We start from the raw sequence: 113,972 nt of genomic DNA, 5'->3' as shown, positions 1-113,972 counted from the left end.
CCTGGACCGGAGACGGCACGCGCGAGTGGGCCGACTACTCCGACGACGAGCAGAACAGTCATCGTGCCCTCGCGCAGACGATCGGCAACCTGGCGCTGCTCGAGGAGAACCTCGCCGAGCGGGCGCTGGACCTGTCGTACCCGCAGAAGCGTTCGGCGCTCTATGCGGCGAGCACGATCGAGACCACCCGGGAGCTCACCGAGACCGACGCCTGGAGCACTGCGGCGATCGCGGCCCGCACCGTGCGACTGACCGACATCTTCCTGGCGGTGTGGGCGCGCCCCGCGAGCGTCGGCATCGACGACGATGGCCTCACCCCGATCCTCGACGCGCACCGTCGTCGCGGATGGCCGCGCGGGTGGGAGCGCGAGTTCGAGTACGTCGAGTACCGCGGCGAGCACTGGGAAGTGCACGACGTCAAATACCTGTTCAACCGAATCTTCAAGCGGTTGTGGGCCGACGCCCGCGAGAGCGTCGTGGCCTTCAGCGCCCACCGCGGCGGACCGATCTACGACGCGCAGGCGTGGAACGGACAGTGGGACGCGCTCGACGACGCGCACTACCTCTACATGGGCTGGGACTCGAAGTACATGCTCACCGCCGTGCAGGGCGTGCTCGACGAGGCCGGCCTCGCGCCCGAAGTCTTCGTCAAGTACTCCTACGTCGCGGCGGCGATGTAGCCGTCCTCGACCCCCGTCATCCGAAGGGTGAGCACCTCGAACGGCGCGAGCTCGACACGGAGCCCGCCGTCTTCGGCGAGCAGCGCCCGGCCGATCGGCCGTTCGAGCAGGTCGGCCGGCAGCATCGCGGTGCACGAGAACGTCGGCGTCACGTCGGTCCAGGAGCGTCGCCCGATCGACTCGTAGAGCCGCACGATCACGTCGCCCGATCCGTCCTCGGCAAGCTTGAGTGCGGAGACCACCACGTTCGGCGCGGATACGGTCACCAGCGGACGGATGCCGCGGGCACCGGTCGCGACGGTCTGCGGGCTGCTCGACAGGTACCCCTCGTGCACGGCGCGCTCCAGCGAGCAGTCCACGACAAGTCCGTAGGCGAAGTGGTGCGTTCCGCGGTCCGTCGTCGGATCGGGGTTCTTCGGGGCCCGCAGCAGCGACAGGCCGACGTTGGTGACCGTTCCCAGCGTGGAGCTCTCCCGGTCGACGCTGTGCCCGTAGATCGCGTCATTGACCAGCGCGACGCCGAAGCCGCTCTCATCCAAGTGCAGGAAGCGATGGGCGGCGATCTCGAACTGCGCCCACGACCATGTGGTGTTCTCGTGGATCGGTCGGCGCACCACCCCGAACTGTGTCTCGGCAGAGCTCTCGGTGGCGCTCAGCAGCAGCGGGAAGTACGCCCGCAGGAACTTCTCGTCCTCGTGCCAGTCGATGTCCAGTGCGACGTCCACGCGCGGGCTGTCGGCCGGCAGGCTGACGCGCTGGCGGATGGTGGATGCGCCGAATCGGCGCGTGATCGTCACTCCCTCGGTATCCGCCTCGGACGCGCACTCAGCCTCCGGAACGCGCACGGACCGACGGTACGGCTCATCGATGTCCCAGGCATCCCACAGCGCCGGAACATCGGTGTGGATCACGAGTTCGTTGAGCACCCGTCCGGGCGGGACGAGCTCTCGGGAACGCGTCCTGTCGACGAGCGACACGATCTGTCCGCGCGCATCGAGCCGCACCGCGACCACCGCGTTCTCGAGCAGGAATCCGCCGTCGGGCAGCGCGATCGGCTCGGCCATCGCCGCCGCATCCGGCACCGGTCCCGCGCCGAACGGCTCCACGCCGTCGACCGGACTCGCGGCGCCGTTGAAGACGATGCGCGTGCTGCCCTCCCCCGCCAGCGCGGCCTGCGCCGCGTGCACGAGCTGATCCAGCTCGGTGTGCAGGCGCTGGTAGCTCGCGGCCGCTTCGCGGTGCACCCAGCGGATCGAGCTGCCGGGGAGGATGTCGTGGAACTGCAGCAGCAGCGCCTCACGCCACAGCCGCCGCAGCGGCTCGTACGGGTACTCCCGACCGAGCGCGACCGCGGCCGTGGTGCTCCACGCCTCCGCTTCGCGCAGGAGCGCCTCGGCGCGCCGATTGCCCGCTTTCATGGCGTGCTGCGATGTGAGCGTGCCGCGGTGGCCTTCCATGTAGATCTCGCCGAACCAGACGGCGGGGTCGATCAGCTCGTCGCGCGCCGCCTCGAAGAACGCCAGCGGGGGTTCGATCCGGACGGTCGGCGAGCCCTCGAGATCCCCGATGCGGCGGGCCCGCGCGAGCATCTCCCGCGTCGGGCCGCCGCCGCCGTCGCCCCAGCCGAAGGGCACCAGCGACCGCGTCCCCGCACCCTTCTCGGCATAGTTGCGGGCGGCGTGGTGAAGCTCCTTCTGCGAGAGCTCCGAGACGTAGGTGTCGACGGGCGGGAGGTGCGCGAACACGCGGGTGCCGTCGATGCCTTCCCACAGGAAGCTGTGGTGCGGGAAGTGGTTCGTACGGTTCCAGCTCGGCTTCTGCGACAGGAAGAACTCGTTGCCCGCCTTGGCGATGATCTGCGGCAGCGCGGCGGAGTATCCGAACGAGTCGGGCAGCCAGGCATCCCTCGTCTCGATGCCGTACTCCTCGAGGAAGAAGCGCTTGCCCTGCAGGAACTGGCGCGCCATCGACTCGCCGGACGGCATGACCGTGTCGGATTCGACCCACATGCCGCCGACCGGGACGACCTGACCGCGTGCGACAGCGGCCTTGAGGCGCTCCCACAGTGCGGGGTAGTGCTCCTTGAGCCAGGCGTGCTGCTGCGCGGAGGAAAACGCGAAGACCAGCTCTGGCTCCTGCTCGGCCAGGGCGAGCACGTTCGAGACGGTGCGGGCGACCTTGCGGGCCGTCTCGCGCAGCGGCCAGAGCCACGCGGAATCGATGTGCGCGTGTCCGATGGCCGAGATGCGATGCTCCGAGGGCACTGCGGGGCGCCCCAGCAGCGGCGCCAGGACCATGCGGGCGCGCGTCGTCGAACCGGGGATGTCGTCGTAGTCGATGACGTCCAGCGCCCGGTCGATGCCGCGGTAGATCTCGAAACGCCGCGCGGATGCGGCCGGGAGCTCGTCGGCCAGGGTGCTGAGCACCTCGAGGTCGGTCGCGAGGTCGACCACGTCCTGCCGGCGCTCGGCGACGACCGCGCTGCGGAACCGATACTGCGGCACCACCGGTGCTGTCTCGAGGTCGCCGAAGTCGGTCGGCGCGAAGCCGTCCAGGATCGTCGGATTGGCCGCCGCCTCGAGGTAGACGACGACAGTGCGGTCATCGCCCAGCACCGGCGCCAACGGGACGTGGGTGTTCAGAGGATTGAGCGCTTTGAGGATCGTGCCGGCCGCGTCGAAGACGAGCCCCTCGGTGGTGAACCCAGGGCCGGGGCCGAACCCGATGTCGATCGTCAGCTCTGCGGGCCCGAATCCTTCGGGAACCTCGCCCTCGAACCGGAACCACGTCGTGCTCCAGGGCGTGCCCCATGCGTCGCCCGTCGCCATGGGAACGAAGGACTGGGTGGATGCCTCGGCGAACGGCACGTGCGGATCCTCGGTCGCCCACGCAGACACGCGCAAGGTCACAGTCGCTCCCGAGACCGCGGGTCGGATGCGCGAGCCGAGCATGCGATCGAGGCGCAGTCTGATGTCGCTGATGTCGTCGTGCATGAGCACCCGTCCTCGAGTCCGTGCGCTCGGCATCGAGTCGCAGGTGTGCACCGGCGGGCGGCCGCAGACGCCCGCAGTGCGGAGATCTTCGAGCCTATCGACCCGGAGGGCCATCGCTGCAGACCGACCCCGCGGCATCCTGCGAGGATGAAGACGTGATTCAACTGCAGCGTGTCAGCGTGTCCGTGGATGAGGCTGTCCTGCTTCCTCCGACCGATGCGAGCATCGCCCGCGGCGAGGCGGTGGCGCTGCGTGGGGAGAACGGGTCGGGCAAGACCACGCTGCTGCGGGTGCTCGCGGGCGCGCAGCGGCCCACTTCCGGCACCGTGTCGGTCGACGGCTCCCCCATCGACGAGCGCTCCCCGCGCTTCCGGCGCCGAGTGGCCTCGATGATCGCGCTGCCGCCGTTCGCGCGCGATCTGACCCTGCACGAGCACGTCATGCTGATCGCGACGACATGGGGTCGCGACGTCGATGACGCGAGCAGCGCGGCCTCGAGCGCTCTCGCCGAGCTCGGACTGTCCGGGCTGGAGAACCGGTTCCCGCACGAGCTGTCGTCGGGCCAACGCCAGATGGGCAGCCTTGCTCTGCTGCTCGTGCGTCCTTTCGACGTGCTGCTGCTGGACGAACCGGAGCAGCGCCTGGATGCAGCGCACCTCGATGTCGTGATCCGACTCCTCGGCCGCCTCCGCGCGGATGGCGTCACGGTGGTGTTCGCGACGCACAGCGACGCCCTGGCCTCGGCGGCCGCCGACCGCTCGCTCGTGCTGGACGCGGCATGACGGAAACCCTCGGCGTTACCTGGGCGGTCTGGCGGTCGCGACGAGCCTCGACGCCGCGCGATCGCGCCTTCGCCGTGTACGCCGCCCTCATGGTCGGGGTCGTCGTCGTGGCTCCGGTGGGGCGGGCGGCGTGGATCGGCCTCTCCAGCCCGGCCGTTCTCGCGGCGCTGAGCGCACCGGCCGCGGCTTCCGCGTGGGCGGTCTTCGGGGCGCTCGTCTGGATCGCCGCGATCTTCGTCGGCGGCGCGCGCGGTCCCGTCGTCCTCTCCCCCTTCCTCGCCCACGCCGTGCTCGCCAGTGCGGTTCCGCGCCTTCTCGGTCTCGCGCGCCCCTTCGTGCGCGCGGCCGCTGCGCTCAGCGGCGTCGGGCTCGTCGGTGCTGGCTTCGTCGGCGTCTTTCTGGCCACCCAGGGGGTGTCGAGCGTCGGCGGCGCCCTCGCCTTCGGCATGGCCGGCGCCGTCGTCGGACTCATCGCCGCGGTGCTGTGGCTCGCGGGGCAGACACTCGGCACACGCGTGTCGGCGGGGATGATCGGTGCCCTCGCCGCGGGCATGCTCGCATCGCTGGTCTGGCCTGCCGCCGCCGCCTTCACTCCCTGGGGTTGGTTCGGGATGCTGTCCCCCGGCGCTGCCCCGACACGCTGGCTCCTCGTGCCGTTGCTCGCGCTCGCCGTCCTCGCGGTTTGTGCGGTGCCTGTCCTCCTGGATCGCCTCCGGGGAGCCACGGTGTTCGCGCAGTCGCTGCGGTGGGACTCCGCCCGCACGATCGCATACGGACTCGATCTCTCCGGCGCGGCCGGGCTCTATCGCGTCGATCCGCGCATCGGTCGCCGGATGCGGGCCGTGCGCGCGCTGCAGCCGTTCGAATTGCGCATCTTCGTGCGCGACGTCGTCGGTGCCGCGCGGACTCCGGGTCGCCTGATGATGGGTTGCCTCGGCCTGCTCGTCGCCGGATCGCTGATCGTGCTCGCCATGGCGTCACCCGAGTTCACCGTCATCGCCGGCGCGGCGGCCGGAGTGATCCTCTACGCCGGCCTCGGCCCGCTCACCGATGGCGTGCGGCATGCGGCCGAGGCATCCGGTGCGCTCTCTCCCTACGGCGTCGGCGACGGTCGCCTGCTCGCCGCCCACCTGCTCCTGCCGCTACTGATCGGCGGTCTGCTCGTCGTCGCCGCGGCCGTCTCCGTGACTCTGATGCTCGCCGCGGGGTCGTGGAGCGCCGTTCTCGCGGGCTCGGCCGCCGCAATTCTCTGCGTCATCGTCCGGGTCTCGGACTCGCTGAAGCCGCCCATGCCGATCAGCCTGCTCGCCCCGATCCCCACGCCCATAGGCGACCCCTCCTCCGCTCTGCGGCTCGCCTGGGCCGCCGACGCGTTGATCATTGCGGCGGCGGTCGGCGCCGCCGCGGTCGCAACAGTTTCCACGGCGCTGCCCGTCGCGCTCGCGTCCCTGGCCATGGCGGTTCTCGTCGGCCGCCGTTGGTCGCAGCGCTGACCACTCAGTCTCCACGCCTACGGACATGACGACATGGCGGTCAGGCGAATGCCTGCAGCCCGGTCATGCTCCGGCCGACAATGAGGCTGTTCATCTCGCGAGTTCCTTCGAAAGAGTAGATCGCCTCCATGTCGGCGAAATAGCGTGCGACCCCGTGCTCGAGCACGATCCCGTTGCCGCCCAGGAGTTCCCGTGCCCATGCGACCGTCTCTCGCGCACGGGTCGTCACATACCCCTTCGCCAGCGCAGAATGAGCATCCGATTGCCGCCCGAGATCCTGCAGCTTCGATACCCGCACGCAGAGCGCGAGGCTGGCCGTGATGTTGCCCAGCGAGCGGCTGAGAAGATCCTGCACGAGTTGCCGGGCGGCGATCGGCGCCGTCAGGTGATGAGGAAACGCCGCACGCGCCCAATAGTCATCGCGATCGGTCGCACTTCGCGATCCAGAAAGTCGCGAAGCCGACGGATCGACGCGCTCTCCTGCTCGCTGAGCTCGTCTTGGAAGCCGTAGAAGTCCCCGGGGAGCATATCGGCGGGGTGAAGTGAGGCGGATGTCATGATCCCTTTCGGCAACCCATCAGATAAGTACACGCAGAACCGCGCATTCTGTCGCAATCCCGGTAGCATATCCCGCGACCCATCAGATATGTTTCACTCTCGACGAGGAGAAGGTATGAGCGCGATCAGGACAGCAATCGTGACGGGAGCCGCGCGCGGCATCGGCGCTGCCATCGCGACAAGGCTCGCGGCAGACGGTCGGCAGGTCGCCGTGCTCGACCTCGATCCGGACGCACTCGCCGGCACGGTCGAGGAGATCACACGCCTCGGCGGGCGCGCCCTCGGAGTGGCTGCAGACGTTTCGGACGCGGCGTCGGTCGCCGCCGCGGTCGCTCGCGTCGGCGCCGAACTCGGTCCGCCGACCATCCTCGTGAACAACGCGGGCATCCTGCGGGACAACCTCCTGTTCAAAATGCAGGATGCGGATTGGGATGCCGTCATCAACGTGCACCTCCGCGGCGCGTTCCTGATGGCCCGCGCAGTCCAGACGCATCAGGTCGAGGCACGCTGGGGGCGCATCGTGAACATGTCCAGCACGTCCGCCCTCGGAAACCGCGGGCAGGCGAACTATGCCGCCGCTAAGGCGGGTCTGCAGGGATTCACCAAGACGCTCGCCATCGAGCTCGGTCCGTTCGGAGTCACAGCGAACGCCATCGCCCCCGGGTTCATCGCCACCGACATGCTGCGCGAGACCGCGGCACGAATGGGCGTGACCTACGACGAGCTTCGCGAGTCCGCCGCCGCGGAGATCCCTGTCAGGCGAACCGGCACACCCGCCGACATCGCGTCGGCCACGTCGTACTTCACCAGCGACGAGGCATCATTCGTCAGCGGACAAGTGCTGTACGTCGCAGGTGGGCCGCAGGACTAGGCGATGGCGCACTATGAATCGCTCGACGCGCTGCTGAGCGCGCAGCTGCCGGCGGAGGAGCACACCAGCCAGTGGATGCCAATCGAGCAGTCACGGATCACTGACTTCGCGGACGCCACCGATGACCACCAATGGATCCACGTCGATGAGGCGCGGGCGTCGTCAGGGCCGTACGGGACGACCATTGCGCACGGCTACCTGACACTCGCGCTGCTTCCTGCACTGTTGGAGGGCAACGTCGAGGTCGCGGGAGCCGCCCTGCGAATCAACTACGGGCTCGATCATGTCCGGTTCCTCACCCCCGTGCCGTCAGGTGCGCGTGTGCGCGCGGTGAGCAGAGTGGTCGAGACCGCTCCCGCGTCGCAGGGCGCTCGCGTCACGCTCGAGGTGCGCGTCGAGATAGAAGGCGCCGAGCGCCCTGCACTGGTGGCCCATCAGCTCCTCATCGTCGTCGGGGACGAGCAGTGACCGGGAGTCTCGATGTGCCTACCACGATGTCGGTGGCCGCGATCCTCGCCGAATCAGCTCTGCGACACCCGGATCGGGTCGCCGTCATCGACGATGTCGGCGGTCGCACGACGTTCGCACAGCTCTGGCAGCACACCCGCGCCTATGCCGGAGCGCTCCGCGATCTCGACGTGGAGAAGGGCACGGCGGTCGCGATGATGATCCCCAACACCGTGGAGTTCCCGAAGACGTACTACGCCATCTTGGCGCTCGGCGCGATCGTGGTGCCCGTGCACCCTCTCCTGAAACCGGCGGAGATCCAGCATGTGCTGGACACGAGCGGAGCGCGGCTGCTGATCGCCGACGTCAGCTGCCTTGCCGCGGCATCCGCCTCGGCCCCTGAGCAGCTGGTGCAGGTGGGCGGTACGGCGGTGGACGACCTCGCCACGCTTTCCACGAGCACACCCGCCGTCGCCGGCTATCTGCCGATGCATCCGCTCGCGCCCGCGGCCATGCTGTTCACGAGCGGCACTTCGGGGCGCTCGAAGGCCGCTGTTCTCTCCCATCTGAATCTCGTCGAGCATGCGCACGTCTCGCTGCTCGATTCGCTGGATGTGCGCGCCGACGACATCATGTGCGCGGCGCTGCCGCTTTCCCATGTGTTCGGCCAGTCCACTGTGATGAACACCGCGTTCCGGCGAGGCGCGGCTCTCCAGCTGGTGCGTCGGTTCCACGCCGACGACACGTTGGAGATCCTCATCGACAACGGCGTGACGATCTTCGCGGGCGTTCCCACGATGCTCATCGCCCTCCTGGACGGCGCGCGCCGGAACCCGCTCCGGCCACCTCTGCGGTACGTGATCTCCGGAGGCTCATCCTTGCCTGTCGCATCGCTCGAGGCGTTCGTCGAGGTATTCGGGGCGCCGGTTCACGAGGGATACGGGCTGAGCGAGACCTCCCCCACCGTGACCTTCAACCACACCGGTGCGCCCAACCGCGCGGGAACGATCGGCACATCGATCTGGGGCATGGAAGTCCGCATCGCCGTTCCCGACATCGCCGACCGGATCGAACTCCTTCAGGATGGCAGCGACGGCGAGGTGGTCGTGCGCGGCCAGAACCTCTTCCTCGGCTATCACGACGATCCCGCAGCCACCGCGGCAGCGGTCGTGGACGGGTGGTTCCGCACCGGAGATGTCGGCCGGCGGAGCTCCGACGGCTACATCACGATCATCGACCGCACCAAGGAGATGATTCTGCGCGGCGGGTACAACGTGTACCCACGCGAAATCGAAGAAGTGCTGGCACGGATGCCGGGGGTGGCGAGCGTCGCCGTCTTCGGCGTCGCCGACGAGCGCAACGGAGAAGAGGTGATGGCCGCAGTCGTCCCGCTGGCGGGTGCAGGCCTCACCGCTGACTCCGTCGTGAGATATGCCCGCGAGCGCATCGCGGCACACAAGTACCCGCGACGTGTCGTGCTCGTGCACGAGCTGCCGCTCGGGCCGACCGGCAAGGTGCTGAAGCGTGAGCTGAACCGCATGTACAGCTGACAGCACAAGAGGGGTACGTCCGCACAGCAGGCAGCGCGGATTGTTCTGCACGAGCCCGTAGACGTATAGGCGCTACTGCCCGCCGAGCTCGGACGGGTGGGTGAGTCGCCACCAGGCCGTCGGAGGCAGAATGGTGCCCTCCACCTCGATGATCGCCGTCGCCGTGTTCGGGCCGGCCGTCCACGTGATGCTCCCGGCCTCCTCGCCGTCGGTGAACGAAACAGGCGTGGTCGTCTCCATCGTGGTGGTGATCGGAGTGTCTGACCACGTGAAGATGTCCGCGTCCTCGGCGATGACCACCTCTGCACTCGAGCCCCAGGGCGTGGAGTACGAGCCGACTACCTGGCCGAGCTCCGCCACGGGCAGGCGCCGGAAGCCGGAGCGGATGCTGTCGAACAGGGTGAGCACGCTGGCGTTCACCGATTCGCGGGAATGGCCGCCCACCATCACTCCGGTCACCTGGAGCGGTTCGGGGGCACCGACATCGAGGGATGCCGTGTACAGCAGGCTGTAGCTGCCGGGGCCGAGGTTGCCGGTCTTGAGGCCGGTGATCCCGTTGCTGCCCAGCAGGTCGTTCGTGTTGTAGATCTGCCCCGGACCCGGCAGCGACAGCGCCGGGGTCGCGACGATCTGCGCGATCGCCGGATGAGCGGCGGCCAGCTTGCCGATGGCGAGGAGGTCGCTCGGTGTGCTCACGTTGCGGTAGCTGATGCCCGTCGGTTCGATGATCGTGGTGCCGGTCAGTCCGTGGGCGGCGAGCCAGTCCTTCGTCGCATTCACGAACGCGCCCTGCGAGCCGAAGGCCCACCTCGCCATCGCCTGGGCGTAGTTGCTCGCCGAGGGGATGAGCATGGTCGCGAGCGCGTCGCGCTCCGACAGGGTGGTGCCGATGGGCATCGCCGCGATCGTCGCGCCCAGCACGTAGTACTTGTCGTAGAGATCGTGATCGTCCTTGTCGAAGGTGATCATCGGCCCCGGGTCCTCGGCGCTCGCCAGCGGCTTCGCGTCCAGGATGACGAGCGCGGTGATCAGCTTGCTGATGCTCGCGATCGAGCGCGGCTCGTCGGATCCGCTGCTCAGCCAGATTCCGCTCGCCTCGGCGCCGAGGTACTGGTCACCGCCGGAGATGCTGATCGCCGAGGCACCCCCGACCGGAAGCGCGATGGCGACCGGTCCGGGCGCCACGACCTCGGGAGAGTGCCACGTGACGCTCGGGGCGCTCACGGACGCCGTGAGCGCCCACGCGACGTAGCCGCCGATCGCGGCGCAGATGACGGCGAAGACGATCCCCACGATGAGCCAGCCGCGGCGACGGCGCGAGCGCCGGACCTCGCGCTCCAGCTGGATGTCGATGTCCTGCAGCGCGTACTCGTCCTGCATCAGCTCGGTCAGGCCGGACACCCCATCCGGAGCGTTCTGATGCGTCGTCATTGCCGCCCCCGTCGGTCGCCCTCATCCTCATCTTGCAACACGGCGGGCGGGCGCGGCGGACGCGCCGAGGATCTCGGCACAATTCCGACCTTGCGCGTGACTCAGTAGTGCTGCTGGATGGCGGCGGCGACCGCGCCCACATCGTCGTTCGCGGCGAAGACGCCCTCGATGCCGGCGGCGAACCCCTGGTTCATGATGATCGTGAAGGCGAGGTTGCGCCCGCTCTCGGACTCCATGACTCCGCCGAGCGCCTTGGTGTTCACGCGGTAACGGTCGTTGACGAGGTCCGGGTCCAGGAGTGTCCCGGTCTTCGCAAACACCTTGCCCGCTGCCGGGCTGTCGGGCTGGACGGTGGCGAGCGACCCGTCGACGCCGAGGATCGGCATCGTGGCACGCCACTGATCAGCATCAGGCCGCTTTGCCATGAGGCTTTGCACCGCCACGCCGTTGTCCGGCGTGATGAAGTTGCCGTTCAAGCCGGATCCGTCGATGAGCGAGACGCCGGTGGTGTCCAGCCCCGCGGCCGTCCACAGCTTGCCGACCTCGTCCAGTCCGGCGCTGCAGTCGTCCACGCCGGCCGCCGCCGACAGCAGGCATACGTACGCCTGCGCACCGCGGTTGTAGCTGATCTTCATGACATACGTCGCCTGTTGGGCGAGCGGCAGCGAGTCGAACTCGGCGACGGACGGCAGCGCGTCCACAGCATCCTTCGCCGCCAGGGAAGCTGTCGAGTTGGTGGCGATGGGGTCCCCTCCGACCGTGACCCCAGCCCGGCCGAGCGCCTCGATGAAGGCCGTGCGTGCGAACGTCGCGGGATCCTCGAGCGCGTACACCTTGAGCACGGGCTCGCTGTCGGCCGCGATGGTGCCGTCGATCGCGATGGCGCCGCGTCCGGTCGACTCCGGGTTCGAGATGGCGAACTTTTCGCCGGCGGCCACCGTCTGCACATCGCTGACGATGTGCCAGGGCGCCACGGCGGGTGTCATCTCCACCGTTGCCGGCTCGCCGGCGGCTCCGGGCGTGACCAGGACGTCGATGAGGTTCTGGTTGACGACGATCGGGGTGATCGGCTCGCCGTCCAGGGTGCCCTGGAAGAGACGGTCGTCCACCACGACGGTTCCGGTCACCGAGTCGATTCCGGATGCCTTCACCTGGGCCGCCAGATCGTCCAGGCCCGCCAGCGGATCCTCGGTGGTGAGTGTGGCTCCCGGAAGCGGGTTGGCGTCGTTGTGGTCGAGGTCGGTGTAGTCGACCGTGCCATCCGCCTTCGTCCTGCCACCCAGCGTGAAGTCTCCCTTGCCGACGAGCACGAGGTCGCCGTTCAGTGTTCGCGCCGCGACCTCCCCCATCCGCTTGACGGGTGTCGTGATGATGTAGTCCGGTCCCCACTTCAGCCAGGCCGCACCGACGCTGTATGTCTTCGTGAACGAGGCGGGCTCGGCCATCTTGTCGCCGTCCAGATCGATGAGCACCTCACCGGTGTCCAGATCCTTCACAGAGATCAGCCAGCGGCCGTTGGCGTACTGCGGCTGGTTCATGACCTCCAGCGCCGCCTCCGGAACGCCGGCGTCGCCGCCGCTCGCGTCGGGCGCGGGCGCCCCGAAGGTGCAGGCGGTCGCCATTGCGCCGACCACGGCGATGGTGAGGGCGGAGGCGCCCCAACGAAGGATGCTGCGTGTCATGGTGCGGTGTCACTTTCCAGGATGGCGGCCATACGGCGGAATGCCTGATCGGCGGGGTGGGCCTTGTTCGCGACGTTCGACTCGTTCGTGAAGACCACGATGCTCGCCCCGGTCGCCGGGTTGTGGAAGACGGCCGCGGTGAAGCCGAGCCCTTCGCCGTTGTGGCCCCACCACCCGTTCGTCTCCCCCATGCCCAGGGCGTACATGTCGTACGGCGGGCCGGCGTCCAACGGCGCTCCCTGCTCGCGCTCCGTCTGCGTCGCGGGGTCGAGCAGCGCACCCGTGGCGAGCGTCTGCGCCCACACCCGACCGTCGTCGAGGGTGGAGATCATCGACCCGGCCGGTCCGAAGATCGAGAAGTTCTGGGTCATGGGCTCACGCGGGTCGGCCGCCGGCCCGTACCCCGACGCGTGCGGCTCGCTCCATGACGCGATGTCGAGGATGTAGCGCGTCTGGTCGAGCTCCAGCGGCGCGAGGATCCGCTCGTCGAGCACCTCGGCGAACGGCTGACCCGTCACCTTCTCCACGACGGCGCCCAGGAGGTTGGTGTTCGCGTTCGTGTAGACGTGCTCCGCGCCGGGTTCGAACTGCGCCGGCTTGCCGAGCATGAACCCGTTCAGTTCGTCAAGAGTGAAGATCCTGGCCGGGTCGGCGCTGAAGACCCCGATGAAGTCGTCATTGGTGTAGTCGGCGTTGCCACTGGACATGCCGGCCAGCTCGCGCAGCGTGATGCGCTCGCCGTTGGTCACGCCCTCGACATACTCACCGATGGTGTCGTCGAGACTGACCTTTCCCTCGTCGACGAGCTGCAGCAGCAGGGTCACCGTGTACGACTTGGTGATGCTGCGGAGCGGCCAGGACATCTCGGTCGTCGTCGGCGTCGCGCTCTCGATGTCGGCGAGGCCGGCCGCCGTCGTCCACGAGCCCTCACCCGGGATCCAGACACCTGCGACCGCCCCAGGAACGTCATACTCGGCCATGGTCGCCTCGAGCGCGGCCTGCAACTCCTCCTGGAGTGCGGCCGGCAGCTCGCCGTCGGGGGCGGGCGGGCGGGCGGAGGACGACGCAGCAGACGGCGTGGGATCGGCGACGGATGACGCGGCGCAGCCGCCGAGCGTCACAGCCCCCGCGATCACGGCTGCCGTCGCGAGAAGGATCCGTCGGTGGTGACGACCCTTCGTGTCGGCGGGTACGAAGTGCGTAGTCGGCTCGAACACAGTGCCTCCCGGGTCAATGGGACTCGAGCGTACCGACACAGCGGACACGCTCGATATAGACCTAGCTACCCAGCATCCGTTGAGGGAATCGAGGAAATCCGTCGCGTTCGAGCGTTCCCGACGCGTCGCGCATGCTCGACAATGAGACCGCCGGTCCTCGCCGGTCCGGAGTCCAAGGAGGCCTCGATGGCCAGAACGCGCGACCGCGCAACAAGCGCGGAGTTGAAGAACACCGCGTACGAGATCTTCATCGGCATCCTGTCGATCCTTTCGATCGTCAATCTCGTGCTGGTCTACGTGTGGCACGGCGACGGCGGGTTGGAGCTGGTCCTGTCCGTGATGAACGGGCTGTTCAGCGTGGTGTTCCTCGGCGACTTCGTCTACCGGATCAGCACGGCACCGTCGGCAAGCCGCTACTTCTTCCGTGGGTACGGATGGGCGGACCTGCTCGCCAGTCTGCCGTTCCCGCAGTTGAAGATCCTGCGCATGTTCCGTCTGCTGCGCGTCTACCGGCTCCTGCGCGAGCTCGGGCCGCGCACGATCTGGACCACGCTGGTGCACGACCGCGCGAACAGTGCGCTGATGACCCTCCTCCTCATGGGTGTGCTCGTCCTCCAGTTCGGCAGCATCACCATGCTCGCGATCGAGGAGGACGCAGACGGCGCCAACATCACTACGGCGTCCGACGCGCTCTGGTACACGATCGTGACGATCTCCACCGTCGGCTACGGCGACCAGTACCCGGTGACCAACACCGGCCGCCTGATCGGCACGCTCATCATCGTCGTGGGCGTCGGAATCTTCGGCACCTTCACCGGGTACCTCGCGAATCTGTTCCTCGGACCGACCAAGAGCACGCCCAGCACCGAGGATCAGACGGACGCCTCGCCCTCGACCTCGGACGGTCCCGTGACGTCCATGACGTCCCACACCGCCAAGGGCGTAGCCGCGGGCGCAGCCGCCGGGGCTGTCACCGCGGGCGTCACGGCGGGTGCGGCGGCGTCCGTCGGGAGCGGGGGCGATCCCGACGCGGACCGCGCCGCCCGCCTTCAGGCGCTGCTGGCGCAGTCCGAAGCCACGCTGGCCGAGATCCGACAGCTCGTGGCGAGCTCGGCGAGCTGAGTGAACGCGGTCCACAACATGGGCTGCGAGCGAGAAGTGTGTGGTGGGGCGGGTGGGACTTGAACCCACGATCGTCGGGTTATGAGCCCGCTGCCTTGACCAGCTTGGCCACCGCCCCTCAGCGATCGAGCATATCGCGAGGGTCGACCGGCTCTGCGCATGCGAAAATCTCCGTGTGGACCTGATCGCGTGGTTGGTGGTCGGCGGGCTCGTCGGTGCGACCCTCGTCGTCATCGCTCTCGCGCCGCGACTGAAGCGCAGCAATCTCCGTCGTCAGCTCACCGGCGGCGGCAGTCTCGGCGGCTTGGCCGGCGGCATCGACGCCGTGTGGAGGCCGACGGCCGAGGACGCGAACGCCGGATGGGAGCGCGAAACGGTACTGCCGGCTCCCGCGCCTCTGGCGGGCGGCAAGGACGACCTGGACGGTGACGGACCCCTCGTCATCCGTGTGAAGGACTGAAGGCTCAGGAGTCCTTGCTGCGGCGGGGCCGGGGCTCTTCGTCGATCGGCGGCGCCGGCCAGACCTTGGACACGGCCTCGGTGATGCGGATGGAACCGGTCTTGGGCGCCGCATCCGCTGCGCCGTTGCTGCCACGTTCGATCGGGATCTCACGGCTGTTGTTGCTGACGACTTCGGGATGGAAACGGGCGAGCTGCACCACGCCCCACACCGCGATGGCGCCCGCGACGCCGAACCCGACCAACGCCCACCACGGCGCGGTCGAGGCCTCGCCGAGCACGAGGAGGCCGATCAGTACGGCCACCATCGGGTCGACCACGGTGAGTCCCGCGATGACGAGGTCAGGGGGGCCGACGGAGTAGGCCGTCTGCACGAAGTACGCACCCACCGCGACGGCGGCCAGCAGCGCGATCAGGCAGACGAGGGTGAGCCAGTCGAAGTCCTGCGCTCGGATCCGCACGATGACGACCTTGGCCAGCGTCGCGACGAATCCGTAGATGACGCCAGCGGCCATGATGTAGAACAGCGCCTGCATACGGTGGCGCAGCCAGATCCACAGCACGCTGAACACGATGATGACCGCGACCATGATGCCGAGGATGATGTAGAGCTGCTGATCGGTGATGGCGTGCTCGGTGGCGAAGAACGCGGCGATCGTGACGAAGATGAAGATGCCGCCCACGCAGGCTGCGATCGCCTGGATCGACTGCCGCGTCGGCTTGTGTCCGGAGACCCGCGCGTTCAGGAGCGTGGTGATGACGAGCGCGATCGCGCCCAGGGGCTGCACCAGGATCAGCGGGGCGACCGACAGGGCACCGAGCTGGCAGACGATGGCGAGACCCAGCATGACGGTGCCGAGAACCCACGACGGCCGGCGCAGGAGGGCCAGCAGCTGGCCGCCGGTGAGCCCAGAGGTACCGGCATGACCGGACATGCGCTCGACCTTGGTGACGCCGCGATGCTGATACTGGGCGCCCAGCGACATGAAGACGGCGCCGAGCAGCGCCAACGGGATTCCGATCAGGATCGCCGGGTCGCGGAAGACTCCGACGAGTTCGTCGGTGACGTCGTCGATCGAGACTCCCAGCCAGTACACCACTCGACACTAACCGCCCTGATGCCTCGGTAGGCTCAAGGCGTGGCCGTTCTACCGATTCGCATCATGGGAGATCCCGTGCTGCATGCTCCCGCATCCCCCGTTGAAGAGATCACCGACGACGTGCGACAACTCGTCAATGACATGTTCGAGACGATGGATGCCGCACCCGGCGTGGGTCTGGCGGCACCGCAGGTCGGAGTGGGCCTCCGGATCTACACGTACAACTACAGCGATGACGACGGCCAACCCTGGCGCGGCGTGATCATCAACCCCGAGCTGTGGATGCACCCGATCGAACCCGGCGAGCCCGACCCCGACGAGGAGTCCGAAGGCTGCCTCTCGTTCCCGGGCGAGCGGTTCCCGCTGCGCCGTTCCGAGCGCGCGCTCGTGACCGGTATCGATCTCGACGGTGCGCCGGTGCGCGTCGAGGTCGACGGCTGGCGCGCCCGGATCATGCAGCACGAGTTCGATCACCTCGACGGAGTGCTGTACATCGATCGCCTGGACGACGGCGACTGGAAGATCGTGCAGAAGATCGCCCGCAAGCGCGGCTGGGGTCGCCCCGGCCAGGCCTGGATGCCGGGCGTCGACGACATCGACGCGTAACACTCCCCCGCTTCTTACACCGCGTCCGCGCCCCCGATGGGGCCGGGCGCGGTTTTGCGTATGCGGGAGAACCCGTCGAGACTGCACGCGGGCGTCGAGACTGCACGCAGGCGTCGAGACTGCGGGCAATACCCAATGTCTCGACGTCCCGCTGCAGTCTCGCGGTCGGAAGGCATCACGACCGGACTCACACAGGGCACGAAAAACGGCCCGGGAGTGGAGTCCCAGGCCGTTCGCTCCCCGGCTTGGACTCGAACCAAGAACCTATCGGTTAACAGCCGATTGCTCTGCCAATTGAGCTACCGAGGAAAATGCCCGCCGTGAGCGGGCAACCACACCATCGTAGCAAATGTCGGAGGGTGCTCGTGACCTCAGGAGGCCACCAATCGGTGATCCGCCTCCGCACTGGGGGTCCACAGCAGGTCTCCGGGCCGCGAGCCGTAGGCGATCGCGTGGCCGGCACGCAGCACCAGCACCGACGCTCCCAGGTCGGTCGCGACATCCTTCTCGTTCGTCACGACGAAAGTCGCCATGCCGTACGCGTCACGGCGGCGGATGAGCGCCTCCTTGGCCGCGCGGCGCACCTCGACGTCGAGCGTCGAGAACGGCTCGTCGGCGATCAGCACCCGCGGGTGCAGCACGAGCGCGCGGGCGAGCGCGACACGTTGCCGCATGCCCGCGCTGAGCTCGTACGGGTACTTCGCCGAGGCCCCGAGCGGGAGCTGCAGCTCGTCCAGAAGGGTGGCGACACGTACCGCCAGCGCACGGGCGTTGACGCGGCGGTCGCGGCTCGTGATCGGCTCGGCGATGACCTCCGCCACGGTGAGGCGCGCGGGCAGGTGTGCGCCCGCAGCCTGAGCGAGGTAGCCGGTGACGTAGGTGAGCGTGCGGTGCGCGCGGCCGGGGCGTCGTACCGGGATGCCTTCGACGTGCGCGGCGCCGCCGACGACGGCCAGGCCGGGCTCATCCGCACCGGCGAGGACCGCGGCGAGGCTCGATTTGCCCGCGCCGGTCGGTCCCATGACGGCGATAGTGGCGCCGTGCGGCAGTTCGAACGAGACGCCGTCCACTACCCGGGCGGTTCCGCCGGATCGATTGGACGAGCGCGCCACGGACAGGTCGACAGCGCGGATCGCGACGTCGGATTCTCGTCGGCGGGGCATGTCCTCATCCTGCCCTGCCGGACGACCGAATGCCACCCCGTTGCTACTGCTCGGCCAGCAGAACGCGCCGGGCGTTCTCCAGGTCGCGCAGCCGGACGCTGATCGCGCGTCCCTCATCCGAATCGGGGGCGACGCGCTGGATGGTGCCGCGCAGCTCGACCTTCTCGCGGTTGATCTCGCGCATCACGATGCCCCGCGCCAAGTCGGTCGTGGACGCGATCGCATGAGCGTCGTCACGCGCGGGGAATGCCCCCGTCAGCAGTTCGGCCGCGAGACCTCGGTACGGCTCGCGCACGGAGGTCACGGCGTCGGCCGCCCATCCGGCGCGCGACATGTCCGCCCCGAGCATCGATTGGCGCACGGCCTCGAGGGCCGGATGCCGGAACGGCAGCGCGATGGCACGCTCGACGAGCTCGGGGTCGAGCCGGTGCCCGAACTGCAGGAAGCCCATCAGCGTGTCGCGCTCCAGCGCGACATCCGGAGACCGCGGCAGCGAGGCGAGCGTCACACGCAGCTGCGGATCGACGGCTTCCGGCTCGACAGGCTCCGGCGTGGAACGGCGGGCGGATGCCGCAGACCCGGCGCGTGCGGCACGATCCACGGCCTTCTCGACCTCGGGCAGGTCCAGGCCCAGACGACGCGCCAGAACGCGCGTGTAGCCCGGGCGCAGGGCCGGATCGCGGATCTCGGCGACGATCGGCGCAGCGGAGCGCAGGGCACCGGCCCGACCCTCCACGGAGGCGAGGTCGAACCCCTTGAGGCGCTGATCGATGACGAACTCGAACATCGGCGCCTTGGCTTCCATCAGCAGGCGCACGGCGCCATCGCCGCGCTGGAGGCGCAGGTCGCACGGGTCGAGGCCGCCCGGAGCGACGGCGACGTAGGTCTGGGCGGCGAACCGCTTCTCGTCGGCGAAGGCGCGCAGCGCGGCCTTCTGCCCAGCCTCATCCGGGTCGAACGTGAAGATCACTTCGCCTGCGGTCGAGTCATCCCCCATCACGCGCCGCAGCACAGTGATGTGGTCGGCGCCGAACGCGGTGCCGCAGGTCGCGATCGCGGTCGTGATCCCGGCCAGGTGGCACGCCATTACATCGGTGTAGCCCTCCACGACCACGACACGGTGCTGGCGGGAGATGTCGCGCTTGGCGAGGTCCAGGCCGTATAGGACCTGGGCCTTCTTGTAGATCGAGGTCTCGGGCGTGTTCAGGTACTTCGGCCCGTTGTCGTCGTCGTACAGCCGCCGTGCGCCGAACCCGATCACCTGTCCGGTGAGGTCGCGGATCGGCCACACGAGACGACCGCGGAACCGGTCGTAGACGCCGCGCTGCCCCTGCGAGACCAGGCCGGCGGCCGTCAGCTCGTCACGGGTGAATCCCTGCGCCGTGAGCGCGTCGGTCAATCCCTGCCAGCCGCGCGGGGCGTAGCCGACGCCGAAGTGCGCAGCCGCGCCCGCATCGAATCCGCGCTCCCCCAGGAACTTGCGTCCGGCGTCGGCGTCCGGGGTGAGCAGTTGTGCCCGATAGAACTCTGCGGCGGCGGAGTTGGCCGCGTACAGGCGCGAACGCCCGGCGGTCTCCGGGGCGGCGCCGCCGTCCTCGTAGTGCAGCGTGTAGCCGATGCGACCGGCCAGGATCTCCACGGCCTCCGTGAAGGAGACATGGTCGATCGCGCGCAGGAACGAATAGACGTCGCCCGATTCGCCGCATCCGAAGCAGTGATAGAAGCCGCTCTGCGATCGCACGTTGAAGCTCGGGCTGCGTTCGTCGTGGAATGGGCACAGGCCCTTCAGCGAGCCCACGCCGGCAGACTTGAGAGCGACCCGTTCGCCGATGACGTCAGCGATGTTGGTGCGGGACTTGACCTCGTCGACGTCGGCCTGCCGGATCCGACCCGCCATCAGGGCGCCGTCCGCACGGCGGGCTTGGAACCCGGCGCCCAGACGCCGACGGATGCCGCGTCCACCTCGCCGACGAGACGCCCGTGCCACGCGATCGCGTGCTGATCCGTGAGGCTGGCGACCTGGTCGACGACGACGCGGCGACGTGCGGCATCCGAATCCGCGGTCGCGAAGTCGACGGCGTGCAGCGGGTCGAGGTCCTGCGGGCTGTCCCACAGCGCCGTCGCGAGGCGCTTGAGCAACCGGCGCTGCTCCTTGTAGAGCTCCTTGCGCCCGTCGATCGAGACGACCACCGCACCGATGATTCCCTTGAGCACCGCCATCTCGGCCTCGACCACGCGGGGCACGATCACGTGAGCGCTGTAGCGCGTCAGGACGGTGCTGGGATAGGCCTCGCGGGTCGCGGTCGTCGCGGCGCGTGCGAAGCGTCCGATGAGGTCCGACGTGAGGTTCTTCAATCCCGCCAGGTCGACACGGGTGCTGTCGAACCGGGTGATCCACTCGGGGAGCCGCGTCAGCCGGAACAGGGCCTCCTCGAGCTCCTCGCGGGCGAAGTCGTAGCCGACCCACGTCTGGATCGCCGTCAGCAGCGACTCGTGCTCGTCGGGGGCGATCAGCTGCGCAGGATCGAGGTAGCCGTTGACGACCGCGTCCTCGAAGTCGTGCACCGAGTACGCGATGTCGTCGGAGAGATCCATGACCTCGGCCTCGATGCAGCGCACCCGGCCGGGCGCGCCCTCGCGCATCCAGTGGAAGACGGGCTCGTCGTCGGGATACACGCCGAACTTGAGGCGGCCGCCGGGATCCGGAACCGGATGATCCGCCGTCCACGGGTACTTGCAGGTCGCGTCGAGGCTCGCGCGCGTCAGGTTGAGCCCGTAGCTCTCCCCGTTCTCGCCGAACACCTTCGGCTCGAGGCGGCTGATGATCCGCAGCGTCTGGGCATTGCCCTCGAACCCGCCGATGTCTTCGGCCCAGTCGTTCAGCGCCCGTTCGCCGTTGTGCCCGAACGGCGGATGCCCGAGGTCGTGGCTGAGGCAGGCCGTGTCGACGACGTCCGGCGACAGCAGCAGGGCCGTTGCCAGCTCGCGACCGACCTGGGCGACCTCGAGCGAGTGCGTGAGGCGATTGCGGGCGAAGTCGGCGGGGCTGGCCGGGCTCAGCACCTGGGTCTTGGCGGCGAGGCGCCGGAGCGCGGCCGAGTGCAGCACCCGGGCGCGGTCGCGCGCGAAGTCGTCGCGCTGCGAGCGGTGGCTCTCGTTCTGGAACCGGGCGGCATCGGTGTCGGTGTACCCGGTGGGCCGGCCCTGCGCCACGCCGACCGCGGCCGCGTGCTCAGCCACCACTGGTATCGAGCTCCGCTTCGCGAAGGATCGTGGATGCCGCGACCCCGAGTTCGCGCGAGTCCAGCCAGCCGTCCGGCAGCGCCGGGCGCTTGGGTGTGCCGGCGCGTCCGCGCTGACCCTCCGCAGCGGCGCCGGGGTACGGCGCGTCCAGGTCGAGCTGCGCGAGCAGCTCGTCGATCTCGACCAGGGTCGAGGCGGTCGCGAGTGCGGCGCGGATGTCGCCGCCGACCGGGTACCCCTTGAAGTACCAGGCGACGTGCTTGCGGATGTCGCGGCATCCGCGGCCCTCGTCGTCGAAGAACTCGACCAGGAGCTCGGCGTGACGGCGGAACGCCTGGGCGACGAAGCCGAGGGTGGCGTCGACCGGTGCCGCGGGAGCAGCACCCGGTCCGCCGAGGGCGCGGGCGAGATCGCCGAACAGCCAGGGACGGCCGAGGCAGCCGCGTCCGACCACGACGCCGTCGCACCCGGTCTCGTCCATCATCCGCTGGGCGTCTTCCGCGGCCCAGATGTCGCCGTTGCCGAGCACCGGGACGCTGGTCACGGCCTGCTTGAGGGCCGTGATCGCATCCCAGTCAGCGGTGCCGGAGTAGAACTCGGAGGCGGTCCGCGCGTGCAGCGCGACCGCGGCGACCCCGGCGTCCTCCGCGATGCGGCCGGCATCCAGGAATGTCAAGTGGTCGGTGTCGATGCCCTTGCGCATCTTGACGGTCAGCGGGATGTCACCGGCGGCCTGGACTGTCTGGGTGACGATGTCACGGAAGAGACCGAGCTTCCAGGGCAGTGCCGCGCCGCCGCCCTTGCGGGTGACCTTGGGCACGGGGCATCCGAAGTTCAGATCGATGTGATCGGCGTGGTCCTCTTCGACGAGGATGCGCACGGCATCCGCCATCGTCTTCGGGTCAACCCCGTAGAGCTGGATGGAGCGCGGGGTCTCGGATTCGTGATGGCGGATGAGGCGCATCGTCGTGTCGTTGCGCTCGACGAGCGCGCGAGAAGTGATCATCTCGCTGACGTAGAGGCCCGCACCGTACTCGCGGCAGAGTCGACGGAAGGCGGTGTTGGTGATGCCCGCCATCGGCGCCAGCACGACCGGCGCATCGAGCGTGATGGGCCCGATGCGCAGTGGTGATGCGGTGGAAACGGCGGTGGTCATCCATCCATTCTCCCAGACCGGCACGGCCTTCGTCCCGCCCGATCCGATACGCATGAATAGGAGTCGGTTCGGCCCTCCGCGCTCGGAGCGGTTCTACACTCGGAATCATGACAACGCCTGTCCAGACCTCGCTTCGAGACATCCCCTTCGCCGCGGCAGACGGGAGTGAGACGACGCTCGCCGATTTCGGCGACAAGGTACTCCTCGTCGTCAACGTGGCCTCGAAGTGCGGGCTCACCCCGCAGTACGAGCAGCTCGAGCAGTTGCAGCGCGAGTACGGTGACCGCGGATTCTCCGTCGTCGGGTTCCCCTGCAACCAGTTCATGGGGCAGGAGCCGGGCTCGATGGACGACATCCTGGAGTACTGCTCGACGACGTGGGGCGTCTCCTTCCCCGTCGTCGACAAGGTGAAGGTCAACGGCGGCAAGGCCGCGCCGCTCTACAAGGCGCTCAAGAAGGCGGAGGATGCCGAGGGCAACCACGGTCCGATCCTGTGGAACTTCGAGAAGTTCGTGCTGACGCCCGAAGGCGTCGTGCACCGGTTCCGCCCGAACGTGAAGCCCGATGACGCCGCGATCGTGCGCGTCATCGAAGAGAGCCTGCCGGCCTGAGCCGGCGTCGGGCGGAACCGCTGCGAGGTCTACGCGACGGGTGACTCCGCGCCTTCGCGGTGCTCGGCCCAGACCTGACGGGCGATCTGCGCGAACGCCTCGGCGGGCTGCGCACCGCTGACGCCGTACTTGCCGTCGACGACGAAGAACGGCACGCCGTTGATGCCGTAGGCGCGCGCCTGATCCTGATCGGCGCGGACCGCGTCGAGGTAGCGACCGCTCTGCAGCGCCTCGCGCGCGGCATCCGCGTCCAGTCCGGCATCGACGGCCAGCTCGACGAGGTCGTCCTCGCGACCGACGTGGCGTCCCTCGGTGAAGTAGGCCGACATCAGACGCTCCGCCAGCTCGAGCTGACGGCCGTTCTCCTTCGCGAAGTGCAGCAGCTCGTGCGCCTTCACGGTGTTCGTGTGCTTGAGCAGGTCGAAGCGATACTCGAGACCCGCTGCCGCGGCGACGCCGGTGACCTGGTCGAGCATCTGCTTGGCCGATTCGGTCGAGATGCCCTTGTGCTGCGCGAGGTACTCGCCCTCGCCGCCGACGAAGTCCACCGGGGTATCCGGCGACAGTTCGAACGAGTGGTACGTCACCTCGATCACGGGGGCGTCCTCGTCGGCCGAGACCTCGGCCAGCCCCTTCTCCAGGTTTCGCTTCCCGATGTAGCACCAGGGGCAGGCGATGTCACTCCACACGTCGATCTTGATGGCATTCGTCATGTCAGGGACAACTCGCGCACCTGCTCGCCATATTCCGCCTCACGGCGGATTCGCCGAAATCGCGTCACCGCCGTGCACCAGCAGCCGGAGTCCGAAAGACCGATACTGATACTTCGCCTCGGGGGCGGCTTCGGCGCCGACCTCAGTGGGTTCCCCCGGCTGCTGGAACGTCACCGCATCGTTGCCGGGATACAGGCGTTTCTCGGTGTCCAGCACGACGGCAGGCAGCGTAGTGAGGTCGGCCGCCAGCGCGCGTGCCTGCGCTCTCGATCGGTCGCCCAGCATTCGGCGATCCGCCCGCGCAGCCCGTGATCAGGACGGCGATGACGACGGGGTTCGCAAGCGCCGGCGGCATCCCGAATGCTCGATGATCCCGCATGTCGCGCCTCCGAACACGACGATCGCTCACCAACGCAGAGCCGCGACCGGTCGCGGTGATTCGTGCGCACGTGGGTCGCGATGCACGGAAAAGTGCCGAGTTCGGCCGAATTCACGGCGGATTATCGGGATTTTCAGGCGAGCGCAACCAAGTTCTCCGTCCTCGGTCTGCGACGATGAGACCCAGAGCTCGGTGTGGGGATGCCGGGCGGGAAAGGGAACTCGTGAGCTCCGCTCTCGTGGGACGTCGGCGTGCGCGCGCGCTGGCGATGCTGACACTGCCGGTCGCGCTGATGCTGCTGGCCGGCTGCGTGCCTGGGCCGGGGGCGAGTGCCGCGACGCCCAGCGCGAGCGCGACGCAGACCCCGACACCGACCCCGACGCCCACACCGACGCTGACTCCCACTCCGACACCGGTCGTCGTCACGGGACCGCTCGATACGCCGTGCTCCGGCCCCAGCACGACGATGTCGGTCTGGGCGCACTACGACGATGACCTGCTCTTCCTGGGCTCACGGATCGGCGATGCCATCCGTGCCGGAGGCTGCGTGCGTACCGTGTTCCTCACCGGCGGCGATGCCGGTCGCGGCATGGACTACGCGAACGGGCGCGAACGGGGCATCATGCGCGCCTACGACGTGATGCGCGGCGCCGCGACGCCGTGGGCCGCGACCGACATCACCCTGGCGACCGGTGCACCCGTCGTGGTCTGGCAGCCGGCGGACGATCCCCGCATCTCGCTGGTCTTCCTGCATCTTCCCGACGGCAACCTCAACGGTCAGGGATTCCCCACCACCGGTGAGGTGAGCCTCGCGAAGCTGGCATCGGACAAGATCCTCACGCTGCCCAACCTGTACGGCAGCGCTCAGCTGAGCTGGTCGCAGATCGTCAGCTCGATCGCCGAGCTGATGACGGACTTCCACCCGACGGCGACGTACACCCATGTACCGGGCGGAGCTCAGAAGTGGGCCAAGGGCGACCACGCCGACCATGCGATCACCGGCGTGATCGGGCGCGCGGCCTGGCAGCAGGCGGGGCTTCCCGCCGAGTCGGTGTCGTACGTCATCGGCTACCAGTCGGCCGGCTACCCGGTCAATGTCACCGGCGAGGAACTCTCCCGCAAGATCGCCGCGTTCCGCTCCTACGCCGCAGACGACAGTGTGGTGGTCGGATGCACCGACGACGCCACCTGCCTCGCGATGCCGCGCTTCGGCCAGTGGCTGCAGCGGCAATACATGCGCAGCGAAGCCGAGCTCTGGGTCGGCTGAGCCGCGTCAGAGGGCGGGCACGTCCACGGCGCCGCCGAAGCGCCGGTCGCGGTCGAGGTACAGCCGGATCGCCTCCCAGAGGTCGACGCGGCTGAAGTCCGGCCACAGCGTGTCCAGGAACACGAACTCGGCGTACGCGGACTCCCACAGCAGGAAGTTCGAGGTGCGCTGCTCACCGCTGGAGCGCACGAACAGGTCCACATCCGGCATGTCCGGCTGATAGAGCCGCTTCCGGATGAGCTTCTCGGTGATGGCCGAGGACCTGAGGCGCCCGGCCGCGATGTCGTCACCGATCGAGCGCATCGCGTCGACGAGCTCGACGCGCCCGCCGTAGTTGACGCACATCGTCAGGGTGAGCACATCGTTGTCGGCGGTCAGCCGTTCGGCGACCTGGAGCTCCTTGATCACCGAGCCCCACAGGCGCGGCTTGCGACCGGACCAGCGGACGCGGACGCCCCACTCGTTGAGCTGATCGCGTCGTCGGTGCAGCACATCCCGGTTGAACCCCATCAGGAAGCGGACCTCGTCGGGCGACCGCGACCAGTTCTCGGTCGAGAAGGCGTAGACCGACAGATGCTTCACACCCGCCTGGATGGCGCCTGCGACCACGTCGAGCAGCGCGGCCTCGCCGGCTTTGTGCCCCTCGACGCGGGTCAGGCCGCGCCGGTTCGCCCATCGGCCGTTGCCGTCCATCACGATTGCGACGTGACCGGGGACCGCGCCCGGCGGGAAGACCGGTGGCGTGATGCCCGTCCAATCGATCGGCCGATAGGGCTCGGCATCCCGATGCGTGAACGGTTTCGGACTCACTGTGCCGCCTCTACGTGCTCGAGCGAACGGATGCCGCGTTCCAGATGCCACTGCGCGTAGGCCGCGATCAGTCCGGATGCCGCGGAGGTCGCACCGCGCGGCGCCGCATCCACGTCGTCCCACTCCCCCGACATCAACGCCGTGAGCAGGCCCGTGGTCGCGCCGTCGATGCGCGCGGACCCGACCGGGGCGCAGTCGTGGCAGATCATGCCGCCCAGCTGCGCGACGAACGCGCTGTGCGGGCCGGGCGCGCCGCAGCGGGCGCATTCGACGAGGCCGGGCGCCCACCCCGAGAGCGCCATCGCGCGGAGCAGATAGGAGTCCAGGATGCTGCGGGAGGCGTGCTCGCCCCGTGCCAGGGCGCGGAGGCCGCCCACCAGCAGCAGGTACTGCTGCGCCGTGGCTTCGGCCTCGTTGAGGCGATCGGCGGCTTCGACCATGGCGCTGGCGGAGGTGTAGCGGTCGTAGTGCACGACGATGTCGGCACCGTAGGAGCCGAGCGACTCGGCCTGCTGCACGATGTCGAGCGAGCGTCCCTCGTAGAGCTGGACATCGGCGACCATGAACGGCTCCAACCGCGACCCGAACCGCGAGGAGGTGCGCCGCACGCCCTTGGCGACCGCCCGGATCTTGCCGTGGCGGCGGCTGAGCATGGTGAGGATGCGATCCGCCTCACCCAGCTTGTGGGTGCGCAGAATCACGACCTCGTCGCGATAAGTGGGCACGATTCCATTATCCGGCGTCGCACCGACGTTCGGGCGCCCGCCGCGCGCGGGCACATGAGTCGAATGGGACATCGTGTACTCTATTCACTATGTCCCATCCGCCGCTCTTGGATCAGTTGATCGCCCTGACGACGATGCTGCAGCAGGACCAGGACCGCGAGTTGAGCGCACTCGGGCTGACCCAGAGTCGCACCCACGCGCTGTGGATCCTGCACCACCGCGGCCCGAGCATGCAGCGGGACATCGCCGATGCGATGGCGGTCACCCCACGTCACGTCACGACCCTGGTCGACGAGCTGGTGGATGCCGGGCTCGTGCTCCGCCGCGAGCACCCGCATGATCGGCGCGCCGTCCTGGTCGGACTGACGGAGCGCGGCATCTCGCTGATGGAGCAGATGGCACTCGACCACGCCCACCTCGACGCCGCGCTGTCCGCAGGCATGACGGCTGCCGAGCGCTCCGCCCTGCAACGCGCGCTGGAGCACGTCACCACTCGCCTGCAAGCCGAGATCGAGGCCGCGCACCCTTCGACCGACAACCTCGCACCATGACGGAAGCAACGGCCGACACGCCGACGACCCTCGACCGGACGCGAAAGCTCGCGCACGCCGCGTGGCGCGCGGAATCGGCGGTCTGGCTCAGCGTGTGGAGGTTCGCCAGCCGCCGGCCGCGCGTGCCGGCAGGAGCCACCGGATTCCGGTATCACTCCCCCATCCTGACGATCCTGATCGTCTTCATCGTGCTGTCCGCGATCGAGATCCCGATCATCGACCTGATCGTCCATCCCTGGCCGTGGGTGAGGATCCCACTTCTGATCCTCGGCATCTGGGGTCTGACCTGGATGCTCGGCCTCCTGCTCGGATTCGTCACCCGCCCGCACTCGGTGGGTCCTGACGGGATTCGCGCCCGCTTCGGCCCCGACATCGATGTCGACCTCCCGTGGTCCGCCGTCGCATCCGTCGAGCGATCGCGCGATATCGCAGAGAAGGCACCCAAGATCCGGGACGAGGCGCATGGCCGCACACTGGCACTGCGCATGCAGAACGAGACGAATATCCTCATCGTGCTCGAGCGACCTGTCACCGCCCGGGTCGCCGGCACCGCCTCGGACATCGACGCCGTGCGACTCTGGGCGGACGATCCCGCAGGATTCCTGTCGGCGGTGCGTACGCACATCCCCTGACTCGCCCCGAGAATAGAGGGGTGGACGAGCCGCTCTTCGTGATCCCCCTCTGGGCCGACCTCATCGCCGTGGGCCTCGGCGGCATCCAGGGCGCCCTGTTCGCGTCCGGGTTCCGCGGTGAGCGGCGACTCGACATGCTCGGCGTCGCGATCATCGGCATCGTGATGGGCATGGGCGGAGGACTCATCCGCGACCTGCTGCTGAACGTGCCGCTGACGACGCTGCAGAGCAATTGGTATCTGCTCACGGCCACGGGCGCAGCGTTGTTCGGGATGCTCCTGGCCGGCGTCTTCCAGCGTCTCAACGCGGTCATCGTCGTCCTCGACGCCGTCGTCATCGGCTTGTTCGGAGCATTCGGCACCAGCAAGGCGCTCGGGCTCGGCATGCCGCTCGTACCCGCAGTCTTCGTCGGCGTCTGCGCCGCGGTCGGCGGCGGCATCCTGCGCGATGTGATGATGGGGCTCCCGGTCGCCATCATGCACGTCGGCTCGCTCTACGCGGTCGCGGCGGGAGCGGGATGCCTCGTCCTGGCCGGCAGCCACACACTCGGTCTCCCGCTCGTCGCGGCGGCGATCATCGGTGCGAGCGTCACCGCCGTCATCCGCATCCTCGCCGTCATCTTCGACCTGTCCCTGCCCGAGCAGCGGATGCTGTACCGGCGCAAGGTGGCCGCCGAAACCACGGCGATTCCGATCATCAAGACCTGACCGCGCGAGCGTTACGCTCTGACCATGACGCGCGACCGCAACACCCGCCTGCGACGTGAGGCGTGGGGCTTCGCGGTCGGATCGATCCTCTTCGCCCTCGGCGCCGTTCCGTTCTACGCACAGGCGGTGGGCACCGTCGTGCAGAACCTGACGTTCTTCGTGGGCGCGATCTTCTTCACCCTGGCGGCGTTCGTCCAGCTGGTGCTGAGCGGACGGCGTCCGCCGCGCCGCGGCGCCGATCGCGCGACTCTCGCCGACTGGTGGGCGGCCGCGGTGCAGTTCGTCGGCACGCTGTTCTTCAACATCAGCACGACGGAAGCGCTCATCACCGCGATGAACGAGGACGCCCGCGTGGGCAGCGGGTGGCGCCCCGACGCCATCGGCTCGATCTGCTTCCTCGTGGCCAGCGCCCTCGCCGTGGTCGCCACGACCGAACGCGACCGACTGTGGGACCCGTCCGCGCGCACATGGAGATGCAGCTGGCTCAACATGGCCGGATCGGTCTTCTTCGGGGCATCCGCCATCGGCGCGTACGTGGTGCCCGAGACCTCGGACCTGGTCAGCCTGTTCTGGGCGAACGCGGGCACGTTCCTCGGGGCGCTCTGCTTCCTCGCGGCCGCATTGCTGAGTCGGCGCGACATCCCGCAGGATGCCGCGCCGACTGCTGCAACGATTTAGACCGAGGCGAGGCTGCCGGCGCGCTCGCGCGTGCGGATCGCACGGTTCACGCCCGACACGATCGCCTTGAGCGACGCGGTCGAGATGTCGCCGTCGATGCCGACGCCCCACAGGCGCTCACCGTCGACCTGCAGCTCGACGTAGGCGGCCGCCTGCGCGTCGCCACCGGCGCTGAGGGCGTGCTCGACGTAGTCGTACACCGCGACGTCGAAGCCGTGCTGGCGCAGGATCTCCAGGAACGCGGCGACCGGTCCGTTGCCGTTGCCGGTTGCCGCGGCCGTCGTCTCGCCGTCACGCAGGGTGACATCGAGCTGGACGTCGCCGGACATGTCGCTCGTGCTGCGCGTGGACAGCAGCTCGAAGCGGCCCCAGCGGTCCTCTTCGACATCGGACGGCAGGTACTCGTCGGTGAAGATCGCCCAGATCTGGTCGCTCGAGACCTCGCCGCCCTCGGCATCCGTCTTGGCCTGCACGACGCCGGAGAAGTCGATCTGCAGGCGGCGCGGCAGATCGAGCGCGTGGTCCGCCTTCAGCAGGTACGCGACACCGCCCTTGCCGGACTGCGAGTTGACGCGGATGACGGCCTCGTACGAGCGACCCAGGTCCTTCGGGTCGATCGGCAGGTAGGGCACGCCCCACGCGATCTCGTCGACCGTGACACCCTCGGCGGCCGCGCGGGCCTCCATGGCCTCGAAGCCCTTCTTGATGGCGTCCTGGTGCGAACCGCTGAACGCGGTGAAGACCAGGTCGCCGGCCCACGGGCTGCGCTCGTGCACCGGCAGCTGGTTGCAGTACTCCGCCGTGCGCTTGACGTGATCGATGTCGCTGAAGTCGATCTGCGGGTCGACGCCCTGCGTCAGCATGTTGATGCCCAGCGCGACCAGGTCGACGTTGCCGGTGCGCTCACCGTTGCCGAAGAGGCATCCCTCGATGCGATCCGCGCCGGCCATGTAGCCGAGCTCGGCCGCAGCGATCGCGGTGCCGCGGTCGTTGTGCGGGTGCAGCGAGATGATGACGTTCTCGCGGTGGTTGAGGTGACGCGACATCCACTCGATCGAGTCGGCGTAGACGTTCGGGGTCGACATCTCGACCGTCGAAGGCAGGTTCAGGATGACCTTGCGCTCCGCGGTCGGGACGAAGATCTCCATGACCTTGTTGCACACCTCGGCGGCGAACTCGAGCTCGGTGCCGGTGTAGCTCTCGGGCGAGTACTCGTAGTAGATCGCGGTCTCGGGGACCGTCTCCTCGTACTGCTTGCACCAGCGCGCGCCCTGCACGGCGATGTCGATGATCCCCTGCTTGTCGGTGCGGAACACCACATCGCGCTGCAGCACGCTCGTCGAGTTGTACAGGTGCACGATCGCCTGCTTCGCACCCTTGACGGACTCGAAGGTGCGGGCGATGAGCTCTTCGCGGGCCTGGGTCAGCACCTGGATGGTGACGTCGTCCGGAATCGCGTTCTCTTCGATCAGGTGCCGCACGAAGTCGAAGTCCGTCTGGCTCGCCGACGGGAAGCCGACCTCGATCTCCTTGTAGCCCATGCTCACGAGCAGATCGAACATGATCCGCTTGCGCTCCGGGCTCATCGGGTCGATGAGTGCCTGGTTGCCGTCACGCAGGTCTACCGCGCACCAGCGCGGGGCCTTCGTGATGCGGGCGTCCGGCCAGGTGCGGTCGGGCAGTGAGACGGTGAGCTGCTCGTGGTACGGCCGGTACTTGTGGATCGGCATACCGGAGGGCTTCTGGGTGTTCTCCATGATGGTTTCGCTTCTGTGTCTTCGGTGGAATCACCGGAAATGGGCGGGCCAAACACGAAGCTCCGCGACGAGGAAGGCCCTAGAACGAGGTCTCGTCGCGGCGGCTAAGGAGAAGCGAACCCGCGCGCATGCATTCAGAGTACACCCGACACCGAGACGATCGCGTCACGAGCGACACTTCACGGGTATGAGGCCACACCGTTCCGTCGCGACCGCTGCCGCCGCCGGCATGATCCTTGCGCTGCTCGCCGGGTGCGCGACACCCGCGGCATCCGCTCCGTCCTCCGGCGCCCCACTCGGCGCCGCGTGGCCCGCGCCACCGGAGGGCGAGGTCATCGCGACGGGCACGGTGATGGATGTCGACGGCGCCGTCGAGCTCTGCCTCGGACCGATCATGGAGTCCTACCCGCCGCAGTGCGACGGCATTCCGCTGTCCGGCTGGGCCTGGGACGGCGTCGAGGGCAGCGAGACCTCGGGCGCGACGACTTGGGGTGCCTACGCGGTCTATGGGACGTACGACGGCGAGACCTTCACGAACACGCGACCGCCGATCATGCTGGCGCTGTTCGATCCGATCGCGCGGGAGGACCCCACCGGCGGCGTGCCGGGTGCGTCGAATGACGCGACGCTGACCGCCATCGCGGACGAGCTCCCCGCACAGCTCGGCGCCGGCTACCTGACCTCGTCGCCGCAGAACGGATACCTGTGGGTCTCCGTCCTGTGGGACGACGGCACGTGGCAGGACGCCGTCGACGCCGAGTACGGCCCGGGTGTCGTGGTCATCAGCTCGGCGATATGGCCGTTCGAATAGCACGCAGATCCACCGAGACTGCATGGGGAGGGCGAGACAGCGGGTATCGACCGCAGTCTCGCCGCTCCGTTGCAGTCTCGCGGTGCCGTGGCCGGCGGACGAACCTAGAACCCGAGGCGGCCGAGCTGCTTCGGGTCGCGCTGCCATTCCTTCGCCACGCGGACGTGCAGCGACAGGAACACTCGGGTGCCCACGAGCGGCTCGATTCCCGCGCGGGCGCGCTTGCCCACGTCGGCCAGGCGCGATCCCTTGTGGCCGATGATGATGGCCTTCTGGCTGTCCCGTTCGACCACGATGTTCGCGAAGATGTCGGTGAGGTCGGAGTTCTCGCGCGGGCGCATGTCCTCGATCGTGACGGCGATGGAGTGCGGCAGCTCGTCGCGCACGCCCTCCAGAGCCGCCTCGCGGATGATCTCGGCGACGCGGTCCTCGATCGACTCGTCGGTGACGACGCCCTCTTCGTACAGCGCGGGGCCCTCCGGCATGAGCGACAGGAGCTCGTCGGTGAGGATGTCCAGCTGATCGTTCGTCAACGCGGACAGCGGGATGACGGCGGCCCAGTCCTCGCGGAGGGCATCGACCTCCATCAGTCGCTCCGTGATCTGGTCACGGGACGCGGCATCCGTCTTGGTGACGATCGCGACCTTCTTCGCACGGCGATACCCGTCGAGCGACTCCGCGATGCGGCGATCGCCGGGGCCCACCTTCTCGGTGGCCGGCACGCAGAACCCGATCACATCGACGTCGCCGAGCACCTGGTCGACGAGGCTGTTGAGCCGCTCGCCGAGGAGGGTGCGGGGCTTGTGGATGCCAGGGGTGTCGACGATCACGAGCTGACCGGCAGGACGGTTCACGATGCCGCGGATGGCGCGGCGCGTGGTCTGCGGCTTGTCGCTCGTGATGGCGACCTTCTCCCCCACGAGGGCGTTGGTCAGCGTGGACTTGCCGACGTTCGGGCGTCCGACGAACGTCACGAAGCCCGATCGCTTCTCAGCATCGTCGATCGGATGCTCGTTCAATTTTGCATGAGGATCTGTTGGCCTTTGATCAAGGGGTAATCAGCCAGTGTACTTCCGTCGAGGTCTTCCTTATGCATGTCGACGCCCGTGACCTGGCTGTTCTCGTAGGTCGTGTAGTAGTAGATCCCCTTGTCCGTGTTGCAGCACGAGGAGTAGATCGTGATCTCATACTTGTCGTCGCCGACGTTCGCACATCCGCGCTGCTGCGCGACGGACCCGAGGATCTGGAAGAACTGGCTGATCGACTCCGACTCGGAGTCGCCCGATATCGAATTCATCTTGGTGAATGCGACCTTTGCGAAGCGGGACGCTGACGACAGATCACCCGGGAGACCGATCGCGCCCATCCCCCTGCTGTAGATGTCCAGATCCAATTTGTCCGAGAAGTTGTTCACTGGCGCGTACCTCGACAGGTGCATGTAGTTGTTCAGACCGAACGACTGAATGTCGAAAGTCGGGTTGTTGGTGAGTACTCCCACCGGATTGTCGTAGACCTTGAGCCCCTCTTTCACGGACTCGACGGTGATGGACTGGTCCCTGTCGGAGATGATCCAGTGCAGCGGAGACAGCGGGAATGCCTTGCTGAACGAGATGTTCACCAGGCTCATGCCGACCAGAGCCGCCTTCACCTCGTCGACGGTTTCGTACTGCCCCAGAATCCAGGGGATGAGCTCGAACGGCGTGATGTTGGTCTTGTCCGCGGCTTCGGGCTTGTAGTCGGCGTTCTCGGGGAAATTGAGCCCAGCCATGCTGAGGCCCTTTTCATTGGTCGCGTCGTAGTAGAGCGGATAGCCCTCCGAGATCGTCGCCATGCCGATGATCGCGTGGTGTGTGGTCATCGTCGGAGCCTTGCGGAATTCGAACGGGAAGTTGCGCGGCGTGACGGTGACCGTCTCGTTGTAGGAGAACTCCAGGTCGAGATTGCGACCGAAGTAGTGATCCTTGGTGGTGTAGTTGGCGCCAGTGCACATTGGTGTGTCTCCCATTTCTTCTGATCTGCATCATCTGGTCGGGAAGAGACCGTTGTGCCGTTTCATCCGTCGGCAGCGGGCCCCCGTCATGCCTATCGCGGATCGCAATACGACACCAGTACCCCACCGGTCCTGGCGCGGGGGTTCAGGAGGACCGGGAGCCGCCCGCGTCTCCAGCGCCCCTCTTGTGCAGGCGGATCTCGCCCGTGCGTGGCGTGCGGCCGCCGAAGGCATCCTCGGCCGCTTCGAGTGATTCGGCGCGTTCGACGATGACCGCGGAGATGCCACGGCCGCGACCGAGCGAGGCGCCCCCCGTCATCACCAGACCCGCATACGCGGCACTGGACCCGGGTTGCGGGACGCGTCCGAGAGCCTTGCCGAGCAGACCGCCGATCGAGTCCACGTCCTCGTCGTCCAGCTCGATGCCGAACAGATCGCCGACCTCGTCGAGGGCGAGACGTGCGCTGACGCGGTACTTCCCCGGTTCGATCTCGGCGAACCCGTCGACGCGAGCGTCGTACTCGTCGGCGATCTCGCCGACGAGCTCTTCGATGAGGTCTTCGAGTGTGACCAGGCCGGAGACGCCGCCGTACTCGTCCACGACGAGGCAGACGTGGACGGCGTCGCGCTTCATCTGCTGCAGCAGCGACTCGGCCTTCATCGACTCGGGAACGAAGACCGCGGGGCGCGCGATGCGCGTGATCGGCGCATCCCGCCATCCCGCCTCATCGCTGAAGCCGAACTGCACGAGGTCTTTGAGGTACAGCATCCCGACGACGTCGTCCGCGTCGTCGTCGACGATCGGGATGCGCGAGACGCCCTTCTCGAGGAAGATCGTCATCGCCTCACGGGTCGATGCCGAGGCATCCACCGTGACCATGTCGGTGCGGGGCACCATGACGGCGCGCACGAACGTGTCGGTGAAGTCGAACACCGAGTGGATCAGTTCGCGGTCGTCCTCCTCGATGAGGTCCTGCGAGGCAGCCTCGTCGACCATGCTGAGCAGCTGCTCCTCCGAGGCGAACGACGCGTTGCGCGCCACACCCGGTGTGACGCGGTTGCCCAGCGCGACGAGCCCGTGCGCGAGCGGGCCGAGCAGGATCCGCACGAAGCGCACGATCGGCGCGGCGCCGCGGAGAAGTCCCTTGGCGTGCTGACGCCCGACGGTGCGCGGACTCGCGCCGACCACGACGAACGAGATGCCCGACATCAGGATCGCGGCGGCGAGCATCGCCCACCAGATGTTCTCGAAGATCAACGTGAAGGCGACCGTCACCAGCACTGCCGCCGCGGTCTCGGCGAGGATGCGGATGAACACGACGGCGTTCTCGTGCGCGTCCGGATCGACCGCGATCTTGCGCAGCGACTGTGCATTGCGACCGGTCATCCCGAGCTCCACCAGGTCGGCGCGGGAGGTGACCCCGAGCGCCGAGTCCAGCGCGGCCATGAGCGCTCCGAACGCGACCAGGAGGACGGCCGCGACGAGCAGGAGGAAAGGGGTCATGCGCGGGGTCGTCGACGTTCGGAATGCTGGAACCCGATGATGAGGTCCTTCTGCAGTCCGAACATCTCACGTTCCTCGGCCGGTTCGGCGTGGTCGAAGCCGAGCAGGTGCAGCAGTCCGTGCGTGGTGAGCATGACCAGCTCGTCCATCGTCGAGTGCTGGGCGGCGACCGCCTGCGTCTCGGCGACCTGCGGGCACAGCACGATGTCGCCGAGGAGGCCGGCCGGGGTCGGCATCTCCTCGGTGCCCGGGCGCAGCTCATCCATCGGGAAGCTCAGGACGTCGGTCGGCCCCGGCTCATCCATCCACTGCACGTGGAGAGCCTCCATCGCGCCCTCGTCGACGAGCACGATGGCCACGTCGGCGTCTGGACTGACGTGCAGCTCCGCGAGGTTGTGCTCCATCAGTCGCAGCAGCACCGTCTCATCGACGGGGATGCCGGACTCGTTGTTGATCTCGATCGTCATGAGTGTCCCCGTTTCGGAAGATGGTCCCGTGGTCCGCCGGTGCGCGATCCGCCGCGTCGCTCGGTGCGGGCGGCGAATGCGGCTGCCTCCTCCCGCTCCCGGCGGGAGGCCATGCGCTGTTCGTCGAACTCGGTGTAGGCGTCGACGATACGGCCGACGAGCGTGTGCCGCACCACATCGGCGCTGGTCAGGTAGGAGAAGTGGATGTCCTCGATGTCGGACAGGACCCGCGTCACCAGGCGCAGACCGGACGTCCCCTGCGGCAGGTCGACCTGGGTGATGTCACCCGTGATCACCATGCGCGTGCCGAACCCCAGACGTGTGAGGAACATCTTCATCTGCTCGGGCGTGGTGTTCTGCGCCTCGTCGAGGACGACGAACGAATCGTTGAGCGTGCGTCCGCGCATATATGCGAGCGGCGCCACCTCGATCGTGCCGCTCGCCATGAGCTTGGGCACGATCTCCGGGTCGATCATCTCGTTGAGCGCGTCATAGAGCGGACGCAGGTACGGGTCAATCTTGTCGTTGAGCGTGCCGGGCAGGAACCCGAGCCGCTCCCCCGCCTCCACGGCGGGGCGGGTCAGGATGATGCGACTGACCTCTTTGCGCTGCAGCGCCTGCACGGCCTTGGCCATCGCGAGATACGTCTTGCCGGTACCGGCGGGACCGATGCCGAACACGATCGTGTTCTCCTCGATCGCGTCGACGTACGCCTTCTGGCCCAGGGTCTTGGGCCGGATGACCTTGCCGCGCGAGGAGAGGATCGCCTCGCCGAGCACTTCGGAAGGCCGCGGTCCACCGTCCGAGCGCAGGATCTGGCTGGAGGAGGTGACATCCGCGGGGAACAGGTCGTGTCCGGCGCGCGTCATCGCGAGGAGCTCGTCGACGAGCGATCGGGCCGAGGCGACCGCGGCCGCCTCCCCCGTGAGCGTGATCTCGTTGCCCCGCACGTGCACGTCGACGTCGGGGTGCTCGCGCTCCACGACGCGCAGCAGCCGGTCCTGCGGACCGAGCAGCTGCACCATGGCGACGCCGTCGGCATAGACCCGCTGGACCGTGCGGTCCGGGTCGTCATCGTCGGCAGGACGGGAATCGAAAGGTTCAGCCACCAAGGCTCGTTTCGTCGAGGCCGCCCGAGAGAACGTGGGCGTGGACATGGAAGACGGTCTGACCGGAGCCGGCTCCGGTGTTGAAGATCAGGCGGAAGTCGCCGTCGGAGCGCTCCGCGGCGAGGTTCTGTGCCACCTCGACCATCTCGGCCATCAGGGCGGTGTCGCCGGCGGCGAGCTCGACGACGTTGCGGTACTCCTGCGTCTTCGGGATGACGAGCAGGTGCACGGGCGCCTTCGGGGCGATGTCGCGGATGGCGAAGACGTTGTCGGTCTCGGCGACGATCTCGCCAGGGATCTCTCCCTGAAGGATGCGGGTGAAGATCGTCGATTCGCTCATGCCCTCAGTCTATCGAGGCACCCCTCACCAGCGCCCGAGTGCGGCACTGAGCAGCGCGATCGCGGCCGGACCCGCGGTCGAGGTGCGCAGCACCTCGTGCCCGAGCCGCACCTGCGTCGCGCCCGCCCGGGTCAGGGCATCGAGCTCCTCGGATGCGATGCCGCCTTCCGGGCCCACCACGAGCAGGATGTCGCGATCATCGGTCGCATCCGCGCTCCACGCCGTCAGAGCCTGAGGCGCGGTCGGCTCCAGCAGCAGCACCCGCGCGGTCACGGCGCGGGCGGCGAGCTGCGCCGTGCTGGACAGGTCGGTCACCTCGGGGATCCACGGGCGGTGCGCCTGCTTGCCCGCCTCGCGCACGATGGTCGCCCAGCGCGCGCGACCCTTCACGGCCTTCGTGGCGTCCCACCGCGACACGCTGCGGGCGGCCTGCCACGGCACGATCTCGTCGATCCCGAGCTCGGTCGCGGCCTGCACCGCGAGTTCGTCGCGGTCGCCCTTCGCGAGCGCCTGCACCAGCACGAGGCGCGGACGCGGTGCGGCGGCATCCGTCCGTGCCGTGATCCGCACCACCACCTCGCGCGGACTCACGGTCTCGCAGACCCCGCTCAGCCAGGCACCTCGGCCGTCGCCGACCGAGACCTCCTCGCCGACGCGCACGCGACGCACGGCGGCGGCATGGTGCGCCTCGGCGCCGGTCAGCATGACCGCGTCGCCCGCGTGCGCGGACGTCGGTTCGTCGAGGAGGAAGTGCAGCGCCATCGGATCAGCTGTTGCGGAAGCGGTCGCGCAGCTTCGCGAAGAGTCCCTGGTGGAACTCGGCGAGGTGCGGCGGCGGGGACTTCGTCTTCTTGGCGAACTCCTCGATGAGGGCTCGCTCCTTCGCGTCGAGGCGCGTCGGGGTCACCACGTGCACGCCCACGCGCAGATCGCCGCGCTGGGTGCCGCGCAGCGGCGTGATGCCGCGACCCTTGATCGTGAGCACGTCGCCGGCCTGGACGCCGGGGCGCACCTCGAGGTCCACGGGTCCGTCGAGCGACTCGATGGTCGTCGTCGTTCCGAGGATCGCGTCGGGCATCGACACCTCGAGCGTCGCGAGCAGGTCATCGCCGTCGCGGCTGAAGGTCTCGTGCGGGTTGACGGTGACCTCGAGGTACAGGTCGCCGTTCGGGCCGCCGGCGGGGCCGACCTCGCCCGAGCCGGGCAACTGCAGGCGCAGTCCGGTCTCGACGCCGGCCGGGATGTCGAGCGAGACGGTGCGGCGGGCGCGGACCCGGCCCTGCCCCTGGCACGTGGCGCAGGGGTACGGGATGGTCGTGCCGTAGCCCTGGCAGATGTTGCACGGGGCGCTGGTCACGACGTTGCCGAGGAGGCTGCGCACAGTGCGCTGCACCTGGCCGGAGCCGTGGCAGATGTCGCACGTCACCGGGGAGGTGCCGGTCTGGCAGCACGAGCCCTCGCACGTCTCGCAGAGCACGGCCGTGTCGACCTCGAGGTCGCGGTGCGCGCCGAACACTACATCGCCGAGGTCGAGGGTGACCCGCACCAGGGCGTCCTGGCCGCGTTCGCGTCGCGAGCGCGGACGGCCGGCGCGCTGGCCGCCCTGCGCGCCGAAGAACGTCTCGAAGATGTCGCCGAAGCCGCTGAACCCGCCGGCGCCCCCGCCGAACGCGGAGTCGCCGCCCATGTCGTAACGCCGGCGCTGCTCGGTGTCGCTGAGCACGTCGTACGCGTGCGTGACGAGCTTGAAGCGCTCGGAGGCGTCTTCGCCCGGGTTCACATCGGGGTGGAGTTCTCGGGCGAGACGGCGGTACGCCTTCTTGATCTCATCCAGAGTCGCTTCGCGCGACACACCGAGAACCTCGTAGTGGTCAGCCACATTCGCCTTCCTGCCGCGTCATCCGCGGGATCGTTCGTTCAGGGATGCCGGCGCCCTAGCGGGCGCTGTCGTCTTCTTCCAGCATCCGAGTGAGATAGCGCGCGACGGCACGGACCGCCGCGAGATTGGTGGGATAGTCCATGCGCATCGGGCCCAGTACGCCGACGCGCGCGTGCCCGCTGGTCACGTCGTAGTCGCTCGCGAGGACGGATGCCTCGGACAGGCCGAACTGCTCGTTCTCGCGTCCGATGCTCGCCGCCAGACCGTGCTCGTCGGCGACCATCTCGCTCATCAGCCGCAGCAGGGTGACCTGCTCCTCGATCGCCTCGAGCAGCGGATAGATGCTGCCGCGGAAGTCGGACTCGCGTCGTGCGAGGTTGGCCGCGCCCGCCATCAGCATGCGGTCCTGCCGGAACTCGTCGAGCTCCTCCGCCAAGATGCGCGCGATCGAATCCGCCGCGGCCGAATCGCGGGTGACCGCCGTGGACTCGGTCTCGAGCATCTCGGCGACGCGCTGGGCGCCGTCACGGACGGAGCGCCCGACGACCAGGGCCGCCATGCGGCTGCGGAGGCGAGCGAGATCGGTCTCGTCGAACTCTTCACGGACGGTGGCGATGCGCTGCGAGACGCGGCCGGTGTCGGTGACGACGATGACCAGCATCCGCCCACTGCCGAGGTCGACGAGCTCGACGTGCGTCACGCTGGCGCGCGCGAACGACGGATACTGCACGATCGCGACCTGGCCGGTGAGCTGGGTGAGGGCGCGGACCGTGCGCGAGAGCAGGTCGTCGAGGTCGGCGGGACCTTCGAGGAAGGACGAGATCGCCGTGCGCTGCGAGTGGTTGAGTGGTCGCAGCTCGGCGAGGTGGTCGACGAAGACGCGATACCCCTTGTCGGTCGGCACCCGGCCGGACGAGGTGTGCGGAGCCGCGATCAGATCCTCATCCTCGAGCAGCGCCATATCGTTGCGGATCGTTGCGGCCGACACGCCGAAGGCGTGGCGCTCGACGATGGCCTTGCTGCCCACGGGTTCGCGGGTGTCGACGTAGTCCTGCACGATCGCGCGCAGCACCTGAAGCCCTCGGTCGGTGACCATCTCGCCTCCTCCCACGCCTGGCACTCACATGTCTGGAGTGCCAATTCTACCGGATCGAGCCGGATGCGGCCGGGAGGCGCGTCAGTCTGTCAGCGCGCGCACGACCGCGTCCGCGAGCAGACGCCCGCGCCGGGTCAGCACGATGCGTCCGTGGACGGCGGCCGTGCCGTCGATCAGTCCGTCGGCGATGAGCGCCGCGACCGCGTGGCGCCCCTCGCCGAGCAGCTCCGAGATCGGCAGCCCTTCGCGGATGCGCGAGCGCAGCAGCACGTTCTCGAGGGCCCGTGCCTCGGCATCCGGTGTCTCCCGACCCGCCGCGGGCGACTCGCCCGCGGTGACGCGCTGCGCGTAGGCCGCGGGGTGCTTGACGTTCCAGAAGCGCAGCCCGGCGACGTGGCTGTGCGCGCCGGGGCCGAATCCCCACCAGTCCGTCCCCTGCCAGTACGCGAGGTTGTGGCGGGAGCGGTGCTCGGGCCCCATGGACCAGTTCGACACCTCGTACCAGTCATACCCGGCTGCGGCGAGCAGGTCGTCGACGAGCTCGTACATGTCGGCCTGCAGGTCGTCGTCGGGCGCCGGGACCTCGCCGCGACGGATCTGGCGGGCGAGCTTGGTGCCATCCTCGATGATCAGCGCGTACGCCGAGATGTGGTCGGGTGCCAGCGCGATCGCGGTCTCGACCGAGAGACGCCAGTCCTCCAGCGACTCCCCCGGTGCGCCGTAGATCAGGTCGACGCTCACGTCGAGGCCCGCCGCACGTGCCGCCGCGACGGCGGTGGCGACGTTGGCCGGGTTGTGGGTGCGGTCGAGTGCGGCCAGGACATGGGGCACAGCGGACTGCATACCGATCGAGAAGCGCGTGACTCCGGATGCCGCGAGCTCCTCGGCGACCGTGGTCGTGACCGTGTCGGGGTTCGCCTCGACCGTGATCTCGGCGCCGGGGCGGATGCCGAACGTGTCGCGGACGCCCTGCAGCATGCGCCCGAGGTCGCCGGATGGCAGCAGCGTCGGGGTGCCGCCGCCGAAGAAGACGGTTGAAGCGGGGCGGAGAGGTCCGGCCTCGGCCAGCACGCTGCGGGCGAAGTCGACCTCACGCAGCAGGGTGTCGGCGTACTCGTCCTGGCGTGCACCGCGCAGCTCGCTGGCGGTGTAGGTGTTGAAGTCGCAGTAGCCGCAGCGCACACGGCAGAACGGGACGTGCAGGTAGACGCCGAAGTCCGCATCGGGATCGATGCGGGATTCGGCCGGGAGACGGCCGTCCACCGGCGCCGGGTCTCCCAGCGGCAGGGCGGAGCCCATCAGGCGGGGGTCGTGTACAGGGGCGAGATCGCCCGGAGGTACCGCGTGAACAGGGCTTGACGACGACGACGAGTGAGCCGCGGGAACATCCGATAGAAGAACGAGACCGGCGCATCGAACGCGCGCACCGTGAACCAGACCTCGTCGTTGGGGTGCCACTCGAGCATGAACGACTCCTCGCCGCTCACGACCGAGCCCCCGACGGTGCCGAGCGCGAACCCGACGCGTCGCGGCTCCTCGACGGCGAAGATGACGCGCAGCTCGCCGTCGGCGCGCATCCCGTCCACTCGCCCGCTGAGCGAGATCGTCGTACCGGCGCCGACGTACGGCGTGCCGTCCGAGTCGAACCGCTGGTCGGCCTCCATGCGACTGGGCGTGACGGGGTTGCCCTCGTCGTCGAAGCTCACGCCCGCGTACATCGGACCGGCCGCCGGGCGCACATCGCTCAGCTCCAGTCCGCCGCCGCGCTGCGCGGTCCACGACAGCAGCGCCTCGCCGGCCGAGGTGAAGCGCGCCTCACCGCTGCCGATGCGCCACGACTCCTCCGCCGGGATGCTGCGCTCCGGCGGGTACTGCATCAGATCCGGCGCCTGCGTGGCGCCGACTGCGGCGTAGTCGACGGTTTCGTCCCTGAACGTTCCGCGGCGCATGAGAAAAGCCTACTTCGCGTCCTTCTTCTCGGTATCGCCCGAGAGTGCGGCGATGAACGCCTCCTGGGGCACTTCCACGCGACCGACCATCTTCATGCGCTTCTTGCCCTCCTTCTGCTTCTCCAGCAGCTTGCGCTTACGGCTGATATCGCCGCCGTAGCACTTGGCAAGGACGTCCTTGCGCATGGCGCGGATCGATTCGCGCGCGATGATGCGGGCGCCGATGGCGGCCTGGATGGGCACCTCGAACTGCTGGCGCGGGATGAGCTTCTTGAGGCGCTCGGTCATGAGCACGCCGTACGCGTACGCCTTGTCGCGGTGCACGATCGCGCTGAACGCGTCGACCGGCTCGCCCTGCAGCAGGATGTCGACCTTCACGAGGTCGGCCTCCTGGTCGCCGCTCGGCTCGTAGTCGAGGGAGGCGTAGCCGGCAGTCTTGGACTTCAGGTGATCGAAGAAGTCGAAGACGATCTCACCGAGGGGCATCGAGTAGCGGATCTCGACGCGGTCCTCACCGAGGTACTCCATGCCGAGCAGCGTGCCGCGACGCGACTGGCACAGCTCCATGATCGTGCCGACGTAGTCCTTGGGCGCGAGGATCGCGGCCTTGACCATCGGCTCGGTCACGCTGGAGATCTTGGTGCCCGAGGGGAACTCGCTCGGGTTGGTGACGACGAACTTCTTCTTGTCGTCGGTGATGACCTCGTACGTCACGGACGGTGCCGTCGAGATGAGGTCGAGACCGAACTCGCGCTCCAGGCGCTCGGTGACGATCTCGAGGTGCAGGAGGCCCAGGAAGCCGCAGCGGAAACCGAAGCCGAGCGCGACCGAGGTCTCCGGCTCGTAGTTGAGCGAGGCGTCCGAGAGCTTCAGCTTGTCGAGCGCTTCGCGCAGCACCGGGTAGTCGCTGCCGTCGATCGGGTACAGGCCCGAGAAGACCATGGGCTTCGGGTCCGTGTAGCCGGGCAGCGCCTCTTTGGAGGGCTTGGCGGCACTGGTGACCGTGTCGCCGACCTTCGACTGGCGCACGTCCTTCACACCCGTGATGAGGTAGCCCACCTCGCCGACGCCGAGACCCTTGGTGGGGGTCGGCTCGGGCGAGGAGACGCCGATCTCGAGAAGCTCGTGCACTGCACGGGTCGACATCATCTGGATGCGCTCGCGCGGGTTGAGCTTGCCGTCGATCATGCGGACGTAGGTGATCACGCCGCGGTAGGAGTCATAGACGGAGTCGAAGATCATCGCGCGAGTGGGCGCGTTCGGGTCGCCCTTCGGGGCGGGGATCTTCGCGACGACGTGATCGAGGAGCTCTTCCACGCCCATGCCGGTCTTGCCGCTGACGCGCAGGACGTCTTCGGGCTTGCCGCCGATCAGGCTGGCCAGCTCCTTGGCGTACTTCTCCGGGTCGGCCGCCGGAAGGTCGATCTTGTTCAGCACCGGAATGATCTGCAGATCGTTCTCGAGCGCCAGGTACAGGTTCGCGAGCGTCTGGGCCTCGATGCCCTGCGCGGCGTCCACCAGCAGGATCGCGCCCTCGCATGCGGCGAGCGAGCGGCTGACCTCGTACGTGAAGTCGACGTGACCGGGCGTGTCGATCATGTTCAGCGCGAAGGTGCCGTCGGCCGTGGCCCACGGCATCCGCACCGCCTGACTCTTGATCGTGATGCCGCGCTCGCGCTCGATGTCCATGCGGTCGAGATACTGCGCGCGCATGTCGCGATCGGAGACCACACCGGTGATCTGCAGCATGCGGTCGGCAAGCGTCGACTTGCCGTGGTCGATGTGGGCGATGATGCAGAAGTTACGAAGCAGCTCGGGCGGCGTGGCCGACGGTTCGAGGGGCTTGAGGGCGCGAGGTGACATGTCACCTTGATTCTACCGGGGTGGGATGCCTCAACACGGCCGGGCGGTGTTCACCGAGTGTTGGGCGCGATGCCTCTTGTGTCGGCGTCGGCCGATCGACAGGGTAGAGCCGGGGAGAGCGATGAGCCCGACACCGGGCGATTCACACGATCGAAGGAGTCCAGCGCAGTGAACCACCTCGCCTCTCGCGTGCCGTCCGCCTCCCGGGTGCGCATGCCGCTGCTGGCCGGCCTCGCCGCCGCCACGCTCGCCGTCTCCGTCCTCGCCCTTCCGGCCGCCTCCTCGGCGGCCGTTTCTGCGAGCGCTCCCGTCGTGATCAACGAGATCTACGGCGGTGGAGGAAACGCCGGCGCCGCCTTCAACCGCGACTTCATCGAGCTGCGCAACGTCAGCGCCGCGCCGGTGAACATCAACGGATGGAGCGTGCAGTACGCGTCCACCGCGGGGGTCAACTGGCAGGTCACCCCACTGACGAATGTGACGCTCCCTCCCGGAGGGACTTATCTCGTCGGCGAGGCGACCGGCGCGAACGTGGCGCTGCCGTCCTTCCTGCCCGACGCCGACGGCGTCATTCCGATGTCTGGCACCGCGGGCAAGGTCGCCCTCGTCGACTCCGTCACCGCGCTCAGCGGCGGGCTGAGCATGGCTGCCCTGCCGCAGGTGGTGGATTACGTCGGCTGGGGCACGGCGAGCGACTTCGCCGGCACCGGCGCTGCCCCGGTGACCAACAACGGCACCTCCGTGGCGCGGAATGCGGCATCCGTCAACACGGCGAACAACGCCGCCGACTTCACGGCCGGCGTGCCTACGCCGACGCCGGCGGGAACGATTCCCGACCCTGATCCCGATCCGGATCCCGAGACCGTGACGATCGCCCAGATCCAGAGCGCTCCGGGGTACGTCGACAAGGCCGTCACCACAACCGGCGTCGTCACCGCCCGCTATGCCAGCGGCGGATTCAACGGCTACGTGATCCAGACCGCCGGCACCGGCGGAGCGATCGACCTCGCCACCCACACGGCCTCGGACGCCGTCTTCGTCTACTCCCCCGACGGCGCTGCCGCGGTGAGCATCGGCGAGACGCTCGAGGTCACCGGCGTCGTGTCGGAGTTCAACGGTCTCACCGAGATCACGGTGGCCGCGGCCGACGCGAAGGTCGTTCCTGCGGTCGGTGCCGCACCGGCACCCGCCACCGTCGCCTGGCCCGCCACCGAAGCGGAGCGCGAGAGCCTCGAGTCGATGCTCCTGGCCCCGCAGGGCACCTACACGGTCAGCAACACCTATGCGACGAACCAGTACGGCGAGGTCGGCCTCGCGTTCGGCACGACGCCCCTGCGTCAGCCGACGGATGCCGCCCGCCCCGGGTCGCCGGAAGCGGCGGCCGTCGCGGCGGACAACGTCGCGCGAGCGGTCGTGCTCGACGACGGCGCGTCGACGAACTATCTGTCGCCCGCCAACAGCTCCCTGACACCGCCGTACGTCTCGCTGACCGAACCGATCGTCGTCGGGGCCTCCGCCACATTCACGGAGCCCGTGATCGTGGATTGGCGCAACAGCACGTGGAAGCTCAACCCGACCGCCCCGCTCGTCGGTGACGGTGCGGGCCTGGACGGCGTGCAGTTCGCCGACCTGCGCACGGCCGCACCCGCAGCCGTCGGCGGCGATGTGTCGGTGGCATCCTTCAACGTCCTGAACTACTTCACGACGCTCGGCACCCAGACGGCGACGTGCGTGTCCTTCCCGGATCGCACCGGCGACGGCATCTCGGTGCGCCAGGGCTGCGATCAGCGCGGCGCGTGGGATGCCGAAGACCTGGCTCGCCAGCAGTCCAAGATCGTCGCGGCCATCAACGCGCTGGACGCCGATGTCGTCGGTCTGATGGAGATCGAGAACTCGGCCGCGCTCGGCGAGGCCGCGGACGAAGCCACCGCCTCACTCGTGACGGCGCTCAACACGGCCGCCGGTGCGACCAGGTGGGCCTTCGTGCCGTCGTCCACCGAGCTGCCGGACCCCGCGGGGCAGGACGTCATCACCAACGCGATCATCTACCAGCCCGCAACAGTGACCCCGGTCGGCGCCTCCCGTGCACTCGGCACCCAGTCGGCCGACGACCAGGCCTTCGGCAACGCCCGCGAGCCCATCGCCCAGGTGTTCCGTCCGGCCGCAGGCGGCGAGCGCTTCCTGTTCGCCGTGAACCACTTCAAGTCGAAGTCCTCCCCCGGCCCCTGGCCCGGCGATGCCGACGTGCTGGACGGTCAGGGCGCTTCGAACGAGTCTCGGGAACGGCAGGCCGCGGCTCTGCGCGACTGGATCGCCACGATCCAGGGCGACATCGACTCGGTGTTCCTCGCCGGCGACTTCAACTCGTACGGCCACGAGGACCCGCTGCAGGTGCTCTACGACGCGGGGTATGTCGATGCCGAGCAGTCGCTGGGCATCGAGACCTCGTCGTACCTGTTCTCCGGCATGGTCGGCTCACTCGACCACATCCTGATGAGCGCCGGGGCACGGGAACGCGCGACCGGCGGCGACATCTGGAACATCAACTCGGGCGAGGCGGTGGCACTGGAGTACAGCCGCTACAACGTGCACGGGTCGCTGTTCTACGCCCCCGACCCGTATCGCTCGTCGGACCACGATCCGGTGCTGGTCGGCGTCGCGGCCGGTGTCGACGAGCGCGCGCAGAGTACGACCTCGCTGGTCGCACTGCCCCCGGTGCACATCAACCGTCTGCTGCGGGCCACCCTCGTGGCGTACGTGAGCGACGTGCCCCGCGTCACCGGCACGGTGGAGTTCCGCGAGGGCGACACCGTCGTCGGTTCGGCTGCGGTCACCCGGGGACTCGCGAGCCTGCGACTGCCGGCGACCCTGACCCGCGGCATCCATCAGTACACGGCCACGTTCGTGCCGACGGATCCGGAGAGTGCGCTCTCCTCGACCAGCCGGGCGGTGACGGTGATCGTCCTGCGATGACCTCGCCGAGCACGGGTTCGCTCTAGCCTGGGCACATGGTCGTTCAGATCGTCCTGGTGCACGGCATCCGCACGTCCGCGACCATGTGGCGTGCGCAGGTGGAGTACCTGCGCACGCGCGGCAATCCGGTCACGGCGGTGGATCTGCCCGGCCACGGCACACGGATGGCCGAGGAGTTCACGCTGGACGGCGCGTTCGCCACGATCGACGGTGCGGTGCGGGACGCCGCGGAGCGCGGCCCCGTGCTGCTCGTCGCGCACTCCATGGGCGGACTGGTCTCGATCGACTACGTCGGGCGGGAGGATCCGCCGCCGGTCGCCGGGTTCATCGCGGCGTCGTGTACGGCGATCCCCCGCGGTGTGGGGCTGGCGACTTATCGGGTGCTCGCGCGCGGCTTCGACGCGCTCCCGGATCGGGGCATGTGGCTGACCAACCAGATGCTGGACCGGACCCTGCCGTCCCAGACGCGCGCGGACTTCGGCGCCGGCGGCTACGCGTTCGACGCGCAGGATGTCGCTCTGCGCAGCCTGTCGGTGCTGGACCTCCTCGCCGCGCTCCACCGCATCGACGTGCCGCTGTGGTTCATCAACGGACAGTTCGACCAGCTGCGCCTCAACGAGAAGCTGTTCCTGAAGGTGGCGCGGCACGCCGAGTTGATCGTCGTGCCGCGCACCAGTCACCTGGTGACGGCGATGCGCCCCGAGGTGTTCAACGCCCTGCTGAACGTCGCGATCACGACGTTGGAATCGGCGCCGGTACCCGCGCGGCCCGCGTCATGAAGGCACCGACGATGGACAACAGCGCTCCGACCGCGAACAGCAGCCAGAACCCGCCCACGAGCGCGACCAGTCCCGCGCCGATGAGCGGGCCCAGCAGCTGTCCGAGGTTGACCGAGACGTTCACGATGCCGAGGTCGCGAGCGTTGTCGTCCGCGTACGGCAGCAGGTCGGTCGCGAAGGCCAGGCCCACGGCCGAGAAGATGCCGTAGCCGACGCCGAGCAGCGCGGCCGCGACGAACGCCATCGGCAGTGTAGGCACCGCGGCGAGCATGAGCGAGGCGACGCCCTGGATGCAGGCGCCGATCACCGCCATGCCCCGGCGCTTGCCGATGCGGTCCGACACCATGCCGCCCACGATCGAGGCGATCACGATGAAGACCGTGTAGACGACGATCAGCAGCAGCAGCTGCTCCTCGGCCAACGCGGCGTCCGAGCCGATCCCGTACATGAGGAAGAACAGCAGCAGCGTGGTCCCCAGCGCATTGCCGAGGTTGACCGTGAAGCGACCGGCGAGCATCCACGCGAAGTCGCGGTCGCGGAGGGCGCTGAGCAGCGGTGACTGACGTGCCGCCGACCGCTCGAGGGCGGGCAGCACCGGGTCGGGCAGCAGGAGCGCCGTGACGGTGCCGACGACGACCAGGATGCCGGCCAGCACCAGGTACCCGGTCATCACGCCGAGTCCGAGCACGACGATGACGCCGACGCCCACGACGATGCCGACCGCCTGGGCGGAACCGACGGCCGCGGATGCCGCACCGCGCTGCGTCGTGAGCTGATCGGCGATCAGAGCGGTGAAGGCCGCAGAGGCGACCGCGATCCCGACGGACACGCCGATCCAGGCCAGTCCGACCGCCCATGGGCCCTCGGCGAACGAGATCAGGACGAGCGCGATCGTGCCGAGCCAGGTGCCGCCCAGCGCCCACGGCCGGCGGCGACCGAGTCGGACGGTGGTGCGGTCGGACAACGCCCCCGCGAGCGGACCCGCGATGATCGCGGCGATCCCGCCGGCGGCCAGCACCATGCCCGACCAGACGACGCCGCGGATCCAGCCGTCCGCGTCATCCGGAGTGTTCAACTGCAGCGGCAGCAGCAGCTGCACCGGCGTCAGCTGCACGGTCCACAGCGCGAGCCAGGCGAGGGTGAACAGGGTCATCCACCCGGCGCCGACCTTCTTGGCACCGGTCTTCGTCTCGCCCTTCGTGGCGTCAGCGGATGCCGCGGTCATGCGCGTGCCTCTGCGATGAGTGCGCGGAACCAGTCGAAGGATGCCTTCGGTGTGCGCTGACTGGTGCTCATGTCCACGTGCACCAATCCGAAGCGTTGTGTGAACCCCTCCGCCCATTCGAAGTTGTCCAGCAACGACCAGACCGTGTACTCGCGGATGTCGACGCCCGCCGCGATCGCCTCGCCGACGGCGTCGATATGCCCGGTGAGGTATCCGATGCGGTCGGCGTCGGAGATCGCGGCATCCGTGTGCTCCGGCTCGGGGAAGGATGCCCCGTTCTCGCCGATGATGATCGGTGGGAGCGCGTCGTAGGTGTCGCGGAACCCGATCAGCATGTCGCGTAGAGCGCTGGGCTGGATCGGCCAGAGGTCGCCGAACCCGGTGTGCGGCACCCCGGGTGTGGGCACGATGTCGAACGGGATCGGGCTCTCCGCCGGCGCCGCCGCGACCGTCGTCGGGTTGTAGAAGTTGATGCCGTAGAAGTCGCCGGGCGCCGAGATGAGCGCCAGGTCGCCGTCCTCGATCGGCATCGGAGGGAGGCCGAATTGCTCGAGCGGCGGGTACTGACCGGTGAGCACCGGGTCGGCGAAGATCCGGTTGTGCAGCAGGTCGTAGATCGCGGCCGCCGTGTGGTCTTCCTCCGTCTGGGCGGCGGGCAGCACCAGCGTGTGGTTGTTGACGATGCCGACCTCCGTCGCGCCGCGCTCGCGCAGTTCCCGCTGGGCGAGGCCGTGCGCGAGGAGCTGGTGATGCACGGTCGGCAGAGATGCGAACAGCTCCTGCCGCGCCGGTGCCAGCTCGCCGATCGCGTAGCCCTGCAACGACGTCGAGACCGGTTCGTTCAGGGTGTACCAGTGGCCGATCACATCGCCGAGTGCGTCCGCGACGATCGCCGAGTACTCCGCGAACCGGAAGGCCGTGTCGCGGTTCATCCAGCCGCCGGCCGCCTCGAGCTCGACCGGCAGGTCCCAGTGGTAGAGCGTCGCGAACGGCGTGATGCCGGCCGCGTGCAGGGCGTCGGCGAGTCGTCGGTAGTAGTCCAGGCCCGCGGCGTTGCCCTCGCCCGTTCCCCCGGGCTGCACGCGCGTCCACGAGATCGAGAAGCGGTAGCGGTCCACCCCGAGTGTCCGCAGCAGGTCGACATCCTCCGCATAGCGGTGGTAGCTGTCCGGTCCCGGCTCGGCCGTGCTTCCGTCGCGCACGGCTCCCGGCATCTCGACGAAGTCGTCCCAGATGGAGCGGCCGCGCCCATCGGCGGTACGCGCGCCCTCGATCTGGAAGGCCGCGGTGGCGGCAGACCAACGGAAGCCTGCGGGGAATGCGGACAGATTCACTGATGAAGGTGCGGCCACGAACGGGTCCTCCGGGTCTCGGGCGTTGTCGGCGACGATGCCGGCGACTCGATCCTGCCGTATCCGGCGCCCTCACGCGCTCTGCGGCGCGAATCGGTGGAGAGGCGACAAGGTGATAGACTCGGTGATTGGCTTGCGTGTGGGTTCGCTCCCTCACGACCGCCGTGCGGCAGCCCTCTTCTGCTTCCGGCATCCGACCGAAACACTCCTCAGACACGAAAGACGTTTACACGTGGCGAATATCAAGTCGCAGATCAAGCGCAACAAGACCAACGAGAAGGCGCACGAGCGCAACAAGGCTGTCAAGAGCCAGCTCCGGACCGAGGTGCGTCGCACGCGCGAGGCCATCGCCGCGGGCGACAAGGCCGCGGCTGAGAAGGCTCTTGTGACGGCGTCCAAGAAGCTCGACAAGGCTGTGAGCAAGGGCGTCATCCACGAGAACCAGGCTGCGAACCGCAAGTCCTCGATCGCGAAGCAGGTCGCGGCTCTCTGAGCCCCTTCACGCACGAAGGCCCACTCCCCTCGGGATGTGGGCCTTCTTGCGTTTGTGGTGCGGGTGGCGCGGGGCGGGAGCGGTCGTGAGAAACGAGGTTCCGGTCTGGAAACGCTGCGACGCAGTGTTTCCCGGTCGGAGAATCGTTTCTCGGCGGCGGTAGTGGCTCGTCAGACCGCGAAACTGCAACCGAGGGTCGAGACTGCGGGTAATGCCCACAGTCTCGACCCTCGGTTGCAGTCTCGATGGGCAGCAGCGGGAGACCGGCGGCAGCGGCTAGCGCCCGTCCGCGAGCCGACCGCGAGAAACAGCAACCCGGCCGGGAGACGCTGCGGCGCACTGTTTCCCCGCCGGAAGGTCGTTTCTCGGCGGCGCTCGGGCTTGGCGGGGAGCCCGGGCTAGCCGGATCGGGCCTCGGCATCGCAGCCGGGACCCGGGCCACTAGGGACTACTCGCCGAACGGGACTCGAGTCGCGATGACCGTCACGAGGCGCTCGACGGAGAACACGGGGTCGCGGGAGGCGCCCTTGACCTCGGCGTCGGCGCGGGCGGCCGCCTGGATGGCCATGCCGAGCGTCGCGTCGGTCCAGCCGGAAAGGTCGCGTCGCGCGCGGTCGACCTGCCAGTCCTTCATTCCGAGCCGCGCGGCCAGGGCCGACGAGGATTCCCTCGTGCCCGCGACACGCGCCATCGTGCGGAGCTTCGAGGCGATCGCCGCGACCAGTGGGACCGGATCCGCTCCCGACGCGAGCGCGTGGCGCAGGGTGATCAGGGCTTCTCCGTAGCGTCCCGCGATCGCGGTGTCGGCGACGGCGAAAGCGGATGTCTCTACCCGGCCTCCGTAGTAACGCTCGACGATCTGCTCCGTGACATCGCCGGGGACATCGGAGATCAGCTGCTGACAGGCGGCGGCGAGTTCAGTGAGATCGCCCGCGAATGCCGACACGAGGGTGCGGAGCGCCGGAGACGCGATGCGCTTTCCCGCGGTGGTGAACTCGCCCGCAGCGAAGTCGAAGCGATCCGAGTCGCGTTTGACGGCCGGGCACGGGACTTCGACGCCGCCGCCCTCCCCCGCACGGATCGCATCGAGCAGCTTCTTGCCGCGCACGCTCGAGCCGGTGTGCCGCAGCACGACGGTCGCGCCCTCCTGCGGCATCGAGAGGTAGGCGATCGCCTCGCTCAGGAACGCGTCGCTGCACTTCTCGACGCCGGTGACGCGGATCAGCCGTGGCTCGCCGAACAACGACGGCGAGGTCATGCCGAGGAGCGACCCGGCGGAGTAATCATCGGCGCGTAGGTCGGTGACCTCGAGGCTCGCATCCTCGGCGCGCAGATAGTCGCGGATCGCGGCGGTCGCGCGCTCCGCGCACACTTCCTCCGGTCCCGATACGAGGACGATCGGCGCCGGCTGCGGGGTCCGCCAGGAGAGTTGCGGGATGGCGATGCGCGCTTTGCTCGCGGGTGCTCGTCGAGCTGGTGTCGCCATACCTCCAGCCTACTGAGCCTCGCCGACAGTCCGGCCCACAGATCGCCCCGTCGGCGCGGGAACGGAGCACACCGCGCAGCACGCGGCCGCCGTCGCCCAGCCCCCGGGAGGCGCGCGCTCACGCCACACCACGACCCCGGTCGTCCCGGCCCAGACCGCCACCACCCCGCTGAGATCGGTGCGGGCGATCGACACACCGCGCTCCTCGAGAAGAGTGAGCGTCTCGGCGCGCGGGTGCCCGTAGTCGTTGCCGAGCCCGACCGAGATGAGGGCCACGGATGCCCCGATCGCGTCGTACAGCTCGGGCGCCTGGTCTGCGCTGCCGTGGTGGGCGACCTTGACGACGTCGTAGCGCGGACGCAGGATGCCGGATGCCAGCAGCGACCGCTGGGCCGAAGCCGAGAGGTCGGCGAGGAACACGACCGAGGGAAGTGCTCCCCCGGTGAACTCGAGCACGACGCCGGCGTCGTTGCCGGGCTCGTACGCGCGACTGCCCTCCCGTGGCCACAGCGCCCGCCAACGCGCGTCGCCCAGTGCGCCGGTCATTCCCGCGTGCGCCGCCACCGCCCGGGCCCCCGCGTGCTCCAGGGCCGCGATCAGCGCCTCATCGCCCCCGTCGCCGGGCGGACCGTGCAGGACCACCCCCACCCGGCCGCGCACGGCGTCGACCCCACCCGCGTGATCGAGGTCGAAGTGTGTGAGCACGAGCAGGTCGATGCGCTCGATCCCGAACCGGGTCAAACACGCCGTCAAGAGTTCGGGGGCCGGACCGGTGTCGATGAGGGCGATGCGCCCTGCGTCCCGTACCAGCAGCGCATCCCCTTGCCCGACGTCGCACGCGGCGATCGACCAGGCCTGCGGCACGGTCAACGGTCCCGCGATCGAGGTCAGCGCCGCACCACCGGTCACCACGCCGACCACCGCCGCAAGAACGGCCACCGCGCCCAGATGTACCGAGACCGACCCCAGCCGCACAGATGGCCGTCGACCCCGCACGACGATGCCGATGGCCGCGCCGGTCACGGCCAGCAGCATCAGCCCCCACCACCCCTCGACCCACGGCACGGCGTGTCCGGGGAGCTCGGCCATCGTGCTCGCGACTCCCGAGATCCAGGCGGCAGGCAGCCACGCGACCGCGGCCAGCCCGGAGGCGAGCACGGGCAGCGGCATCGCGAGACATGCCGCGAGACCGACGATCGTCGCGACCGGGGCCGCGGGAGCGGCGAGGAGATTCGCGACCACGCCGTACAGCGGCACGCTGGGCGTGATCAGCACCAGCAGCGGACCGCAGGCCAGCTGGGCCGCGAGCGGCACCGACAGAGCCAGGGCGAGGGCCTGCGGCATCCGTCTCGCCAGTCCGGCAGTCAGGCTCGGCGTCCACAGCAGCAGCGCGCCCGTCGCAGCGACAGACAGCGCGAAGCCGAGGGAGCCGGCCAGCCACGGGTCGCCGATCAGCAGGACGGCGACTCCGAGCGACAGGACGGCGATGCCCGGCCCCGCTCGACCCAGCTGGATGCCGATCATCGCGATCGCCCCCATCGCGGCGGCCCGTACGACGCTCGGCTCGGGTGTGACCAGCAGCACGAATCCGGCAAGGGCTCCGACGGCCGCGAGCACACGAACCGACCGTCGCGCTCCCAGCGCAGCGGCCGCGGCGAACGTGAGACCGACGACGATCGCGCAGTTCGCTCCGGACACCGCGGTCAGATGCGACAGGCTCGACGCCTTCATCTGCGCGTCCAGCTCTGCGTCGACCGCACTCGTGTCGCCGACGGCGAGCCCGGGCACCAGTCCTGCTCCGGGCGGTGGAAGCCCTGCGACGGCTGCGACCAGGCTGCGCCGCAGCTCCGACGTCACCGCGAACAGCCCGCTCGGCGTCGCGACTACTTCGACCCCGCGCGAGGCCGACACGAACCAGACGGCACGATCGCCGGGCCGCGCCGGCGACACGGTCCCTCGCACCACCACGACGGCGCCGACGTCGAGAAGACCGTCGACCCGATCGGGCGCGACGATGACACTCACCTCCACACCGACCGGTTGGTTCTGCGTCCCGATGGTCACGCCGGTCGCGCGTGCGTCGAAGACCAGCCGGTCGCCGGCCCGGCGCTCGATCTTGCCGGTGACGATCGCGTCGACGGTCACCGCGCGACCGCCGTCGACGGGGAGCGCGCGCGCCGCTGCGCGCGCGGGCTCAGCCAGGGCGACGTGGGATGCCGCGGCCGCCGCCCCGGCCAGCACGATGACGACGAGCATCAGTGCCGTCCGAGCGCGTGCATGTCTGCGCGTCGCGAACACCCCCAGCACCGCCAGCGTCCCCACCCACAGCGCCAGCGCCGCACCGCCCGCGACCTCGGGAACGCGCGTCGCCCAGAACGCCACCGCCCACGCCGCGATCGCGACCGGCGCCAGACGCAACCGCCGCAGCGTCGTGCGCACCACCACGTCAGACCGTCACCAGGTCGCGTAACGCCTCGAGCATCTTGTCGCCGATACCGGGCACGGCCAGCAGGTCCTCGACGCTGGTGAAGCGGCCGTTGCTCTCGCGCCACTGGATGATGCGCTCGGCCATCGCCGCGCCGATCCGCGGCAGCGTGTCCAGCGCCGCGGCGTCGGCGGTGTTGAGGTTGACCCGCCCGTCGCCGGCCGGCGCCGCAGCGGTCGCTGGCGGCGACTCCCCCACGACCGGAACGTACAGCTGCTCGCCGTCGCCGATCGGACGCGCGAGGTTGACGGCGTCACCATCGGCGTTCTCCGCGAAGCCGCCCGCGGCGGCCACCACATCCACGACCCGCGCACCGTCGGGCAGCACGTACAGCCCCGGAGCCGCCACGGCCCCGAACACGTGCACGTAGACGACATCGGCGGGCGCTGCATCCGCCGTCGTCTGATCGACCGCGACCGATTCGGTCGGCGCTGCCCCACCGCGCAGGATGCCGATCCCGACCGTGACTGCGAGAGCCAGCACGACCACCACGACCGCAGCCCCGACACCGAGACGCCGGGCGGGACTGACGGGTGCGTCGGGCAGGGTCACCCGCTCACGCTAGGAGCGGCCCACACCTCCCACCGGCGGCGGCGACGCGCTCGTGGAGGCGCGGGCGCCGTTGCGCCGGTGGGGAGGAGCGGCTACTTCGTGCCCCATCTTCGGCGGGGATCCTATTGGTCAGGGCGGTGCTTTCGGATGCGGGCACGACAGCGACCGCCCCAGACGAAGCCGGTGGCGAAGCGCGCGTAGCTCGACCGTCGGCACGGGGCGCCCGAACAGAAGCGGCGCGTGCGCGCCTTCCCCGTCTACCGCGCCGATCGGTAGCATCCGTGCATGGGCAACGCGGAAGCAGGCTGGTACGACGACGGCAGGGGGCTGCAGAGGTGGTGGGACGGCGCGAAGTGGACCGAGCACTACGCCGACATGAGCGGCAGCAGAGTCGAACTGCATGCGGATGCTCCTGTTGCGACCCGTGCCGACTCGGCAGCTGTCGCTTCGACCATTGCGGTGATGCCCGGGTGGTACGACGACAAGCGCGGTCGGATTCGCTGGTGGGACGGACATCACTGGTCTTCGAAGACCCAGTTCTCCCCGACGGCGCACTCCTTCGCAGGCATCACCGTCGACGGCGGATGGATCCACTATCTCGACGCGAGTCAACCCACTGCGGACGTCATCGCCACCTACGAGACGGCGGGCGCCATCCTGGAGCGATCCACCTTCACTCGGGCGACTGCCGGAGGTCTTGTACTCGGTCCGCCGGGAATGAACACCGGTGCGCTCTTCAAGAAGAAGGTCGACCGACGCGAGTTCTACCTCGCCATCGACGGGGCCGACCAGTATTGGATCGTGGCAGTCCCTCCAGCACTAGGCACGCAGGCCCGACAGTTCGTCGCCTGGGTGAACACCGTCTCGCGCCAGCACTTCAGCGGCAGATGACGCAGAGTTGCCGACCGACTACTGAGCAAGCTTGATACGTTCGAGTCATGGTCGCGTTGGGAGTATTCGTATCTGTGGGTGGGGCTGTGCTCTTTCTCACGTCATTCGCGCTCACTCTGCGCGCGAACGCGAACGTCAGGATCCCGTACTGGCGGAATGCGCGGATCATCCCGCCCGGCACGGTCTTGATGCGTTCAGCCGGCGCAGGTCTCACGGTCCTCGGCGCAGTGCCGCTCTCCGCAAACGGGTGGGGCTGGATGCTGATCCTGCTGGGGATGCTCGCCATCCCGCTGCTGATGATCCCGATCCACAACGGTCGCGTCGCGCGACAGGCTGTCGCCTAGAGATCACCGCGATTCCCGCGACGTCGATGCACAGCACGAGCAGCTCGCGGGGTCACCCTGAGCGGCACGTGCCTCCCACCGGCGCGGGCACCGCGCTCGTGGAGACGCGGGCACCGTTGCGCCGGTGGGGAGCAGCGGCTACTTCGTGCTGAAGCTGACGACCTTCGGCGCGCGGACGATGGCGCGGACGATCTCGCGGCCGTCCAGCGAGCGCACGATCCGCTCGTCGGTCCGGGCGAGCTTCTCCAGCTCGTCGGCGCCGATGCGCGCGGGAACCGTGAGTGTCGCACGCACCTTTCCGTCGATCTGCACGACGGTGGTGACCGTCTCATCGACCAGGAGCGTCGGGTCGGCCTGACGCCAGGTCACGAGGCCGACGAACGGCTCGTAGCCGAGGATCTCCCACATCTCTTCGGCCGTGTGCGGAGCGAACAGGTCCAGCACCATCGCGGTGACCTCGGCGGCCTCACGGACGGCAGGATCGGCCGCACCGGCGCCGGAGTCGATCGTCTTGCGGGTGGCGTTGACGAGCTCCATCAGTCGTGCGATGACGACGTTGAACTTCGTGTGCTCGACCAGTCCGGGAGCGTCCGCGAGCAGGCGATGCGTGACGCGCCGCAGCGCGGTGTCGCCCTCCGCCCAGACGACATCCGGAGCGCTGGTCACGTCCTGCGCGATGCGCATGGCGCGAGCCAGGAACTTCTGGGCGCCGGTCGTTGAGACGTCCTCCCAGTTGATGTCGTCCTCGACCGGCCCGGCGAAGGCGATCGCGACGCGCACGGCATCGGCGCCCGGATCCACCATGCTCGAGGCGAACTCGACGAGGTTGCCCTTGCTCTTGGACATCTTCGAGCCGTCCAGCAGCACCATGCCCTGGTTGATCAGGCTGGAGAACGGCTCGCTGAAGTCGATGAGGCCCATGTCGTAGAGGACCTTCGTGATGAATCGTGCGTACAGCAGGTGCAGGATCGCGTGCTCGACACCGCCGATGTACGAGTCGACGGGGGCCCAGCGGTCCGCCATCCGCGGCGAGAACGCCTCGGTGGCGTCGCCCGGGGCGAGGAACCGCAGGAAGTACCACGAGCTGTCCACGAACGTGTCCATGGTGTCGGGGTCGCGCAATGCGGGTTCGCCGGTCTCGGGGTCGACGGTCGCCATCCATTCGGCGGCGCCGCCCAGGGGCGACGTGCCCTTCGGCTTCAGGTCGAGGCCCTGGGCATCCGGCAGCATCAGCGGCAGCTGCTCGTCCGGGACGGGGACGATGCGGCCGTCCTCGGTGTGGATCATCGGGATCGGGGTGCCCCAGAACCGCTGACGCGAGATCAGCCAGTCGCGCAGGCGGAAGTTCTTGGAGGCCCGTCCGGTACCGGCCGCCTCGAGCTCCTCGATGGCGCGCGCGGTCGCGTTGCGGATGGACAGCCCGTCCAGGGTGGCGGAGTTGATCATGCGGCCCTCGCCCACCAGCGCGATGCCGGTGACCGCGGGGTCGATGCTGTCGAGGGAGGCGGCATCCATCGCTGCATCCGTCGGCGCGCCGTGCTCGTCGAGCTCGATCACCGGGATCGCACCGGTGATAGGGGCCGTGGTGTCCACGACGATCTTCACGGGCAGGTCGAAGGCGCGGGCGAAGTCGAGGTCGCGCTGGTCGTGCGCGGGGACGGCCATGACGGCACCGTGCCCGTAGTCGGCCAGGACGTAGTCCGCGGCCCAGATGGGCAGACGCGCACCGTTGATCGGGTTGATCGCGTACTGCTCGAGGAAGACGCCCGTCTTGGGGCGATCGCTGCTCTGGCGGTCGATGTCGGTCGTCTTCTGCACCCGCTCCAGGTAGTCCTGGAACTGCACGCGCACGGCGGAGGATGCGCCGGCCGCGAGCTCGGCGGCCAGGTCGCTGTCGGGCGCCACGACGAAGAACGTCGCGCCGTGCAGCGTGTCGGGACGCGTGGAGAACACCGGAACCTTCTCGGCGCGGCCCTCGATCTCGAAGTCGATGTCGGCACCGATGGAGCGGCCGATCCAGTTGCGCTGCATCCGGATGACCTTCTGCGGCCAGAAGCCCTCGAGCTGGTTCAGGTCATCCAGCAGGCGGTCGGCGTAGTCGGTGATGCGGAAGTACCACTGCGTCAGCTTCTTCTTGACGACCTCGGTGCCGCAGCGCTCGCACCGGCCGTCGACGACCTGTTCGTTGGCCAGGACGGTCTGGTCGTGCGGGCACCAGTTGACCGGGCTGTCCTTGCGGTACGCCAGTCCACGCTCGTAGAGCTTCTGGAACAGCCACTGGTTCCAGCGGTAGTAGTCGGGGTCGCTGGTGTGCAGCACCCGGCTCCAGTCATAGGACGTGCCGAACTGCTTCAGGCTCGCCTTCTGCTGCGCGATGTTGCTGTAGGTCCACTCGCGGGGATCGGCGCCGCGCTGGATGGCCGCGTTCTCGGCAGGCAGACCGAACGAGTCCCAGCCGATCGGGTTGAGCACGTTGTAGCCGCGGTGCCGCCAGAACCGGGCCACCGTGTCGACGTACGCGTAGTTCTCGGCGTGGCCCATGTGCATATCGCCGGAAGGGTACGGGAACATGCCCAGCACGTACTTGCGCGGGCGCGTGTCCTCCTCGCCGCCGGCGCGGAACGGGTCGCTCTCCGTCCAAAGTCGCTGCCACTTCTCCTGGACCGCGTGGACGTCGTAACCGCCGGTCTCGGGACCGGAGGCGGTGGGCGGCGAGGAGATCTGCGACAAGGGAGGACCAATCGTGGGATGCCGGAAACGCGCGCAAAGCGCGTATTCCAGGTTACCCGACCGGGGGAATCACCATCCCGACGGCAGCACGGCCCCCATCGCGGCCAGCGGACCCCGCGCCTTGATGCCCACTTCGGCGACTTCGGCCCAGGCCTCGGACCCCCACGTGATGCCTCCGCCGGCGCCGACATAGGCCCCGCCGGGGTGCGTCACGACGGAGCGGATCACCATGGCGAGGTCCAGCGCGCCGTCGGCGCCGATCCAGCCGTAGCAGCCCGCGAACACGCCGCGCGGCGCGTGCTCGAGGCCGTCCAGGATCGTCATCGCCGACAGTTTGGGGGCGCCGGTCATGCTCCCGGCGGGGAAGGTGGCGTCCAGGATGTCGCCGACCGAGGCGTCCGCATTGAGCGTGCCCGAGACCGTGCTGACGAGCTGATGCACCGCCGGGTACGACTCGACGCTGAGCAGCGCATCGACCGCGACGGTTCCGTCCGCACACACGCGGGAGAGGTCGTTGCGCATCAGATCGACGATCATGACGTTCTCGGCGCGCTCCTTCGGACTTGCGAGCAGCTCGGCGGCGAGGGCGGCGTCGGTGGCGGCATCCGTCCCGCGTGGACGCGTCCCCTTGATCGGGCGGGTGCGCAGGATGCCGCCCTCGACCTCGAGGAAGCGCTCCGGGCTGGCACTGACCAGCGCCACGCCCGCGCTTCGGACGATCCCGCCGTGGTGGGCGGGAGTGGCGGCGCGCAGCGCCGTGTGCACGGCGAGCGGGTCCACCTCGTGCGGCACCGAGAACCGGGTCGTCAGACACAGCTGGTAGGCGTCGCCTTCGCGGATCGCGTCGCGGCAGCGCTCGACCAGTCCGGCGTACTCCCCCGGCTCGTGCCGTGGGGTCGCGACGGTCTGCCGGGGGGCCGACGCAGCGACGGGCTCGGCTTCGGCCCACCCGTGCACCTGCGCGGCGAAGGCGTCCTCTTGCCCGAGCGGCGCGACGGCCCACGCGCGCTGCGCGGCGTGGTCGAACGCGACGAAGCAGTCGACGCGCAGCCACAGCGCCTGCGGCACCGCGGACTCGGCGACGGATGCCGGAGCCTGCATGCGCGCGGCGGCATATTCGTAGCCGAACCAGCCCACCCAGCCGCCGCGGAAACGTCCCCACTCGGATTCCGGGTCCGCCGTGACACCGCTACGGACCTCCCGCACCACATCGGGATCGGCCTCGGGCGCGCCGATGCCGAGCCAGCTCCACCCGTCGCCGGCGTCTGGTCCGGCATCCAGCCAGAAGGCGTGCGGATGCCGCGCGGGACCGCCCGCGAACAGACGCGCGGGATCGATCCAGGCGGGCAGGGCGACAGCGGCCAAAGGTGCGGGCACGTTCCCAGGCTAGAGGGCGGTGCGCCCCCTAGGCTCATCACCGTGAACGAGATCCTCACGTGGCTGCTCGATGCCGTGCAGAGTGTCGACCCCGTCGTGCGGACACTGCTCGCGGGTGTCGCGATCATGCTCGAGACCAGCGTGCTGATCGGATTGTTCTTCCCCGGCGACACGATCGTGATCGTGGCGGGCACGGCCGTGAGCTCTCCGGCCGAGGGCGTGATGCTCGGGATCGCCGTGGTCATCGGGGCGCTCATCGGCGAGAGCATCGGCTTCGCCCTGGGCCGATTCCTCGGTCCCCGCATCCGTCATTCGCGTCTCGGCCGCAAGATCGGCGAGGCGAACTGGGACCGCTCCGAGCGATATCTGCAGCGCCGCGGCGGACCGGCGATCTTCCTCTCGCGATTCCTTCCGGTGCTGCACTCGCTCGTACCGCTCACCGTCGGGATGAGCGGGTTCTCCTACCGCCGCTTCCTGGCGTGGACCGCTCCGGCCTGCATCCTGTGGGCGTCCGTGTACATCTCCGTCGCGGCCGCCGCCGCAGGCACCTACCGAGAGCTCGCCGACCAGCTGCACTACGCCGGCTACATCTTCGTCGGCGTGATCGTCCTGTTCCTGGCCCTCGTGCTCGTCAGCAAGAAAGTCATCGAACGCGTCGAGCGCAAGCATCTGGCCGACGACCCGGCCGCCGACCAGGCAGTTCCCAGCGATGGTGCCGAGGACATGAAAGACTGAGGGGATGCGCGCGACTCCCGATTCCGCCGCGCGCCCCAAGGTGCTGTGGCTCGCGCGTTTGGAGTACCGCTTCCACGCCTGGCGCGAGCGCCGCGCTCGCGCGCGTGGTCAGACTCCCACGGTGACGCCGTTCCCCGGCTACGGCAGCGAGCAGTGGGTGCGCGTCCTCGGTCGCGTGCTGATCGTGCCGCCCGCTCCCCGCACGGCGACAGGCGAATACGCGTCGGTGCGCGGCTGGCGCAGTTTCGCGGCGGTGCCGATCGGCTTCGCCCAGGTGACGATCACCGTCGACGGCGCGACGCACGAAGTCGTCGCCGACCGCGGCGGCGTGATCGATGTGGTGCTGCCCGCGCACCTGGCGCCCGGATGGCAGACGCTCACGATGTCCGTCGAGGGCGGCGTGTCGATCGAGACGCGTGTGTTCATCGTCGGCGCCGACGTCCGGTTCGGCGTCGTCTCGGATGTCGACGACACCGTGATGGTGACCGCGCTCCCCCGTCCGCTGGTCGCCGCCTGGAACTCGTTCGTCGTCGATGAGCACGCCCGCCAGCCCGTGCCCGGCATGGCGGTCATGATGGAGCGCCTGGTGCGCGACATCCCCGGAACTCCGGTCATCTACCTGTCCACCGGCGCCTGGAACATCGCCCCCACGCTGCTGCGCTTCTTCAGCCGGCACCTGTTCCCGCCGGGTGCGGTGCTCCTCACAGACTGGGGCCCCACGCACGACCGCTGGTTCCGCAGCGGCAGGATCCACAAGCTGACCAACCTGCGCCGCCTCGCCGCGGAGTTCCCGCACATGCGCTGGCTGCTGATCGGCGACGACGGTCAGCACGACGACGCGATCTACACGACCTTCACGAGCGAGCACCCCGAGAACGTCGTGGCCGTCGCCATCCGGCGCCTCTCCCCGACCGAGGCCGTCCTCGCGGGTGGACGCACGGCCGTGGACGATCACTCGGCCGCCGGAGTTCCGTGGGTGACCGAGGCCGATGGCGCCGGACTGCTCGAACGACTGCATGCCGCGGGCGTCATCGCCGACGATCCGGAACCTTCCGCCTGATCCGTTGTCGGATCCCCCGCGTACGCTGATCTCTATGTGTGGACGCTTCGTCGTGGCGAATGTCGGCTCCGAACTCGTGGGGGTGCTCCGCGTCGACCTCGAGGCCGATGACCTTCCCGCGCCGTCGTTCAACGTCTCGCCGACGGATCCAGTGGCCATCGTGCTCGATTCCATCAAGACCGAGCCGCCCACGCGTCGGCTCGAGTCCGCCCGGTGGGGGCTCGTGCCCGCCTGGGCGAAGGACCTGTCCATCGGCGCCCGCGCTATCAATGCCCGCGCCGAAGAGGTCGAAGACAAGCCGATGTTCCGCAAGGCCCTGGAGAAGCGGCGCGCGGTGGTGCCGGCATCCGGGTACTACGAGTGGAAGAAGGTCGGCGACGCCAAGGTGCCGCACTACATCCACCCGGCCGACGACTCCCCGCTGTTCATGGCGGGCCTGTACGAGTGGTGGAAGAACCCGGTGCTTGCCGACGACGACCCGGCGCGCTGGGTGCTCAGCTTCACCATCCTGACGCGGGACGCCATCGGACATCTGGGGTCGATCCACGACCGCATGCCGCTGTTCCTCGATCCCGACTTCGCCGATGCCTGGCTGGATCCGACGACCGACAACGTGGGCGACATCCTGGATGCCGCGATCGACGCGGCTCCGGACGTCGCCGAGACCCTGGCTGATCACGTCGTGGCGAAGGCCGTCGGCAACGTCCGCAACAACGGCCCCGAGCTGATCGAGCCCGTGGAGCCGTGAGCACGCTCGAAGCTGACGATTGGCGCGAACGAGAGCGCGTGCACGTGCACCGCGCGAATGAGCTGACCGCCGCGCACAGCGAACGAGCGGCACGGGCCGAGAAACATCCCATCGAGGACTTCCTCTTCACGTACTACTCGTTCAAGCCGGCGGTGCTCCGGCGCTGGCACCCCGGCGCGGGGGTGGAGCTGGAGGATGCCGCCGACTCACCGCGTGCGGTATGGCGCTGGTACGTCCCGGGCGGCACCGCTGACGGGCTCATCGTCGATTCCGCGGGCCTGCGAGGCGCCCGTCCGGATCTGTTCACACTGATCGAGCGGATGCTGCGGCGCACAGCCGCGCGCCCGGGGTCGTTCGGATGCTTCGGGCTGCACGAATGGGCCATGGTGTACCGGCAGGGCGAGCATCGGCACGACGTCCCGCTGCGGCTCGGCCAGGCCGGCACCGATGCGGTCGTGGAGTCCCATGAGCTGCGCTGCACCCACTTCGACGCGTTCCGCTTCTTCACCCCGTCGGCGGTGCCGCGCAACCAGACCGAGCCGAGTCGGGCGCTCCAGCCGCAGATCGAGCAGCCCGGGTGCCTCCATGCCGGCATGGATGTCTACAAGTGGGCCGTCAAGCTCGGCCCGCTCGTGCCGGGAGAGCTCCTGCTCGACGCGTTCGAGCTCGCGGGCGAGATCCGGCTGCTCGACATGCAGGCGTCGCCGTACGACCTGCGCGCGTGGGACGTCGAGCCGGTGCGAATCGAGACCGCGGAAGGCAAAGCCGACTACGTGCGTCGCCAGCGCGACTTCGCGGACCGCTCCAACCGCCTGCGCCACCTCATCGCCGATGCCGCCTTCCTCTCGGAGGACGCGTACGCCGTGGACGGTTCGATCAGCCGTCGGCCGGAGCGCAGTCTCCACACGGCGGAAGGCCGCGGCCTTCCGCCGCCAGCTCCAGCCGCAGCGCTGTGACGCGTTCCGCTGCCTCCTGCAGCCGCTCGGCAGGCAATGTGCCCGCCTCCACCGCCGCCACGATGCCGTCGACGATGGTCGAGGCCGACTGCGCGTTCGTGTAGACGACCGAGAGCACCATGTCGTTCCCGGCCGCCAGCGCTCCGACCGCGTTGGCCACGGGATCGGCGTACGCGGCATCGCCGGAGGCCTGCAGCATCCCGAGGTCGTCGGTGATGGCCACGCCCGTGAAGCCCAGCTGCTCCCGCGCGATGCGGTGCCACTCGGCCGACATCGTCGCCGGTGCCGGATCGATCGCGGAGTACACGAGATGCCCGAACATCAGCAGCGGTGCGCCCGCCTCGATACCGGCTTGGAACGACGGCGCCTGCGTCGTCGCCCATTCCTGCAGCGACAGGCCGGCGGCGGGCAGGCTGCTGTGCGAATCGCCCGGCGCGGCGCCGTGCCCCGGGAAGTGCTTCAGGGTCGACATCGCCTCGACGGACTCGCCCTCGACCGCCGCCGCCACTCGGGCCGCGGACGCATCCGGAGTCGTTCCGAGGGCACGACGGTAGATGAACATCGACGGGTCGCCGGTGACATCGGCGACGATGCCGAAGTTCACGCCGATGCCCGCCCGCTGCAGGAGCGCCGCGCGCCCGGCGAATGCGGACCGGGTCGCCGCGGGGTCCTCGTTCTTCAGCGTGGTCGCGCCGGCGAAGTCATCCCACGGCAGGCGGGACACGTCGCCGCCCTCCTGGTCGATGCCGATCAGCGGCGGGAGCGCCGCGTCCAGCGTCAGCGCGGCGGTGACCGCGCGCAGTTCGGCTTCGGATGCCGGGACGTTGGCGCCCATCAGGATGAATCCGCCGATGCCGGTGGCGGCCATGTAGGCGTTCAGTGCCGCCGGGTCGCTGGTCGGCACGTGTCCCATCACGACGCTGGCAGCCTGTTCGCGCACCGACATCGCCGCCACCCGGGCGGATGCCGCGTCGGCGAGGTCGTCCGCCGCGGCGGCGTGCACCCGCACCGCGGGTTCAGCCGTGTCGGTGTCGCTCGGGGTCGCGGCCTGGGCGGACGACACCGCCGTCAAGGTCAGGACGACGCCCACGGCGAGCGTCGCGCTGCCGATGCGGCGCCGTCGAGAAGTCACCGCCACAGCCTACGCGGCGCGACCGCCGGGAAATCGAGGGGACTCAGTGCCGCGCGACGATGGCCGCGGCATCCGTCCCCCGCGGAAGCACGCCGTACTGCGCCCCGCGATCCTCACCCAGACGCGCGGCGATGAATGCCTCGGCATCGAGGCTCGGGGCATGGCGCAGCATGAGCGAGGACTGGAACGCGAGGGCGAGCCCCTCGCTGACCCGACGCGCCTGGGTCTGGGCGACCGCGGGATCGGCTTCCGCGAGTTCACCCAGCAGCCGTAGCGTCCGGTCGATGTGGGTGTCCAGCAGTGCCGAGCCGCCGCGCGTGGAGCGCAGCTCGTCCTCGAATGCCGCCGCGGAGTCGGGGTCGCGGGTCAGCGCGCGCAGCACGTCGAGCGCGATGACGTTGCCGGAGCCCTCCCAGATGGCCATGACGGGCTGCTCCCGGTACCGGCGCGCCAGCGGGAAGGACTCGATGTACCCGTTGCCGCCGAGGCACTCCATGGCCTCGTAGGCGTGCTGCGGTCCGCGCTTGCTCACCCAGTACTTCGTCACGGGGGTGGCGAGCCGGCGCAGCGCGATGTCGCGATCGGACGCGTGCGTGTCGAAGAGCTGTGAGAGCCGCAGCCCGGCGAGCATCGCGGCCTGCGATTCGAGTGCGAGGTCGGCCAGCACCGCGGTCATGGCGGGTTGATCCACCAGCTTCGCGCCGAACACTTCGCGCCCGCGCGCGTGCCAGACCGCCTCGGCGACCGACTGGCGCATGCCCGCGGCGGAGCCCAGCACGCAGTCCAGGCGGGTGCGCTGCACCATCTCGATGATCGCGCGCACGCCTCGCCCCGGCTCCCCCACGAGCAGTCCGACGGTGCCGTCGAGCTCGATCTCGGCGGAGGCGTTGGAACGGTTGCCCAGCTTGTCCTTGAGCCGCATCACGCGGAACGAGTTGCGCATGCCACGCGGCAGGATGCGCGGCACGAACACGCAGGTGAGCCCCTCGTCGACGTTGTCACGACGCGTCTGGGCGAGCACGAGGAACCCGTCCGACATCGGGGCGGAGCAGAACCACTTGTGGCCGGTCAGCTGGTACGAGTGGCCGCCCATGTGCACGCCCTTGGTCGTGTTCGCCCGGACATCCGATCCGCCCTGCTTCTCGGTCATCGCCATGCCGATGAGCGCGCTGGACTTCTCCTCGTTCGGCAGCAGCCGCGGCTCGTAGTCGCGCGAGTACATGCGGGGCAGCCATTCGTCGGCGATCCAGGGCGCATCCGCGATCGAGGCGACGGCGGCGTGGGTCATCGACACCGGGCAGGCGTGACCGGGCTCGACCTGCGCGAAGAGCATGAACATCGCTCCGCGTGCGACCGCGGCGCCCCCGCGCGGATCGGTCCATCCCGACGAGTGGGTGCCACGACGGATCGACTCGGTCATGATGCGGTGATACGACGGGTCGTAGTCGACCTCGTCGAGCCGGAACCCCCACCGGTCGTGGGTGTGGGCGACGGGACCGTGCACGTTGGCGAGCTCGGCATCCCGTTGGAAGGATGCCGTTCCGACGAGCGCTCCGGCCTCGTGCAGGTCGTCGTGCGCCCATGCGGCGCCGAACTGCGTGACGGCGTCGATCAACGGCGCGTTCAGCGCGTACTCGTCGATGTCCACTCGAAACGGCGGCTGATTCTGCACGTAGTGCGTAGCCGAGCCGATGACGCGCTGGCCGCGGGAGAAGGACGTCATGTGCGCTCCAGGGTCTGTGGCAGGGCGAGCGCCTCCTGCTCCTCCCCGGTGAGGGGCGCACGCGTGATGACGTCGTGGATGAAGCCGAGCTTGGTGCGGACCGCGGGCACGATCACGAACGGGTAGAGGTCACCGAACCCCATCGAGCGGTTGATCCGGTTGAACGCCTGCGACATCCATTCCCAGTCGGTCAGCAGCCGCTGCACGGGTTCGTCCTCGTACGACTCGAGCGGGATGACGTCGATGTCGCGCAGGTTGGTGGCGCTGGCGTCGAGATGGATGCCGATCGCCGCCGCCGTCTCGAGCGTGCCGGTGATGTGGAGATAGTGCGCGAAGGTCTCGGCGAAGTCCTCCCACGCGTGCATCGTCGCGTACTCCGAGATGAAGGACGTGTGCCAATCCGCGGGTGCACCCGTCGAGTAATGCCGGCTGAGCGCGTCCTTGTAGCTGGCGCGCTCGTCGCCGAACAGCTCTCGGCAGCGCGCCCAGGCCTCATCGTCGGTGAGGAGCACGTTCTGGTAGTAGTGCCCGACCTCGTGCCGCAGGTGCCCGAGCATCGTGCGGTACGGCTCGCCCAGCTTTACCCGGAGCGCTTCGCGACGGTCGTCGAGGCTCTCGGCGAGGTCGAGGGTGATGATGCCGTTCGCGTGGCCGATCGTGACGCGTTCGCCGTGCGACAGGCTCGAGATCAGGTCGAAGCCGAGTCCGCCGGGCGCGACGTCCCACGGAACGATCGGCAGGCCCAGGTCGGCCAGCTGCAGGACGAGGCGGCGCTTGGACTCCTCGGTCTTGGCCAGCTTCTCCATGGCCACGGTGTCGTCGGGCTCGGGGCGGCGCCGCGTGAGGCGGCACGAGAAGCAGCGGCCGGCGGGAGCGTCGTCGCGCACGAGCCAGTTGCAGGACCAGCCGCGGTTCGAGCACGCGTGCCAGGTCTGCCCGTCGATCACCGTCTGTCCCGCACGGATGCCGTAGAACCGGCGGCTGATGATGTGGAAGCCGAGATCCGCCTCGCAGTTCGGGCACGTCAGCGTGTCGAGGTAGATGAAGTGCCGGCAATGCGGACAGCGGGGCTGAGAGCTCACTCCCTCACCGTAGCGCCCTGGCTGCATCACGAACCCGTCTGTTTCGCCGCGACCGGCAACTGCAGCAGGCGGTCGTCCTCGGCGCCCGGCGAGCCTCGTCCGTCCGTGTTGTTCGTGAGAACCCACAGGCCTCCGTCCGGCGCCGCCACGGCATCCCGCAGCCGTCCGTACTCGCCGATCAGCAGTGGCGTGGCGCTGACCACCTCTTCGCCCGCAGTGTCCAGCATCCAGAGCCGCTCGCCGCGGAGTCCCGCCACGAAGAGGGTGTCGCCGAGGGCGGCCATGCCGCTGGGGCTCGATTCCTCCGGTGTCCAGGCGATCGCGGGGTCGACGAAGCGCTCATCCTGCGCGATCCCTTCGACGAGCGGCCAGCCGTAGTTCTGGCCGGCGCGGATCGCATTCACCTCGTCCCACGCGTTCTGCCCGAACTCGGTCGCCCACAGGGTTCCGTCCGTGGTCCAGGTGAGACCCTGCACGTTGCGGTGGCCCATGCTGAAGACGGCGGTGCCGAACGGGTTGCCCGGTGCTGGATCCCCCTCCGACGTCACACGGAGGATCTTGCCATTGAGGGATGCCGGGTCCTGCGCGGTGTCGCCCCGGCCGGCGTCCCCCGTCGCAATGTAGAGGAATCCGTCCGGCCCGAACGCGATCCGGCCGCCGTCGTGGTTGCGCGCACGCGCGATGCCATCGAGCACGACTTGGGCCGCGCCGAGCTGGAGGGCTCCTTCGTCGCCGGTGAGCGGCATCCGCACCACACGATTGTCGTCGGATGCCCCGTGGTAGGCGTAGAGCCAGCGCTCGCCGTCGGCCTCCAGGACCGCCAGGCCGTGCAGCCCGGACTCACCGCCCGAGACGACGCCGGGGACGACGCCTGCGGTGCGCACCTCCCCCGCCGCGGTGAGTTCGAGGACCGTGCCGTCGCCGCGCCCGGAGATCAGCGCGCCGCCCGCGGGCAGCGGCACCACCGACCACGGGGCCGCCAGCCCTGTCGCAAGCGTCACGGGTGTTCCGACGAGGCGCGGCAACGGGCTGCCCGACGCGGACGGTGCACGAGTCGGCGCACGGTCTGGCGGGGCCGAGGTGCACGCGGTGAGCGCGACCAGAACGAGGACGAGCACCGACGCGCAACGGGGTGCCGCAACCCAGCCTGGTGCGACGCGATGTGTGCGGACGGGGGCGGGCACGCTCAGCTCTCGGCTGCGGCCGCCTCGATCACGGCGATCTCGATCTTGGACATGGTCAGCATCGCCTGCACAGCCCTGTGCGCGCGAGCCGGGTCGGGGTCGCGGATCAGCGCGATGAGGCGCTCGGGGATGATCTGCCAGGAGAGGCCCCACCGGTCCTTCAACCACCCGCAGGGCTGCTCCTGGCCACCGTCCGCGGTCAGCGCGTCCCAGTAGCGGTCGACCTCGGCTTGATCCGCACACGAGACGAACAGCGAGATCGCCTCGGTGAACGGGAACTGCGGCCCGGCATCCATCGCGAAGTAGTCGGTGCCGGCGAGCCGGAACTGCGCCGACATCACTTTGCCGCCCATGCCGGGGACGTCATCGGGATACAGCGACAGCTCGACGATCTCCGAACCCGGGATCAGATCCGTGTAGAACCGGATCGCCGCCTCGGCGTCGTTGTCGAACCACAGGAAGCTCGTCACAGCCGTCATTCGACCAGCATCCTCGGCCGCCTGCGCGGGCGCAAGGGATGAGGGGTTCGCTACACCGGCTCAGTCGCGCGGATCAGGCCGCAGTTCAGACACGACCACGCCACGAGGAATCGCTCATCGTCGAGGATCTCGAACCGGAGAGCGTCGCCGCAGGTGGGACAGACGCGCGGATCCGGAGCATGCGCGTTCACGTCGGCAGCACCGTCTTGCGCATCACAGTCTTGCTCTTGCCGATGTGGCGCTCGAACGTGAATCCGGCCTTCTCGAACATCGCTCTCGTGCCGTTGTGCAGGAACGAGGATGACGTCCTCTTGTCGGGAGCGAGCTCGTTGGGGAACGAGACCACCTCGCCGCCACCGGCCTGCGCGATCAGGTCGAGCGCGCCATCCAGCGCCTCGCGGGCCACGCCCGAACGTCGGTGGTCGCGGTCGACGAAGAAGCAGGTGATGCGCCACGGCGCCGGCTTGGTCTCGTCCGCGTCGTACTGCTTGCGGTGATAGATGTTCGGCAGTTCGACCGGACTGCCGTACTCGCACCACGCGATCGCGTCGTCGCCGTCGAAGACGAGCGCGGCGTGGGCGATGCCCTCCGCCACGAGTCGCTGCTTGAACGTCGGTCCGTCGTACTCACGCTTGACGGTGTGATCGGTATCCCCGTGGAAGTACGAGCAGTAGCACCCGCCCCAGACCCCGTTGTGCTTCTGCGCGAGCGCCAGCCACGCAGTGAAGGTCTCGGGCGTGAGCGGCTTGATCACGTGCGAGCTCGTCGAGTCACCCATGGGAAACCTCTTTCGCAAGCTGTCGGAGGCCCGACCGCTGTCGACCGAGGACCCCGCGCGGACTCCACGGTACTCGGACCTCGCGTCGCGCGGAATGCCGCCCGCAGTCTGTCTCTGGCTGCCGCCGCGCCGCGCCCGCAGACTGACGAAATGCAGGCGCATGCTCCGGATCCGCGAGTCTGCCCGACCTGCGGCGACGTTCTCCGGTTCGAGATTTTCGACGATGAGCGGTTGATTGTCGTGTGGTCGTGTCTGAACTGTGGTCTGATCCGCACGACCGAGCCGGTGTAGGGAACCCACGCCGACTCGCGCGCTTCAGGGAACGCGCACCCCCGCGAATGTCGTGCGGGTGCGGAGTGCGAATCCGAGGCGCTCGTAGGCCGCGATCGCTCCGACGTTGGTCGCCGACGCGTGCATGAGCGCGCGGTCTCCCCGCTGCTGGATGTGGAAAGCGACGTCCAGCACGAGCCGGGATGCCAACCCCTGCCGGCGGTACGCATCGTCGGTCGAGACCGCGCTGATCTCGGTCCACCCATTCGGCTGCAGGCGCTCCCCCGCCATCGCCACGAGACGTCCCTCGCGACGGAACCCGATGTAGCGTCCGAGCTCATACGTGCGGGGCAGGAACGGGCCGGGCTGGTTGCGTTCGACGAGCGCGAGCATCTCGGGCACGTCGGCCTCCCCGAGGAGAAGAGCCTCCGGATCAGGCACCGGGTGGAGCGCGTCCGTCTCAACGAGTTGCACCCCTTCGCCGCGCCACAGTTCCTCCCAGCCATCGGGGAACTCGGGCACGCCGCCGGACAGACCGATCTCCGCCCCGTGTCCGACCAGCCCGATCAGCGAATCCCACACCTGCGGGTCATCCCAGTTCCGCACCGCGACGAACGGGGCGACATCGGGATGGTACCGACGCACGAGATCGTCGCCCTCCGCGAAGCGTGCGTGAGCGCCGGACAGCGCGTGCCACGCGGCGTTGTCGAGCACGGTGGCATCGAGATGAGGGGCTGGGGCTTCTGACATGAGGGGCATGCTCCGATTGCATTCTTGCTCGCCGGATGGTCGCATCGTCGGCTTCCACGACGATTCACACGAGCCACATCAGCAACGACAGGGGACGACGCTTCATTCCATGTCGGGCCGTACGGACTCGAGGCGCCGTACCCCAGCAGAATGCTCGCCGCAGGGTCGTGTACCCCGGGACCTCACTCGCAGACGCGGACTCCGCGTCCCTCAAACGTCACGACATCGCCGAGCTGCAGCTGGCGTCCGCGACGGCGATCGACCTCACCGTTCACCTTCACGTAGCCGTCGATGATGGCCTCTTTCACGTCTCCACCGGAGTCGAGGAGCCCCGCGAACTTCATGAACTGCCCGAGGCGAATGGCGTCGCCGCCGATCCGGACGTCGTCGATCGGAGGCGGTTTCGTCATCCCAGAATGCTAGCCGATGGGGTGCCGGCGTCGAGGCCGGTGAGCGCGCCTGACGGGTTGGCGCCGCCAGCGGATCCTGAATGGGGACGACACACTGCGACCCCCACAGTTCCCGACCGGAGTCCTGGACTTTGCCGGGGTGATCTGCGCCCAGCACACCGGTCGACGGAGCGCTCCGGTCGGCGTACTCTGACCCTCATCAGTCAGGAGGGATCGTGAAAAGGCGACACGAGCAGCAGGCGATCAGCGAAGACGAGCAGATCGCGAGATATGCCTATCTATTGGGAAACGTTCCCGCAAGCATCGCCGACAAGGCATACGCCGCCGCCTTCGCTCGGCTTTCCGCGGCGCAGCGTCCAGAGTTGCTCGGCCAGCTGCGATCGCAATTGCCGGTCGCGCCGAAGGAACCGGCATCCGACGATCCCGAAGCGTTCGCTGTGTTCATGCGCGATCTGTATGCGCGCGACGCCCTGGTGCGCGTCCGCGGTGCCGGTGCCTTCGCGGCCGAGTTCGTCGCGAGCCCTCCGATCGTCGCCTACTTCACGGCGGGCGCGGGTTCGGTGGCGATGGAGCAGCAGCCGCTGTGGGTGCAGGAGCTGGCCGGCCACGAGACGGCCCCCATCGACGGCGGGCGGATGCACCACCGCCACGGGGTGGACACAAGCGATTTGCCCTGGCTCGGGAATTGAAGCCGCCGACACCGACGCCGAACCTGAGGCGTGTGCAAAGCACCTGTCTGGCAGCCGGCCGGTCGGCGGGGGAAAATGGTCCCATGACGGTTCACCTGAGCCTGGACGAATGGGAAGACCTCACGCGCCGCGTGGGCAGCTGGGCGATGTGGAGCGAGCCCGGCCACTACCGATACCCCGGTCCCCAACTCTCCGATGCGATCGAGCAGGAGTTGGAGACGATCGTCGAGGACTCGCTCAAGGAGATCCGGCCCGAGGCTCACGCTGCGCTTCGCGACATCATTCATCAGTCGATCGCGGATCCGACCCGAGGTCGCGAGCTGCTGCACGAGATCGTGGACGAAGACGATCTCGTCCACGAGCCTGAGGCTCCGGAGGAGGCCCGAGCCGAAGCCTCAGCCGAAGACGTCGAGTTCATCCACGACGCGACGTAGCTTCACGCGGCGCGCCCGGAATTGCTCGCTGCGGAGCCGCTCACGCAACTTCGCATCTTCGTCCAAGCTCGGTCGCATCAACCCTGTCCGGGGCCGCCCCACATCCCGCCGCCCGGAGGCGGCGTGCAGACAGTGTCCGTCATGAAGACGCCGATCTCCGCACGGATCGCGACACCGTCTGAGGTGCGCGACACCGTGTAGGCGATGCCTTCGAGCGAGTCCCACTCAGGAACGTTTCCGAGCGACAGGCTGTCGATTTCCGGACCCCCGGAATACGGCGAGGAGTTCGAAGCGATCAGACCCGCCGTCGGATTCTCCCTGAGCCAGTTCCCCGTATCGACAACGTTGGCGCCCTCGAGCGTCCAGTAGCCGGTCCGCAGTTCCATCGGCGAGCACGGCCAGCGGTAGTACGAGTTCGCGAACGGCGGTGTCGTGCTCGGAACGTTCTCAGATCGGACGGTACCGGGCGGTAGAACCGCACCCTCGAGCCACGAGTCAGCCTTAGCGGCGGCCTCGGGATCCACGATCGTCGCGGTAGGAGACGGTGTGGGCGAGGATGTGCTCGACGGTGTCGGCTCGGCGCCGATGCCTGGCGCTGCCCCCGCCGTGGCAGTCGCACAGCCCGCCAGCAACACAGCCGTGACCGACAAGACAATGAGACTCTGCAGACGCCGCATCCCCTCACATTATGGGAAGGGATGCGTCGCGCGTCAGCGCCGTTCTTCGCAGGAGTCTCGCTGGCATTCGACCGCCCCGAAGACTCCCGCTGGCGATGCGCGGCCGAGATCCGATTGCCGTCTGGGCTACTCGGTATCTGTGACGGCGATAGCCCATAGGTTGGAATTCTCGGCGGTACCCCGCACGACAATCTCCTCGGGCGTGAGCGCTTGAATCTTGTTGCGTGTGCCTGGATCGTTTGCATCGGGCAGACATTGTTGAGTGATCGTCGCGGAACCCACGAGTTCCACGGTCACGATGCCGGTGCCGTAGCAATTGACGTAGACGAAGACATGCCCGGATGCGCTCGAGAATGGGCCGATCTGATCCGTCCCTCGCACCGACGACATTTCACCCAACGGCTTCTCGGCGTCAGGCGGTGTTGCCACGAGAGTCTCGGGCGGAGAAGGCTCGGCGGTCGGTGTCGCAATCGAAGAAGGCGAAGGGGGCATCACCGGGGTGGCCTCACCATCCAGCAAGGTGCAGCCGGCCAGGGCGATCGCAAGCGTTCCCAGAAGTACCGCATACAGAGTTCTGACTCGCCGATCCACATGTCTCAGCCTGCACGGAACAGGTGCATCGAGCCAAACAGCATCCATTGGGTGACGCCATAAAGTCGCAATCGTGGCACGAATTCGCGCATTCCCTGCTACGGCAGCCCACTCCTCGGACCAGTAGTCGAGAATGAGCGTCAGGACCCCGTCTGCTGGTCTTGCCGACACCCAGGTCGAGCGCGGATCGAGGAAGTCTCCGGGGTCTCCAGCTGCGACGTCGCACCAACCAGCTCGGAGGATCTTGGCATCCGCCGGGAGCGGAACCGAAGCAGGCGGTACATCGCCCTCGGTGGCGTTCATGTGTGGCAAGTACAAATGTGCTCTGTAGAGCAGGACCAGCGCGCCTCGCTCGCCTGCATCATTACCCCCCCGGGCGCGACCATAGTGTGACCGCCTGGAGAGGCACTTCTCGGAGCCGGTTCCGGCCAGGGCTGTTCAGGTCCAGAGATGGGGGCATTCGGCGCGCCTGAGGGTCAGGCAATCGCGTCGGTCAGCCGGGGAGGGAACTGAGGAGAATCACGAAACAGATCGCCAGAGTGAGGAGAAGGAGGCCGAGCCCGGGGATCAGCACGCGGCGAGCAGGGATTCGATCGGTCGTTGCCGCGGCCACGATCGCGGTGACGAGGATGATTCCCAGCCCCGCGACGAAGTACATGGTGAGGGCGGTGTCTTTTGGTCGGGTCGTGCAACCGGCGCAATCGATGTGCGCCATCGCGAACCACACCAGAATGATGCCACCGAGGAGAAACACCAGACCGAGTGAGGCCCACAACAGGAAGGCGAACCACCATCGTTCGGCTACTGCCGTCATGACAGGTCCTCTCCTTTCGCCGCCCGCCTCGACCCTAGGCTGGGGCCGTGCAACTCTTCGAGCTGAACACCCGAGCACTCAAGTAGCTGATTGGCGGTCACCGTGCCCACTCGTCGCCCCTCGGCTGCCGGGGTGATCTGGCTTGGAGTTCTTGCTGTGGTCGTCGTCTCACTCCTGCTCGCACCGGTGCACGAGGACGGCTGGTGTGCGGTTGCAACCTCGAGCGGAATGTCTGTCTGCCAGATCACTCAGTGGTCGCTCGTCGGCCTCCGCACGTCCTTGTGGATCTGGCTCGGTGCTCTCGTCGTGGTCGTGGCCATCACGATCCTGGTGTTGATCCGGCGCGGCCGGGGTCCCAGACCTGCAGATGGCGTCGATTTGGGGCCGAAGTGATCCGAAGCACCGGATCGTCACCGCCGGAGGAAAACGAAACCCCCCGGCGAACCGGAGGCCTTCGGTGGTCCTGAGGGGATTCGAACCCCTGACCCCAACGCCTGCACTCGATCTCGGGCGCCCTGCACTCCCCTGAAATCACGCGGGTGCCGAGTTCTCAAGCACTGCTCTACGGCTGCACTCCACCTCCTCATTTGTTCACACCGTTGTTCACACATCCCCCACGTCACTTTTTGACGCGCGCGCGGTTGAGGCCGACCAGACCGCCCACGGTTCGCGGCCGAACGGTCGGAGCCGAGCTTGGCGCACTTCGTGGCTGTGTTACTAAACAACTCCCGGAAACGGGCCCGGAAATCCGCCGTCGCGGAGTTCGCGGGTCAGCGTCGACGCGTCACTGGCCAGCTCAACGTGCGTCAGCAGGTACTTCATCACATATGGGTGAGCATTGGGCCAGTCGATCTGATTGTTGTCTTCGCCAACTGTCGCTATGAGCGCATGAGCTATCGCCGACTCCACATCGGAGGCCGCGCTGCGGGAATGTGTGAACCGCGCCGGAGCATCATCTCGGATCAACGCGGACATCGAGGGGTGAGTGAGCCTAAAGACCGACAGATCACCGGGTCCTATCCCTTCGACGATCAACTCGCGCGCATCACGGAGCAGTCGCCGCACAGCCTCGTCGGTGATTGCCGACACAGTGCTCTCCTCGATCCCGACCGTTCGGGCGATCGCCTTCGCGACGGGCACCCAAACCGCGCCCCAGGGCAGCCCGTCGCCTTTGGCCCATGCCAACGCGCTGACGAGGCTTCGCGAGGGGGTCGCTGGCGGAACCAGCTCGTCAACGATCATCCGCATCCGTACTCCCTCGTTGCTCTCCGCCGTCCACGACCAGATGCTCTCCGCAGCATGACGGGTTCTAAGCCTCCTCCGTGAGTCATCCACGGCCGTCGGATCATTCGGCGGCTGGTATTGCGAGTTGGGGATGAACGGGGGCGTCTGATCGGCACCGGCCGTAGCCGGCCAGAGGTGCGCGCGCTGCTGCACTCCGCCGGCATCAAGGATGTTATTGATTGCGTTTCTCAGCTCCACCGGTTCGATGTATTCCTGCGAGGGGCCAGCACGAGGGCGATCGAGCACGCCCGCCAGGGCCTTCGCGAACGCCTCAGCAAATCGCCCATCCAGGGCCTCGTCGTCCGGGGCCGCGGATGCCAAGAACCAAACGGTGTCCAATCCCACGCCTTGAAGCGATGATCGCAGCGCCTCGAGGGCACCATGGCCGCCGTAGCACGCGTCGATGACGCAGAGGATTTGGGGCTGCTTATCGACAGGATCGCCATACTCATCGACTCGCACCAACTTGTCCAGGAGGTCTCTGGGGGCGAGCGCGGTATTTGCGAGATCTTTGCGAGTCGAGTTCGTGAGAACAAGCCGGTAGCCGATCCGACTGGCACTGTGTCCGTGCCCGGTGAAGTACAGCGCGACGACGTCGGCACTCCGCGCCGCATGCTCGATTCGCCGGAGCAGTGCGCCGATCTTGGCGTTCAGAACTCGTCCGCCCGGAGCCCCCTTGCCACCGTCCGGACGGAGTCCAAGCCGCCCCAATGCGTCGGCGACTATGTCGATCGACTCTGCAACGCCGTTGAGCTGTGGCCAAGACGTATCCGCATACGTCGAGGTGCCAGCGACGACGAACCGCCGGCTGCTCCCTCCACCTGCGTCCCGGGCTGTCACAAGGCCTTGGCGAGCGACTCACCGACGACTGTCTTCACCAGATACCTCTCGGCACTGTGGGGTTCATCCTCATTGTTGACAAGACGGTCGTCGATCTTGTCGAGGCCGGGTGGGTGGGGGAATCGTCCTGAGAGTTTCTGTTCGAGCGCAACTATGTCATCCGTATCCGCCACGTTGGTCCAGGAACTGACCCCCGAGGGCCATGTCCCTTTGCCGTTCCTCGGTGCTGGGGTGAGCCTGTCAAAGATCACGTTCCGCATACCAAGCGGCGACCCAATCGTCAGGAACTTTACGGGGGTTTCCAGGGGACGGGCACATAGGTACTCATACGCGACGATCGAGCCGAGCGAGTGACCAATGATGACGCGGGTGCCAATCGTAACCAGCTCGTCCATTCGATCAAAGACGCGGCTCTTGAGCGCAGGGTCGTCAAGGAATCTATTCACCTGCCGCAAGTTCCCCATGAACAGCCGCTGAGTCACTCCTCCGAAGAATCGGGATGATACGAGCTTCCGAAGAATCGCGTTGATCGGGGGAAACCCCACCGCGCCCATTCCGCCTTCCGACGCACCCAGCCCGGGATCACGTTCTAGCGCCGCCTCATACAGCCGCCGCAACATCTCACGATCCGCCTCTGTCAGGTCAGAAACCGACGGTGTGTCGCCCATCGAGTTCGGGTCGAAGAAGAGATCTCCATAGTGGACGACGCGAACGTCGTTGTCGCTCAGCCCGTCTGCGAGGTCGGGCCTCTTTGCCTTTCGCAGTCCCCCCCTGAGCGCGAGTCGCCAGTCCGCTGATAGCTGGTCGCTGCCGACCTGTTGCGCGCCCATTCCGTGCACACCGATGATGCGTGACATGGAATACAAATAGCATCCACACCGCACCCGCGCCAGAGGGCGGTCGTCCATCAGGTGATGAGAGCGCACCGATGTTGCGCGATGTCGGGGTTGGCACCGAGCCGCAAGCGGGGAACGGTCAGCACCGGCGTGCTCTGATGGCCGCGCCGCCCGTCCCGTGGTGGTTTTCGCGCCCGCAGGATCGTTCCGTCTGTCCCTACGGGCCTTGATGCAGGAGTGCAGCCCAATATTGGGGTTGGTCTGGGAAGGCTCGGCGCTCTCCATGCACTGCAGTGTGAACCGCAACTGCAGCTGAGGCCGCCGTCCAGTCGAATCCATCCGAGGACAGGATCCGGTAAATAGTCTCGGCAGAATGGGGACGATCGGGGATCGGCCACAATGTGCCGATGGCGTGCCGATAACCAGCGAGAAGGGCCGCCGCAGCGAAGTGGACGGGTTCATCGAGCACCTTGCGACCCGGGCGCGCGGTAGTGCACGCGGAGAAGTATGCGAGTTGTGCCTGCTCCAGTTTCAGCCCGACGATGTCCTCGACCGTCAGCGGGTCACTCTGGTGATCGGCGAGGACGAGGTTTGACTTTGCCGGGTCGGTGGGGTTCGCCTCGCCGTGACACGCGAAGTGCGTCCACGCGTGCGTCGGGAGTAGCCCGAGCACGGTTCGCCGCGAAGGCTCGCCGGTTTGCTGAGATGGATCGACCCCAATCATCGTGACGTCTGCGCGTGGGATCAGCCGTGCCACACGCTCCACTTCGTCAATCACACTTTCGAGTTCGGGGAGCCCAGGGGTGGTCGGCATCGCCAGCAGAAGAGCGCGCGGTTGAAGGTCGGCGAGAGGCCGCGTCCGAGCGTGAAGGAGCGCACTGATCGAAGGCACAGTGCTTGAGACGACACGATCCATTACCGTCCGCTCGCGCGCCGGCTCCCCGGCATTACTGGCAGAGTGATACCCGGCCGCATGCATCGGGAAGACCGTGAGGGGACCGGTCGGAACCCACCAGATGCGAGGCCAGGCGCCATACTCGCTATCCGATCTCGGTGCAGAGAACCCGAGGTGTGTCAGAACGGGATCGGCGATCCGGTCCCACGCCCAAGCAAGTAGGCGGATGAGGTCTGCCTCTGCCGCGGCGAACGCCTTATCGGGTACATCTGGGGCAAATAGCTGATCGGTAGCACTGAGCAGGGCCATGGCCGCGTCTGCACAGTCAGCAGCTGTGAGGTCCTTGAGCTCGACCACGTCCACATCGCCGTCATTGACCACGAGTGCGTCACAACGCGTGCGCGCGACATTCACGACTACGATCGGCCCCTCCCGCCCACCTGCGACCAGTTGGTCAGGGTCGGGAGGCAAGAAGAACTGCTCAAAACCTGGCTGAGTTCGGATCCGCTCGAGGACAGGCGTGAGTTGGGATTGCGCCTCACGGCGTCGACTGTTCTCCTGTGCCGAGAGGTCCCGTGCAGCGTCTGCGGCGCGTAGTTTTCGCGGAGCATTCAGCACCTTCAGCAGCGCACTCAGGCGATCTGCCGTCTCTGGATGTGCAGTTTGGAGCTTGTCGAAGTCACCACGAAGCTGAATGAGCCCGCTGAGGGTGAGAGCCCGTCCGTGCTCCACAGCCGACAGCGCCTGTCGCGGCTGGTCAGTCGCGAGGTACGCCGCGGCGGCATTCATGCCGAGTCCGCTGAGCGCCGCGACGCGCGCCAGTGTGTCGGTTCGATCGAGCCAGGGCTGGAGGACGGAAGGGAGGAGCGTGATGGCCTCCGCATAGCAGGCGGAGGCATCCTGGGCGGTCGACAGGGCGGCCGCCCTCATCGCTGCGACACACCGATCCATCGGGGCCGCCGTATCCACCCGCATGGCTGCCAGATACTCCGTCAGTGCTGAGCCCAGATCAGTTTGGGATCCAGTGATCTCGGCGCGGTCCTCGATCGCCTTCCCCAACGTTGTCCGAACAACGCAGAGTAATGGCGCGGCGGGCGGCAGGGCGCTGATGGCCGCATGCATGTACTCGATCGCGGCGTCTAGGTCTATGAGGTCGCCGCTGACGCTGAAACGCGACCTGAGAAGCGACCCAAAGTTGAAAAACACGCGCGCAAAAGCCGGCTGATCGTCGGTCAGCGAGCCCAGCGCTCGATCGGTCGCTGAGATCGCCGCGTCGAAGTCAGCGAGGGACGAAGTCAAACTGCCACGGGCACTGAGAGCTGAGGCGAGATTCGAAAGACGATGCGGCAGTTGCGGATCGTTGCGCGCTGTCCTTGCAATTGATCCTTCTAGGTGAAGGACCGCCGTGTCGAGGCTCGCATAGCTTCCTGTCCGCTCGTAATCAGACAAGAATGCGTTGCCCAAGTTGGACAGGTCGGCCGCGAGCGCAGGATCGTTCGGAGCCGTCGCCGCAACCGCCTGCTGAAGAAGGGAGACAGCGGCATCGAGATCCGTGCGGGCACCGAGGAGGTCGTACCGTGAGCTCAGCGCATTAGCCAGGTTCGCGCGCCGCCGCGCGAGACGTGGGTGAGTCACTGGTGTTGCGGCCAGCGCCGCCTCAAACCAGCCGATGGACTCATCGAGATCGGGGGCGGCCGCCGTGTGCCCAAATCGCATGAGTAGAGTGTTGGCAAGATTCGTGGCGAACTTCGAGCGTTCGGGATCTTTCTGGGCTGTGAGTTCAGCCGCTTCTCGCTGACAGGCGATCGACTCCTGCAGGTCTGCCAGCTCGCCTCCCCCGAATTCGTAGCGCCACTTGAGAGCCACGCCAAGATTCGAGACGCGACCGGCGCGGCGAGGGTCCGCGACCGGTGTGAGTTTGACAGCGTCGCGAGAGACCACGACGGCCTCGGACAGGTCGGCGATATTTCCATCCATCTCAAACCTGGTGTTCAACGCCATCCCGAGATTCACGAGCACCGTATCCATCAACACGCCCGGCGCTGTACGCCGTGCGACTTCGAGGTTGTGGATCGCCGTCGCAAGGGACACACGATCGCCGGTGGCTCGCGCCGCCGCCACGAGATCGACGGCGTCATCGATCAGGCCGATCAACTGCGCTCCGTCAGGGACGTCGGACAAGTCGTCTCCTTCGCTAGGCCTCATCAACAATTGCTCGGCAATTGGCCACCGTTGCAGTGCTTGGGCGATACCGCCGTCCTCGTTTCGATGGAGTTCGGAACTCCGCGAACTGAGATCTCCTGGGTTCTTGCTGTCCTGTGCCCGTGCCGGCATCGCGCAACGGTGTCATGCGTTCAAATGACTCGGGGTTCAAGTTTGATGCGGAGGGCGATCCATCCACGGTTGCAACGTACACCCGCCCCGCCGCCCGGCACAGTGCACGCAGCTCACCGCAGGGCGCGGTTGGACACGCGCCGCGCACGAGGGATCCCTCAGCGGGGACAACACCACAGAAGCGGTGGACTCCCCCGATGTTCCGTGAGGGAGCGCGCCGCTAAAGCCCAACAGCTGGTGCAATTCCCTCGTTTATCCACGGGCGTTGCGCGCCTACCGTCACCGTCGGCGGGAAACGAAAAACCCCCGGCGAACCGGGGGTTTCTGGTGGACCTGAGGGGATTCGAACCCCTGACCCCCTGCATGCCATGCAGGTGCGCTACCAACTGCGCCACAGGCCCAAACTCTTGCCCCGTACTGCGTGAGGCAACTCGACTAGATTACTACATCCTGAGCCATGACTCGAACCACGGCGGCGATGTCGGACCGATTTCGTACGATCAGACCACGACTCTAGGAGGAGATCATGACTTCACTGGGCAACATCGTGTTCTATGCCGACAACCCTCGCGCCCTGTCGCACTTCTGGTCGGATGTGTTCGGGTATCCGCACATGGACTGGGAGGGGCCGCTCAAACAGCAGCTGCTCGACTCCGGGCTCACCGAAGACGATCTCGCCACCCGCGGGCTCGCCGAAGACCCCGAGGGCAAAGGCCCGCGACTGTTCTTCCACCACGCTGACGGACCCAAGGCCGGGCGCAATCGACTGCACCTGGATGTGTCGGTCTCCCCCGGCGCCGGCGCAGCCGGAACGTCGGCGGAGGTGCTGGATGCCGAGAAGGATCGGCTGGTCGCCCTCGGTGCGGAGGTCGTGCGACTGGTAGAGCAGACGTGGGGCCCGTGGTCGGAGCGCTACTGGCAGATGCGCGACCCTGAGGGCAACGAATTCTGCCTGCAGTGAGGTGTCAGTCGGCCGCGGCGACAGGCGTCGGCAGGTCGATCGCGATGAGCGGGCAGTCCTTCCAAAGGCGCTCGAGGCCGTAGAAGATGCGCTCCTGCTCGTGGAACACGTGCACGACGAGGTCGCCGAAGTCCAGCAGGATCCAGCGGGATTCCTTGCGGCCCTCGCGACGCAGGCGCTTGTGGCCCGCCTCGAGCAGCTTGTCTTCGATCTCGTCCGCGATGGCGGCCACGTTGCGCTCGTTGCGCCCCGTCACCAGCATGAAGATATCGACCAGTGGCAGCGGCTCCGAGACGTCGAGAGCCATCAGGTCCTCGCCGCCCTTCGCGTCGGCCGCGAGAGCGGCGATTGCCAGCATGTCGCGCGAGTTGTCGGTTGCAGTCATCAAAACACCCCTGTAACGAAGGCGAGGATCAGAACGCCGACGAGAGCCAGCGCGAGTACGCCGGCCGTGATCGCGAGCGACAGCATGAGCTTGCCGCCCTTTTCGGGAACCGGCGGACGAATGATCTCGCCCGTCGTCTTCACCGTGGAAATAGCGGCACTGGCCGCAATGGGAGTCGGGGACGAGTGCGCGGGCAGTTCGCCGTCCACGAGGACCGCGTCCGCCTCTTTGCCGTCGGCGGCGCCGTGCGCGTGGCCCTGCGAACCGATCCCGTCGGGCAGCGACATCGTGCCGGTGATGAGGACTTCGCCGGTCGCCGTGACCGGGCCCATCATCACACCGTCGGGCGTCTGCGCCAGGATCAGCGCGTTCGGAGTCGCGCTCGAGCCCTCGGTCGAGGTCTCGCGAGCGATCAGCTCGTCGAACGACGGCGGCAGGGACAGCGCCGCGGGGTCACCCGCGAGCAGCCCCGAACCGAAGCCCGGGTTCACGACGGGGCGAGCGGATGCCTCGGCCTCGGCCGCTTCGTCCGCCTCGGTCGCGGCGAACAGGTCGTCCTGCGACTCGGTGTCGGTGTCGTCGTCCGTCTCGGTCTCGATGTCCGACGCTGCTTCGGCTTCTGCAGCCGTCGCATCCACCGTCACGTCGATGTCTGCGGCATCCGTCTGGGTGTCGTTCTCGACCGGCGCGTGAGCATCGTCGACCGGCGCGGGCGCCTCGTCGACGGGACGCGCGGATACGGGCGCAGAGTGCGCGGCCGCCACATCCGGCGTGATCACCGGAACGGACGCCGTGCGGATGCGCTCCTGCTGGCGCGCCTGACGGCGGGTCAGCGGGTTCACGCCGAGGTCGACCGAGTCGTCCGCGGCGGGCGCGGGTGCGACATCGACCGGCACGGCGGCGCGTGCCAAGGGAACGGCGGAGACGATCGGGGCGGGAACCTCGATCGGCGCCTCTTCGGCAGGCGCCTCTTCGGGCTCGACGTCGGGTTCGGTGGTCTGGTGTGCCGGCTGTGCAGCCTGCGCCTGTTCCGCCGTGATGATCGGGGTCGACGCAGTATTGCGAATCTCCCGCATCTGCTTGCGGGTGAGCTGGTTGTTGTCCGGCTGCTCGGGTGTTGTCATTCCTTGCTCCGGTATAGGTGGTGCTTCGCGATGTATTGGACGACCCCGTCGGGAACGAGGTACCACACGGGATTCCCGTGGTGGACCCGCTCTCGGCAGTCCGTCGATGAGATGGAGAGGGCGGGGATCTCGAGCTGACTCACCTTCTCCCCGGGGAGCCCGTCAGTGCTGAGCACATGTCCGGGCCGGGAGACTGCGACGAAATGGGCGAGGTCCCACAGTTCATCATGGTCCCTCCAACTGAGAATTTGCGCTATGGCGTCTGCGCCCGTGATGAAGAACAGCTCCGCGTCCGGCCGCGCCGCCTTCAGATCGCGCAGGGTGTCGATCGTGTAGGTGGTGCCGGCTCGATCGATGTCGACGCGGCTGACGGTGAATCGCGGGTTGGATGCGGTGGCGATCACGGACATCAGGTAGCGGTGCTCACTGGAGGTGACGACCTCCTTCTGCCACGGCATCCCGGTCGGCACGAACACGACCTCGTCGAGATCGAAGGACTGCGCGACCTCGCTGGCGGCGACCAAGTGCCCATGATGAATGGGATCGAACGTCCCACCCATGACCCCGATCCTCGGGGTGCGCGCCGCCGTCATTCGGTTAGACCTAGTGGCCGTGCCCCGCTTCAGGGATGTCGTTGGCGTGCGCTCGTGCGTAGGCCTCCGCCTTGCTGGCGTGGCGGTTCGCCACGTTCCGGTACGACAAGGTCACGAGTCCGAGCGCGGCGAAGAAGATGATGGCGACGATGCCGTAGCCGACCGTCTCTAGCGCGACATTGCCGTGGTGCTCAGACTCTGCAGCGGCAAGGGCGACGAGCGAGGCGAGGGTCATCAGGGACTCCGTTCGGGTTCAGCGGCGCGCGCAGGGACGCGCATGTTCAGTTTAGGCGGTCAGGCGCGTACTTGTCCCGAGCCGCGCGCAAGCCACTTGGTGCTGGTGAGCTCATTCAGGCCCATCGGACCCCGTGCGTGCAGCTTCTGGGTCGAGATGCCGACCTCGGCACCGAAGCCGAACTCGCCGCCGTCGGTGAAACGCGTCGATGCGTTCGCCATCACGACGGCCGAATCGACCTCCGCGAGGAACCGCTCGGCGTTGCCTGCGTCCTCGGTGATGATCGACTCGGTGTGGTGCGTGGAGTACTGCCGGATATGCGCGAGCGCCTCATCCAGGTCATCGACGACGCGCATCGACAGGTCGAGGCTCAGGTACTCGGTGGACCAGTCCTCGTCGGTTGCCGGCACCACGTCCGACGCGAGCGCCCGGACCGCGTCGTCGCCATGAACGGTGACTCCGGCCTCGCGAAGGGCGGCGACGACGGGACCGACCAGTCGCGGCGCGGCCTCACGGTGCACCAGGACGGTCTCGACCGCGTTGCAGACGCTCGGACGCTGGGTCTTGGCGTTGACCACGATGTCGCGCGACCATTCCAGTGGCGCGGTGGCATCGAGCAGGATGTGCACGACGCCGGCACCGGTCTCGATGACGGGAACGGATGACTCGGTCACGACGGTCTCGATCAGCTGCGCGCTGCCGCGGGGCACCAGGACATCGACGATGCCGCGGGCCTGCATGAGCTGGCGCGCGCCTTCACGGCCGAAGTCGTCGACGGTCTGCACCGCTTCGGGATCGACGCCGCGCGCGGCCAGTGCTCCGCGCATCGCCGAGACCAGGGCACGGTTCGTCGCCTCGGCGGCCGAACCGCCGCGCAGGATCACGGCATTGCCGGATCGCAGCGCCACGGCGGCGATGTCGACCGTGACGTTCGGACGAGCTTCGTAAATGGATCCGACCACACCGAACGGCACCGAGACTTTCTGCAGCTGCACGCCGTTGGAGAGGATCTTCTCCTCGAGGACACGGCCGACCGGGTCGGGCAGCTCGGCGACATCGCGCACCGCGGCCGCGAGCGACGCAATGCGGGTGCGGTCCAGGCGGAGCCGGTCCTGCAGGCCCTCGGCCATTCCGTCGGCGCGACCCCGCGCGAGGTCTTCCTCGTTCGCGGTGGCGATCTCGGCCGCAGCGGCTTCGATCGCGTCGGCGATCTCGCGTAGCAGATCGCGCTTGTCGACGTCGGACAGCAGCCCGATCTGGCGCGACGCGTCCTTGGCGAGCAGCATCCGGTCGCGCAGCGTCGTGGCGGTCGTGGTCATCGCCCCAGTGTATCGGCGGGCAACGGGGCGTTCATCGCGGTGCGGATCGGTCCCGTGACCGGCACGGCGGTGGCCTCCGGGTTCGGTGCGAACCACGTGCCGATGGCGTCACCGCCGAGGGCCTGATCGACGAGATCTGCGCTGGTGACCAGCACGCCGATCCCGGCGGCGGCGGCCACCCGGGCGGCGGAGACCTTCGTGGCCGCTCCCCCGGTGCCGACGCTGTTGACCACGACGGACCCGAACTCGAACCCGTCCAAGGCATCGCCGAACGCGACCTCATCGATGGGCACCGCTCCCGGCTCGTCCGGGGGTCGCGTGTACAGCGACTCGATGTCGCTGAGCAGCACGAGCGCGTCGGCGCCGATGAGCTCGGCAACCAAGGCGGCCAGGCGGTCGTTGTCGCCGAAGCGGATCTCGTGGGTCGCGACCGTGTCGTTCTCGTTGACGATCGGAAGGATGCGCAGCCCGAGCAGTCGCTCCATGGCGCGGCGCGCGTTCGAGCGGTGCGCCGGGTTCTCCAGGTCGCCGGCGGTGAGCAGTACCTGACCGGCGACGATGCGGAACGGACGCAGTGCGTCCTGGTAGCGGTAGATCAGCACGTTCTGGCCGACCGCGGCAGCGGCCTGCTGGGTCGCGAGGTCGCTCGGTCGAGACTCGAGGGCGAGGTACGGCATGCCGGTGGCGATGGCACCGGAGGAGACCAGCACCACCTCCGTGCCGCGCGCGTGCGCAGCGGCCAGCGCCTCGACGATCGGCTGGATCTTGGCGGCGTTCTCACCGCTGATCGAGGAGGAGCCGACCTTCACGACCACACGTCGCGCGGAGCGGAGCTCCGCGCGGGTGTGTGCCGTCATCCCTCTTCCTCGGTGGGCACCTCGCCGGCCGCGATCCGCTCGGCTTCCAGTTCTGCGCGCGCGTCCGCCTTGGCGTCCATGAGCTCGTGGTAGCGCTCGCGGCGCTCGACGGTGGTGCGCCGCGTACGTGGCACGACACGCGGGTCGGTGCCGCGCGGTGAGGTCATCAGCTCCGCGACGGAGCTCAGCGCCGGCTCCCAGTCGAACACGACACCGTCGCCCTCGCCGATGACGACCGTCGCGCCGGGTGCGGCACCCGCGCGGAACAGCTCGTCTTCGACTCCGAGCTTGTCGAGGCGATCGGCGAGATAGCCCACGGCCTCTTCGTTCTGGAAGTCCGTCTGCTGCATCCAGCGCACCGGCTTCTCACCGAGGATCCGGTAGATGTCGCCGTACGTGCCGCCTTCGACACGGATGCTGAACTCCTTCTGCGTGCCTCTCGGGCGGATCACGATGCGCTCCGGAGCGGGAGTCGCGGCCTGCATGATGCGGTGCTCCGCGATCAGGTCGCCGAGGGCGAACGTGAGCTGACGCAGACCGGCATGGCTGACCGTCGAGATCTCGAAGACGCGGTAGCCGCGCGCTTCCAGCTCGGGTCGGACGAGGTCGGCCAGGTCCTGCGCCTCCGGGACATCCACCTTATTCAGGGCGATGAGCTGAGGACGCTCCAGGAGCGGGATCTGTCCCTCCGGCACCGGGTAGGCGGCCAGCTCGGCGAGGATCACGTCCAGGTCGGTGAGCGGATCGCGCCCGGGCTCGAGCGTGGCGCAGTCCAGGACGTGCACGAGCGCCGTGCAGCGCTCGACGTGACGCAGGAACTCCAGGCCGAGGCCCTTCCCCTCGCTGGCACCTTCGATGAGACCGGGGACGTCGGCGACGGTGAAGCGGGTGTCGCCCGCCTGCACGACGCCCAGGTTGGGGTTCAGCGTGGTGAACGGGTAGTCCGCGATCTTGGGGCGCGCGGCGGAGATGGCCGCCACGAGGCTCGACTTGCCGGCGGACGGGAAGCCCACCAGCGCTACATCGGCGACCGTCTTCAGCTCGAGGAGGACATCGCCCTCCATGCCGGGCGTGCCGAGCAGCGCGAAGCCGGGGGCCTTGCGCTTCTGGGTGGAGAGAGATGCGTTGCCGAGTCCGCCGATGCCGCCCTGGGCCGCGACGAAGCGCATGCCGGGCTCGATCATGTCGACGAGCGTGTTCCCCGCGGGGTCCTTGACGACGGTTCCCACCGGAACGGGCAGTTCCAGCGTCTCGCCGATCGCACCGTTGCGGTGATCGCCCATGCCGAACCCGCCGTTGCTGGCGGTGCGGTGCGGCGAGTGGTGGTACGACAGCAGGGTCGTCTCCTGCGGGTCGGCGACGAGGATGACGTCGCCGCCGTGCCCGCCGTTGCCGCCGTCGGGCCCCGCGAGCGGCTTGAACTTCTCGCGCTTGACCGAGACGCAGCCATTGCCGCCCTTGCCCGCGCGCAGGTGTAGCGTCACGCGGTCTACGAATGTGACCATGCGCTTCCCCTCACTGATCGGGATTCAAAAAATGAAAGGGGGCGGGCCAAAGCCCGCCCCCTCACTGAAGATCTGTGCGAGCCTCGGATTACTCCGCGGCTACGACGATGTTGACGACCTTGCGGCCGCCCTTGTTGCCGAACTCGACAGCACCGGGCGCGAGCGCGAACAGCGTGTCGTCGCCACCGCGGCCGACGTTGACGCCCGGGTGGAAGTGCGTGCCGCGCTGGCGGACGATGATCTCGCCTGCGCCTACGACCTGGCCGCCGAAACGCTTCACGCCGAGGCGCTGAGCGTTGGAGTCACGACCATTACGGGTGGAGCTTGCGCCCTTTTTATGTGCCATGTCCTAGTCTCTTCCGTGCTTACTTGATGCCGGTGACCTTGACGCGCGTGAGGTCCTGACGGTGCCCCTGGCGCTTCTTGTAGCCGGTCTTGTTCTTGAACTTCTGGATGATGATCTTCGGGCCGCGCTCTTCGCCGAGGACCTCGGCGGTGACGGTCACCTTCGCAAGCTTGTCGGCGTCGGTCGTGACGGCATCGCCGTCGACCAGCAGCACTGCGGGAAGTTCGATGTTGTCGCCGATCTTGGCGGACTGGCGATCCAGGACGACGATAGTGCCGACCTGAACCTTCTCCTGCCGACCACCGGCGCGCACAACTGCGTAGACCACTTCATACCTTGTTTCTTCAGGGAGCGCGCGGCTCCGGGTGCCTGGGAAAGACGTCGGTGCGGAAGCAAATGTGTCGTCGACGCACCAAAGGAATACTTTACCGGATAGGGGGGCCTATCTCCAAAAGCGCGGACCCGTGAGTCTGCCGTGTCGTGCGTAGGATCGGCCTATGGCGATCCTGATCGACGACCCGCGGTGGCCGGCACACGACCGACTGTGGGCGCACCTGATCAGCGATGCGAACCTCGATGAGCTGCACGATTTCGCGGCGGCCAACGGACTCCCCCGCCGCAGCTTCGATCTGGACCACTACGACGTCCCCGAAGAGGCCCACGCGCGCCTGGTGGCCGCCGGAGCCCGTCACGTGGACGGACACGCCCTGGTGCGTTCCCTGATCGCCTCCGGCCTGCGGGTGACCGCACGCGAGCGACGCGGGCTCTGACGCACGCAGAAGCCACCCGCATCCGATCGGATGCGAGTGGCTTCTGGATCAGTCTTCTGCGGGCGTGTGCGCGATCGGCGTGCCGGTGAGCGCGGCCGTGCTGACACGGCGGCGACCACGACCCTGCCCCGGAGCCTTCGGCTCGGGAAGGGCGTTGAGCACCGTGTCCAGGAGCTGTTCCTTCTCGGACTTCGGCGCGCTCTGCGACGGCGCGGCACGCTTCTTGCGCGCCTTCTTGGGACGCTCGACCGGAGCCTCGAGGACGAGCTCCACGGGCGCGGCATCCGCGACGGCGTGCTCCTCGTGGTGGATCGTCGAGGCGGCGATCTGGGCGAGCGCGGACTTCACGCCCTCCGTGATCACGTGCGTCCCGGTGGAGGCGCCGTTCGCGACGGGAGCACCCGCACGCGGCCTGCGGCCGTTGGGGGCGCCACCGGCGGCCGAGCGGTGCTTGACGACGGGATCGTGGTGCACGACGACGCCACGGCCGGCGCACACGTCGCACGGCTCGCTGAAGGTCTCGAGCAGGCCGAGGCCGAGCTTCTTGCGCGTCATCTGCACGAGGCCGAGCGAGGTGACCTCGGCGACCTGGTGCTTCGTACGGTCACGGCTGAGGCATTCGACCAGACGACGCAGCACGAGGTCGCGGTTGGATTCGAGCACCATATCGATGAAGTCGACGACGATGATCCCGCCGATGTCGCGCAGCCGGAGCTGGCGCACGATCTCCTCGGCGGCCTCGAGGTTGTTCTTCGTGACCGTCTCTTCGAGGTTGCCGCCGGAACCGACGAACTTGCCCGTGTTGACGTCGACGACGGTCATGGCCTCGGTGCGGTCGATGACGAGCGAGCCGCCCGACGGCAGCCAGACCTTGCGGTCCAGCGCCTTCTCGATCTGCTCCGTGACACGGAACTCGTCGAACGGGTCGTTCTCACCCTCGTACTTCTCGACGCGCTCCAGGAGGTCGGGAGCGACACTGGCGAGGTAGTTCGCGATCGTGTGCTGCGCGTCCTCGCCCTGGATGAGCATCTTCGTGAAGTCCTCGTTGAAGACGTCGCGGACGATCTTGACGAGCAGGTCCGGCTCGGAGTGCAGCAGCGCGGGCGCCTGGATCGACTCGATCTGGCGGCTGATGTGCTCCCACTGGGCGGTGAGGCGCTGCACGTCGCGCGTGAGCTGGTCCTCGGTCGCGCCCTCGGCGGCGGTGCGCACGATCACTCCGGAAGACTCGGGCAGCACCTCCTTGAGGATGCGCTTGAGGCGCGCCCGCTCGGTGTCGGGGAGCTTGCGCGAGATGCCGTTCATGGCGCCGCCGGGCACGTACACGAGGTACCGGCCCGGGAGCGAGATCTGGCTGGTCAGACGGGCGCCCTTGTGGCCGACCGGGTCCTTCGTGACCTGCACGAGCACGCGGTCGCCGGACTTCAGCGCCAGTTCGATGCGACGCGGCTGGTTGCCGGTCTCGACGGCATCCCAGTCGACCTCGCCGGAGTACAGCACGGCGTTGCGACCGCGACCGATGTCGACGAAGGCGGCCTCCATGCTGGGCAGCACGTTCTGCACGCGACCGACGTAGACGTTGCCGATGAGCGACGCGTCCTGGTTGCGCGCGACGTAGTGCTCGACGAGCACCTTGTCTTCGAGCACGGCGATCTGGATGCGCCCGTTCTTGGAGCGCACGATCATGACGCGGTCGACGGCCTCACGGCGCGCGAGGAACTCGGCCTCGGTCACGACGGTGCGGCGGCGTCCGGCCTCACGACCGTCGCGGCGGCGCTGCTTCTTGGCCTCGAGGCGCGTGGAGCCCTTGATGCGCTGCGGCTCGGTGATGAGCTCGACGGCGCGCTGGCGCGGCGGCTGCTGCTGCTGCACAGGCGGGGCGTCGGATGCCGCGTCCCGGTCTTCTGCGCCACCACGGCGGCGGTTGCGACGGCGGGCCGTGCTGGAGGCTGCGGGCTCGTCGGAGGGGATCTCCAGCGGGCCGGAGCGCTCGGTGACCGGCGGCGGCTCGGGCGCGTAGAACATCAGCTGCGTCGACACGGCCGACACGAAGTTCTCCGGCAGCAGGCCGAGGGTGGCCGCCGTCAGCGGCTTCTCCTCGACGACCGGCTCTTCCACCGCGGGCGCGACTTCGGTCTCGGTCACCGCTTCGGCATCGGCCTCGGTCGCGACCTCGGCTTCGACCTCGGCGACGGCTTCCGCGGCAACCTCGGCGGTGGCCTCGATTTCCGCGACAACCTCGACCTCGGCGACAACCTCGGCCTCAGCCTCGGCGACGATCTCCGCGACCTCGGGCTCGGCGACGACGGCGTCGCCGCCCTCGATCACCGCGTCGGCGACGGAGTCGGGCACGTCGAGCGTGACCGCCTCATCTGCCGGAGCTTCCGGTGTGTTCTCGAATTCGGACTGGTGGTTGGTGTCATCAGCCATCACTGGCGCACTCCCTGCGGGCGGCGCCGCGCGTCGCCCGGTGAAATCTCGTGCGGCACCTCACGTCGGTGCCGCAAACTCACTCGGTCTGCAGCCGGCCCGTGGCTCAGGCTGCGAAGGGCTCTCGTGGCCCGAAGTCTTTTCTGTGATGCTTTGTGCGGCGCGGCCGCTGCGCATCGGGATCTATTATCGCACTTTCCCCCGTTCGATGTGCGACGAGATGGATTCCGGGGATTTCTCCGGTCGTGCGTGCGCGCTTCGCACAGGCGGCGATGCCATAATCCGAGGCATGTCTTCGCCGCAGAGCCACACCCGCCCGACCGTCATGGCCGTCTGGCTGGTGGTCGCCGGCGTCATCGGCTGGTGGGCCGCGTTCCAGCTCACGCTCGAGAAGCTGCACGCGCTGGAGTTCCCCGGCACGGCGGCATCCTGCGACTTCAGCGTGCTGGTGCAGTGTACGGCGAACCTCGACTCGTGGCAGGGCAGCATCCTCGGGTTCCCGAACCCGATCATCGGCCTCACCGCCTGGGTCGCCCCCATCGTGGTCGGCGTCGCGATCCTGGCCGGAGCGCGGTTCGCCCGCTGGTTCTGGTGGCTGTTCGAACTCGGGATGCTGCTGGCGTTCGTGTTCGTCTGCTGGCTGATCGGGCAGAGCATCTTCGTCCTCGGCACGCTGTGCCCGTGGTGCATGGTGACGTGGGCCGTCGTGATCCCGTCGTTCTACGTCGTGACCGTGCACATCCTGCGCACCGGCATCCTGCCCGCACCCGCGAACATCCGCCGCTCCGCCGGCAAGCTCATGCCGTGGGTGCCGCTGATCACGATCGTGAGCTACGCGATCATCGTGGTCCTGGCGCAGGTGCGCCTGGACGCACTGACCAACATCTTCGGCACGCTCTTCGCCTGAACGAGAACGGCCCGGAAGGTGCGACTGCTGTCGCGCCTTCCGGGCCCTCTCACGTGCGGGCTACGGGAACCAGATGTCCAGTTCGCGCGCCGCGGACTCGGGGCTGTCCGAGCCGTGCACGAGGTTCTGCTGCACCTTCAGGCCCCAGTCACGGCCGAAGTCGCCGCGGATGGTACCGGGAGCCGCCGTGGTCGGGTCGGTGGTGCCGGCGAGCGACCGGAAGCCCTCGATGACGCGGTTGCCGGCCAGGCGGATCGCGACAGACGGTCCCGACATCATGAACTCGAGGAGCGGCTCGTAGAACGGCTTCCCCTCGTGCTCGGCGTAGTGCTGCTCGAGAAGGTCGCGGTCGGGCTCGACGAGGCGGATGTCCACCAGCGAGTAGCCCTTGGCTTCGATTCGGGCCAGGATCGCGCCGGTGAGGCCGCGGGCGACGCCATCGGGCTTCACCAGGATGAGGGTCTCTTCAGTGGACATGTTCAGTCTCCGTTCGGGATGCCGGGATCCTGCGCGAGACGCGCGTTGCGAGCGTCGAGGGACGCTCCTTTGATGGTGGCATACGCCCACATGCCACCGAAAATCAGAGCGACGATGAGGAATGCGGGAACCACGAATGCCGCCAGCGCGACGACCACCTGGAGCGCCCAGCCGACGGCGATCGCCCAGCGGTGCCGCAGCATCCCCGAAACCGCGATCATCGCGATGGCGAGCACGATGCCGCCCACAACACCCCACCACGGCGCAATGGGCTCGGGCAGGGCCTTGAGGCCGAACACGACGAGTCCGCCGAGGAACACGACGACCGACTCGAAGATCAGGACGATCGAGCCGAGCGATTCGGCGGCACCCCGACGACGACGCTCACGGCGCGGAGCCGGAACCTCCGCTGATTCGACGCTCACTCGCTCCACCCTGCCTTCCAGTCTTCCCGGGCCGCCACGGCCAGGGCTTCGCCGGCCAGGACGACCGAGCCGGCGATGACGACGGCCCGACGATCGGATGCAGCGGCCCATGCTCGGGCCGCCTCCGCCGCGTCGGACACGTTGTCGTGGACGGTCACGGGCATTCCGGCGGCCTCCGCATAGTCGGCGATGGCATCCGCCTCATTCGCCCGTTCCGAATCGGGGGCGGTGGCGAACACCTGGGTCGCGATCGGGGCGATCTCCGCGACGATGCCGGCGGCGTCCTTGTCCGTGAAGACGCCCAGCACGACACCCCACTCGTCGAAGTCGAACGAATGGCCCAGCGCCTCGACGAGCGCGTGCACGCCGTGCGGGTTGTGCGCGGCATCCACCAGGACGGTGGGGCTGACCCCGACCAGCTGGAGGCGTCCGGGCGAGGTCACCTGACCGAAGGCTTCGGTGAGGATGTCGCCGGCGATCGGCTGGGTCGCCGCCCCGATCAGCGACTCGACCGCGGCGATGGCCAGGGCTGCGTTGAACGCCTGGTGTGCGCCGTACAGGGGCAGGTACTCGTCGTCGTACGTGCCGGCGAGCCCGCGCACCGAGATGAGCTGACCGCCGACGGCGAGACGATCCGAGACGAGGCCGAACTGCTCGCCCTCGAACGCGATCGTGGCGCCGCGCGCGGCGGCGGCCGCGCGCAGCACGGCCTCGGCCGCGGGGTCCTGACGCGCGGACACGACCGCGGCGCCGTCCTTGATGATGCCGGACTTCACGGTCGCGATCTCGGCGATCGTGGCGCCCAGCCGGTCGGCGTGGTCCAGCGCGATCGGCGCGAACACTGCGACATCGCCGTCGGCCGTGTTCGTGGAGTCCCACGCGCCGCCCATCCCGACCTCGAGCACGAGGACATCCACCGGCGCATCCGCGAAGGCGACGAACGCCAGCACCGTCAGCAGCTCGAAGAACGTCAGCGCGGCATCGCCTGCGGCGGCGAGCTCGGCGTCGACGAGGTCGACGAACGGCTCGATCTCGTCCCAGGCATCCGCCACGGCACCGTCGTCGATCGGTTCGCCGTCGACCATCATGCGCTCCGTGAAGCGCTCCAGGTGAGGGCTGGTGAACAGACCGGTGCGCAGACCGTGCGCGCGGACCAGGCTCTCGATGAGGCGACTGGTGGAGGTCTTGCCGTTCGTGCCGGTGACGTGCACCACGCGGTAGGTGCGCTGCGGGTCATCCAGCAGCTCGAGCACCCGGCGTGTGCGCTCCACGCGCGGCTGCACCCACGCCTCGCCCTGACGGGTCAGCAGCGCGGCGTAGACCGCATCCGCTCTCTTGCGATCGTTCATGCGGGGACCTCCATCCGGGTGACGGCGACATGGAAGCCGCCGCGGTTCGCGTACGTCCCGCTGGGCACGTACCCGACGTGCTCCGGGACGGCCCCGAAAACGAGCGGGTGCCAGACCTCGGCGGGCGCATCGGCGGGCAGATGCACGCCCTCGCCCTCCACCAGCACGCCGTGATCCAGAGCGAGGGTCTCCCCCGCGACATCGGCGATGTCGAACGCCGACCGTACGGCGGCGGCGTCCTCGGCGTCGGAGAACAGCAGCTGGAGACGGATGCGGTCGCTGACCTCGAACGCGGCGGACTTGCGCGTCTCCTGCACGGCGCGGATGACGTCGCGGGCCAGGCCCTCGGCCTCCAGCTCGGGCGTGGTGGTGGTGTCCAGCAGCACGAAGCCGCCACCGGGCAGGGTCGCCAGAGCTTCGCCGTCCGGACGGCCGGTGGTCTCGAGCACGAGTTCGTACTCGGCGGGCTCGAGCGCCAGGCCGCCGGCGACGACGGCGCCGTCCTGTTCGGACCAGTCCCCCGCCTTGGCCGCCTGGATCGCCTGCTGCACCTGCTTGCCCAGACGGGGGCCGGCCGCACGGGCGTTCACCGACAGGCGATGCGTGATGCCGTACTCCGACGCCTTGTCGGTGTCGAACTCGACGAGCTCGACGCTCTTGACGTTGAGCTCCTCACGCAGGATGTCGTCGAACTGGGCCAGGGATGCGGCATCCGGGACCACGACCGTGAGTCGCGCGAGCGGCAGCCGCACGCGCTTCCCCTCACGCTTGCGCATGGCGTTGGCGACGCTGGAGACCTCGCGCACCGCGTCCATCGCGGTGCGGATGTCCTGCGCCGGGGCGAAAGGCGCCGCGTCGGGCCAGTCCTCCAGGTGCACGCTGCGTCCACCGGTGAGGCCCTGCCAGACGCGCTCGGAGATCAGCGGCAGCAGCGGAGCGGCCACGCGCGTGACCGTCTCGAGCACCGTGTAGAGCGTGTCGAAGGCCTCCGTCGAGCGGGGGTCGTCGGTGACGCCGGTCCAGAACCGATCGCGAGAGCGACGCACGTACCAATTCGTCAGCGCCTCGCCGAAGTCGCGCAGCTTGGCCGTCGCGCTGGTGGAGTCCAGCACCTCCAGATCGGCGGCGACATCGCGCACGAGATCGCCGGTGAGGGCGAGGATGTAGCGATCCAGGACATCGGTCGAATCCGTGCGCCAACGCGCCTCGTAGCCGGCACCGCCCTGCTCGCCCGCGGCGTTCGCGTAGGTCGAGAAGAAGTACCACGCGTTCCACAGGGGCAGCATGAACTCCCGCACGCCCGAGCGGATGCCTTCCTCGGTCACGATGAGGTTGCCGCCGCGCAGGACGCTGGAGGACATCAGGAACCAGCGCATGGCGTCGGACCCGTCCCGATCGAACACCTCGGACACGTCCGGGTAGTTGCGCAGCGACTTCGACATCTTCTGCCCGTCGCTGCCGAGCACGATGCCGTGGCATGACACGCCGGTGAAGGCGGGGCGGTCGAACAGGGCCGTGGACAGCACGTGCATCAGGTAGAACCACCCGCGCGTCTGGCCGATGTACTCCACGATGAAGTCGGCCGGCGAGTGCTCGTCGAACCAGTCGTGGTTCTCGAACGGGTAGTGCACCTGCGCGAACGGCATCGACCCGGAGTCGAACCAGACATCCAGGACGTCCTCGATGCGGCGCATCGTGCTGTTGCCGGTCGGGTCGTCCGGGTTGGGTCGGGTCAGGTCGTCGATGTACGGGCGGTGCAGGTCGACTTCGCCCGCGGCATTGCGCGGCAGGCGACCGAAGTCCTGCTCCATCTCGGCCAGCGAGCCGTAGGCGTCGATGCGCGGGTACTCGGGGTCATCGCTCTTCCAGATCGGGATGGGCGAGCCCCAGTAGCGGTTGCGGCTGATCGACCAGTCGCGCGCCCCTTCGAGCCACTTGCCGAACTGACCGTGCTTGACGTTCTCGGGCGCCCACGTGATCAGCTCGTTGTTCGCGATCAGGCGGTCCTTGATGTCGGTGACACGCACGAACCAGCTCGACACGGCCTTGTAGATCAGGGGGTTCCGGCACCGCCAGCAGTGCGGGTAGGAGTGCTCGTAGCTGGCGAGACGCAGCAGACGTCCGTCCTGGCGGAGCAGGCGGATGAGCGGCGTGTTCGCGTCCATCCACAGCTCGCCCGCGACGTCGGTCACGGCGGGCAGGAAGCGACCGCCGTCGTCGAGGCTCAGGATCGTCGGGATGCCCGCGGCCTCGGCGACCCGCTGGTCGTCCTCGCCGAAGGCCGGGGCCTGGTGCACGATGCCGGTGCCGTCCGAGGTCGTGACGTAGTCGTCGACGAGGATGCGCCACGCGTTCTGCGTGCCCCAGGTCTCGGCGTCGGCGTAGTAGTCGAAGAGACGGTCGTACGCGACATCGGCCAGGTCGGCGCCCAGCACGGTCTGCACGACGGCCTCGCGCGCGGCATCCGCCGATTCGTACCCGAGGTCCTTCGCGTACCCGGCCAGGAGATCCTCGGCCAGGAGGTAGCGGTGCGCGGTCGCCTCGACCGGGTCGTCGGAACGCCCGTCGGGGCCGTGGTGCACGTCCGCCGCACCGGCCGGTCCGCCGGGAACGACGACGTAGCGGATGCCGGGACCCACGGCGAGCGCGAGGTTGGTCGGGAGCGTCCACGGCGTCGTCGTCCACGCGAGGGCACGCACACCGGTGAGGCCGAGCGACTCGGCCTTGATGCCGACGAGCGGGAACGACACCGTGACCGAGGGATCCTGGCGCATCTTGTAGACGTCGTCGTCCATACGCAGCTCGTGACTGGAGAGAGGCGTCTGGTCACGCCAGCAGTACGGCAGCACGCGGTAGCCCTCGTACGCAAGACCCTTGTCGAACAGGGTCTTGAAGGCCCACAGCACCGACTCCATGTAGGAGGTGTCGAGCGTCTTGTAGCCTCGCTCGAAGTCCACCCAGCGCGCCTGACGCGTGACGTAGTCCTGCCACTCGCGGGTGTACTCGAGCACCGACTCGCGCGCCTTCGCGTTGAAGGTCGCCACGCCCATCCGCTCGATCTCCTCCTTCTCGGTGATGCCGAGCTGCTTCATCGCCTCGAGCTCGGCGGGAAGACCGTGCGTGTCCCACCCGAACACGCGATCGACCTTCTTGCCGCGCATCGTCTGGAAGCGCGGGAAGAGGTCCTTCGCGTAGCCGGTGAGCAGGTGCCCGTAGTGCGGCAGGCCGTTGGCGAACGGCGGGCCGTCGTAGAAGACCCACTCCGGGGCGCCCTCGCGCTGCTCGATCGACGCGCGGAAGGTGTCGTCGGCCTTCCAGAAATCGAGCACATCCTGCTCGATCTCGGGGAAGCGCGGGCTCGGCACGAGATCGGCCGCGGGGCCAAAGGCAGAGGGCTTCGGGTAGGTCATGTCACTCCAGCAGGTCGCGATGCTTCCTGCGAGGACGACTCTCCCGAATGGAAGAACCGCGGTACCACCCCGCGTGCCCCCGTTCTCTCGAGCAGGGGCCTCTCTCACTGCGGCTGTGACGGGCCTGACCCGTTCGGTTCTAGTGAGTCCCCGAGAGGACCGTTCTTCCGAAGACTCCCCGGTGATGGCCGGATCGATGTCTGTGAGCTCCAGTCTACCGGTTCGCCCTACGGCGGCGGTGGTCCGCTTTTCGGTGCCGGACTCTGCGCCGTCGACACAATTCTGGCTCCAGTCCATCAATGCCCGAACCCGTGCAAGGATGGATGCTCGTGACCGCTACCGCACCGCTGGATTCCGCCCGCTCCGCCAACACTCCCCGACGTGTCGCCTGGGCCTCGATGGTGGGGACCTCGCTCGAGTCGTTCGACTTCTACGTCTTCGCGTACTTCTCGGCGTTCTTCATCGGTCCGCTGTTCTTCGCTCCCCTCGGCGAGTTCGGCGGCCAGATGCTGGCATTCCTCACGATCGCGATCGCGTTCATCGTCCGCCCGATCGGCGCGGTGATCTTCGGCTACATGGGTGACCGGCTCGGACGCCGCTCCACGCTGCTGTGGACGGTCGGCATCATGGGCATCGCGACCGGCCTCATCGGCCTGCTGCCGACCTACGCACAGGCGGGGTGGCTCGGCGCTGTGCTCCTCTTCGTGCTGCGCATCGCGCAGGGCCTCTCGCTCGGCGGCGAGTGGGGCGGATCGATCCTGCTCGCGACCGAGCACTCCGGTCCGGTCAAGCGCGCCTTCTACGCCGCGATCCCCCAGCTCGGCTCCCCCGTCGGCTCGATCCTGTCTGCCGCGCTGTTCATCGTCATGACGATCGTGCTCCCGCCGGAGGAGCTCGCCGCATGGGGCTGGCGCATCCCGTTCCTGCTCGCGCTGCCCCTGCTGGCGGTTTCGCTGTACCTGCGCTGGTCGATCGATGAGACGCCGGTGTTCAAGGAGGTCGTGGCCGAGGGTCGCCGCGAGCGCGTCCCCTTCGTCACGATGTTCACCGCTCGCCCGGTCGCCGTCGTCATCGCGATCGGCGCGGCCCTGCTCGGCATCGGCTCGTACTCGCTGATGAACACCTACACGATCAACTACGGCGTGGCCGAGCTGGGGTTCAGCTTCCAGGACCTGCTCGTGGCCACCACGATCGGTGCGCTGCTGCAGCTGATCACCATCCCGCTCTTCGGCGCGTGGGCGGCACGCATCGGTTCGGCGCGCGTCGTCGCATGGGGCGCGCTCGGCACGCTGCTGATCGCCTTCCCGATGTACTTCGTGCTGCAGTTCGCGACGTTCCCGATCCTCGTCGCGACGATGATCATCGGCGGCATCCTGCCCACCATGTCGTGGGCGGCGCTGGGCGGACTCATGAACGATCTGTTCCCCGACCGCTTCCGCTACTCGGCGCTGTCGATCTCCTACGCGATCGCCGCAACGGTCAGCGGGTTCGTGCCCGCGGTCACGCTGTGGATCGGCGAGGCGAGCGGCTTCGCGTGGTGGCATCCGGGGCTCGTGCTCGCGCCGATGGCCCTGCTGACGTTCCTCGCTGCCCTCGCGGCGGCACGGACGGCACCGGAGCCGGAGTCCGCCGGACATCCGGAGAGTGTCACCGCCGCCGCGTAGCGTGGAGGGATGGCACGTTCTTCGACTCCCCTCGCTCCCCGCATCTCGGCTCCCGATCTCCCGGCCACCCTCGACCCCGCGACTCTCCGGCCGCGCATCGAAGTCATCGCCGCGCTCGTCGAGGGACTCAGCGGTGAGGTGGACGCGTCGAACGCGCATCTGAGCGAAAGCGTGCTGCGCGATGTCGATGTGGCCCGGCTGGACCTGTCTCGGTCCCGACTGGTGGATGTCGACATCCAGGAGCTCCGCGGCGTCGAGATCAACGGGCGCGAGACCCGCTGGCAGACGGTGCGGGTCACCGGCGGGCGCGTCGCGACACTCGATCTCTCGCGCAGCAGCCTGTCGGGCGTCGAGTTCCGCGGGCTGCGCGTGGACTACCTCACCCTGGCGGGCTGCGACGCCTTCGACGTGCTGTTCGTCGACTGCATCATCGGCTCGCTCGACGCACCGCAGGCCAAGCTCGGTCGCGTCGCTTTCGAGGGCTGCCGGGTCGACGACGTCGACAATCGCGGCTGGAAGATCGAGCACGTCGATCTGCGCGGGCTGGACGCCGTCCGCTATCTCGACATGGCAGGCCTGCGCGGCGCGACGATGGGCGACCAGCAGGTCACCGCCCTCGGTCGCCACTTCGCCGCCGCCGTCGGCGTGGACGTGCGCGACTGAGCCGACCCGCCGCGCGGCGCATCGAGCCCACGACATCCGTTCGCAATTCAGTCCCGACGTCACCGGCCACCGCGCTGAAGCCCGGATTCGCCGCGCAGCCCCGCGTCGCGCACGACGCAGAGACTGAATTGCGGCCATGTCGGGGCGCACAGCGCCGGGATGTGCCGGCGTGGGCGAGCCTGGCCGCGCGACGAGCGACTCCCCCATCCCGCCCGGGTAGAATCGCAGGACATCCCACACTCAGGCACGATCACACGGTGCCGCACATATCGCAGGAGATCTGATGGCCGACGCGCACATTCCCGACAAGCCCGCCCTCGAGGGTCTCGAAGACAAGTGGGATGCCTCATGGAAGGCGCAGGGCACGTACCTGTTCGACCGTATCCGTGCGGCCGAAGTCGGCCGCACCGGCATCTACTCGGTCGACACTCCCCCGCCGACGGCCTCGGGCAGCCTGCACATTGGGCACGTTTTCTCATATACGCACACCGACGTGAAGGTGCGCTTCGAGCGGATGCGCGGCAAGACCGTGTTCTACCCCATGGGGTGGGATGACAACGGGCTGCCGACCGAGCGGCGCGTGCAGAACTACTACGGCGTGCGCTGCGACCCGACGCTCCCGTACGACGTCGACTTCACGCCTCCGTTCGAGGGCGGCGACAACAAGAGCTCCCGCGCGGCCGACCAGATCGCGATCAGTCGCCGCAACTTCATCGAGCTGTGCGAGAAGCTCACGGTCGAGGACGAGAAGCACTTCGAGGACCTGTGGCGCAAGCTCGGTCTGAGCGTGGACTGGACCCAGACCTACCGCACGATCTCGGATGACACCATCCGCACCAGCCAGGGCGCGTTCCTGCGCAACCTGGAGCGCGGCGAGGCCTACCAGGCCATGGCCCCGACGCTGTGGGACATCGACTTCCGCTCCGCGATCGCGCAGGCCGAGCTCGAGGACCGCGACCAGCCGGCCGCGTTCCACCGCCTCGCCTTCCACGGCCCGAGCGACGACATCTTCATCGAGACGACGCGCCCCGAGCTGCTCGCGGCGTGTGTGGCCCTCGTCGCGCACCCCGACGACGAGCGGTATCAGCCGCTGTTCGGCTCGACCGTGCGCACCCCGATCTTCGACGTCGAGGTACCCGTGCTCGCGCACCCGCTCGCCCAGCCCGACAAGGGCTCCGGCATCGCGATGATCTGCACGTTCGGTGACGTCACCGACATCATCTGGTGGCGCGAGCTGGACCTGCCCAACCGCACGATCATCGGTCACGACGGCCGCATCCTCGCCGACGCCCCCGAGGCGATCACGACGGATGCCGGACTCGCGGCCTACGCCGAGCTGGCAGGCAAGACCGTGTTCAGCGCCAAGAAGCAGATGGTCGAGCTGCTGCAGGCCTCCGGTGAGCTCATCGGCGACCCGAAGCCGTTCACGCACGCGGTCAAGTTCTTCGAGAAGGGCGACCGCCCGCTCGAGATCGTCTCCACGCGCCAGTGGTACCTGCGCAACGGCGCTCGTGACGCCGAGCTCCGCGAGAAGCTCATCGATTTCGGCGGCCAGCTGTCGTGGCATCCCGAATTCATGCGCGTCCGGTACGAGAACTGGGTCAACGGTCTCACCGGCGACTGGCTCGTCTCGCGGCAGCGATTCTTCGGCGTCCCGATCCCGCTCTGGTACGGGCTGGACGAGAACGGCGACCGCGACTACGACCGTATTCTGACGCCGGATGCCGCGCAGCTCCCAGTCGACCCGACCTCCGATGTCCCGCCCGGCTACACGGCCGAGCAGCGCGGCGTGCCCGGCGGGTTCGACGCCGAGATGGACATCTTCGACACCTGGGCGACCTCGTCGCTCACACCGCAGCTGGCCGGTGGCTGGGACCGCGACCCGGAGCTGTGGAACCTCGTCGCGCCGTTCGATCTGCGCCCGCAGGGCCAGGACATCATCCGCACGTGGCTGTTCTCCACGATGCTGCGCAGCGCCCTCGAGGACGACCGCGCGCCGTGGACGGATGCCGCGATCTCCGGCTTCATCGTCGACCCCGACCGCAAGAAGATGTCGAAGTCGAAGGGCAACGTCGTCACGCCCGCCGACATCCTCGTCCAGCACGGCTCGGACGCGGTGCGCTATTGGGCGGCCAGCTCCCGCCTCGGCACGGACGCGGCGTTCGACCCGCAGAACCCGACGCAGATCAAGATCGGCCGACGCCTGGCGATCAAGGTGCTCAACGCGGCGAAGTTCGTGCTCTCGTTCCCGGTGCCCGAGGGCGCCGAGGTGACGCACGCGGTGGATGCCTCGATGCTCGCGACGCTGGACGGCGTCATCGCCGAGGCGACCAAGGCGCTGGAGAACTACGACCACGCCCGTGCCCTCGAGCTGACCGAGCAGTTCTTCTGGACGTTCTGCGACGACTACCTCGAGCTGGTCAAGGAGCGCGCGTACAACCAGACCGATGTCGGGCAGGCCTCGGCGGCGCTGGCGCTGCGTATGGCGCTCTCCGCGCTGCTGCGCCTGCTCGCGCCGGTGCTCTCGTTCGCGACCGAGGAGTCGTGGTCGTGGTTCAACGAGGGTTCGGTGCACACCGCGGCGTGGCCGACCTCGAACGAGAGCGGCGGCGACCCCGCCGTGCTGTCGGCCGCCAGCGAGGCCCTGATCGGCATCCGTCGCGCGAAGACCGAGGCGAAGGCGTCCCAGAAGACGCCCGTGTCGCGTGCGGTGGTCAACGCCCCCGCGGACAAGGTGGCGGCGCTGCGCCTCGCCGAGGGCGACCTGCGCGCGGTCGGCCGCATCGCAGAGCTCGAGTTCGTGACGAGCGACGAGGTCGCATTGACGGTCGGCTCGATCGAGCTGGCCCCCGTCGAGGAGGCCTGATGCAGCTCGGCACCCGCTGGACCGCCGGCGAGCAGCCTCCTGCCGCCGTACCCGCAGCCCTGCACACGGCGATCGCCGAGGCCGATGCCGCGGCACTGGCAGCACAGGATGGCGGCTATGCCCCGCGCTGGACGCTGACCTGGCTCGAGAAGCGCCCGATCGCAGAGCTCGACACGGGGGTCATCGTGCGCCTCACCGCGACCGGTGAGGTCACCGTCGAGCACGACGACGACCTGGACTGATCCACACACGAAGAATGGGCCGGCGCACAGGTGCCGGCCCATTCTGGTCTCGGTTCAGTCCTCGAGGGGACCGGTGTACTGCGACGCCCGCAGGATGAAGCGGGCCGCGATCGCCGTGGCGATCAAAGTCACGACGGCGGCGATCAGGTAGGGCAGCCGCAGGTCGTAGCGCGCGACCAGACCGCCCAGCAGCGTCGCGAACGGGAACAGCCCCCACGTGAACGAGCGGATGATCCCGAGGACGCGCCCGAACAGGTGCCCCGGCACGATCGTCTGCCGCAGTGCACCCCACGGGACGTTCCAGGTCGAGATGGCGAACGCCATGCCCGCGTAGGCGATGACGGCGGTGATGACCTCCGGGGCGAGCCCGACGCCGACCAGGAACACACCGGCCGCGATGTTGGCGAACAGCATCACGGCCCCCCGGCCGAAGCGCTCCACGAGCCGCGGCGCGACGAGCGAGCCGGCCAGCGCGCCGAGGCCGATCCCGGCCGTGACGAAGCCGATCGCCACCGGCTGCACGTGCATCACGTCGAGGAAGTACAGGATGGTGGGCGCCTGCGCGAACGAGAACGCACAGCCCACGACGGAGGTGAAGATCACCATCGTGCGCAAGTAGTGGTGCCGCCAGAGATAGCCGATCGCGTCGCGCGCCGGGGTGCGGGAGACCGCCACCGTCGACGCCGGATCGCGGAACGGCCGGGCCGCGGCGAGCGGCAGGAGCAGCGCCAGCACGATCGGCACGATGTAGCCGCCCGCCCCCACCCATAGCGGAAGCACCATGGACACGGCGAACAGCACGCCGGCGATCGGGGTGGCGATGAAGCTGTCGATCGTGATCTGCGCCGCCTGCATGAATCCGTTGGCGCGGTCCAGCGCCCGGTTCTCCACGAGCCCGGGAACGACGGCGTTGGTCGCGTTGTCGAACAGCGTCTCGCCGACGCCGAAGATCAGGGTGGCGACCAGGAGGCTCCAGATCGTGAGGTGCCCCGTGACGGTCATGATGGCCAGCGCTAGGGCGGTCCCGCCGCGGATCGTGTTGGCGATCGCCATCACCCATCGGCGATCGAACCGGTCGACGATCATGCCGGCCGGCAACCCGAAGATCAGCCAGGGCAGGAACGCAATGGCACCGATGGCGGCGATCGCGAGCGGGTCACGGGTGAGCGTGGTCGCGATCAGCGGGACCGCCGTGCGGCCGAGGCCGTCGGCCAGGTTGCTGAAGGCGGCGGCGGTCCACAGCTTGCCGAAGTCCCGCCCGAGCGGCGGTCGCGCCGCTCGGGCGGTCTTCTCGCTCGCCCCTGCGGGCGTGCTCACTGCGGGAGCAGTCCGCTGTGGACGGATGCCGCGGCATCGCGACGGCGTTCGTCATGGGCGGCGGCGCCCGAGGACGGACGATCGGCGGCACGCCGCTGCATCCGTCGTTCCACGGCCGCGGTCAGATGATCGGCGGTGTTGAGCAGAATTCGTTCGACCCGTGTCGCACAAGCGGCGGCGCGCGTCGAGACATGCGAAGAGCGGGGTGCGGTGATCGCGCTCATAGTGCTTCTCCTTCGGCGGGCAGCGGGAAGATGTCGGCCCGCATGGTGACGGGGCGGACGTTCTCGCCTTCTTGGTTGCGGTAGTTCTCGACGGCTTCATCGAGGAGCGCCTGGACGCGCTGGACGAGCTCCTGCGTCTGCTCCGGTGTCATCCGAGCGGTGGCGGTGGAGATCAGGCTGCCCTCCTGCCACGCCTCGGGCTCGCCGTTGATGCCGCGATTGATGTAGTCCATGAGGTAGGACTGGCGACGCTGGAACCACTCGGCCATGACGAGCTGTGTGGCGGCTCGTCCGGACGGCGTCTTCATGGCGTCGGGGTTGGCGAAGGAGACTCCGCCGACCGGGCGGTGCCACCAGCGCTCGCGACCGGTGCCGCGACCCTCGACCTCTTCGATCAGGTCATGGGCGGCGAGGGCACGGAGGTGGTAGCTGGTGGAACCGGACGACTCCCCCAGCCGGACCGCCAGCGAACTTGCCGTCTGCGGTCCGTACTGGCTCAGGATGTCGTAGATCTGGACGCGCAGCGGGTGTGCCAGCGCACGCAGGGCTCCGGCATCCAGGACGCGGTAGTCCTTCTCGCCGTGTCCTGCGCCATGTTCGACCGACTCATCTGTGCTCACGTTCCAAAGATAGCGTTGCAAAGAGTTCTTTGCAACTACTTCTTTGCGAAATTCTCTTTGCAAAGATTCGGAGGGATGCAGTCGTGGCCGATTAGGCTGAGCGCATGTCCGACTCCGCGAACCCCCTTCTCTCGACCTCGGCACTGCCCTACGGTCTCCCCGACTACTCCCTCATTCGTCCCGAGCACTATCTGCCCGCGTTCGAGCAGGCGTTCGACGATCACCGTCGCGAGATCAACGCGATCACCTTCGTGCGCTCGATGCCGACGTTCGAGAACACACTGGTCCCTCTCGAGCGCAGCGGAGACCTGCTGGGCCAGGTGGCGCGCACGTTCTACACGGTGTCCTCGGCCGACGCGACCGAGCCGATCCAGGAGATTGAAGAGAAGCTGGCCCCGCTGATGGCCGCCCACCAGGACTCGATCCAGCTCGACAGCGCGCTCTACTGGCGCATCAAGACCGTTTACGACCAGCTCGACACGCTCGGCCTGGAAGGCGAAGACCGGTACCTCGTCGAACGTCACTACCGGGAGATGACCCACGCCGGCGCCGGCCTCGATGACGACGCGAAGGCGCGTCTCACCGAGCTGAACCAGCGCCTGTCGACCTTGACGACGACCTTCGAGAAGAACCTCCTCGCCGACACCAACGATCTCGCCGTCGTCTTCGACGACGTCGCCGAACTGGACGGCCTGACCGAGGGCGAGCTGTCCGCCGCAGCGCAGGCGGCCACCGACCGCGGCCTGGAGGGCAAGTACGTCGTCACCCTCACGCTGTTCACGGGGCATCCGTACCTCTCCTCCCTGACACGTCGAGAGAGCCGTCGTCGCATCCTCGAGGCATCCCGTGCCCGCGGCTCACGCGGCGGGGACCACGACAACCGCGGAGTCCTGCTCGAGATCGTCCGGCTGCGGGCCGAGCGGGCCGAGCTGCTGGGCTACGCGTCGCACGCTGCGTACATCACGGCGGATGAGACGGCGGGCTCCCCCGAAGCCGTGCACGCGCTGCTGCACAAGCTCGCCGCCCCGGCCGCGCGCAACGCCGGCCGCGAGCAGGCCGCGCTGCAGGCGATCATCGACGCCGAGGCGGAGCCCTTCGCCCTCGAAGCCCACGACTGGGCGTTCTACACCGAGAAGGTGCGCGCGGCAGAGTACGACCTCGACACCGCCGCGCTGCGCCCGTGGTTCGAGGCGGAGCGGGTACTGCAGGACGGCGTGTTCTACGCCGCTACGCAGCTGTACGGCATCACCTTCACCGAGCGCACCGACCTCGGCGCGTACCACCCGGACGCCCGCGTCTTCGAGGTCCACAACGCCGACGGATCGGCACTGGGCCTGTTCGTGCTGGATCTGTATACGCGCGACACGAAGCGCGGCGGCGCGTGGATGAACTCGATCGTGCTGCAGTCGGAACTCCGCGGCACCGACCCCGTCGTGGTGAACAACCTCAACGTGTCCAAGCCCGGCCCGGGCAAGCCGACGCTGCTGACGCTGGACCAGGTGACGACGCTCTTCCACGAGTTCGGGCACGCGCTGCACGGCCTGTTCGCGACCGTGACCTATCCGCACTTCTCCGGCACCGCCGTGTTCCGCGACTTCGTCGAGTTCCCCAGCCAGGTCAACGAGATGTGGATCTACTGGCCGCAGGTACTGGAGAACTACGCCCGCCACGTCGACACGAACGAGCCGCTGCCCGCCGAGATCATCGCCAAGCTCAAGGCGTCCGAGGCGTTCAACCAGGGCTTCGCGACGAGCGAGTACCTCGCCGCCGCGTGGCTCGACCAGGTCTGGCACTCCGTGAGCGCGGCTGAATCGGCCGGCGACATCGACGTGGCGGAGTTCGAGGCATCCGCACTATCGGCCATCGGGCTGGACAACCCCGCCATCCCGACGCGCTACTCCTCCACCTACTTCGCGCACGTGTTCTCCGGCGGCTACAGCGCCGGGTACTACTCGTACATCTGGAGCGAGGTGCTCGACGCCGACACCGTCGAGTGGTTCACCGAGAACGGCGGCCTCACGCCGGCGAACGGCCAGCGGTTCCGCGACCGTCTGCTCGGCGTCGGCGGCTCGAAGGACCCGCTCGCCGCCTACCGCGACTTCCGGGGCCGGGACGCCGAGATCCAGCCGCTCCTGGAGCGTCGCGGCCTGACCGCCTGACGCCGGGGCTGCGGCTGGTCAGCCGCTAGGCCGCTGGACCGCGAGACTGCAAAGGAGCGTCGAGACTGTGGGTAAAACCCGCGGTCTCGACGCTCCGTTGCTGTCTCGCGAAGGATGGATGCGGGCGCGGGCGCCCGGACGTGCCGCTGGCGCGCTGATCGACCCCGACTCCCGGGGCGACTCAGACGCGGGTCAGGCGCTCTTGCGGGTGTCGCGAAGCTCGAACACCGGGGCGGCGCCGTCTTCGACGGCTGCTCGTGTCACCGTGACCTTGGCGACGTCCTCGGCCGAGGGGATGTCGAACATGATCGGTCCGAGCACCTCTTCGAGGATCGCACGCAGCCCACGGGCGCCGGTCTTGCGCAGCACGGCCAGGTCGGCGATCGAGCGCAGCGCGTCTTCCTCGAACTCGAGCTGGACACCGTCGAGCTCGAACATGCGCTGATACTGCTTGACGAGCGCGTTGCGCGGCTCGGTCAGGATCTCCATCAGCGCGTCCTGGTCGAGCGGAGTGACGGATGCCACGACCGGCAGTCGACCGATGAACTCGGGAATCAGCCCGAACTTGTGGAGGTCTTCGGGCAGCACTTCGCCGAACAGGCTGAGGTCGTCGCCCTTGTTGTGCAACGGGGCGCCGAAGCCGATACCGTGCTTGCCGACGCGCGAGGAGATGATGTCTTCCAGCCCGGCGAATGCGCCTGCCACGATGAACAGCACGTTCGTCGTGTCGATCTGGATGAACTCCTGGTGCGGGTGCTTGCGACCGCCCTGCGGCGGAACGGAGGCGACGGTGCCCTCGAGGATCTTCAGCAACGCCTGCTGCACGCCTTCACCCGAGACATCCCGCGTGATGGAGGGGTTCTCCGCCTTGCGCGCGATCTTGTCGACCTCGTCGATGTAGATGATGCCGGTCTCGGCGCGCTTCGTGTCGAAATCTGCGGCCTGGATCAGCTTGAGGAGGATGTTCTCGACGTCTTCGCCGACGTAGCCGGCCTCGGTGAGGGCCGTGGCATCCGCGACCGCGAACGGCACGTTCAGGCGCTTCGCGAGCGTCTGCGCGAGGTAGGTCTTGCCGCAACCGGTCGGGCCGATCAGCAGAATGTTGCTCTTGGCGATCTCGACCTCGTCGGCCCGCTGCTCTGCGGTCTGGAGCGTGCCGTGGGCGCGGATGCGCTTGTAGTGGTTGTACACCGCGACCGACAGAGCGCGCTTGGCGGCTTCCTGCCCGACGACGTACTCCTCGAGGAAGGAGAAGATCTCACGCGGCTTCGGGAGGTCGAAATCAGACACGACGCCCGAGGTCGACTCGGCCATGCGCTCTTCGATGATCTCGTTGCACAGCTCGACGCACTCGTCGCAGATGTACACGCCGGGGCCCGCGATCAGCTGCTGGACCTGTTTCTGGCTCTTTCCGCAGAAGGAGCACTTGAACAGGTCGGCGCTCTCACCGATGCGTGCCATCAGGCTCCTCCTCGTGCTGGGACCATCCCCAGGATGTCCTCCGAGCCTAGTCGCTGGCAGGGACAACGGCCGGGATTGCGGCGCGCATTGTGGAGGACGGTCCGACGGTTACGCCCTCAGCGCACGACGATGCCCCGCCGCACAGGGCGACGGGGCATCGAGGAACCGACCTACTTCGTGATGGCCGGCGGGTTGCGCTTGCGCGAGGTCAGGACCTGGTCGACAAGGCCGTACTCGAGCGCCTCGGCGCCGGAGAGGATCTTGTCGCGGTCGATGTCCTTGTGGACCTGCTCGACGGGGCGATTCGAGTGCTTGGACAGCGTCGCCTCGAGCCAGGTGCGCATGCGCAGGATCTCAGCTGCCTGGATCTCGATGTCGGACGCCTGGCCGTGGCCGGACTCCCCCACCGCGGGCTGGTGGATGAGCACGCGCGCGTTCGGCAGCGCCAGGCGCTTGCCCGGTGCACCGGCGGCCAGCAGCACGGCGGCAGCCGAGGCGGCCTGCCCGAGCACGACCGTCTGGATCTGGGGGCTGATGTACTGCATCGTGTCGTAGATCGCCGTCATGGCCGTGAACGAGCCGCCGGGCGAGTTGATGTACATGATGATGTCGCGGTCGGGGTCCTGGCTCTCGAGCACGAGGAGCTGGGCCATGACGTCATCGGCCGATGCGTCGTCGACCTGCACGCCGAGGAAGATCACGCGGTCTTCGAACAGCTTGTTGTACGGGTCCTGACGCTTGTAGCCGTAGGCCGTGCGCTCCTCGAACTGCGGGAGGATGTAGCGGCTGCCCGGCATCTGCAGTCCCTGGGGCGCGCCACCGAAGGTGGGTGTGTGCATGTGTATCGTTCCTGTCTTTCGCCTTCGGATGCCGGTCAGTCTGCGGTTCCGCCGCCACCGACGACGTCACCGAGGTGCGCGCGGATGTGGTCGACGAAGCCGTACTCGAGAGCCTCTTCGGCCGTGAACCAACGGTCGCGGTCGCCGTCCTCGTTGATCTGCTCGACCGACTTGCCGGTCTGGGCAGCGGTGATCTCGGCGAGGCGGTTCTTCATCGAGATGATGAGCTGGGCCTGCGTCTGGATGTCGCTGGAGGTGCCGCCGAAGCCGCCGTGCGGCTGGTGCAGCAGGACGCGGGCGTTGGGCGTGATGTACCGCTTGCCCTTGGTGCCGCTCGTGAGCAGCAGCTGGCCCATCGAGGCGGCCATGCCGATGCCGACGGTGACGATGTCGTTCGGCACGAACTGCATCGTGTCGTAGATCGCCATACCGGCGGTGATCGATCCACCCGGCGAGTTCACGTAGAGGAAGATGTCTTTGTCAGGGTCCTCGGCGGCAAGGAGGAGGATCTTCGCGCAGATTTCGTTCGCGTTCTCATCCCGCACTTCCGAGCCGAGCCAGATGATCCGGTCTCGGAGCAGCCTGTCGAAGACGCTCGTGGCGATAAGGGGTTCAGCGGCCATGTGTGCTCCTGAATTCGTGGTCTTGGCTACGAATCTACCGGCGGGCCGCGCGCCCACTCCCCGTGTTCGCCGTCGGCATAGCCGTGTCGCGCTCCGACCCGTGAAACGCGAGAGAGGCGGATGCCGCAGCATCCGCCTCTCCCTGAAACCGTGCGGTCTCTACTCTGCGTCGGCCTTCTTGGCCGGAGCCTTCTTCGCCGGAGCCTTCTTGGCGGGAGCCTTCTCGGCCGGAGCCTCGTCGGTCGCGGCCTTCTTGGCGGGGGCCTTCTTGGCCGGAGCCTTCTTGGCCGGCTTCTCTTCGGCCTCGATGATGGCGTCGGCCTCGGCCGCGGCGTCCGCGATCTCCTCGGCCTCTTCGACGACGTCCTCTTCAGCCGCGGCCTCGTCCTCGACGGCGATGAAGCCGGCCAGGTCGACCGTCTTGCCGGCGGTGTCGACGACGGTGACCTTGCCGAGCGCAACGGCCAGGGCCTTGTTGCGCGCGACCTCGCCGACCAGGGCCGGCAGCTGGCCGTTGGCCTGGATCGTCTCGACGAACTCCTGCGGCGCCATGCCGTACTGAGCTGCGGACTGGATGAGGTACTGCGTGAGCTCGTCCTGCGAGACCGAGACGTTCGCCTGCTCGGCGATGGCGTCCAGGATCATCTGCGTGCGGAACTGCTTCTCGCTCGCCTCGGTGACCTCGGCGCGGTGCACCTCGTCCTCGAGACGGCCTTCGCCCTCGAGGTGGGTGTGAACCTCGTCCTCGATCAGCTTCGGCGGAACCGGGATCTCGACCTGCGTGAGCAGCTCTTCGATCAGCTTGTCGCGCGCGGCCGAGCCCTGCGTGAAGACGGACTGCTGGGAGACGCGCTCCGAGAGGCTCTCGCGCAGCTCGGCGATGGTGTCGAACTCGCTCGCGATCTGCGCGAAGTCGTCGTCGGCCTCGGGCAGCTCGCGCTCCTTGACGGCCTTGACGGTGACGGCGACCTCGGCCTCTTCACCGGCGTGCTCGCCGCCGACCAGGGTCGAGCGGAACGTGGTGTCCTCACCGGCGGTGAGGGAGTCGATGGCCTCGTCGATGCCCTCGAGCAGCTCGCCGGAGCCGACCTCGTAGGACACGCCCTCGGCGCGGTCGATCTCGTTGCCGTCGATCGTGGCGACGAGGTCCAGCTCGACGAAGTCACCGGTCGCGGCGGGGCGGTCGACGGTCACGAGCGTGCCGAAGCGGCTGCGCAGGCGGTCGAGCTCCTCGTCGATGGCGGCGTCGTCGACCTCGACGGCGTCGACCGTGACAGTGATGCCCTCGAAGGCGGGAAGGTCGAACTCGGGACGGACGTCGACCTCGACCTCGACCTGCAGGTCGCCCGAGAAGTCCTTCTCGTTCGGCCACACGACGACGTCGGCGGCGGGACGGCCGATGACGCGGACGCCCTGGGCTTCGACGGCCTCGCGGTAGAACGTGTCCAGGCCCTCGCTGACAGCGTGCTCGAGCACGGTGCCGCGACCGACGCGCTGGTCGATGATCGGGGCAGGAACCTTGCCCTTGCGGAAGCCGGGGATCTGCACGTCCTGCGCGATGTGCTCGTAAGCGTGAGCGATGCTCGGCTTGAGCTCATCCGGCGTGACCGTGATGTGCAGCTTCACCCGGGTGGGGGTGAGCTTCTCGACGGTGCTGTTCACCATTCTGTTCGTTCTCCTCTGTGTTCCGCGCGTGAGCACGGCGGCTGAAGGTCTGGGGTCTGATGGGGCCAAAAGTCGGGGCGACAGGATTTGAACCTGCGGCCTCCCGCTCCCAAAGCGGGCGCTCTACCAAGCTGAGCTACGCCCCGGGCAGGATCCGCGCGAACGCGGACACGAAACGGCCCTGAGAAGTCTAGCCGACAAGGGTGGGAGCATTCTGCGCGTTGCTGTGCGACGGTTCGCGGCCGCCACCACGTCGGAGATCTGCACAATGCCGGACGATTCCGTGCCCACCCCTCCGACACTGTGGCTATGTCCGCTCCTGAGGACGACACCAACGCGGGGCTGACAAGGAGGGGCGCCGGCATCCGTTAGGATTGTGGATGCTGCGGCACGCCGCGGCGAGATACCGACAATTGAATACGCCTGATCCGGCGGAAACACGCCGGATTCGGGGCTGTAGCTTAGTGGTAAAGCCTTAGTCTTCCAAACTAATGATGCGGGTTCGATTCCCGTCAGCCCCTCCAATGCCCTGACGCGCCGACGAAGTCGGTACGGCAGGGCATTCGTGTTGCTGCCGTAGGAACCGACCCGCTTCGGGGGGTCCCGCTCCGCCCGCGGCTCCGCGCGCCGACGCAGTCGGCGGGTGGAGAGGCGGAGTGGCCGATTCCCGTCAGCCCCTCCGATTGCACGACGAAGGCCCCCTCCGCGGAGGGGGCCTTCGTCGTCGCAGTTCCGCTCACTCCTCCGGAAGCAGCGC

General features: G+C 68.4%; 105 protein-coding genes, 5 tRNA genes and 1 pseudogene (2 of these 111 only partly in view). 36 read left to right on the top strand and 75 right to left on the bottom strand.

Annotation, left to right across the window (positions count from 1 at the left end; translation table 11 throughout):
- Positions 1-680: the end of a DUF262 domain-containing protein gene (locus ASD65_RS02225; RefSeq protein WP_056217822.1), read on the top strand. 1,330 nt of this gene lie to the left of the window's left edge; the window shows 680 of its 2,010 coding nt (coding positions 1,331-2,010); its start codon lies off the left edge, out of view; it ends in the stop codon at positions 678-680.
- On the opposite strand, the gene ASD65_RS02220 is transcribed toward ASD65_RS02225, so the two are convergent.
- Positions 659-3,673 carry an alpha-mannosidase gene (locus ASD65_RS02220; protein ID WP_056224390.1) on the bottom strand — a complete coding sequence of 1,005 codons (3,015 nt, stop codon included), beginning with the start codon at positions 3,671-3,673 and terminating at the stop codon, positions 659-661. The two genes, ASD65_RS02225 and ASD65_RS02220, sit on opposite strands and share 22 nt — an antisense overlap.
- A 155-nt stretch (positions 3,674-3,828) precedes the next feature.
- Here ASD65_RS02220 and ASD65_RS02215 point away from each other — a divergent pair, with 155 nt between their 5' ends.
- Together ASD65_RS02215 and ASD65_RS02210 are read left to right on the top strand one after the other, a co-directional pair.
- A complete protein-coding gene (locus tag ASD65_RS02215; protein ID WP_082561541.1) occupies positions 3,829-4,455 on the top strand; it encodes an ABC transporter ATP-binding protein in 627 nt (208 codons plus the stop codon).
- Positions 4,452-5,948: a hypothetical protein gene (locus ASD65_RS02210; RefSeq protein WP_056217820.1), complete on the top strand. Its 1,497-nt coding sequence runs from the start codon at positions 4,452-4,454 to the stop codon at positions 5,946-5,948. Before ASD65_RS02215 ends, ASD65_RS02210 begins: the two co-directional genes overlap by 4 nt.
- Positions 5,949-5,988: 40 nt before the next feature.
- Here ASD65_RS02210 and ASD65_RS18670 read toward each other — a convergent pair.
- Both ASD65_RS18670 and ASD65_RS19270 read right to left on the bottom strand, forming a co-directional pair.
- A pseudogene (locus ASD65_RS18670) lies at positions 5,989-6,324 on the bottom strand (acyl-CoA dehydrogenase family protein); the annotation flags it as partial.
- 5 nt (positions 6,325-6,329) lie between these two features.
- Complete coding sequence (locus tag ASD65_RS19270; protein ID WP_235566582.1) at positions 6,330-6,506, bottom strand: hypothetical protein; 177 nt, start codon at positions 6,504-6,506, stop codon at positions 6,330-6,332.
- A gap of 115 nt (positions 6,507-6,621) precedes the next feature.
- Here ASD65_RS19270 and fabG point away from each other — a divergent pair, with 115 nt between their 5' ends.
- Genes fabG through ASD65_RS02190 form a run of 3 tightly spaced genes read left to right on the top strand, consistent with a single transcriptional unit; the run spans position 6,622 to position 9,374 of the window.
- Positions 6,622-7,377 (top strand): 3-oxoacyl-ACP reductase FabG, encoded by a 756-nt coding sequence (gene fabG, locus ASD65_RS02200; protein WP_056217814.1) that lies wholly within the window; start codon positions 6,622-6,624, stop codon positions 7,375-7,377.
- 3 nt (positions 7,378-7,380) lie between these two features.
- Complete coding sequence (locus tag ASD65_RS02195) at positions 7,381-7,845, top strand: MaoC family dehydratase (RefSeq protein WP_056217813.1); 465 nt, start codon at positions 7,381-7,383, stop codon at positions 7,843-7,845.
- Positions 7,842-9,374, top strand: coding sequence for an AMP-binding protein (locus tag ASD65_RS02190; protein WP_327041559.1), 1,533 nt, complete (start codon positions 7,842-7,844; stop codon positions 9,372-9,374). Before ASD65_RS02195 ends, ASD65_RS02190 begins: the two co-directional genes overlap by 4 nt.
- A 72-nt stretch (positions 9,375-9,446) precedes the next feature.
- Here ASD65_RS02190 and ASD65_RS02185 read toward each other — a convergent pair whose 3' ends face one another.
- The 3 genes from ASD65_RS02185 to ASD65_RS02175 form a co-directional block, all read right to left on the bottom strand.
- Complete coding sequence (locus tag ASD65_RS02185) at positions 9,447-10,805, bottom strand: D-alanyl-D-alanine carboxypeptidase family protein (protein ID WP_056217811.1); 1,359 nt, start codon at positions 10,803-10,805, stop codon at positions 9,447-9,449.
- A gap of 101 nt (positions 10,806-10,906) precedes the next feature.
- Positions 10,907-12,487 carry a D-alanyl-D-alanine carboxypeptidase/D-alanyl-D-alanine endopeptidase gene (dacB, locus tag ASD65_RS02180; protein WP_056217810.1) on the bottom strand — a complete coding sequence of 527 codons (1,581 nt, stop codon included), beginning with the start codon at positions 12,485-12,487 and terminating at the stop codon, positions 10,907-10,909.
- Positions 12,484-13,704 (bottom strand): serine hydrolase domain-containing protein, encoded by a 1,221-nt coding sequence (locus ASD65_RS02175; RefSeq protein ID WP_056217806.1) that lies wholly within the window; start codon positions 13,702-13,704, stop codon positions 12,484-12,486. Before ASD65_RS02175 ends, dacB begins: the two co-directional genes overlap by 4 nt.
- A 186-nt stretch (positions 13,705-13,890) precedes the next feature.
- On the opposite strand from ASD65_RS02175, the gene ASD65_RS02170 reads away from it, so the two are divergent.
- Positions 13,891-14,826, top strand: a complete 936-nt coding sequence (locus tag ASD65_RS02170; protein WP_082561848.1) for a potassium channel family protein — start codon at positions 13,891-13,893, stop codon at positions 14,824-14,826.
- 41 nt (positions 14,827-14,867) lie between these two features.
- On the opposite strand, the gene ASD65_RS02165 is transcribed toward ASD65_RS02170, so the two are convergent.
- Positions 14,868-14,944: transfer RNA gene (locus tag ASD65_RS02165), tRNA-Ile, on the bottom strand.
- Between the two features lie 57 nt (positions 14,945-15,001).
- Between ASD65_RS02165 and ASD65_RS18665 the strand changes: the two genes are divergently transcribed.
- A complete protein-coding gene (locus ASD65_RS18665) occupies positions 15,002-15,286 on the top strand; it encodes a hypothetical protein (RefSeq protein WP_082561539.1) in 285 nt (94 codons plus the stop codon).
- 4 nt (positions 15,287-15,290) lie between these two features.
- Here ASD65_RS18665 and ASD65_RS02160 read toward each other — a convergent pair whose 3' ends face one another.
- Complete coding sequence (locus tag ASD65_RS02160) at positions 15,291-16,382, bottom strand: DMT family transporter (RefSeq protein ID WP_156378765.1); 1,092 nt, start codon at positions 16,380-16,382, stop codon at positions 15,291-15,293.
- A gap of 42 nt (positions 16,383-16,424) precedes the next feature.
- Between ASD65_RS02160 and def the strand changes: the two genes are divergently transcribed.
- Complete coding sequence (def, locus tag ASD65_RS02155; protein ID WP_082561538.1) at positions 16,425-16,991, top strand: peptide deformylase; 567 nt, start codon at positions 16,425-16,427, stop codon at positions 16,989-16,991.
- Positions 16,992-17,227: 236 nt separating this feature from the next.
- Here def and ASD65_RS02150 read toward each other — a convergent pair.
- The 5 genes from ASD65_RS02150 to dusB form a co-directional block, all read right to left on the bottom strand.
- Positions 17,228-17,300 (bottom strand) — tRNA-Asn (locus tag ASD65_RS02150).
- Between the two features lie 62 nt (positions 17,301-17,362).
- Positions 17,363-18,154 carry an ATP-binding cassette domain-containing protein gene (locus ASD65_RS02145; protein WP_056217797.1) on the bottom strand — a complete coding sequence of 264 codons (792 nt, stop codon included), beginning with the start codon at positions 18,152-18,154 and terminating at the stop codon, positions 17,363-17,365.
- Positions 18,155-18,197: 43 nt separating this feature from the next.
- Entirely contained in the window at positions 18,198-20,051 is a 1,854-nt protein-coding gene (gene dnaG, locus ASD65_RS02140) for a DNA primase (RefSeq protein WP_056217795.1), read from the bottom strand.
- Positions 20,051-21,403: a deoxyguanosinetriphosphate triphosphohydrolase gene (locus ASD65_RS02135; RefSeq protein ID WP_442922444.1), complete on the bottom strand. Its 1,353-nt coding sequence runs from the start codon at positions 21,401-21,403 to the stop codon at positions 20,051-20,053. The genes dnaG and ASD65_RS02135 overlap by 1 nt, the downstream gene beginning before the upstream one ends.
- Positions 21,387-22,553: a tRNA dihydrouridine synthase DusB gene (gene dusB, locus ASD65_RS02130; RefSeq protein ID WP_056224382.1), complete on the bottom strand. Its 1,167-nt coding sequence runs from the start codon at positions 22,551-22,553 to the stop codon at positions 21,387-21,389. Before dusB ends, ASD65_RS02135 begins: the two co-directional genes overlap by 17 nt.
- Positions 22,554-22,660: 107 nt before the next feature.
- Between dusB and ASD65_RS02125 the strand changes: the two genes are divergently transcribed.
- On the top strand, positions 22,661-23,164 hold the full coding sequence (locus tag ASD65_RS02125; RefSeq protein ID WP_056217791.1) for a glutathione peroxidase: 504 nt from the start codon (positions 22,661-22,663) through the stop codon (positions 23,162-23,164).
- A 29-nt stretch (positions 23,165-23,193) separates the two neighbouring features.
- Here the strand turns inward: ASD65_RS02125 and ASD65_RS02120 are convergent, their stop codons facing one another.
- Together ASD65_RS02120 and ASD65_RS02115 are read right to left on the bottom strand one after the other, a co-directional pair.
- Positions 23,194-23,877, bottom strand: coding sequence for a DsbA family oxidoreductase (locus ASD65_RS02120; RefSeq protein WP_056217789.1), 684 nt, complete (start codon positions 23,875-23,877; stop codon positions 23,194-23,196).
- A gap of 39 nt (positions 23,878-23,916) precedes the next feature.
- Positions 23,917-24,162, bottom strand: a complete 246-nt coding sequence (locus ASD65_RS02115) for a hypothetical protein (protein ID WP_056217786.1) — start codon at positions 24,160-24,162, stop codon at positions 23,917-23,919.
- 317 nt (positions 24,163-24,479) lie between these two features.
- Here ASD65_RS02115 and ASD65_RS02110 point away from each other — a divergent pair, with 317 nt between their 5' ends.
- Positions 24,480-25,523 (top strand): PIG-L deacetylase family protein, encoded by a 1,044-nt coding sequence (locus ASD65_RS02110; protein ID WP_056217784.1) that lies wholly within the window; start codon positions 24,480-24,482, stop codon positions 25,521-25,523.
- 6 nt (positions 25,524-25,529) lie between these two features.
- Here the strand turns inward: ASD65_RS02110 and ASD65_RS02105 are convergent, their stop codons facing one another.
- The gene (locus ASD65_RS02105; protein ID WP_056217782.1) at positions 25,530-26,333 is read right to left on the bottom strand and encodes an isoprenyl transferase; all 804 of its coding nucleotides are present in this window, start codon (positions 26,331-26,333) and stop codon (positions 25,530-25,532) included.
- Positions 26,330-27,058: a DNA repair protein RecO gene (gene recO, locus ASD65_RS02100; RefSeq protein ID WP_056217775.1), complete on the bottom strand. Its 729-nt coding sequence runs from the start codon at positions 27,056-27,058 to the stop codon at positions 26,330-26,332. Before recO ends, ASD65_RS02105 begins: the two co-directional genes overlap by 4 nt.
- 89 nt (positions 27,059-27,147) lie before the next feature.
- Here recO and ASD65_RS02095 point away from each other — a divergent pair, with 89 nt between their 5' ends.
- From ASD65_RS02095 to ASD65_RS02080, 4 genes are read left to right on the top strand one after another with little or no spacing between them, the layout of a single operon-like run.
- Positions 27,148-27,609 carry a MarR family winged helix-turn-helix transcriptional regulator gene (locus ASD65_RS02095; RefSeq protein WP_056217772.1) on the top strand — a complete coding sequence of 154 codons (462 nt, stop codon included), beginning with the start codon at positions 27,148-27,150 and terminating at the stop codon, positions 27,607-27,609.
- Positions 27,606-28,241 (top strand): hypothetical protein, encoded by a 636-nt coding sequence (locus ASD65_RS02090; protein WP_056217769.1) that lies wholly within the window; start codon positions 27,606-27,608, stop codon positions 28,239-28,241. The genes ASD65_RS02095 and ASD65_RS02090 overlap by 4 nt, the downstream gene beginning before the upstream one ends.
- Before the next feature lie 20 nt (positions 28,242-28,261).
- The gene (locus tag ASD65_RS02085) at positions 28,262-28,948 is read left to right on the top strand and encodes a trimeric intracellular cation channel family protein (protein ID WP_056217766.1); all 687 of its coding nucleotides are present in this window, start codon (positions 28,262-28,264) and stop codon (positions 28,946-28,948) included.
- 24 nt (positions 28,949-28,972) lie between these two features.
- Complete coding sequence (locus ASD65_RS02080) at positions 28,973-29,626, top strand: YrhK family protein (protein WP_056217763.1); 654 nt, start codon at positions 28,973-28,975, stop codon at positions 29,624-29,626.
- Here the strand turns inward: ASD65_RS02080 and leuA are convergent.
- Entirely contained in the window at positions 29,623-31,383 is a 1,761-nt protein-coding gene (gene leuA, locus ASD65_RS02075) for a 2-isopropylmalate synthase (protein WP_056217760.1), read from the bottom strand. The genes ASD65_RS02080 and leuA overlap by 4 nt on opposite strands.
- A gap of 187 nt (positions 31,384-31,570) precedes the next feature.
- On the opposite strand from leuA, the gene ASD65_RS02070 reads away from it, so the two are divergent.
- Entirely contained in the window at positions 31,571-32,194 is a 624-nt protein-coding gene (locus ASD65_RS02070) for a hypothetical protein (protein WP_056217757.1), read from the top strand.
- A 104-nt stretch (positions 32,195-32,298) separates the two neighbouring features.
- On the opposite strand, the gene era is transcribed toward ASD65_RS02070, so the two are convergent.
- From era to lepA, 12 genes are all read right to left on the bottom strand, one after another.
- Positions 32,299-33,213: a GTPase Era gene (gene era, locus ASD65_RS02065; RefSeq protein WP_235566581.1), complete on the bottom strand. Its 915-nt coding sequence runs from the start codon at positions 33,211-33,213 to the stop codon at positions 32,299-32,301.
- Positions 33,210-34,184, bottom strand: a complete 975-nt coding sequence (gene bsh, locus ASD65_RS02060) for a choloylglycine hydrolase (RefSeq protein WP_056217754.1) — start codon at positions 34,182-34,184, stop codon at positions 33,210-33,212. The genes era and bsh overlap by 4 nt, the downstream gene beginning before the upstream one ends.
- Positions 34,185-34,329: 145 nt before the next feature.
- Positions 34,330-35,688, bottom strand: a complete 1,359-nt coding sequence (locus ASD65_RS02055) for a hemolysin family protein (protein ID WP_056217751.1) — start codon at positions 35,686-35,688, stop codon at positions 34,330-34,332.
- A complete protein-coding gene (gene ybeY, locus ASD65_RS02050; RefSeq protein WP_056217748.1) occupies positions 35,685-36,155 on the bottom strand; it encodes an rRNA maturation RNase YbeY in 471 nt (156 codons plus the stop codon). Before ybeY ends, ASD65_RS02055 begins: the two co-directional genes overlap by 4 nt.
- Positions 36,152-37,180 (bottom strand): PhoH family protein, encoded by a 1,029-nt coding sequence (locus ASD65_RS02045; protein WP_235566754.1) that lies wholly within the window; start codon positions 37,178-37,180, stop codon positions 36,152-36,154. The genes ybeY and ASD65_RS02045 overlap by 4 nt, the downstream gene beginning before the upstream one ends.
- A 76-nt stretch (positions 37,181-37,256) precedes the next feature.
- Complete coding sequence (locus ASD65_RS02040; protein WP_056217738.1) at positions 37,257-37,604, bottom strand: HIT domain-containing protein; 348 nt, start codon at positions 37,602-37,604, stop codon at positions 37,257-37,259.
- Between the two features lie 24 nt (positions 37,605-37,628).
- Positions 37,629-38,366, bottom strand: a complete 738-nt coding sequence (locus ASD65_RS02035; RefSeq protein ID WP_056217735.1) for a 16S rRNA (uracil(1498)-N(3))-methyltransferase — start codon at positions 38,364-38,366, stop codon at positions 37,629-37,631.
- Between the two features lie 4 nt (positions 38,367-38,370).
- Positions 38,371-39,483, bottom strand: coding sequence for a molecular chaperone DnaJ (gene dnaJ / locus ASD65_RS02030; RefSeq protein WP_056217731.1), 1,113 nt, complete (start codon positions 39,481-39,483; stop codon positions 38,371-38,373).
- 55 nt (positions 39,484-39,538) lie between these two features.
- Positions 39,539-40,579: a heat-inducible transcriptional repressor HrcA gene (hrcA, locus tag ASD65_RS02025; protein ID WP_056217728.1), complete on the bottom strand. Its 1,041-nt coding sequence runs from the start codon at positions 40,577-40,579 to the stop codon at positions 39,539-39,541.
- Between the two features lie 81 nt (positions 40,580-40,660).
- Entirely contained in the window at positions 40,661-41,878 is a 1,218-nt protein-coding gene (gene hemW, locus ASD65_RS02020; protein ID WP_056217724.1) for a radical SAM family heme chaperone HemW, read from the bottom strand.
- Entirely contained in the window at positions 41,878-42,528 is a 651-nt protein-coding gene (locus ASD65_RS02015; protein WP_056217721.1) for a DUF1990 family protein, read from the bottom strand. Before ASD65_RS02015 ends, hemW begins: the two co-directional genes overlap by 1 nt.
- Before the next feature lie 9 nt (positions 42,529-42,537).
- Positions 42,538-44,391 carry a translation elongation factor 4 gene (gene lepA, locus ASD65_RS02010; protein ID WP_056217718.1) on the bottom strand — a complete coding sequence of 618 codons (1,854 nt, stop codon included), beginning with the start codon at positions 44,389-44,391 and terminating at the stop codon, positions 42,538-42,540.
- A gap of 213 nt (positions 44,392-44,604) precedes the next feature.
- Here lepA and ASD65_RS02005 point away from each other — a divergent pair, with 213 nt between their 5' ends.
- Both ASD65_RS02005 and ASD65_RS02000 read left to right on the top strand, forming a co-directional pair.
- Entirely contained in the window at positions 44,605-47,364 is a 2,760-nt protein-coding gene (locus tag ASD65_RS02005; RefSeq protein WP_156378917.1) for an ExeM/NucH family extracellular endonuclease, read from the top strand.
- Between the two features lie 35 nt (positions 47,365-47,399).
- Positions 47,400-48,143 (top strand): alpha/beta fold hydrolase, encoded by a 744-nt coding sequence (locus tag ASD65_RS02000; protein ID WP_056217712.1) that lies wholly within the window; start codon positions 47,400-47,402, stop codon positions 48,141-48,143.
- On the opposite strand, the gene ASD65_RS01995 is transcribed toward ASD65_RS02000, so the two are convergent.
- The gene (locus ASD65_RS01995; protein ID WP_082561536.1) at positions 48,097-49,368 is read right to left on the bottom strand and encodes an MFS transporter; all 1,272 of its coding nucleotides are present in this window, start codon (positions 49,366-49,368) and stop codon (positions 48,097-48,099) included. The two genes, ASD65_RS02000 and ASD65_RS01995, sit on opposite strands and share 47 nt — an antisense overlap.
- Positions 49,365-50,720: a GH1 family beta-glucosidase gene (locus tag ASD65_RS01990; protein ID WP_056217709.1), complete on the bottom strand. Its 1,356-nt coding sequence runs from the start codon at positions 50,718-50,720 to the stop codon at positions 49,365-49,367. The genes ASD65_RS01995 and ASD65_RS01990 overlap by 4 nt, the downstream gene beginning before the upstream one ends.
- Positions 50,721-50,952: 232 nt before the next feature.
- On the opposite strand from ASD65_RS01990, the gene rpsT reads away from it, so the two are divergent.
- Positions 50,953-51,213, top strand: coding sequence for a 30S ribosomal protein S20 (rpsT, locus tag ASD65_RS01985; RefSeq protein ID WP_056217705.1), 261 nt, complete (start codon positions 50,953-50,955; stop codon positions 51,211-51,213).
- A gap of 448 nt (positions 51,214-51,661) precedes the next feature.
- On the opposite strand, the gene holA is transcribed toward rpsT, so the two are convergent.
- Genes holA through ASD65_RS01970 form a run of 3 tightly spaced genes read right to left on the bottom strand, consistent with a single transcriptional unit; the run spans position 51,662 to position 55,736 of the window.
- Positions 51,662-52,699: a DNA polymerase III subunit delta gene (gene holA / locus ASD65_RS01980; protein ID WP_056217702.1), complete on the bottom strand. Its 1,038-nt coding sequence runs from the start codon at positions 52,697-52,699 to the stop codon at positions 51,662-51,664.
- A 9-nt stretch (positions 52,700-52,708) separates the two neighbouring features.
- Entirely contained in the window at positions 52,709-55,144 is a 2,436-nt protein-coding gene (locus ASD65_RS01975; protein ID WP_082561535.1) for a ComEC/Rec2 family competence protein, read from the bottom strand.
- A gap of 1 nt (position 55,145) precedes the next feature.
- Entirely contained in the window at positions 55,146-55,736 is a 591-nt protein-coding gene (locus ASD65_RS01970) for a ComEA family DNA-binding protein (protein ID WP_235566580.1), read from the bottom strand.
- 285 nt (positions 55,737-56,021) lie between these two features.
- Between ASD65_RS01970 and ASD65_RS18895 the strand changes: the two genes are divergently transcribed.
- Together ASD65_RS18895 and ASD65_RS01960 are read left to right on the top strand one after the other, a co-directional pair.
- On the top strand, positions 56,022-56,627 hold the full coding sequence (locus ASD65_RS18895; protein ID WP_056217699.1) for a DUF2510 domain-containing protein: 606 nt from the start codon (positions 56,022-56,024) through the stop codon (positions 56,625-56,627).
- 86 nt (positions 56,628-56,713) lie between these two features.
- Positions 56,714-56,971: a hypothetical protein gene (locus tag ASD65_RS01960; RefSeq protein WP_056217696.1), complete on the top strand. Its 258-nt coding sequence runs from the start codon at positions 56,714-56,716 to the stop codon at positions 56,969-56,971.
- A 138-nt stretch (positions 56,972-57,109) separates the two neighbouring features.
- Here ASD65_RS01960 and leuS read toward each other — a convergent pair whose 3' ends face one another.
- The gene (leuS, locus tag ASD65_RS01955; RefSeq protein WP_442922431.1) at positions 57,110-59,701 is read right to left on the bottom strand and encodes a leucine--tRNA ligase; all 2,592 of its coding nucleotides are present in this window, start codon (positions 59,699-59,701) and stop codon (positions 57,110-57,112) included.
- 69 nt (positions 59,702-59,770) lie between these two features.
- Positions 59,771-61,078: an anthranilate synthase component I family protein gene (locus tag ASD65_RS01950; RefSeq protein ID WP_056217693.1), complete on the bottom strand. Its 1,308-nt coding sequence runs from the start codon at positions 61,076-61,078 to the stop codon at positions 59,771-59,773.
- Positions 61,079-61,120: 42 nt separating this feature from the next.
- Here ASD65_RS01950 and ASD65_RS01945 point away from each other — a divergent pair, with 42 nt between their 5' ends.
- Genes ASD65_RS01945 through ASD65_RS01930 form a run of 4 tightly spaced genes read left to right on the top strand, consistent with a single transcriptional unit; the run spans position 61,121 to position 64,577 of the window.
- Positions 61,121-61,813 (top strand): DedA family protein, encoded by a 693-nt coding sequence (locus ASD65_RS01945; protein ID WP_056217690.1) that lies wholly within the window; start codon positions 61,121-61,123, stop codon positions 61,811-61,813.
- 4 nt (positions 61,814-61,817) lie between these two features.
- On the top strand, positions 61,818-62,873 hold the full coding sequence (locus tag ASD65_RS01940) for an App1 family protein (RefSeq protein ID WP_056217687.1): 1,056 nt from the start codon (positions 61,818-61,820) through the stop codon (positions 62,871-62,873).
- Between the two features lie 34 nt (positions 62,874-62,907).
- A complete protein-coding gene (locus tag ASD65_RS01935) occupies positions 62,908-63,621 on the top strand; it encodes an SOS response-associated peptidase (protein ID WP_056217683.1) in 714 nt (237 codons plus the stop codon).
- Entirely contained in the window at positions 63,618-64,577 is a 960-nt protein-coding gene (locus ASD65_RS01930; RefSeq protein ID WP_235566579.1) for a 3-methyladenine DNA glycosylase, read from the top strand. The genes ASD65_RS01935 and ASD65_RS01930 overlap by 4 nt, the downstream gene beginning before the upstream one ends.
- On the opposite strand, the gene ASD65_RS01925 is transcribed toward ASD65_RS01930, so the two are convergent.
- From ASD65_RS01925 to ASD65_RS01890, 8 genes are all read right to left on the bottom strand, one after another.
- Entirely contained in the window at positions 64,498-65,709 is a 1,212-nt protein-coding gene (locus ASD65_RS01925; protein ID WP_235566578.1) for a glycoside hydrolase family 3 N-terminal domain-containing protein, read from the bottom strand. The two genes, ASD65_RS01930 and ASD65_RS01925, sit on opposite strands and share 80 nt — an antisense overlap.
- 43 nt (positions 65,710-65,752) lie before the next feature.
- Positions 65,753-67,432, bottom strand: coding sequence for an acyl-CoA dehydrogenase family protein (locus ASD65_RS01920; RefSeq protein WP_056217677.1), 1,680 nt, complete (start codon positions 67,430-67,432; stop codon positions 65,753-65,755).
- The gene (locus ASD65_RS01915) at positions 67,429-68,514 is read right to left on the bottom strand and encodes a zinc-binding metallopeptidase family protein (protein ID WP_235566577.1); all 1,086 of its coding nucleotides are present in this window, start codon (positions 68,512-68,514) and stop codon (positions 67,429-67,431) included. Before ASD65_RS01915 ends, ASD65_RS01920 begins: the two co-directional genes overlap by 4 nt.
- Before the next feature lie 26 nt (positions 68,515-68,540).
- The gene (locus tag ASD65_RS01910) at positions 68,541-69,515 is read right to left on the bottom strand and encodes a PQQ-dependent sugar dehydrogenase (protein WP_235566576.1); all 975 of its coding nucleotides are present in this window, start codon (positions 69,513-69,515) and stop codon (positions 68,541-68,543) included.
- Between the two features lie 185 nt (positions 69,516-69,700).
- Positions 69,701-70,177: a VOC family protein gene (locus ASD65_RS01905; protein WP_056217671.1), complete on the bottom strand. Its 477-nt coding sequence runs from the start codon at positions 70,175-70,177 to the stop codon at positions 69,701-69,703.
- Between the two features lie 187 nt (positions 70,178-70,364).
- The gene (locus ASD65_RS01900; protein ID WP_056217668.1) at positions 70,365-70,955 is read right to left on the bottom strand and encodes a GNAT family N-acetyltransferase; all 591 of its coding nucleotides are present in this window, start codon (positions 70,953-70,955) and stop codon (positions 70,365-70,367) included.
- 315 nt (positions 70,956-71,270) lie between these two features.
- Positions 71,271-71,984, bottom strand: a complete 714-nt coding sequence (locus ASD65_RS01895; protein ID WP_056217665.1) for a GNAT family N-acetyltransferase — start codon at positions 71,982-71,984, stop codon at positions 71,271-71,273.
- 173 nt (positions 71,985-72,157) lie between these two features.
- The gene (locus ASD65_RS01890; RefSeq protein ID WP_056217663.1) at positions 72,158-72,385 is read right to left on the bottom strand and encodes an RNA-binding S4 domain-containing protein; all 228 of its coding nucleotides are present in this window, start codon (positions 72,383-72,385) and stop codon (positions 72,158-72,160) included.
- 215 nt (positions 72,386-72,600) lie between these two features.
- Here ASD65_RS01890 and ASD65_RS01885 point away from each other — a divergent pair, with 215 nt between their 5' ends.
- Complete coding sequence (locus ASD65_RS01885; protein ID WP_056217660.1) at positions 72,601-73,074, top strand: hypothetical protein; 474 nt, start codon at positions 72,601-72,603, stop codon at positions 73,072-73,074.
- Between the two features lie 83 nt (positions 73,075-73,157).
- Positions 73,158-73,508, top strand: a complete 351-nt coding sequence (locus tag ASD65_RS01880; protein WP_056217658.1) for a hypothetical protein — start codon at positions 73,158-73,160, stop codon at positions 73,506-73,508.
- 77 nt (positions 73,509-73,585) lie between these two features.
- Here ASD65_RS01880 and ASD65_RS01875 read toward each other — a convergent pair whose 3' ends face one another.
- From ASD65_RS01875 to ASD65_RS01840, 7 genes are all read right to left on the bottom strand, one after another.
- Entirely contained in the window at positions 73,586-74,185 is a 600-nt protein-coding gene (locus tag ASD65_RS01875; RefSeq protein WP_156378764.1) for a hypothetical protein, read from the bottom strand.
- A 126-nt stretch (positions 74,186-74,311) separates the two neighbouring features.
- The gene (locus ASD65_RS18890; RefSeq protein ID WP_156378763.1) at positions 74,312-75,079 is read right to left on the bottom strand and encodes a hypothetical protein; all 768 of its coding nucleotides are present in this window, start codon (positions 75,077-75,079) and stop codon (positions 74,312-74,314) included.
- Positions 75,080-75,269: 190 nt separating this feature from the next.
- A complete protein-coding gene (locus ASD65_RS01865; protein ID WP_056217644.1) occupies positions 75,270-75,590 on the bottom strand; it encodes a hypothetical protein in 321 nt (106 codons plus the stop codon).
- Between the two features lie 717 nt (positions 75,591-76,307).
- Positions 76,308-77,714, bottom strand: coding sequence for a caspase family protein (locus ASD65_RS01855; protein WP_056217639.1), 1,407 nt, complete (start codon positions 77,712-77,714; stop codon positions 76,308-76,310).
- Positions 77,711-78,571, bottom strand: a complete 861-nt coding sequence (locus tag ASD65_RS01850; protein WP_056217636.1) for a hypothetical protein — start codon at positions 78,569-78,571, stop codon at positions 77,711-77,713. Before ASD65_RS01850 ends, ASD65_RS01855 begins: the two co-directional genes overlap by 4 nt.
- Before the next feature lie 196 nt (positions 78,572-78,767).
- Positions 78,768-81,779, bottom strand: a complete 3,012-nt coding sequence (locus tag ASD65_RS01845; RefSeq protein WP_082561533.1) for a CHAT domain-containing protein — start codon at positions 81,777-81,779, stop codon at positions 78,768-78,770.
- 325 nt (positions 81,780-82,104) lie between these two features.
- Positions 82,105-82,180, bottom strand: a tRNA-Ala gene (locus ASD65_RS01840).
- Positions 82,181-82,305: 125 nt separating this feature from the next.
- Between ASD65_RS01840 and ASD65_RS01835 the strand changes: the two genes are divergently transcribed.
- The gene (locus ASD65_RS01835; protein WP_056217630.1) at positions 82,306-82,740 is read left to right on the top strand and encodes a VOC family protein; all 435 of its coding nucleotides are present in this window, start codon (positions 82,306-82,308) and stop codon (positions 82,738-82,740) included.
- Between the two features lie 4 nt (positions 82,741-82,744).
- Here the strand turns inward: ASD65_RS01835 and rsfS are convergent, their stop codons facing one another.
- From rsfS to rplU, 9 genes are all read right to left on the bottom strand, one after another.
- Positions 82,745-83,125: a ribosome silencing factor gene (rsfS, locus tag ASD65_RS01830; RefSeq protein ID WP_056217627.1), complete on the bottom strand. Its 381-nt coding sequence runs from the start codon at positions 83,123-83,125 to the stop codon at positions 82,745-82,747.
- Positions 83,125-84,249: a hypothetical protein gene (locus ASD65_RS01825; protein ID WP_056217625.1), complete on the bottom strand. Its 1,125-nt coding sequence runs from the start codon at positions 84,247-84,249 to the stop codon at positions 83,125-83,127. Before ASD65_RS01825 ends, rsfS begins: the two co-directional genes overlap by 1 nt.
- Positions 84,246-84,842, bottom strand: a complete 597-nt coding sequence (nadD, locus tag ASD65_RS01820) for a nicotinate-nucleotide adenylyltransferase (RefSeq protein ID WP_056217623.1) — start codon at positions 84,840-84,842, stop codon at positions 84,246-84,248. Before nadD ends, ASD65_RS01825 begins: the two co-directional genes overlap by 4 nt.
- 10 nt (positions 84,843-84,852) lie before the next feature.
- Positions 84,853-85,077, bottom strand: a complete 225-nt coding sequence (locus ASD65_RS01815; protein WP_056217621.1) for a hypothetical protein — start codon at positions 85,075-85,077, stop codon at positions 84,853-84,855.
- Between the two features lie 59 nt (positions 85,078-85,136).
- Positions 85,137-86,396: a glutamate-5-semialdehyde dehydrogenase gene (locus ASD65_RS01810; RefSeq protein ID WP_056217619.1), complete on the bottom strand. Its 1,260-nt coding sequence runs from the start codon at positions 86,394-86,396 to the stop codon at positions 85,137-85,139.
- The gene (gene proB / locus ASD65_RS01805; RefSeq protein WP_056217616.1) at positions 86,393-87,253 is read right to left on the bottom strand and encodes a glutamate 5-kinase; all 861 of its coding nucleotides are present in this window, start codon (positions 87,251-87,253) and stop codon (positions 86,393-86,395) included. Before proB ends, ASD65_RS01810 begins: the two co-directional genes overlap by 4 nt.
- Positions 87,250-88,758, bottom strand: a complete 1,509-nt coding sequence (gene obgE, locus ASD65_RS01800) for a GTPase ObgE (RefSeq protein WP_056217613.1) — start codon at positions 88,756-88,758, stop codon at positions 87,250-87,252. The genes proB and obgE overlap by 4 nt, the downstream gene beginning before the upstream one ends.
- Before the next feature lie 88 nt (positions 88,759-88,846).
- Positions 88,847-89,104, bottom strand: a complete 258-nt coding sequence (gene rpmA, locus ASD65_RS01795; protein WP_056217609.1) for a 50S ribosomal protein L27 — start codon at positions 89,102-89,104, stop codon at positions 88,847-88,849.
- A 19-nt stretch (positions 89,105-89,123) separates the two neighbouring features.
- Positions 89,124-89,432, bottom strand: a complete 309-nt coding sequence (rplU, locus tag ASD65_RS01790) for a 50S ribosomal protein L21 (protein ID WP_056217608.1) — start codon at positions 89,430-89,432, stop codon at positions 89,124-89,126.
- A gap of 169 nt (positions 89,433-89,601) precedes the next feature.
- Between rplU and ASD65_RS01785 the strand changes: the two genes are divergently transcribed.
- A complete protein-coding gene (locus ASD65_RS01785) occupies positions 89,602-89,874 on the top strand; it encodes a DUF4031 domain-containing protein (protein WP_056217605.1) in 273 nt (90 codons plus the stop codon).
- A gap of 48 nt (positions 89,875-89,922) precedes the next feature.
- Here the strand turns inward: ASD65_RS01785 and ASD65_RS01780 are convergent, their stop codons facing one another.
- Complete coding sequence (locus tag ASD65_RS01780) at positions 89,923-92,304, bottom strand: Rne/Rng family ribonuclease (RefSeq protein WP_056217603.1); 2,382 nt, start codon at positions 92,302-92,304, stop codon at positions 89,923-89,925.
- 289 nt (positions 92,305-92,593) lie between these two features.
- Here ASD65_RS01780 and ASD65_RS01775 point away from each other — a divergent pair, with 289 nt between their 5' ends.
- A complete protein-coding gene (locus ASD65_RS01775) occupies positions 92,594-93,211 on the top strand; it encodes a vitamin K epoxide reductase family protein (protein WP_056217601.1) in 618 nt (205 codons plus the stop codon).
- A 60-nt stretch (positions 93,212-93,271) separates the two neighbouring features.
- Here ASD65_RS01775 and ndk read toward each other — a convergent pair whose 3' ends face one another.
- The 4 genes from ndk to ileS are packed head-to-tail and all read right to left on the bottom strand — an operon-like array spanning position 93,272 to position 98,872.
- The gene (gene ndk, locus ASD65_RS01770) at positions 93,272-93,688 is read right to left on the bottom strand and encodes a nucleoside-diphosphate kinase (protein WP_056217599.1); all 417 of its coding nucleotides are present in this window, start codon (positions 93,686-93,688) and stop codon (positions 93,272-93,274) included.
- Positions 93,689-93,690: 2 nt separating this feature from the next.
- Complete coding sequence (locus ASD65_RS01765; RefSeq protein ID WP_056217596.1) at positions 93,691-94,113, bottom strand: DUF4233 domain-containing protein; 423 nt, start codon at positions 94,111-94,113, stop codon at positions 93,691-93,693.
- The gene (locus ASD65_RS01760) at positions 94,110-95,462 is read right to left on the bottom strand and encodes a bifunctional folylpolyglutamate synthase/dihydrofolate synthase (protein WP_056217590.1); all 1,353 of its coding nucleotides are present in this window, start codon (positions 95,460-95,462) and stop codon (positions 94,110-94,112) included. The genes ASD65_RS01765 and ASD65_RS01760 overlap by 4 nt, the downstream gene beginning before the upstream one ends.
- On the bottom strand, positions 95,459-98,872 hold the full coding sequence (gene ileS, locus ASD65_RS01755; protein WP_056217587.1) for an isoleucine--tRNA ligase: 3,414 nt from the start codon (positions 98,870-98,872) through the stop codon (positions 95,459-95,461). The genes ASD65_RS01760 and ileS overlap by 4 nt, the downstream gene beginning before the upstream one ends.
- 323 nt (positions 98,873-99,195) lie before the next feature.
- Between ileS and ASD65_RS01750 the strand changes: the two genes are divergently transcribed.
- The 4 genes from ASD65_RS01750 to ASD65_RS01735 all read left to right on the top strand — a co-directional run bounded on the left by ASD65_RS01750 (position 99,196) and on the right by ASD65_RS01735 (position 104,307).
- Complete coding sequence (locus ASD65_RS01750) at positions 99,196-100,536, top strand: MFS transporter (RefSeq protein ID WP_056217586.1); 1,341 nt, start codon at positions 99,196-99,198, stop codon at positions 100,534-100,536.
- A 9-nt stretch (positions 100,537-100,545) separates the two neighbouring features.
- On the top strand, positions 100,546-101,199 hold the full coding sequence (locus ASD65_RS01745) for a pentapeptide repeat-containing protein (RefSeq protein ID WP_056217583.1): 654 nt from the start codon (positions 100,546-100,548) through the stop codon (positions 101,197-101,199).
- Positions 101,200-101,482: 283 nt separating this feature from the next.
- A complete protein-coding gene (gene valS, locus ASD65_RS01740) occupies positions 101,483-104,065 on the top strand; it encodes a valine--tRNA ligase (RefSeq protein ID WP_056217580.1) in 2,583 nt (860 codons plus the stop codon).
- Positions 104,065-104,307, top strand: a complete 243-nt coding sequence (locus ASD65_RS01735) for a hypothetical protein (protein WP_056217577.1) — start codon at positions 104,065-104,067, stop codon at positions 104,305-104,307. Before valS ends, ASD65_RS01735 begins: the two co-directional genes overlap by 1 nt.
- 54 nt (positions 104,308-104,361) lie before the next feature.
- Here ASD65_RS01735 and ASD65_RS01730 read toward each other — a convergent pair whose 3' ends face one another.
- The 3 genes from ASD65_RS01730 to ASD65_RS01720 are packed head-to-tail and all read right to left on the bottom strand — an operon-like array spanning position 104,362 to position 106,468.
- A complete protein-coding gene (locus ASD65_RS01730) occupies positions 104,362-105,624 on the bottom strand; it encodes an MFS transporter (RefSeq protein ID WP_056217574.1) in 1,263 nt (420 codons plus the stop codon).
- Positions 105,621-105,848, bottom strand: a complete 228-nt coding sequence (locus ASD65_RS01725) for a hypothetical protein (protein WP_056217572.1) — start codon at positions 105,846-105,848, stop codon at positions 105,621-105,623. Before ASD65_RS01725 ends, ASD65_RS01730 begins: the two co-directional genes overlap by 4 nt.
- Entirely contained in the window at positions 105,845-106,468 is a 624-nt protein-coding gene (locus ASD65_RS01720) for an ArsR/SmtB family transcription factor (RefSeq protein WP_056217570.1), read from the bottom strand. The genes ASD65_RS01725 and ASD65_RS01720 overlap by 4 nt, the downstream gene beginning before the upstream one ends.
- Positions 106,469-106,572: 104 nt before the next feature.
- Between ASD65_RS01720 and ASD65_RS01715 the strand changes: the two genes are divergently transcribed.
- A complete protein-coding gene (locus tag ASD65_RS01715; RefSeq protein ID WP_056217568.1) occupies positions 106,573-108,627 on the top strand; it encodes a M3 family metallopeptidase in 2,055 nt (684 codons plus the stop codon).
- Between the two features lie 192 nt (positions 108,628-108,819).
- On the opposite strand, the gene clpX is transcribed toward ASD65_RS01715, so the two are convergent.
- From clpX to ASD65_RS01690, 5 genes are all read right to left on the bottom strand, one after another.
- A complete protein-coding gene (gene clpX / locus ASD65_RS01710; protein WP_056217565.1) occupies positions 108,820-110,088 on the bottom strand; it encodes an ATP-dependent Clp protease ATP-binding subunit ClpX in 1,269 nt (422 codons plus the stop codon).
- A 170-nt stretch (positions 110,089-110,258) separates the two neighbouring features.
- Entirely contained in the window at positions 110,259-110,927 is a 669-nt protein-coding gene (locus ASD65_RS01705) for an ATP-dependent Clp protease proteolytic subunit (protein WP_056217563.1), read from the bottom strand.
- Between the two features lie 35 nt (positions 110,928-110,962).
- Complete coding sequence (locus ASD65_RS01700) at positions 110,963-111,550, bottom strand: ATP-dependent Clp protease proteolytic subunit (RefSeq protein ID WP_056217561.1); 588 nt, start codon at positions 111,548-111,550, stop codon at positions 110,963-110,965.
- Positions 111,551-111,709: 159 nt separating this feature from the next.
- Positions 111,710-113,212 (bottom strand): trigger factor, encoded by a 1,503-nt coding sequence (tig, locus tag ASD65_RS01695; protein ID WP_200948690.1) that lies wholly within the window; start codon positions 113,210-113,212, stop codon positions 111,710-111,712.
- Between the two features lie 75 nt (positions 113,213-113,287).
- Positions 113,288-113,361, bottom strand: a tRNA-Pro gene (locus ASD65_RS01690).
- 304 nt (positions 113,362-113,665) lie between these two features.
- On the opposite strand from ASD65_RS01690, the gene ASD65_RS01685 reads away from it, so the two are divergent.
- Positions 113,666-113,739: transfer RNA gene (locus ASD65_RS01685), tRNA-Gly, on the top strand.
- Between the two features lie 212 nt (positions 113,740-113,951).
- Here the strand turns inward: ASD65_RS01685 and ASD65_RS01680 are convergent.
- Positions 113,952-113,972: the 3' portion of an ABC transporter ATP-binding protein gene (locus ASD65_RS01680; RefSeq protein WP_056217557.1), read on the bottom strand. Its footprint extends 735 nt past the window's final position; only the last 21 of its 756 coding nucleotides appear in the window; the start codon falls outside the window, past its right edge; its stop codon occupies positions 113,952-113,954.

It is taken from the genome of Microbacterium sp. Root61, from assembly GCF_001427525.1.
In the GTDB taxonomy this organism is placed as follows: domain Bacteria; phylum Actinomycetota; class Actinomycetes; order Actinomycetales; family Microbacteriaceae; genus Microbacterium.
The sequence above is the reverse complement of the archived record's forward strand: the minus strand, read 5'-3'. Positions and strand labels throughout refer to the sequence as shown.

What these genes read in the sequence shown, in the direction of transcription:
- ASD65_RS01825 (WP_056217625.1), bottom strand. Translation starts at nt 84,249, where the DNA reads ATGACAACACCCGAGCAGCCGGACAACAACCAGCTCACCCGCAAGCAG.
- holA (WP_056217702.1), bottom strand. Translation starts at nt 52,699, where the DNA reads ATGGCGACACCAGCTCGACGAGCACCCGCGAGCAAAGCGCGCATCGCC.
- nadD (WP_056217623.1), bottom strand. Translation starts at nt 84,842, where the DNA reads ATGACGGCGGCGCGCACCCCGAGGATCGGGGTCATGGGTGGGACGTTC.
- ASD65_RS01875 (WP_156378764.1), bottom strand. Translation starts at nt 74,185, where the DNA reads ATGCGGCGTCTGCAGAGTCTCATTGTCTTGTCGGTCACGGCTGTGTTG.
- lepA (WP_056217718.1), bottom strand. Translation starts at nt 44,391, where the DNA reads ATGTCACCTCGCGCCCTCAAGCCCCTCGAACCGTCGGCCACGCCGCCC.
- ASD65_RS01785 (WP_056217605.1), top strand. Translation starts at nt 89,602, where the DNA reads ATGGCGATCCTGATCGACGACCCGCGGTGGCCGGCACACGACCGACTG.
- ASD65_RS02005 (WP_156378917.1), top strand. Translation starts at nt 44,605, where the DNA reads ATGCCGCTGCTGGCCGGCCTCGCCGCCGCCACGCTCGCCGTCTCCGTC.
- leuA (WP_056217760.1), bottom strand. Translation starts at nt 31,383, where the DNA reads ATGGAGAACACCCAGAAGCCCTCCGGTATGCCGATCCACAAGTACCGG.
- ASD65_RS01815 (WP_056217621.1), bottom strand. Translation starts at nt 85,077, where the DNA reads ATGACCCTCGCCTCGCTCGTCGCCCTTGCCGCTGCAGAGTCTGAGCAC.
- ASD65_RS01745 (WP_056217583.1), top strand. Translation starts at nt 100,546, where the DNA reads ATGGCACGTTCTTCGACTCCCCTCGCTCCCCGCATCTCGGCTCCCGAT.
- fabG (WP_056217814.1), top strand. Translation starts at nt 6,622, where the DNA reads ATGAGCGCGATCAGGACAGCAATCGTGACGGGAGCCGCGCGCGGCATC.
- ASD65_RS02145 (WP_056217797.1), bottom strand. Translation starts at nt 18,154, where the DNA reads ATGCCCCGCCGACGAGAATCCGACGTCGCGATCCGCGCTGTCGACCTG.
- ASD65_RS01920 (WP_056217677.1), bottom strand. Translation starts at nt 67,432, where the DNA reads ATGACGTCCTTCTCCCGCGGCCAGCGCGTCATCGGCTCGGCTACGCAC.
- ASD65_RS02210 (WP_056217820.1), top strand. Translation starts at nt 4,452, where the DNA reads ATGACGGAAACCCTCGGCGTTACCTGGGCGGTCTGGCGGTCGCGACGA.
- ASD65_RS02040 (WP_056217738.1), bottom strand. Translation starts at nt 37,604, where the DNA reads ATGAGCGAATCGACGATCTTCACCCGCATCCTTCAGGGAGAGATCCCT.
- ASD65_RS02070 (WP_056217757.1), top strand. Translation starts at nt 31,571, where the DNA reads ATGAGGCCACACCGTTCCGTCGCGACCGCTGCCGCCGCCGGCATGATC.
- ASD65_RS02170 (WP_082561848.1), top strand. Translation starts at nt 13,891, where the DNA reads ATGGCCAGAACGCGCGACCGCGCAACAAGCGCGGAGTTGAAGAACACC.
- ASD65_RS01890 (WP_056217663.1), bottom strand. Translation starts at nt 72,385, where the DNA reads ATGACGAAACCGCCTCCGATCGACGACGTCCGGATCGGCGGCGACGCC.
- ASD65_RS01935 (WP_056217683.1), top strand. Translation starts at nt 62,908, where the DNA reads ATGTGTGGACGCTTCGTCGTGGCGAATGTCGGCTCCGAACTCGTGGGG.
- ASD65_RS02000 (WP_056217712.1), top strand. Translation starts at nt 47,400, where the DNA reads ATGGTCGTTCAGATCGTCCTGGTGCACGGCATCCGCACGTCCGCGACC.
- dacB (WP_056217810.1), bottom strand. Translation starts at nt 12,487, where the DNA reads ATGACACGCAGCATCCTTCGTTGGGGCGCCTCCGCCCTCACCATCGCC.
- ASD65_RS02035 (WP_056217735.1), bottom strand. Translation starts at nt 38,366, where the DNA reads ATGGCGCTGCACTTCCTCCTCGACGAACCGACGTCCGCGCACGCGGGC.
- rsfS (WP_056217627.1), bottom strand. Translation starts at nt 83,125, where the DNA reads ATGACTGCAACCGACAACTCGCGCGACATGCTGGCAATCGCCGCTCTC.
- ASD65_RS01880 (WP_056217658.1), top strand. Translation starts at nt 73,158, where the DNA reads ATGACGGTTCACCTGAGCCTGGACGAATGGGAAGACCTCACGCGCCGC.
- proB (WP_056217616.1), bottom strand. Translation starts at nt 87,253, where the DNA reads ATGACGGCACACACCCGCGCGGAGCTCCGCTCCGCGCGACGTGTGGTC.
- ASD65_RS02045 (WP_235566754.1), bottom strand. Translation starts at nt 37,180, where the DNA reads ATGGTGCAGCTGCTCGGTCCGCAGGACCGGCTGCTGCGCGTCGTGGAG.
- ASD65_RS02115 (WP_056217786.1), bottom strand. Translation starts at nt 24,162, where the DNA reads ATGCTGGGCGACCGATCGAGAGCGCAGGCACGCGCGCTGGCGGCCGAC.
- ASD65_RS01715 (WP_056217568.1), top strand. Translation starts at nt 106,573, where the DNA reads ATGTCCGACTCCGCGAACCCCCTTCTCTCGACCTCGGCACTGCCCTAC.
- ASD65_RS02195 (WP_056217813.1), top strand. Translation starts at nt 7,381, where the DNA reads ATGGCGCACTATGAATCGCTCGACGCGCTGCTGAGCGCGCAGCTGCCG.
- ASD65_RS01810 (WP_056217619.1), bottom strand. Translation starts at nt 86,396, where the DNA reads ATGACCACGACCGCCACGACGCTGCGCGACCGGATGCTGCTCGCCAAG.
- ybeY (WP_056217748.1), bottom strand. Translation starts at nt 36,155, where the DNA reads ATGACGATCGAGATCAACAACGAGTCCGGCATCCCCGTCGATGAGACG.
- ASD65_RS01835 (WP_056217630.1), top strand. Translation starts at nt 82,306, where the DNA reads ATGACTTCACTGGGCAACATCGTGTTCTATGCCGACAACCCTCGCGCC.
- ASD65_RS01850 (WP_056217636.1), bottom strand. Translation starts at nt 78,571, where the DNA reads ATGTCACGCATCATCGGTGTGCACGGAATGGGCGCGCAACAGGTCGGC.
- ASD65_RS01940 (WP_056217687.1), top strand. Translation starts at nt 61,818, where the DNA reads ATGCGCGCGACTCCCGATTCCGCCGCGCGCCCCAAGGTGCTGTGGCTC.
- ASD65_RS02120 (WP_056217789.1), bottom strand. Translation starts at nt 23,877, where the DNA reads ATGACGAATGCCATCAAGATCGACGTGTGGAGTGACATCGCCTGCCCC.
- ASD65_RS01865 (WP_056217644.1), bottom strand. Translation starts at nt 75,590, where the DNA reads ATGACGGCAGTAGCCGAACGATGGTGGTTCGCCTTCCTGTTGTGGGCC.
- ASD65_RS18890 (WP_156378763.1), bottom strand. Translation starts at nt 75,079, where the DNA reads ATGAACGCCACCGAGGGCGATGTACCGCCTGCTTCGGTTCCGCTCCCG.
- ASD65_RS02125 (WP_056217791.1), top strand. Translation starts at nt 22,661, where the DNA reads ATGACAACGCCTGTCCAGACCTCGCTTCGAGACATCCCCTTCGCCGCG.
- ASD65_RS02095 (WP_056217772.1), top strand. Translation starts at nt 27,148, where the DNA reads ATGTCCCATCCGCCGCTCTTGGATCAGTTGATCGCCCTGACGACGATG.
- obgE (WP_056217613.1), bottom strand. Translation starts at nt 88,758, where the DNA reads ATGGTCACATTCGTAGACCGCGTGACGCTACACCTGCGCGCGGGCAAG.
- ASD65_RS02015 (WP_056217721.1), bottom strand. Translation starts at nt 42,528, where the DNA reads ATGCGCCGCGGAACGTTCAGGGACGAAACCGTCGACTACGCCGCAGTC.
- rpmA (WP_056217609.1), bottom strand. Translation starts at nt 89,104, where the DNA reads ATGGCACATAAAAAGGGCGCAAGCTCCACCCGTAATGGTCGTGACTCC.
- ASD65_RS18895 (WP_056217699.1), top strand. Translation starts at nt 56,022, where the DNA reads ATGGGCAACGCGGAAGCAGGCTGGTACGACGACGGCAGGGGGCTGCAG.
- ASD65_RS19270 (WP_235566582.1), bottom strand. Translation starts at nt 6,506, where the DNA reads ATGACATCCGCCTCACTTCACCCCGCCGATATGCTCCCCGGGGACTTC.
- ASD65_RS01705 (WP_056217563.1), bottom strand. Translation starts at nt 110,927, where the DNA reads ATGCACACACCCACCTTCGGTGGCGCGCCCCAGGGACTGCAGATGCCG.
- ASD65_RS01995 (WP_082561536.1), bottom strand. Translation starts at nt 49,368, where the DNA reads ATGACCGCGGCATCCGCTGACGCCACGAAGGGCGAGACGAAGACCGGT.
- valS (WP_056217580.1), top strand. Translation starts at nt 101,483, where the DNA reads ATGGCCGACGCGCACATTCCCGACAAGCCCGCCCTCGAGGGTCTCGAA.
- hemW (WP_056217724.1), bottom strand. Translation starts at nt 41,878, where the DNA reads ATGGGCTCCGCCCTGCCGCTGGGAGACCCGGCGCCGGTGGACGGCCGT.
- ASD65_RS02080 (WP_056217763.1), top strand. Translation starts at nt 28,973, where the DNA reads ATGACGCGCGACCGCAACACCCGCCTGCGACGTGAGGCGTGGGGCTTC.
- ASD65_RS01725 (WP_056217572.1), bottom strand. Translation starts at nt 105,848, where the DNA reads ATGAGCGCGATCACCGCACCCCGCTCTTCGCATGTCTCGACGCGCGCC.
- dusB (WP_056224382.1), bottom strand. Translation starts at nt 22,553, where the DNA reads ATGACCACCGCCGTTTCCACCGCATCACCACTGCGCATCGGGCCCATC.
- ASD65_RS01700 (WP_056217561.1), bottom strand. Translation starts at nt 111,550, where the DNA reads ATGGCCGCTGAACCCCTTATCGCCACGAGCGTCTTCGACAGGCTGCTC.
- ASD65_RS02090 (WP_056217769.1), top strand. Translation starts at nt 27,606, where the DNA reads ATGACGGAAGCAACGGCCGACACGCCGACGACCCTCGACCGGACGCGA.
- ASD65_RS01895 (WP_056217665.1), bottom strand. Translation starts at nt 71,984, where the DNA reads ATGCCCCTCATGTCAGAAGCCCCAGCCCCTCATCTCGATGCCACCGTG.
- ASD65_RS01750 (WP_056217586.1), top strand. Translation starts at nt 99,196, where the DNA reads ATGCTCGTGACCGCTACCGCACCGCTGGATTCCGCCCGCTCCGCCAAC.
- ASD65_RS01760 (WP_056217590.1), bottom strand. Translation starts at nt 95,462, where the DNA reads ATGAACGATCGCAAGAGAGCGGATGCGGTCTACGCCGCGCTGCTGACC.
- ASD65_RS01905 (WP_056217671.1), bottom strand. Translation starts at nt 70,177, where the DNA reads ATGACGGCTGTGACGAGCTTCCTGTGGTTCGACAACGACGCCGAGGCG.
- ASD65_RS02185 (WP_056217811.1), bottom strand. Translation starts at nt 10,805, where the DNA reads ATGACGACGCATCAGAACGCTCCGGATGGGGTGTCCGGCCTGACCGAG.
- ASD65_RS01775 (WP_056217601.1), top strand. Translation starts at nt 92,594, where the DNA reads ATGTCTTCGCCGCAGAGCCACACCCGCCCGACCGTCATGGCCGTCTGG.
- clpX (WP_056217565.1), bottom strand. Translation starts at nt 110,088, where the DNA reads ATGGCACGCATCGGTGAGAGCGCCGACCTGTTCAAGTGCTCCTTCTGC.
- dnaG (WP_056217795.1), bottom strand. Translation starts at nt 20,051, where the DNA reads ATGGCGGGTCGGATCCGGCAGGCCGACGTCGACGAGGTCAAGTCCCGC.
- ASD65_RS02220 (WP_056224390.1), bottom strand. Translation starts at nt 3,673, where the DNA reads ATGCACGACGACATCAGCGACATCAGACTGCGCCTCGATCGCATGCTC.
- ASD65_RS01735 (WP_056217577.1), top strand. Translation starts at nt 104,065, where the DNA reads ATGCAGCTCGGCACCCGCTGGACCGCCGGCGAGCAGCCTCCTGCCGCC.
- bsh (WP_056217754.1), bottom strand. Translation starts at nt 34,184, where the DNA reads ATGTGCACTGGCGCCAACTACACCACCAAGGATCACTACTTCGGTCGC.
- ASD65_RS01845 (WP_082561533.1), bottom strand. Translation starts at nt 81,779, where the DNA reads ATGCCGGCACGGGCACAGGACAGCAAGAACCCAGGAGATCTCAGTTCG.
- hrcA (WP_056217728.1), bottom strand. Translation starts at nt 40,579, where the DNA reads ATGGTCACCGACCGAGGGCTTCAGGTGCTGCGCGCGATCGTGCAGGAC.
- ASD65_RS01900 (WP_056217668.1), bottom strand. Translation starts at nt 70,955, where the DNA reads ATGGGTGACTCGACGAGCTCGCACGTGATCAAGCCGCTCACGCCCGAG.
- ndk (WP_056217599.1), bottom strand. Translation starts at nt 93,688, where the DNA reads ATGTCCACTGAAGAGACCCTCATCCTGGTGAAGCCCGATGGCGTCGCC.
- ASD65_RS02055 (WP_056217751.1), bottom strand. Translation starts at nt 35,688, where the DNA reads ATGACCCCTTTCCTCCTGCTCGTCGCGGCCGTCCTCCTGGTCGCGTTC.
- ASD65_RS01780 (WP_056217603.1), bottom strand. Translation starts at nt 92,304, where the DNA reads ATGGCTGATGACACCAACCACCAGTCCGAATTCGAGAACACACCGGAA.
- ileS (WP_056217587.1), bottom strand. Translation starts at nt 98,872, where the DNA reads ATGACCTACCCGAAGCCCTCTGCCTTTGGCCCCGCGGCCGATCTCGTG.